At 44.1% G+C, this 115,343-nt stretch carries 110 protein-coding genes and 4 pseudogenes (1 of these 114 running past the window's edge); 60 read left to right on the forward strand and 54 right to left on the reverse strand.

The genetic code is table 11. The annotated features are described in order from the left end of the window. The 3 genes and pseudogenes from QTN94_RS02280 to QTN94_RS02290 all read right to left on the reverse strand — a co-directional run. A pseudogene (locus QTN94_RS02280) lies at positions 1-148 on the reverse strand (IS5/IS1182 family transposase); the annotation flags it as partial. Positions 149-322: 174 nt separating this feature from the next. After that, positions 323-2,026 (reverse strand): FAD-dependent oxidoreductase, encoded by a 1,704-nt coding sequence (locus QTN94_RS02285; RefSeq protein ID WP_331426716.1) that lies wholly within the window; start codon positions 2,024-2,026, stop codon positions 323-325. A gap of 13 nt (positions 2,027-2,039) precedes the next feature. Further along, a complete protein-coding gene (locus QTN94_RS02290; protein ID WP_138970963.1) occupies positions 2,040-2,225 on the reverse strand; it encodes a YgaP family membrane protein in 186 nt (61 codons plus the stop codon). Between the two features lie 165 nt (positions 2,226-2,390). Here QTN94_RS02290 and QTN94_RS02295 point away from each other — a divergent pair, with 165 nt between their 5' ends. The 5 genes from QTN94_RS02295 to QTN94_RS02315 are packed head-to-tail and all read left to right on the forward strand — an operon-like array spanning position 2,391 to position 7,976. Continuing rightward, complete coding sequence (locus tag QTN94_RS02295) at positions 2,391-2,699, forward strand: ArsR/SmtB family transcription factor (protein WP_269374852.1); 309 nt, start codon at positions 2,391-2,393, stop codon at positions 2,697-2,699. A gap of 16 nt (positions 2,700-2,715) precedes the next feature. After that, positions 2,716-3,138: a YeeE/YedE family protein gene (locus tag QTN94_RS02300; RefSeq protein ID WP_138970965.1), complete on the forward strand. Its 423-nt coding sequence runs from the start codon at positions 2,716-2,718 to the stop codon at positions 3,136-3,138. Positions 3,139-3,148: 10 nt separating this feature from the next. Continuing rightward, positions 3,149-3,607, forward strand: a complete 459-nt coding sequence (locus tag QTN94_RS02305; RefSeq protein ID WP_331426717.1) for a YeeE/YedE family protein — start codon at positions 3,149-3,151, stop codon at positions 3,605-3,607. Between the two features lie 17 nt (positions 3,608-3,624). Continuing rightward, complete coding sequence (locus QTN94_RS02310; protein ID WP_331426718.1) at positions 3,625-6,933, forward strand: efflux RND transporter permease subunit; 3,309 nt, start codon at positions 3,625-3,627, stop codon at positions 6,931-6,933. Continuing rightward, positions 6,930-7,976 (forward strand): efflux RND transporter periplasmic adaptor subunit, encoded by a 1,047-nt coding sequence (locus QTN94_RS02315; protein ID WP_331426720.1) that lies wholly within the window; start codon positions 6,930-6,932, stop codon positions 7,974-7,976. Before QTN94_RS02310 ends, QTN94_RS02315 begins: the two co-directional genes overlap by 4 nt. Here QTN94_RS02315 and QTN94_RS02320 read toward each other — a convergent pair whose 3' ends face one another. Next, the gene (locus QTN94_RS02320; RefSeq protein WP_331426721.1) at positions 7,977-8,867 is read right to left on the reverse strand and encodes an endonuclease/exonuclease/phosphatase family protein; all 891 of its coding nucleotides are present in this window, start codon (positions 8,865-8,867) and stop codon (positions 7,977-7,979) included. A 293-nt stretch (positions 8,868-9,160) separates the two neighbouring features. On the opposite strand from QTN94_RS02320, the gene nrdD reads away from it, so the two are divergent. The 5 genes from nrdD to QTN94_RS02345 all read left to right on the forward strand — a co-directional run bounded on the left by nrdD (position 9,161) and on the right by QTN94_RS02345 (position 14,490). Then, complete coding sequence (gene nrdD / locus QTN94_RS02325; RefSeq protein WP_138970971.1) at positions 9,161-11,281, forward strand: anaerobic ribonucleoside-triphosphate reductase; 2,121 nt, start codon at positions 9,161-9,163, stop codon at positions 11,279-11,281. Positions 11,282-11,358: 77 nt separating this feature from the next. Beyond that, positions 11,359-11,829 (forward strand): anaerobic ribonucleoside-triphosphate reductase-activating protein, encoded by a 471-nt coding sequence (gene nrdG, locus QTN94_RS02330; RefSeq protein ID WP_331426722.1) that lies wholly within the window; start codon positions 11,359-11,361, stop codon positions 11,827-11,829. A 157-nt stretch (positions 11,830-11,986) separates the two neighbouring features. Further along, positions 11,987-13,168 carry an amino acid aminotransferase gene (locus QTN94_RS02335; RefSeq protein WP_269374844.1) on the forward strand — a complete coding sequence of 394 codons (1,182 nt, stop codon included), beginning with the start codon at positions 11,987-11,989 and terminating at the stop codon, positions 13,166-13,168. A gap of 61 nt (positions 13,169-13,229) precedes the next feature. Next, the gene (locus QTN94_RS02340) at positions 13,230-13,880 is read left to right on the forward strand and encodes a putative ATP-dependent zinc protease (protein WP_331416557.1); all 651 of its coding nucleotides are present in this window, start codon (positions 13,230-13,232) and stop codon (positions 13,878-13,880) included. 223 nt (positions 13,881-14,103) lie between these two features. After that, positions 14,104-14,490, forward strand: a complete 387-nt coding sequence (locus tag QTN94_RS02345) for an NUDIX hydrolase (protein WP_138970975.1) — start codon at positions 14,104-14,106, stop codon at positions 14,488-14,490. A gap of 81 nt (positions 14,491-14,571) precedes the next feature. Here the strand turns inward: QTN94_RS02345 and QTN94_RS02350 are convergent, their stop codons facing one another. Further along, complete coding sequence (locus tag QTN94_RS02350) at positions 14,572-15,045, reverse strand: FKBP-type peptidyl-prolyl cis-trans isomerase (RefSeq protein ID WP_331416558.1); 474 nt, start codon at positions 15,043-15,045, stop codon at positions 14,572-14,574. 17 nt (positions 15,046-15,062) lie between these two features. Continuing rightward, the gene (locus QTN94_RS02355) at positions 15,063-15,683 is read right to left on the reverse strand and encodes a thiol:disulfide interchange protein DsbA/DsbL (protein ID WP_331416559.1); all 621 of its coding nucleotides are present in this window, start codon (positions 15,681-15,683) and stop codon (positions 15,063-15,065) included. 285 nt (positions 15,684-15,968) lie between these two features. On the opposite strand from QTN94_RS02355, the gene QTN94_RS02360 reads away from it, so the two are divergent. Next, complete coding sequence (locus tag QTN94_RS02360; protein WP_331426723.1) at positions 15,969-16,586, forward strand: OmpA family protein; 618 nt, start codon at positions 15,969-15,971, stop codon at positions 16,584-16,586. Positions 16,587-16,765: 179 nt separating this feature from the next. Here the strand turns inward: QTN94_RS02360 and QTN94_RS02365 are convergent, their stop codons facing one another. Both QTN94_RS02365 and QTN94_RS02370 read right to left on the reverse strand, forming a co-directional pair. Beyond that, the gene (locus QTN94_RS02365) at positions 16,766-17,011 is read right to left on the reverse strand and encodes a YgjV family protein (protein ID WP_138970979.1); all 246 of its coding nucleotides are present in this window, start codon (positions 17,009-17,011) and stop codon (positions 16,766-16,768) included. 302 nt (positions 17,012-17,313) lie between these two features. After that, positions 17,314-17,631, reverse strand: coding sequence for a DUF496 family protein (locus QTN94_RS02370; protein WP_138970980.1), 318 nt, complete (start codon positions 17,629-17,631; stop codon positions 17,314-17,316). A 187-nt stretch (positions 17,632-17,818) separates the two neighbouring features. Here QTN94_RS02370 and QTN94_RS02375 point away from each other — a divergent pair, with 187 nt between their 5' ends. The 6 genes from QTN94_RS02375 to luxQ all read left to right on the forward strand — a co-directional run bounded on the left by QTN94_RS02375 (position 17,819) and on the right by luxQ (position 24,043). After that, positions 17,819-18,013 carry a hypothetical protein gene (locus QTN94_RS02375; protein WP_138970981.1) on the forward strand — a complete coding sequence of 65 codons (195 nt, stop codon included), beginning with the start codon at positions 17,819-17,821 and terminating at the stop codon, positions 18,011-18,013. Positions 18,014-18,047: 34 nt separating this feature from the next. Next, the gene (locus tag QTN94_RS02380; protein WP_331416562.1) at positions 18,048-18,698 is read left to right on the forward strand and encodes a YceH family protein; all 651 of its coding nucleotides are present in this window, start codon (positions 18,048-18,050) and stop codon (positions 18,696-18,698) included. Further along, entirely contained in the window at positions 18,698-19,012 is a 315-nt protein-coding gene (locus QTN94_RS02385) for a GIY-YIG nuclease family protein (protein ID WP_331426725.1), read from the forward strand. Before QTN94_RS02380 ends, QTN94_RS02385 begins: the two co-directional genes overlap by 1 nt. A 75-nt stretch (positions 19,013-19,087) precedes the next feature. Next, positions 19,088-20,245: a conjugal transfer protein TraF gene (locus tag QTN94_RS02390; RefSeq protein WP_331426806.1), complete on the forward strand. Its 1,158-nt coding sequence runs from the start codon at positions 19,088-19,090 to the stop codon at positions 20,243-20,245. Positions 20,246-20,393: 148 nt separating this feature from the next. Next, positions 20,394-21,491 (forward strand): autoinducer 2-binding periplasmic protein LuxP, encoded by a 1,098-nt coding sequence (locus QTN94_RS02395; protein ID WP_331426726.1) that lies wholly within the window; start codon positions 20,394-20,396, stop codon positions 21,489-21,491. Next, a complete protein-coding gene (gene luxQ / locus QTN94_RS02400) occupies positions 21,491-24,043 on the forward strand; it encodes a quorum-sensing autoinducer 2 sensor kinase/phosphatase LuxQ (protein WP_331426728.1) in 2,553 nt (850 codons plus the stop codon). Before QTN94_RS02395 ends, luxQ begins: the two co-directional genes overlap by 1 nt. Positions 24,044-24,076: 33 nt before the next feature. Here luxQ and QTN94_RS02405 read toward each other — a convergent pair whose 3' ends face one another. The 3 genes from QTN94_RS02405 to yccS form a co-directional block, all read right to left on the reverse strand. Further along, on the reverse strand, positions 24,077-25,336 hold the full coding sequence (locus tag QTN94_RS02405; protein WP_331416565.1) for a hydroxymethylglutaryl-CoA reductase: 1,260 nt from the start codon (positions 25,334-25,336) through the stop codon (positions 24,077-24,079). Positions 25,337-25,430: 94 nt separating this feature from the next. Beyond that, complete coding sequence (locus tag QTN94_RS02410; protein ID WP_331426731.1) at positions 25,431-25,706, reverse strand: hypothetical protein; 276 nt, start codon at positions 25,704-25,706, stop codon at positions 25,431-25,433. Between the two features lie 205 nt (positions 25,707-25,911). Beyond that, complete coding sequence (yccS, locus tag QTN94_RS02415; RefSeq protein ID WP_331426733.1) at positions 25,912-28,083, reverse strand: YccS family putative transporter; 2,172 nt, start codon at positions 28,081-28,083, stop codon at positions 25,912-25,914. Positions 28,084-28,340: 257 nt separating this feature from the next. Here yccS and helD point away from each other — a divergent pair, with 257 nt between their 5' ends. The 12 genes and pseudogenes from helD (at position 28,341) to QTN94_RS02475 (ending at position 38,375) form a co-directional block, all read left to right on the forward strand. Beyond that, positions 28,341-30,407, forward strand: coding sequence for a DNA helicase IV (helD, locus tag QTN94_RS02420; RefSeq protein ID WP_331416568.1), 2,067 nt, complete (start codon positions 28,341-28,343; stop codon positions 30,405-30,407). Positions 30,408-30,418: 11 nt separating this feature from the next. Further along, positions 30,419-30,647 (forward strand): annotated as a pseudogene (cutA, locus tag QTN94_RS02425) (divalent cation tolerance protein CutA). A gap of 603 nt (positions 30,648-31,250) precedes the next feature. Beyond that, complete coding sequence (locus tag QTN94_RS02430) at positions 31,251-31,463, forward strand: integrase core domain-containing protein (RefSeq protein WP_331416569.1); 213 nt, start codon at positions 31,251-31,253, stop codon at positions 31,461-31,463. Positions 31,464-31,686: 223 nt separating this feature from the next. Then, the gene (locus QTN94_RS02435) at positions 31,687-32,097 is read left to right on the forward strand and encodes a DUF350 domain-containing protein (protein WP_331416570.1); all 411 of its coding nucleotides are present in this window, start codon (positions 31,687-31,689) and stop codon (positions 32,095-32,097) included. 11 nt (positions 32,098-32,108) lie between these two features. Next, complete coding sequence (locus tag QTN94_RS02440; RefSeq protein ID WP_331416571.1) at positions 32,109-33,047, forward strand: DUF1190 domain-containing protein; 939 nt, start codon at positions 32,109-32,111, stop codon at positions 33,045-33,047. Positions 33,048-33,064: 17 nt separating this feature from the next. Further along, a complete protein-coding gene (locus QTN94_RS02445) occupies positions 33,065-34,231 on the forward strand; it encodes a glutathionylspermidine synthase family protein (RefSeq protein ID WP_331416572.1) in 1,167 nt (388 codons plus the stop codon). A gap of 13 nt (positions 34,232-34,244) precedes the next feature. Continuing rightward, the gene (locus QTN94_RS02450; RefSeq protein WP_331416573.1) at positions 34,245-34,640 is read left to right on the forward strand and encodes a DUF2170 family protein; all 396 of its coding nucleotides are present in this window, start codon (positions 34,245-34,247) and stop codon (positions 34,638-34,640) included. A gap of 18 nt (positions 34,641-34,658) precedes the next feature. After that, positions 34,659-35,348 (forward strand): PspA/IM30 family protein, encoded by a 690-nt coding sequence (locus QTN94_RS02455; protein ID WP_331416574.1) that lies wholly within the window; start codon positions 34,659-34,661, stop codon positions 35,346-35,348. A gap of 61 nt (positions 35,349-35,409) precedes the next feature. Further along, positions 35,410-36,063, forward strand: a complete 654-nt coding sequence (locus QTN94_RS02460) for a DUF2491 family protein (protein ID WP_331416575.1) — start codon at positions 35,410-35,412, stop codon at positions 36,061-36,063. A gap of 1 nt (position 36,064) precedes the next feature. Beyond that, positions 36,065-37,114 (forward strand): ion channel, encoded by a 1,050-nt coding sequence (locus tag QTN94_RS02465; protein ID WP_331426735.1) that lies wholly within the window; start codon positions 36,065-36,067, stop codon positions 37,112-37,114. A 281-nt stretch (positions 37,115-37,395) separates the two neighbouring features. Next, positions 37,396-37,626: pseudogene (locus tag QTN94_RS02470) on the forward strand (isopenicillin N synthase family oxygenase); the annotation flags it as partial. 131 nt (positions 37,627-37,757) lie between these two features. Then, entirely contained in the window at positions 37,758-38,375 is a 618-nt protein-coding gene (locus tag QTN94_RS02475; RefSeq protein ID WP_331416577.1) for a DNA-J related domain-containing protein, read from the forward strand. A 5-nt stretch (positions 38,376-38,380) separates the two neighbouring features. Here the strand turns inward: QTN94_RS02475 and QTN94_RS02480 are convergent, their stop codons facing one another. The 5 genes from QTN94_RS02480 to tesA form a co-directional block, all read right to left on the reverse strand. Then, positions 38,381-38,920, reverse strand: coding sequence for a GNAT family N-acetyltransferase (locus QTN94_RS02480; protein WP_331426737.1), 540 nt, complete (start codon positions 38,918-38,920; stop codon positions 38,381-38,383). A gap of 59 nt (positions 38,921-38,979) precedes the next feature. Next, a complete protein-coding gene (locus QTN94_RS02485; protein WP_331426739.1) occupies positions 38,980-40,635 on the reverse strand; it encodes an ABC-ATPase domain-containing protein in 1,656 nt (551 codons plus the stop codon). Between the two features lie 67 nt (positions 40,636-40,702). Further along, the gene (locus QTN94_RS02490; protein ID WP_331426741.1) at positions 40,703-42,625 is read right to left on the reverse strand and encodes a sensor domain-containing phosphodiesterase; all 1,923 of its coding nucleotides are present in this window, start codon (positions 42,623-42,625) and stop codon (positions 40,703-40,705) included. A 228-nt stretch (positions 42,626-42,853) separates the two neighbouring features. Continuing rightward, the gene (gene fabV / locus QTN94_RS02495) at positions 42,854-44,041 is read right to left on the reverse strand and encodes an enoyl-ACP reductase FabV (protein WP_331416581.1); all 1,188 of its coding nucleotides are present in this window, start codon (positions 44,039-44,041) and stop codon (positions 42,854-42,856) included. Positions 44,042-44,117: 76 nt separating this feature from the next. Next, the gene (gene tesA, locus QTN94_RS02500; protein WP_331416582.1) at positions 44,118-44,717 is read right to left on the reverse strand and encodes a multifunctional acyl-CoA thioesterase I/protease I/lysophospholipase L1; all 600 of its coding nucleotides are present in this window, start codon (positions 44,715-44,717) and stop codon (positions 44,118-44,120) included. Between tesA and QTN94_RS02505 the strand changes: the two genes are divergently transcribed. The 3 genes from QTN94_RS02505 (at position 44,716) to QTN94_RS02515 (ending at position 49,555) form a co-directional block, all read left to right on the forward strand. Beyond that, entirely contained in the window at positions 44,716-45,387 is a 672-nt protein-coding gene (locus QTN94_RS02505; RefSeq protein WP_331416583.1) for an ABC transporter ATP-binding protein, read from the forward strand. The genes tesA and QTN94_RS02505 overlap by 2 nt on opposite strands. A gap of 2 nt (positions 45,388-45,389) precedes the next feature. Continuing rightward, positions 45,390-47,831, forward strand: a complete 2,442-nt coding sequence (locus QTN94_RS02510; protein WP_331426743.1) for an ABC transporter permease — start codon at positions 45,390-45,392, stop codon at positions 47,829-47,831. Positions 47,832-48,115: 284 nt separating this feature from the next. Further along, on the forward strand, positions 48,116-49,555 hold the full coding sequence (locus QTN94_RS02515) for an FAD-dependent oxidoreductase (RefSeq protein WP_331426807.1): 1,440 nt from the start codon (positions 48,116-48,118) through the stop codon (positions 49,553-49,555). 22 nt (positions 49,556-49,577) lie between these two features. Here the strand turns inward: QTN94_RS02515 and QTN94_RS02520 are convergent, their stop codons facing one another. Genes QTN94_RS02520 through QTN94_RS02530 form a run of 3 tightly spaced genes read right to left on the reverse strand, consistent with a single transcriptional unit; the run spans position 49,578 to position 51,966 of the window. Then, on the reverse strand, positions 49,578-50,510 hold the full coding sequence (locus QTN94_RS02520) for a biotin-dependent carboxyltransferase family protein (RefSeq protein WP_331416585.1): 933 nt from the start codon (positions 50,508-50,510) through the stop codon (positions 49,578-49,580). Further along, complete coding sequence (locus QTN94_RS02525; protein ID WP_331416586.1) at positions 50,507-51,214, reverse strand: 5-oxoprolinase subunit B family protein; 708 nt, start codon at positions 51,212-51,214, stop codon at positions 50,507-50,509. The genes QTN94_RS02520 and QTN94_RS02525 overlap by 4 nt, the downstream gene beginning before the upstream one ends. Continuing rightward, the gene (locus QTN94_RS02530; RefSeq protein WP_331426745.1) at positions 51,214-51,966 is read right to left on the reverse strand and encodes a 5-oxoprolinase subunit PxpA; all 753 of its coding nucleotides are present in this window, start codon (positions 51,964-51,966) and stop codon (positions 51,214-51,216) included. The genes QTN94_RS02525 and QTN94_RS02530 overlap by 1 nt, the downstream gene beginning before the upstream one ends. 172 nt (positions 51,967-52,138) lie before the next feature. Here QTN94_RS02530 and QTN94_RS02535 point away from each other — a divergent pair, with 172 nt between their 5' ends. The 4 genes from QTN94_RS02535 to galE all read left to right on the forward strand — a co-directional run bounded on the left by QTN94_RS02535 (position 52,139) and on the right by galE (position 57,727). Continuing rightward, positions 52,139-54,172: a TonB-dependent receptor plug domain-containing protein gene (locus tag QTN94_RS02535; RefSeq protein ID WP_331416587.1), complete on the forward strand. Its 2,034-nt coding sequence runs from the start codon at positions 52,139-52,141 to the stop codon at positions 54,170-54,172. Next, complete coding sequence (locus QTN94_RS02540; RefSeq protein WP_331416588.1) at positions 54,162-54,659, forward strand: YfiR family protein; 498 nt, start codon at positions 54,162-54,164, stop codon at positions 54,657-54,659. The genes QTN94_RS02535 and QTN94_RS02540 overlap by 11 nt, the downstream gene beginning before the upstream one ends. Continuing rightward, complete coding sequence (locus QTN94_RS02545; protein WP_331416647.1) at positions 54,659-56,626, forward strand: sensor domain-containing diguanylate cyclase; 1,968 nt, start codon at positions 54,659-54,661, stop codon at positions 56,624-56,626. Before QTN94_RS02540 ends, QTN94_RS02545 begins: the two co-directional genes overlap by 1 nt. Positions 56,627-56,710: 84 nt before the next feature. Then, a complete protein-coding gene (galE, locus tag QTN94_RS02550; protein WP_331426746.1) occupies positions 56,711-57,727 on the forward strand; it encodes a UDP-glucose 4-epimerase GalE in 1,017 nt (338 codons plus the stop codon). Positions 57,728-57,810: 83 nt separating this feature from the next. Here galE and QTN94_RS02555 read toward each other — a convergent pair whose 3' ends face one another. The 6 genes from QTN94_RS02555 to napF form a co-directional block, all read right to left on the reverse strand. Continuing rightward, entirely contained in the window at positions 57,811-57,948 is a 138-nt protein-coding gene (locus QTN94_RS02555; RefSeq protein ID WP_331426748.1) for a TIGR02808 family protein, read from the reverse strand. Positions 57,949-57,960: 12 nt separating this feature from the next. Further along, the gene (locus QTN94_RS02560; protein WP_138971216.1) at positions 57,961-58,539 is read right to left on the reverse strand and encodes a NapC/NirT family cytochrome c; all 579 of its coding nucleotides are present in this window, start codon (positions 58,537-58,539) and stop codon (positions 57,961-57,963) included. Between the two features lie 29 nt (positions 58,540-58,568). After that, the gene (locus QTN94_RS02565; RefSeq protein ID WP_331426750.1) at positions 58,569-59,024 is read right to left on the reverse strand and encodes a nitrate reductase cytochrome c-type subunit; all 456 of its coding nucleotides are present in this window, start codon (positions 59,022-59,024) and stop codon (positions 58,569-58,571) included. A gap of 66 nt (positions 59,025-59,090) precedes the next feature. Continuing rightward, positions 59,091-61,580 carry a periplasmic nitrate reductase subunit alpha gene (gene napA, locus QTN94_RS02570; RefSeq protein WP_331426751.1) on the reverse strand — a complete coding sequence of 830 codons (2,490 nt, stop codon included), beginning with the start codon at positions 61,578-61,580 and terminating at the stop codon, positions 59,091-59,093. Continuing rightward, positions 61,577-61,891: a chaperone NapD gene (locus QTN94_RS02575; protein ID WP_269374805.1), complete on the reverse strand. Its 315-nt coding sequence runs from the start codon at positions 61,889-61,891 to the stop codon at positions 61,577-61,579. Before QTN94_RS02575 ends, napA begins: the two co-directional genes overlap by 4 nt. A gap of 12 nt (positions 61,892-61,903) precedes the next feature. Beyond that, positions 61,904-62,386 carry a ferredoxin-type protein NapF gene (gene napF, locus QTN94_RS02580; RefSeq protein WP_331426752.1) on the reverse strand — a complete coding sequence of 161 codons (483 nt, stop codon included), beginning with the start codon at positions 62,384-62,386 and terminating at the stop codon, positions 61,904-61,906. A gap of 244 nt (positions 62,387-62,630) precedes the next feature. On the opposite strand from napF, the gene narQ reads away from it, so the two are divergent. Both narQ and QTN94_RS02590 read left to right on the forward strand, forming a co-directional pair. Beyond that, positions 62,631-64,364 carry a nitrate/nitrite two-component system sensor histidine kinase NarQ gene (narQ, locus tag QTN94_RS02585; protein WP_331416594.1) on the forward strand — a complete coding sequence of 578 codons (1,734 nt, stop codon included), beginning with the start codon at positions 62,631-62,633 and terminating at the stop codon, positions 64,362-64,364. Then, complete coding sequence (locus QTN94_RS02590; RefSeq protein WP_331416595.1) at positions 64,351-64,983, forward strand: response regulator; 633 nt, start codon at positions 64,351-64,353, stop codon at positions 64,981-64,983. The genes narQ and QTN94_RS02590 overlap by 14 nt, the downstream gene beginning before the upstream one ends. A 58-nt stretch (positions 64,984-65,041) precedes the next feature. Here the strand turns inward: QTN94_RS02590 and dcuC are convergent, their stop codons facing one another. The 3 genes from dcuC to QTN94_RS02605 form a co-directional block, all read right to left on the reverse strand. Beyond that, the gene (gene dcuC, locus QTN94_RS02595; RefSeq protein WP_331416596.1) at positions 65,042-66,409 is read right to left on the reverse strand and encodes an anaerobic C4-dicarboxylate transporter DcuC; all 1,368 of its coding nucleotides are present in this window, start codon (positions 66,407-66,409) and stop codon (positions 65,042-65,044) included. Between the two features lie 281 nt (positions 66,410-66,690). Continuing rightward, positions 66,691-67,506, reverse strand: a complete 816-nt coding sequence (locus tag QTN94_RS02600) for an EAL domain-containing protein (protein ID WP_331416597.1) — start codon at positions 67,504-67,506, stop codon at positions 66,691-66,693. Between the two features lie 368 nt (positions 67,507-67,874). Next, positions 67,875-68,510, reverse strand: coding sequence for a hypothetical protein (locus QTN94_RS02605; RefSeq protein WP_331416648.1), 636 nt, complete (start codon positions 68,508-68,510; stop codon positions 67,875-67,877). 103 nt (positions 68,511-68,613) lie between these two features. Here QTN94_RS02605 and QTN94_RS02610 point away from each other — a divergent pair, with 103 nt between their 5' ends. The 3 genes from QTN94_RS02610 to QTN94_RS02620 all read left to right on the forward strand — a co-directional run bounded on the left by QTN94_RS02610 (position 68,614) and on the right by QTN94_RS02620 (position 70,104). Next, positions 68,614-68,862, forward strand: coding sequence for a DUF2164 domain-containing protein (locus tag QTN94_RS02610; protein WP_331416598.1), 249 nt, complete (start codon positions 68,614-68,616; stop codon positions 68,860-68,862). A gap of 136 nt (positions 68,863-68,998) precedes the next feature. Further along, positions 68,999-69,538 (forward strand): cytochrome b, encoded by a 540-nt coding sequence (locus QTN94_RS02615; protein WP_331416599.1) that lies wholly within the window; start codon positions 68,999-69,001, stop codon positions 69,536-69,538. Beyond that, positions 69,535-70,104 carry a YceI family protein gene (locus QTN94_RS02620; protein WP_331416600.1) on the forward strand — a complete coding sequence of 190 codons (570 nt, stop codon included), beginning with the start codon at positions 69,535-69,537 and terminating at the stop codon, positions 70,102-70,104. The genes QTN94_RS02615 and QTN94_RS02620 overlap by 4 nt, the downstream gene beginning before the upstream one ends. Positions 70,105-70,218: 114 nt before the next feature. Here the strand turns inward: QTN94_RS02620 and focA are convergent, their stop codons facing one another. Continuing rightward, a complete protein-coding gene (gene focA / locus QTN94_RS02625; RefSeq protein WP_331426754.1) occupies positions 70,219-71,664 on the reverse strand; it encodes a formate transporter FocA in 1,446 nt (481 codons plus the stop codon). 253 nt (positions 71,665-71,917) lie between these two features. Here focA and QTN94_RS02630 point away from each other — a divergent pair, with 253 nt between their 5' ends. Together QTN94_RS02630 and QTN94_RS02635 are read left to right on the forward strand one after the other, a co-directional pair. Next, positions 71,918-72,823, forward strand: a complete 906-nt coding sequence (locus QTN94_RS02630; protein ID WP_331426756.1) for a LysR substrate-binding domain-containing protein — start codon at positions 71,918-71,920, stop codon at positions 72,821-72,823. Positions 72,824-73,005: 182 nt separating this feature from the next. Beyond that, a complete protein-coding gene (locus tag QTN94_RS02635) occupies positions 73,006-73,491 on the forward strand; it encodes a DUF1097 domain-containing protein (protein WP_331426757.1) in 486 nt (161 codons plus the stop codon). 106 nt (positions 73,492-73,597) lie between these two features. On the opposite strand, the gene QTN94_RS02640 is transcribed toward QTN94_RS02635, so the two are convergent. Further along, positions 73,598-75,229 carry an ATP-dependent endonuclease gene (locus QTN94_RS02640; RefSeq protein ID WP_331416604.1) on the reverse strand — a complete coding sequence of 544 codons (1,632 nt, stop codon included), beginning with the start codon at positions 75,227-75,229 and terminating at the stop codon, positions 73,598-73,600. Between the two features lie 229 nt (positions 75,230-75,458). Here QTN94_RS02640 and QTN94_RS02645 point away from each other — a divergent pair, with 229 nt between their 5' ends. From QTN94_RS02645 to QTN94_RS02655, 3 genes are all read left to right on the forward strand, one after another. Further along, positions 75,459-77,210 (forward strand): bifunctional metallophosphatase/5'-nucleotidase, encoded by a 1,752-nt coding sequence (locus QTN94_RS02645; protein ID WP_331416605.1) that lies wholly within the window; start codon positions 75,459-75,461, stop codon positions 77,208-77,210. A 470-nt stretch (positions 77,211-77,680) separates the two neighbouring features. Next, positions 77,681-78,640 (forward strand): TerC/Alx family metal homeostasis membrane protein, encoded by a 960-nt coding sequence (locus QTN94_RS02650; protein WP_331416606.1) that lies wholly within the window; start codon positions 77,681-77,683, stop codon positions 78,638-78,640. A 286-nt stretch (positions 78,641-78,926) separates the two neighbouring features. Next, positions 78,927-79,118, forward strand: coding sequence for a hypothetical protein (locus tag QTN94_RS02655; RefSeq protein WP_138973567.1), 192 nt, complete (start codon positions 78,927-78,929; stop codon positions 79,116-79,118). Between the two features lie 104 nt (positions 79,119-79,222). Here QTN94_RS02655 and QTN94_RS02660 read toward each other — a convergent pair whose 3' ends face one another. Next, positions 79,223-79,780, reverse strand: coding sequence for a PhnA domain-containing protein (locus QTN94_RS02660; protein ID WP_138973568.1), 558 nt, complete (start codon positions 79,778-79,780; stop codon positions 79,223-79,225). Between the two features lie 264 nt (positions 79,781-80,044). On the opposite strand from QTN94_RS02660, the gene QTN94_RS02665 reads away from it, so the two are divergent. Further along, the gene (locus tag QTN94_RS02665) at positions 80,045-81,127 is read left to right on the forward strand and encodes a site-2 protease family protein (RefSeq protein WP_331426759.1); all 1,083 of its coding nucleotides are present in this window, start codon (positions 80,045-80,047) and stop codon (positions 81,125-81,127) included. 32 nt (positions 81,128-81,159) lie between these two features. Here the strand turns inward: QTN94_RS02665 and QTN94_RS02670 are convergent, their stop codons facing one another. Next, a complete protein-coding gene (locus QTN94_RS02670; RefSeq protein ID WP_331426761.1) occupies positions 81,160-81,948 on the reverse strand; it encodes a M48 family metallopeptidase in 789 nt (262 codons plus the stop codon). Positions 81,949-82,040: 92 nt separating this feature from the next. Between QTN94_RS02670 and QTN94_RS02675 the strand changes: the two genes are divergently transcribed. The 6 genes from QTN94_RS02675 to QTN94_RS02700 all read left to right on the forward strand — a co-directional run bounded on the left by QTN94_RS02675 (position 82,041) and on the right by QTN94_RS02700 (position 88,335). Further along, entirely contained in the window at positions 82,041-82,496 is a 456-nt protein-coding gene (locus QTN94_RS02675; RefSeq protein ID WP_138971483.1) for a hotdog fold thioesterase, read from the forward strand. Beyond that, the gene (locus QTN94_RS02680) at positions 82,493-82,726 is read left to right on the forward strand and encodes a DUF3389 domain-containing protein (RefSeq protein ID WP_138971484.1); all 234 of its coding nucleotides are present in this window, start codon (positions 82,493-82,495) and stop codon (positions 82,724-82,726) included. The genes QTN94_RS02675 and QTN94_RS02680 overlap by 4 nt, the downstream gene beginning before the upstream one ends. A 76-nt stretch (positions 82,727-82,802) precedes the next feature. Next, positions 82,803-84,515, forward strand: coding sequence for an SgrR family transcriptional regulator (locus QTN94_RS02685; RefSeq protein ID WP_138971485.1), 1,713 nt, complete (start codon positions 82,803-82,805; stop codon positions 84,513-84,515). A gap of 5 nt (positions 84,516-84,520) precedes the next feature. Beyond that, the gene (locus QTN94_RS02690; protein ID WP_331416609.1) at positions 84,521-84,772 is read left to right on the forward strand and encodes a hypothetical protein; all 252 of its coding nucleotides are present in this window, start codon (positions 84,521-84,523) and stop codon (positions 84,770-84,772) included. 502 nt (positions 84,773-85,274) lie between these two features. Further along, on the forward strand, positions 85,275-87,308 hold the full coding sequence (locus tag QTN94_RS02695) for a TonB-dependent hemoglobin/transferrin/lactoferrin family receptor (RefSeq protein WP_331426763.1): 2,034 nt from the start codon (positions 85,275-85,277) through the stop codon (positions 87,306-87,308). A 130-nt stretch (positions 87,309-87,438) separates the two neighbouring features. Beyond that, positions 87,439-88,335: a LysR family transcriptional regulator gene (locus QTN94_RS02700; protein ID WP_331416611.1), complete on the forward strand. Its 897-nt coding sequence runs from the start codon at positions 87,439-87,441 to the stop codon at positions 88,333-88,335. Between the two features lie 30 nt (positions 88,336-88,365). Here the strand turns inward: QTN94_RS02700 and QTN94_RS02705 are convergent, their stop codons facing one another. Then, the gene (locus tag QTN94_RS02705) at positions 88,366-91,047 is read right to left on the reverse strand and encodes a bifunctional acetate--CoA ligase family protein/GNAT family N-acetyltransferase (protein WP_331426764.1); all 2,682 of its coding nucleotides are present in this window, start codon (positions 91,045-91,047) and stop codon (positions 88,366-88,368) included. 219 nt (positions 91,048-91,266) lie between these two features. Here QTN94_RS02705 and QTN94_RS02710 point away from each other — a divergent pair, with 219 nt between their 5' ends. Beyond that, complete coding sequence (locus QTN94_RS02710) at positions 91,267-91,818, forward strand: SPOR domain-containing protein (RefSeq protein WP_331426766.1); 552 nt, start codon at positions 91,267-91,269, stop codon at positions 91,816-91,818. Between the two features lie 155 nt (positions 91,819-91,973). Beyond that, entirely contained in the window at positions 91,974-92,966 is a 993-nt protein-coding gene (locus QTN94_RS02715; protein WP_331426767.1) for a D-alanine--D-alanine ligase, read from the forward strand. Here the strand turns inward: QTN94_RS02715 and QTN94_RS02720 are convergent. Continuing rightward, positions 92,963-93,919: a tyrosine-type recombinase/integrase gene (locus QTN94_RS02720; RefSeq protein WP_331426769.1), complete on the reverse strand. Its 957-nt coding sequence runs from the start codon at positions 93,917-93,919 to the stop codon at positions 92,963-92,965. The genes QTN94_RS02715 and QTN94_RS02720 overlap by 4 nt on opposite strands. Positions 93,920-94,018: 99 nt before the next feature. Between QTN94_RS02720 and QTN94_RS02725 the strand changes: the two genes are divergently transcribed. The 3 genes and pseudogenes from QTN94_RS02725 to QTN94_RS02735 all read left to right on the forward strand — a co-directional run bounded on the left by QTN94_RS02725 (position 94,019) and on the right by QTN94_RS02735 (position 96,274). Beyond that, positions 94,019-94,396 (forward strand): DUF3319 domain-containing protein, encoded by a 378-nt coding sequence (locus QTN94_RS02725; protein WP_331426771.1) that lies wholly within the window; start codon positions 94,019-94,021, stop codon positions 94,394-94,396. A gap of 1 nt (position 94,397) precedes the next feature. Continuing rightward, entirely contained in the window at positions 94,398-94,709 is a 312-nt protein-coding gene (gene yciH / locus QTN94_RS02730) for a stress response translation initiation inhibitor YciH (RefSeq protein ID WP_331426772.1), read from the forward strand. Positions 94,710-95,162: 453 nt separating this feature from the next. Beyond that, positions 95,163-96,274 (forward strand): annotated as a pseudogene (locus QTN94_RS02735) (ISNCY family transposase). A 184-nt stretch (positions 96,275-96,458) separates the two neighbouring features. Here the strand turns inward: QTN94_RS02735 and QTN94_RS02740 are convergent. The 17 genes from QTN94_RS02740 to QTN94_RS02820 form a co-directional block, all read right to left on the reverse strand. Next, complete coding sequence (locus QTN94_RS02740; RefSeq protein WP_331426774.1) at positions 96,459-96,728, reverse strand: Txe/YoeB family addiction module toxin; 270 nt, start codon at positions 96,726-96,728, stop codon at positions 96,459-96,461. Next, positions 96,721-96,975 (reverse strand): type II toxin-antitoxin system Phd/YefM family antitoxin, encoded by a 255-nt coding sequence (locus QTN94_RS02745; RefSeq protein ID WP_331426775.1) that lies wholly within the window; start codon positions 96,973-96,975, stop codon positions 96,721-96,723. Before QTN94_RS02745 ends, QTN94_RS02740 begins: the two co-directional genes overlap by 8 nt. Positions 96,976-97,190: 215 nt before the next feature. Further along, positions 97,191-97,724, reverse strand: a complete 534-nt coding sequence (locus QTN94_RS02750) for a hypothetical protein (protein ID WP_331416616.1) — start codon at positions 97,722-97,724, stop codon at positions 97,191-97,193. After that, complete coding sequence (locus QTN94_RS02755) at positions 97,690-98,019, reverse strand: hypothetical protein (protein ID WP_331416617.1); 330 nt, start codon at positions 98,017-98,019, stop codon at positions 97,690-97,692. The genes QTN94_RS02750 and QTN94_RS02755 overlap by 35 nt, the downstream gene beginning before the upstream one ends. Before the next feature lie 2 nt (positions 98,020-98,021). Further along, positions 98,022-98,540: an Hcp family type VI secretion system effector gene (locus QTN94_RS02760; RefSeq protein WP_331416618.1), complete on the reverse strand. Its 519-nt coding sequence runs from the start codon at positions 98,538-98,540 to the stop codon at positions 98,022-98,024. A 409-nt stretch (positions 98,541-98,949) separates the two neighbouring features. Then, positions 98,950-100,659: an AIPR family protein gene (locus tag QTN94_RS02765; RefSeq protein WP_331426777.1), complete on the reverse strand. Its 1,710-nt coding sequence runs from the start codon at positions 100,657-100,659 to the stop codon at positions 98,950-98,952. Positions 100,660-100,857: 198 nt separating this feature from the next. Next, on the reverse strand, positions 100,858-101,271 hold the full coding sequence (locus QTN94_RS02770) for a hypothetical protein (protein ID WP_331426778.1): 414 nt from the start codon (positions 101,269-101,271) through the stop codon (positions 100,858-100,860). Positions 101,272-101,421: 150 nt separating this feature from the next. Then, on the reverse strand, positions 101,422-101,832 hold the full coding sequence (locus QTN94_RS02775; RefSeq protein WP_138971501.1) for a hypothetical protein: 411 nt from the start codon (positions 101,830-101,832) through the stop codon (positions 101,422-101,424). A gap of 524 nt (positions 101,833-102,356) precedes the next feature. Beyond that, a complete protein-coding gene (locus QTN94_RS02780) occupies positions 102,357-102,503 on the reverse strand; it encodes a YoaH family protein (RefSeq protein WP_138970604.1) in 147 nt (48 codons plus the stop codon). 80 nt (positions 102,504-102,583) lie between these two features. Further along, entirely contained in the window at positions 102,584-103,792 is a 1,209-nt protein-coding gene (locus tag QTN94_RS02785; protein ID WP_331426780.1) for a conjugal transfer protein TraF, read from the reverse strand. Between the two features lie 58 nt (positions 103,793-103,850). After that, positions 103,851-104,732 carry a DUF2861 family protein gene (locus QTN94_RS02790; protein ID WP_331416625.1) on the reverse strand — a complete coding sequence of 294 codons (882 nt, stop codon included), beginning with the start codon at positions 104,730-104,732 and terminating at the stop codon, positions 103,851-103,853. Continuing rightward, a complete protein-coding gene (gene vxrB / locus QTN94_RS02795; protein WP_138970607.1) occupies positions 104,732-105,391 on the reverse strand; it encodes a response regulator transcription factor VxrB in 660 nt (219 codons plus the stop codon). Before vxrB ends, QTN94_RS02790 begins: the two co-directional genes overlap by 1 nt. Then, entirely contained in the window at positions 105,366-106,829 is a 1,464-nt protein-coding gene (gene vxrA, locus QTN94_RS02800; protein WP_443088776.1) for a sensor histidine kinase VxrA, read from the reverse strand. The genes vxrB and vxrA overlap by 26 nt, the downstream gene beginning before the upstream one ends. 126 nt (positions 106,830-106,955) lie before the next feature. Then, positions 106,956-108,332: a Re/Si-specific NAD(P)(+) transhydrogenase subunit beta gene (gene pntB / locus QTN94_RS02805; protein WP_138970609.1), complete on the reverse strand. Its 1,377-nt coding sequence runs from the start codon at positions 108,330-108,332 to the stop codon at positions 106,956-106,958. A 13-nt stretch (positions 108,333-108,345) separates the two neighbouring features. After that, entirely contained in the window at positions 108,346-109,896 is a 1,551-nt protein-coding gene (locus tag QTN94_RS02810; RefSeq protein ID WP_331426782.1) for a Re/Si-specific NAD(P)(+) transhydrogenase subunit alpha, read from the reverse strand. A 301-nt stretch (positions 109,897-110,197) separates the two neighbouring features. Continuing rightward, on the reverse strand, positions 110,198-110,476 hold the full coding sequence (locus QTN94_RS02815) for an HlyU family transcriptional regulator (protein ID WP_138970611.1): 279 nt from the start codon (positions 110,474-110,476) through the stop codon (positions 110,198-110,200). Positions 110,477-110,494: 18 nt separating this feature from the next. Further along, on the reverse strand, positions 110,495-110,860 hold the full coding sequence (locus QTN94_RS02820) for a late competence development ComFB family protein (protein WP_138970612.1): 366 nt from the start codon (positions 110,858-110,860) through the stop codon (positions 110,495-110,497). Between the two features lie 222 nt (positions 110,861-111,082). Here QTN94_RS02820 and QTN94_RS02825 point away from each other — a divergent pair, with 222 nt between their 5' ends. Next, a complete protein-coding gene (locus QTN94_RS02825) occupies positions 111,083-112,318 on the forward strand; it encodes a GGDEF domain-containing protein (RefSeq protein WP_331426784.1) in 1,236 nt (411 codons plus the stop codon). An 8-nt stretch (positions 112,319-112,326) separates the two neighbouring features. Here the strand turns inward: QTN94_RS02825 and QTN94_RS02830 are convergent, their stop codons facing one another. Then, positions 112,327-113,316 carry a Solitary outer membrane autotransporter beta-barrel domain gene (locus QTN94_RS02830; RefSeq protein ID WP_331426785.1) on the reverse strand — a complete coding sequence of 330 codons (990 nt, stop codon included), beginning with the start codon at positions 113,314-113,316 and terminating at the stop codon, positions 112,327-112,329. 77 nt (positions 113,317-113,393) lie between these two features. Then, complete coding sequence (locus tag QTN94_RS02835; RefSeq protein WP_331426786.1) at positions 113,394-114,326, reverse strand: GGDEF domain-containing response regulator; 933 nt, start codon at positions 114,324-114,326, stop codon at positions 113,394-113,396. A 214-nt stretch (positions 114,327-114,540) separates the two neighbouring features. Between QTN94_RS02835 and QTN94_RS02840 the strand changes: the two genes are divergently transcribed. Beyond that, entirely contained in the window at positions 114,541-114,978 is a 438-nt protein-coding gene (locus tag QTN94_RS02840) for a DUF3069 domain-containing protein (protein ID WP_138970615.1), read from the forward strand. A 34-nt stretch (positions 114,979-115,012) separates the two neighbouring features. On the opposite strand, the gene modC is transcribed toward QTN94_RS02840, so the two are convergent. Further along, positions 115,013-115,343, reverse strand: partial view of a molybdenum ABC transporter ATP-binding protein ModC gene (modC, locus tag QTN94_RS02845; RefSeq protein ID WP_331426787.1) — the end only. It continues 773 nt past the right edge of the window; the window shows 331 of its 1,104 coding nt (coding positions 774-1,104); its start codon lies beyond the right edge, outside the window; the stop codon is at positions 115,013-115,015.

Genomic DNA, 115,343 nt, shown 5'->3' on the forward strand with positions numbered 1-115,343 from the left:
GGAAACCTCTACCACGCTTACCATGATGGGTTTTGCATCGCCATGCATCTACAGCTGAATCATCTATCCAGAACGTAACCGAGCCCCGTTTACACAGAGCCTTATTGTACTCCGCCCAGTTAGTTATCTTCTTTTTTGCCTTACCCATGCCACCACCGCTCTAACCATCATAAAGGGTCAGATCGCAAGACTCGAAAAAGGTTCAACTGATTTAGGCAACAACGCCCATTTAGTACGTTTGAATGACAGCCAATTAGTGTAAGTTGCTTATAAAAATAGTGCCGAGTGATCAGTGTCTACTGAACACTCGGCGAACCAATTGCTATAATTGTGAGGTAATGTAGGTTTTATAGCCGCCAATTAGATTCTTCGCTTTAAATCCCGCATTAACCAATTGACGGTACGCAACGTTACCTCGTAAACCTACCTGACAGTAAATCACGATCTCTTTATCTTTTGGTAGTTCATCCATACGTTGACGGAGTTGGTCTACTGGAATGTTAATCGCGCCTTCAATAAACCCTACAGACTCCAATTCACCAGGATTACGTACATCAAGCAACACCTGACTTTCCGACAGTTTGTCAATTTCATCAAAATGGATCGGTGTAGCATCGCCTTTGATGATGTTGTTGGCAACGAAAGCCGCTTGGTTAATTACGTCTTTTGCAGAACCATACGGTGGTGCATAAGTCAGCTCAAGGTGTTGAAGCTGTTCAACCGTCATACCTGCACGTTGCGCTACAGCCATTACGTCGATACGCTTATCGACGCCATCTTTACCTACCGCTTGCGCACCAAAGATCTTGCCTGTTTTTGGATCGAACAACATCTTGAACGAGACAATCTCAGCGCCTGGGTAGTAACTTGCATGGCTAGCGGTATGAACGTAGACCTTTTCGTACTCAACACCATCACGTTTAAGTTGTTTCTCGTTTTTGCCCGTTGAAGCAACCGCGAGGTCAAAAATCTTACAGATAGCCGTGCCTTGTGTGCCTTGGTAAGTTTCACTGCGTCCGAGCATGTTGTCGGCAGCCATACGACCTTGACGGTTAGCAGGGCCAGCAAGTGGAACTAGAGTTTGTGCACCCGTGACAAAGTCTTTTTCTTCGACTGCATCACCGACAGCGTAGATGCTAGGATCGCTTGTCTGCATCATTTCATTGGTGTAGATACCACCTAGTTGACCAATTTGAAGGCCTGCTTCTTTTGCTAACTTAGTCTCAGGACGCACACCGATAGCCATAATCAAGATATCAGTGGTCAGCGACTCGCCATTGTTGAGAGTCAGGTTGAGCTCACCTTCAATATGCTGGTGTTCGGTATCCTCACCAGCGCCGATGCTGGCAATATGTTCATTGGGAATGTATTCAACCGCTTGAAGCGCAACGCCCAGTTTTAAATCGATGCCTTTTTGACGAATTTCAGCGTGTGCAAAGCCCGCCATTTCACGGTCGACAGGTGTCATCACCTGATCTGCCATCTCAATCAGGGTGGTTTTAATTCCCAACTGGTGGAAAGCTTCCATCATTTCTAGACCGATGAATCCACCACCAACAACGGTTGCGTGCTCTGGCTTGTTCATCTGGATGGTTTGCATGATGCGATCCATATCAGGAATGTTACGCAGCGAGTGCGTCAGCGGGTTATCAATACCAGGGATTGGCGGAACGATAGGGCCTGCGCCTGGGCTAAGGAGCAAGAAGTCGTAGCTTTCCGTATACTCACTACCATCCAGTAGGTTCTTAACCGTAACCTGCTTGTTGTGTCGGTCGATAGATATGACCTCGTTCATAACACGAACATCAACGTTAAATCGAGCTAAAAAGCTTTCTGGAGTTTGCAAGAGAAGCTTGCTGCGCTCTTTAATATCGCCGCCAATATGGTAGGGAAGACCGCAATTTGCAAATGAAACAAACGGGCCGCGTTCAAACATGATGATTTCGGCCTCTTCACTCAAGCGACGAGCACGAGCTGCCGCAGATGCGCCGCCAGCCACACCGCCGACAATTAAAATCTTAGTCATTAATAAACCTCAGTTAACGAAAGCCAAACTTTTTCAAAATGAAAACCGCTGGGCAGATACCAGTAAAGGCACTTTGAATCAAATTTACGCCGACAAAAACGGTTAACCATACAAAGTGACTACTGACTGTGAAAGTAAGTAGCACCGACAATAAAACCATACTTCCTGCTAGTACGCGAATCGCATTTTCCATTGTCATAATCGAGTTTCCTTGTTACCGATTAAATCGAATTAGGTTCAATATAGATCGTTCAATTAGAAAAGTCTAATGTTAATTTGTCTAATTTCATAACTACTAAATTAGAATTGACTAATTTTAATATTTGCGTAATATCTAGAGATGTAATCAATAAAGAGGCAAATCATGGCTACACAAGCAATGAACATCGCAGACATGCAGGACAACGCAACTCAGGCTGCTGATCTACTTAAAGTGATGGCGCATCCTGAGCGTTTAATGGTGCTTTGCCAATTGATTCAAGGTGAGGTGGGTGTAGGACAGTTGCAGCAAAGTTCTGCTCTAAGTCAATCTGCGTTTTCTCAGCACCTGACTGTGTTACGTAAGCATGACCTGATTCAGGCACGCAAATCCTCACAACAGGTTTTTTATTCACTTGCGGATCCACGTGTGGAACCGTTAATCCTGAGCTTACATAGCGTTTTTTGTAAATAAGAAGGTAATCATTTCGATGTTAGAAGTTGTTCCTTGGCACTCGTTATTTGGTGGAATGTTGCTCGGAGTCTCTGCGACTCTGTTGATGCTTTTTAACGGCAAAGTGGCCGGAATTAGTGGTGTGATAAATGGTTTGATCAGCCCACGAAGCGGTGAATTTTCATGGCGTCTGCTGTTTTTCACCGGCATGGTGTTAGGCGGACTACTGAGTGTAGTTCTGCTTGGCGTTGAAGTCCCAGTAACCGAAGGCATTTCTCTCTCTCTACTGATTTCTGCGGGTTTATTAGTGGGGTTAGGTACACGTATGGCGAATGGCTGTACTAGTGGACACGGTATCTGTGGCATTGGACGCTTATCGAAGCGTTCAATCATTGCCACCTGTGTTTTTATGTTGGTTGCTGGTGTAACCGTGTATTTCCGTTTACATGTTTTCCAATAAAGGCGGTTTGATGAACACTTTTTTATTTCGTTTATCTGCATTGATTAGCGGTCTATTGTTTGGCGTTGGTATGGCGCTGTCGGGAATGATTGAACCGCAAAAGGTGATTGGTTTTCTGGATGTTGCAGGACAATGGGACCCAAGTTTGGCATTTGTGATGGGCGGAGCATTGCTTGTTTTTATGCCGTGCTATTTTCTAGTGATCAAACCTCGTAAAGCATCTGTTACCGGATGCGAATATAGTTTGCCTAGAGCAAAAAACGTTGATTCAAAATTGATTTCTGGTTCGGCACTGTTTGGCCTTGGCTGGGGAATCGCGGGCATCTGTCCAGGTCCTGCGGTTGCAAGTCTCGGTCTAGGAAATCTATCTATTGTGATTTTCTTCTGTGCTATGGTCGTTGGCTCGCTGCTGGCGAAAGTCATATTCGACAAGAGCAATAACCAGTCACGTATTGTGAGATCCAGCTAGGATCCATTGGAGGAGACATGGAACGAGCGGCAACCAAGGATGGTGTGATTCATTCTGTAATGAATAGCTTCTTCCCAGCAATATTGATTTTTATGTTATTGGTAGTTGGAGCGGCTGCATTATGGCTGACGCCAAAAGAGGAAGACCCGCAAATTGTTGTTCCGATGGCGGACGTATTGATTTCTGCGCCTGGACTCAGCGCCCAGCAGGTTGAAAATCAAGTCACTGAGCCCTTGGAAAAACTCCTAAGTCAGATTGACGGTGTCGAATATGTTTACTCTGCATCAATGGAGGGGGCGGCACAGGTCATCGTTAGGTTTTACGTCGGTGAGCCACGTGAAGCGGCGCTAGTCAAACTGTATAATAAGCTCTATTCAAACCAAGATCGTATTCCCCCTTCGGTAAGCCGCTGGTTAGTCAAGCCGATTGAAATTGATGATGTGCCTATCGTCGTTGCTGCGATCTATTCGACTGATGCAGACAAGGTTGACCGCTATCAACTGCGTCGAATTGCTGACCAAGCGACTCTGGGTATTAAAGCCCTGCCTTTGACCAACAGCGTTGCCGTTATTGGTGGTGAGTCGAGAAAGATTCACATCGAGCTTGATTCACTTGCCATGGCTAACTTTGGTGTCACAGTGAGCGATTTGAGCTATGCACTGAGCGTAAGTCATACCAAATCCCAAGCAGGCGCGGTGCAAATAGCAGGGCAGCAGTTCCAACTCGAGTCCGGTCAGTTGTTTAAATCTGCGCAAGATATTCAGGATCTTGTCATTGCAGTCGTCAACAATAAACCTGTCTACTTGCGCGATATTGCCTCTGTCGTTGATGGGGCTTCTGAAGCGGCAACCGATACTTGGTATATCTCTTCAGAAACCGCAACTGAGTATCCAGCGGTGTTTATCTCTGTCGCGAAGCAAAAAGGATCGAATGCGGTCGATGTGGCTCAATCAATAGTTGATAGATTTGACTTGCTTCAAGACGAGCAATTTCCCAGCGAAGTTAAGGTCGATATTATTAGGAACTATGGTCAGACCGCTGACGATAAGGTGTCTAACCTGGTCTCTAGCTTAGGCGTTTCAATCGTTACCGTGGTGGTATTTGTCGGTCTGTTCCTTAACTGGCGTAGTGCACTTGTGGTGGGTATTGCTATCCCTATTAGCTATGGGGCGGCGTTGGGAATGGATTTGCTGTTTGGCTACTCAATTAACCGCGTTACCCTGTTTGCACTGATTTTGGCGTTGGGTTTGATTGTCGACGACCCGATCGCGAGCATTGACAATATTGAACGTTTTCTAAAACGAAAAGACTTGTCTCGTTCCAAGGCCATTGTGGCAGCGATGGCAGAGATTCGCAGTGCACTTTTAATGTCCACAGTCGCGATTGTGATTGTCTTTACCCCGATGTTTTTTATAACCGGAATGATGGGGCCTTACATGGCACCGTTGGCATTCAATGTTCCTATCAGTGTTATATTCAGTACTATCGTCGCGTTCTTTATTACGCCTTGGTTAGCCAAAAAACTTCTTAAAGCGACCAAGCAACAAGACCATTACCAAATAGAAAATTCCGCGCTATACAAACTTTACGCGAGAGTTTTGACGCCTCTGCTTGCCAGTCGTCAGAAGGCGTGGTTGTTCTTAGGCTTAGTTGCGATCTTGTTTTTTGCCGCGGCAACCTTACCTGCTTTGCGTCTCGTTCCGCTTAAACTTTTGCCTTATGACAATAAGAATGAGTTTCAACTGGTGTTGAACATGCCGGAGTCCGCCAGTTTTGCTGATACTTCAAATGCATTGCGCGTATTCGCAGATTATTTATTACAAGTACCAGAAGTCGAGTCAGTCTCGGGGTTTGCGGGATTAGCGTCTCCGATGGACTTTAATGGTATGGTTCGTCATTACTTTATGCGTAGTGAACCGTATCAAGGTGAGTTGAGAGTGGTACTGGTAGAAAAACATAGCCGCTCAATGCAATCACACCAAATTGTTACGCGACTCAGGGAGGATTTGGAGTCTATTGCACGAGAACAAGACGCAGAGATACAGTTAGTCGAAGTACCGCCAGGCCCTCCGGTGATAGCGACCATCACGGCGGAAGTGTATGGAAATGAGCAGACAAGCTACCAAGAATTGATTACGCAGGCAGACATCGTTGCGCAGAGACTCAGAAGCGAAGCCTTTGTATCAGAGGTCGACACCAGTGTTCAGAAGCAACTGGAGACTTGGCAGTTTATAGTTGATCAGGAGAAAGCTGCGCTTTCAGGCATTTCAGTCCAAGATATCAATGCCACCATAACGGCGGCCAATAAAGGGCAAGTGCTCGGTTATCTGGCCAATGCACAAGAAGTAGCGGCGCTGCCGATAGAAATTCGTCTACCAAGAGGTGAGCGTGATTCTTTAGACAGCTTGTTGCAACTCTATGTTCGTGGGCAAGCAGGGGTGGTGAAAGTGGCCAGTCAAGGTACGTTTAGTGATGCACCACAGCCTTTAGTTCAGTTATCGGAACTGGGTGAGTTTGTAAAAAGAGCGGTGGATAGTCCTATTTATCACAAGAATCTCAAACCTGTGGTGTATGTCTATGCAGAGTCAGTTGGCCGTGTGCCTGGTGAGATCGTTGCTGACGTTATTGCAGATCAAAATAGGCATAGTGAACGTGAACTTACCGACTGGAGCAATCGTACTTATTTTAGTAACGGTTCAGGCCAAAATTGGCAGTTGGACGATAATATTCATGTGGTCTGGAGCGGAGAAGGGGAATGGAAAATCACGGTTGATGTATTTCGTGACCTCGGAATCGCATATGGTGCGGCTTTGCTAGGCGTGTTTGTTGTGATGCTAATTCAGACGGGGCTGCCTGCTGTCTCTGGCATTATTATGCTTGCTATACCGTTAACCGTGATTGGTATCATGCCGGGATTTTGGCTATTAAATAGCTTGTCGAGCGGCATAAATGGTTATCCAGACCCGGCACTATTTACGGCAACCGCGATGATCGGAATGATTGCATTGGCGGGTATTGTGGTGCGTAACTCTCTTGTTCTCATTGAGTTTATTCAGCAATCCTTGGCTCGCGGCGAATCGTTAAACAATGCTCTACTTCAATCGGGCGCAGTTAGGATGAGACCGATATTACTAACAGCGGGTACTACGTTACTGGGTAACATCGTTATTACGCTCGATCCAATATTCAATGGATTAGCATGGGCAATTATTTTTGGTATTACCGCTTCAACGATATTTACGCTACTGGTTATTCCAGTGGTCTATAACCTCGCTTATCAGAATAAACAGGGCCATGGACTTCCTGTCTTGGAGGATGAACAATGATCAATCGTAAACTTTTATTAGGAACCGTTCTCTTCGCCGGACTTGCATTGGTCTTCCTCTATATGGCAGGCGTGTTCACACCTAAAGTCTCTACTCAAATGCAAACACGCGATGCAGTCAGTCAAACACAGCCAGTTGTCACTTTGGTTGCTACCGAAGAACGTGTAATGCGACAGTTTCCGGGAACCGTCGTCGCGGATCAAAAAGCGACGATAGCCGCGAGATTAACGGCAACGGTTGTCGAAGTGCTGGTTGAAGTGGGTCAGCCAGTCCGTAAAGGAGACGTGTTGCTGAGATTAGAAAGTGATGACCTTAATGCTCGAGTCAGGCAGACAGAGCAAAGCTTGTCATCTTCACAAGCGCAGTTAAATGCAGCGCGTAAAGAATATGCGCGAATCAAAGAGCTCCTGAACAAGAAATTGGTACCGCAAGCGCAATTCGATCAGGCTGAGAGTACGTTAAAGACGGCAATAGCGAATTTGGAGCAGGCGCGCGCGGCTGTTTCAGAAGCAGAAACAACGTTTGGTTTCAGCGTAATTACGGCCCCTTTTGATGGTGTTATTACCCACAAACCGATTAACTCAGGTGACACAGCGACACCAGGTATGGCGTTGTTGTCGATGTACAATCCAGACTCACTCATCGTTGAAGCGGATGTTGCCGAATCCGTCATGCCTGCTTTGTCGATAGGCGCGACGTTAGCGGTTGAGATCCCGACTTACCAGTTGGTGTTAGATGCGAACATCAATGAAATTGCGCCGGCGGCGGATAGCGGGTCGCGCAGTTACCTAATCAGATTGGGTTTCGATACCGAACATACACTCTATCCAGGCAATTTTGCCCGAGTATCTGTTGATCTAGGCAGTGAAAAAGTACTCAAAGTCCCGGTTGCTGCTATCTATCAAGTCGGTCAACTAGACTACGTTAAAGTGGTCGAAGAGGGGATGGTTCACACTCGACTTGTCCAATTGGGGGATGATTTCCGAGTGCGAAAAGGGCTTGTTGAAGGGGACGTTGTACTACTTAATCCCCGTGATTTGTAGCTAATGAATTTCAGTGCTCAGAGGGCAATGGTCGCTGAGTTGATGGTTAATCACGTCGCTGATCGTAAACACATTTTGCTTGGGTGTCGATGCGGTTAGCGTGTCACTCACAATGATATGATCGATGAGTGAACGAAATTGGTGGGTCTTATTCGGGTTGTTGCGTGACTTCACTTTACAATCCGCCCGACTGGCTTGTGATGCCAGTGATGCGCGAGTCTGGTCTGAGATACCTTTCCATAACCAATCATTTTGATACCCCATGTTGTGGTTAAAATCCCCAAGGATGATATAGGCTTCTTGTTTGGACTCACGAAGCCTTATCCAGTCATTGAGAGCTTGCCCTTGTCCCTTGAGTGTTTGGCACGCTTGGCTGTTATTAAATCGACCTGAACAGCCTGCTTTCAGATGAACGGAAAGCGCATGAAGCGGTTGATTGCTTGTTGGCTCAATGATGATGTAACTAGCGAAACGCAGTTTACTGTTGTTAGCGTTATCAAGACGAAGGTCTTTGGCGTTAGCCACTTTAATTCCTTTTCTAACCGCAAAGCCAGTGTATTGATTGATGCTATCAAATTGGTGACGCTGGTTGCTGCTTTCACTCCGCTCGGAAAAGAACGTTTGATATTTTGAGCCAATGACCTTGGTCAATACTTGCGCATCGTTCACTTCCTGAAATGCGACGACATCACTATTGATGTCGATAAAGTGACGCTTTAGTAGCTGATAGTCCGCGTTGCTTCTCTGCGAAGCAGAAAACTCAGGTGATGGCTGGCTGCTTAGCCATTCAAAATTCCATGTTGAAAACGTCATCTGTGGTGCTGACACAGCAGGAAATGAAAAGACCAACAGGAGTGACGCAAAATTTGACCACGTTTTAGGGGCTATCATAGGATTTAATTCATGAACAGAGTTGCAGCCTTTATCCTATAAGAGGTCATAAAATTGCAAGTAGATTTAGTAGCATTTTTGCAATTTTCATCATTTTATTCTCATCTGAGATCAACCCCACTAAGATCGATTTGATCTTGAGCGAGGCTCTCCTTTTGTTGATCAAAATCAATACTTTTGCCTCCCTCATCTCGTTAAATACGCCACAATATATAGTGTCAGTCGAACAAGAAATCGCCCTATATAGTGTATTTGTGGATAAGTCTGTGGGTATGCTGGGGTAAGGAGAAAAGGTGAAACCAATCGTAATCAAGCGTGATGGCTCAAGAGCTCCGTTTAGCAGGGATCGCATTCAAGCTGCAGTGGAATCAGCAGCCGAGCACGTAGACCAAGAAATCGCATTATACGCACTGAATGTTGCGTTAGCGGTAGAGCTTCAGCTAAAAGATCACGATGAAGTCCACATCCACGAAATCCAGACCCGAGTAGAAAATGAGTTAATGCAAGGGCCTTATAAGTCTTTGGCACGTTCATACATCGAGTATCGTCATGATCGTGATATCGCACGTGAGAAGCAGAGCACGTTGACGCGTGAAATTGAAGGTCTTATCGAAGAGAGTAACGTTGATCTAATCAACGAAAACGCCAACAAAGACGGTAAGGTCATTCCAACTCAGCGCGACCTATTAGCGGGTATTGTTGCGAAACATTATGCCAAGACGCACATTTTACCACGTGATATTGTTCAGGCTCATGAGATGGGCGATATTCACTACCATGACTTAGATTACGCACCGTTTTTCCCGATGTTTAACTGCATGCTGATTGATTTACAAGGCATGCTGACACACGGTTTCAAAATGGGTAATGCTGAGATAGACACACCGAAATCCATTTCGACTGCAACTGCGGTAACGGCGCAGATCATTGCTCAGGTCGCCAGTCATATCTATGGCGGAACAACCATCAACCGCATTGATGAAGTTCTAGAGCCTTATGTGATGACCAGTTATCACAAGCATTTGGAGATCGCCAAAGAGTGGGATATTCCCAATCCTGAAGCGTTTGCCTCCGCTCGTACAGAGAAAGAGTGTTATGACGCGTTCCAATCACTAGAGTATGAAGTTAACACACTCCATACAGCAAACGGCCAAACGCCATTTGTGACCTTTGGCTTCGGTCTGGGTACAAGTTGGGCGTCACGATTAATTCAGCAGTCAATTTTGAAAAATCGTATTGCGGGTCTAGGTAAAAATCGTAAAACGGCTGTGTTTCCAAAGCTAGTGTTTGGCATTAAAGATGGGTTAAACCACAAGTCTGAAGATCCAAACTACGATATCAAGCAGTTGGCGCTGGAGTGTGCTTCGAAACGCATGTATCCAGATATTCTCAACTACGACAAAGTGGTAGAGATTACGGGGTCATTTAAGACGCCTATGGGCTGTCGTAGCTTCTTGGGTACCTACCAAGAGAATGGCGAGTTAGTCCATGAAGGACGCAACAACTTAGGCGTGGTAAGCCTTAACTTGCCGCGAATTGCGATTGCTGCCAACCGTGATGAGCGCCAGTTCTACAAGCTATTGGATGAAAGACTGGATCTGGCTCGTCGCGCGCTAGAGACTCGAATTTCACGTCTAGAAAATGTCAAAGCACGGGTAGCACCGATTCTTTATATGGAAGGGGCTTGTGGTGTGCGACTAAAAGCTGACGAACCGATTGCCAACATCTTCAAAAACGGCCGTGCATCGATTTCTCTTGGTTACATCGGTATTCACGAAACGATCAATGCCTTGTTTGGTGATGAAACACACGTCTATGACGATGCTGAACTGCGTCAGAAAGCGGTGGATATCGTCAAGTATCTAAAAGACAAAGTGAATCAGTGGGCAGAAGAGTCTGGTTATGGCTACAGCCTATACGGTACACCAAGTGAGAACCTGTGCAGCCGTTTCTGTCGTATTGATACTAAAGAGTTTGGTGTTATCAAAGGTGTGACAGATAAAGGTTACTACACCAATAGTTTCCACCTCGATGTGGAGAAAAAGGTTAACCCTTACGACAAGATTGATTTTGAAATGCCTTACCCACAAATCTCGAGTGGTGGTTTCATTTGTTATGGCGAATTCCCGAACATGCAACGCAATGTTGAAGCGTTAGAAAACGTCTGGGATTACAGTTACAGCCGCGTACCTTATTACGGAACAAATACGCCAATCGATGAGTGTTATGAGTGTGGCTACAATGGTGAGTTCGACTGTACCAGTAAAGGCTTCACTTGCCCGAGCTGTGGGAACCATGACTCGACTAAGGTATCTGTGACACGTCGTGTGTGCGGCTATCTAGGTAGCCCAGATGCACGTCCGTTTAACTTCGGTAAACAAGAAGAAGTTAAACGTCGCGTCAAGCACCTATAAATCGGGTAGTTGAATTGCAACACTAACAAGTAACATTGAGCCCAAAACTGGGCTCAATTTGTTTGAATGAGTAAAGTATGAATTACCACCAATATTACCCCATAGACGTTGTAAATGGTCCAGGCACGCGTTGTACGCTGTTTGTCTCTGGTTGTGTGCATCAGTGTCGCGGTTGTTACAATCAGTCTACTCAACGTTTGGATTCGGGTATCCTGTTTACTCAGCAGGCAGAAGATCAAATCATTGCTGATCTCAACGATACGCGTATCAAACGCCGTGGGTTATCGTTGTCGGGGGGAGATCCACTTCATCCGGCCAATGTACCTCATATACTCAAACTGGTTAAACGAGTACGAGAGGAGTGTCCAAATAAAGATATCTGGGTATGGACTGGTTACACATTGGCAGAGCTTGATGATGCGCAACGTGAAGTAGTCCAATATATCGACACTCTGATTGATGGTAAGTTTGTACAGGACAAACGCGATCTTAACCTTGAGTGGCGTGGGAGTTCGAATCAGATTATTCACCGCTTTAAAATCGATTAGTAGAATTTGCTGCAAAAAGGGCGAAAGTTAAATAAATGTTAAATGATTCGGATTTTTATCCTGTTTTGCACTTTAGCGCTGAAATTTTATTTCTAGATTTATAAATTAGATGTTAACTTGAAGGCCGTTACTTGAATTTCAAAGGGTTGTGACTTTCATGTTCTCTCATTTACCGACTCCTACATTGGATCCTATTCTTTCTTTATCCGTTGCTTACCGCAACGATCCACGCGCCGAAAAAGTTGATCTTGGCATTGGCGTGTATAAAAACAGTGCTGGTGAAACGCCAGTAATGAAAGCGATTTCTCAGGCACAAGACATTGTTGTCGCCACACAAAAAACGAAATCTTACGTTGGTTTGGCGGGGTGTGAAGAGTTTAACCAGTCAATGATTGACTTGTTACTTAAAGGCACTTCAGCGATGGATCGTGTTGCTGCAATCCAGACTCCGGGTGCAAGCGGTGCACTACGTATGTTGGGTGACCTGATGAGGGTAGCCCAGCCAAATACGACGGTTTGGATTTCCAATCCTAGTTATGTCAACCACCGACCAGTAATGGAAGCGGCAGGTCTTAAAGTTAAGCACTACAGCTATTTTAGTCCTGAAACTAAGCAAGTTGATGTTGCTCGTATGATGGATGATCTTGCACAAGCGGGTCCTGAAGATGTGGTTTTACTTCATGGTTGTTGCCATAACCCAACAGGTGCCGACATCAATTTCGATGCTTGGAAAGCGATTACAGAGTTGTCACAGAAAAATGGATTTATTCCCTTTGTTGATATTGCTTACCAAGGATTTGGTGATGGTCTAGAGCAAGACGCACAAGGTCTTCGCCACATGGCTAACAACGTGGAAGAAATGCTGATTACCACCTCATGTTCGAAGAATTTTGGTCTTTACCGTGAACGTACCGGTGCTGCAATCGTGGTTGGTAAGTCGGTCGAAGATGTCAGTAATGCGAAAGGTAAGCTTCTCACTCTGGCTCGTGCAACTTATACCATGCCACCCGATCACGGTGCAGCATTAGTCAAAACTATCTTGCAAAATCAGGAGCTAACCGCAGTTTGGAAGCAAGAGTTAAGTGAAATGCAGCAACGATTGTTAAACCTTCGTCAGACTTTGTGTCATGAATTGAGAAATAGCCACAATACTTCACAATTCGATTTTATTGAGAGCCACAAAGGCATGTTTACTGTGCTAGGCTTTAGCCAAGACCAAATGATGCAACTCCGTGAACAATATGGAATTTATGGAGTAGGCGATGGTCGGATCAACATCGCAGGTTTAACTGAGAAGGACATTCCTTACGTAGCCGAAGCGATTGTGAACGTTTCATAAGTGTTTTGGGGCGAGTTTTCGCCCCTTTTAACACAGCAGTTTGTCAAAATTAGGTGACCGAATGAATAATACGTGGAAAGCACTAATTCCATTTATGCTAAGTGGCGGTTTAATCGCTTGTTCGACAACGGGACAACCTCCTGTAGAACCCGAGCAAAAACCACAGATTGAAGAACCCAAGGTTGAAAAACCGCAAATCGAAGAGCCGAAGCAAGAAATTGAAAAGCCAGTTGCGCCAGTCGTAAAACCTCAACAACCTGTCGTTGAATTAAAACCGAAAAAAACCTCTGATGGTAAATTGTTGCTGGGCGAAGAAGAGTGGGTCTATGTTCCGGGCTTAGATGCCAATTTCAAAGCGCGCGTAGATACCGGAGCGACAACCTCTTCTATCAGTGCAATCGATATTGTTCCTTTTGAGCGCGATGGTAAAGATTGGGTCAAATTCAAGATCGAGCATGAAGGTATCAAGAGCAAAGAAATTGCTCTGCCTGTTCAACGCTGGGTTAAGATCCGCCAATCAAGTGCCGATGGTAGCCACGAGCGCGCGGTTGTGGAAGCATGGATTCAAGTGGGCGAGTTGAAAGAGAAAACAGAATTTACTCTGGCCGATCGCACCCACTTAACGTTCCCACTATTACTCGGACGTAGCTTTTTTAAAGATGTTGCCGTTGTCGATGTCAGCAAAAAATACATTCAAGATAAGCACAAATAATTTATCTAATGGACCAATATTAAGACCAGCACTAGGATTATGTGCTGGTTTTTTTATCTCTCTAGATCATGTTTTTGTTTAATGAATCAGCATCATAATTAACATTGAGTTAATATCTGGCCGAAAAGTCAGCAGTGTGCTCGCTACTATTGAACCCTTAAAAGAACAACATCTCTGTACGATAGAGCGAAGCATTAAACAAACATTTGAAAGGAGTTGTCATATGAAGCACTTGTCTATGGCTATCGTTATGAAAAATGGCAAAGTGTTGGTTCAGGAAAGATTTAGAACATCAAAAGGCATGGTTTTCGAGTTTCCAGGTGGTGCAGTCAATAAAAATGAATCAGGCACTGACGCTGCAGCTCGTGAACTTTACGAAGAGACAAAAATTGATGGTGTGACTCACACGGCAACTTTCAGTGGCATAAATGATTTTGGTGGACGTATTTACTACGCCATTTTTAGTGCCACGGATGAGCATGAGCCGACGGCTGTCGGCAGCGAGCGTCAACAGACTTTTCACTGGTTATCGCCAAGTGAATTGCCTCTCTCTGATTTCTATTCTGCTGATGTTGACTTTATTCAGCGTCATCTGGTTAATTACGCTTAATTCGGTTGCATTAATAGACGAATTTTGTGCGGATAGCAAAAAGCCAACGGATGTCCGTTGGCTTTGCGTATTTTGACGATTCTATTGAATTTCTAGCAGCTCGACATCGAAAATCAAACTCGCCGCAGGCGGGATAGGACCAGTGCCATTTTTGCCGTAAGCAAGTGGGCTAGGGATGTATAAGCGGAACTTATCGCCTACCGTCATGTAAGTTAGACCTTCCTGCCAGCCTTTGATCACTTGATTCAATTTAAAGCTGATTGGTTCACCGCGGTCAACTGAGCTGTCAAACACCGTACCATCGATAAGCGTGCCATGGTAATGAACTTTCACTGTGTTAGTTACTGTTGGATGTTCAGTGCCTTCGCCTTTATGCAAAACCTCGTATTGCAAACCACTTTCAGTCATGATGATATTATCGCGCTTCGCGTTCTCGAGGAGAAATGCTTGTCCAGCAGCAAAGTTTTCTTCACTCGCTTTGTGGTTTGTCCAAGTGCGGTAGATGAAAAATGCCGCAAGAATGAAAACAACGATAGGGAAGATGATTTTAGACATAGTTTCTTTCCGTAGAATTAAGGTTGTTGAAGCAAGAAGTTAATGGTTTCAGCAATGCTTGCCACATCTTGGTGACCGCTGGTTATAACTTGATATTTACCATTAACAATGAAAGTAGGGACGGCGTTGATCTGACCTTGGGTTGTGATGTCATCAGCGACTTGCATTGCAGCAAACAATTGTTTTTGTTGCTGTTCATCAAAGTCATAAGGACTGGTTAACCCACGGCTATGGAAGACTTGGTCGAGGGCGTTCTTCTTATCTGTAAGTGTTGCACCATCTCCCATTTGAGTTGCAGCAAACATCTCGTTCATCATCTCATGATCGGGTTTTTTGCCTAATTGCATTTCAGCCGCGTAGTAGATCATTGCACCAATTTGTGCGCTCTCATTAAACGTTACGTGAACTTTACCGACCGACTGACCAGTGAGTTTCTCAATGGTTGGCATCTCATTTTCCATCTGGCGGCAATGACCGCAGTTGAGTGAAAATACCTCGGTAACTGGTGGCAAACGAAATGTCGCTAAGTTGACTGGAAGTTGTTCATACTGCTTTCCTTCCACGGGACCAGAATTTTCGCTGCAGCCGACTAGAAGTGCAGAAAGAGCAATAAAAGCAAAGGTTGCGAGTTTTTTCATGATGATATCTCGAATCGTGACGGTGTCGAAATTGATGAGTGACACCAGCGCGATATCTATGTGAGTTAAAAAGTAGGATGATTTTACTGATTCAAATTGAGAAGCGAAACCATTCGATGACAGAATTGGGTGAATAAAGTATTTCTAACGATGAATAATGCGCTCCCTGCATTCAGCTGTTTATATAATTGTAAATATCGAGATAAAAATTGTCTGAAAAGGGCTAAAGATTATTCATTTTTGCCGATACAGATTATGTAGCGTAACGGAACTCACGGTGGACTCATGAAGCAAATTATATTACCCCTTATTCTCCTAGTGTCAGGCTGTAGCAGCATGACGGACGAGATGGCATTTTGGGATGATAACTTGTTGGACAGCGCGCCAAAGTCGGATTTTGATGTTCGCTACCCTGAGTGGGGCTCACAGCCTGTTATGTCAACTTCTGGAGTTCGCGGTCCAATGGGGCAACAACGCACTCAGAGCTATAGTGATTTACAGAACTTCCTGGTCAGCAATGGTATCGATTACGAAATATTGACGGGTAATCATGTTATGGTGCGTCTTAAAGACACGATAAAATTCAATACAGGCTCGTCTCGAGTCGCATCTGATTCAAAATATTGGCTGGATATGATGGGAAGCTACTTGGCAACACAACCGAGTATCGACATTGTTATTGACGGGCATGCTGATAGCACAGGTGCGCCAAGCTTTAATGACAGCTTGTCAATGAAGCGAGCAAATGCAGTCAAACAGCAGCTTGTTAGTAACAGGGTCGCGATGGATTCAATTTACACTCGTGGCTATGGTGAATATGTGCCCGCATGTAGTAACAGAACTAAAGAAGGTAAAGCGTGTAATCGCCGTGTTGAAGTGCTGTTTATTGTTTCAACTAACTGATTAAACTTGTTAATTTGGATCAGTTTATGGAAATCCGTTCTAAGTATTTGGATAAAATTGACAGTCGAGAGCTGATTGCAAGCTGATGCTAATAGGCACTTATAGCGGCGAAACGTTAGTAAATAAAAAGCCCTTGATGATAAAACATCAAGGGCTTTTTCAAATCTTTCTACAGTCGGCTAGGCTGCGCTTTTAACAGCGTCGCTTTTTTTTTCGCTTTGCATCTTCGCTAGGAAGTAGACGTTAACGCAGGCAATGAAACCGTTTGTTACTACTACTGGCCATGCATCAATCATCAAACCGTATGCAGTGAACAGCGCACAGCCGATGAAATTAAGGACACGAAGGCGCACGATGTCTTTCATTGTTAGTGAAATAGCAACCATGATAGACGCTGCGTAACCTAAAATTTCAACCATATCCATAATTTGACCCTCTTAATTTTTGCCGAACGTTGTCGGTACCAATTCTTCTCTTCTTGAGATAAGTGAGGAAGCTCCATGCCTCGAATGGTCTAAATGATTAACTGAGATGAAATATAACAGGGCTAAATGTGTGATGGAAGCCCCAAAAAAGGGAACGGAGAAGGTTAGCGATTACGCAAACGTTTTACGCATTTTCGTCAAAAGTGATAACCAAAGTTGTTGGTTGATAATGGGAAATACCTTACAAAGAAAAAGCCTGCACAGGGTGTGCAGGCTTGGCTAATTTGGCGACTAGCCGTTGGCTACTTTTTCTTACCTTGAATGATTTTGTCTTCTTCAGTCAGTTCGCGGATACGGCGGCTAATGTCACGACGCTCTTTCGAGATTTCAGCGCTTTTGATGATATGGTCATCAACGCGATCTTCGTAGTCCGCTTTCATGTTCTTAATGATACCAACGATTTCTTCGTTGCTCATATCTGCCTTGATGTAGTCAAGTAGGTTTTCTAGAAGATCTACACGCTTACGGTTGTCACGAACTTTCTTTTCGTTATCAATAAGCTCGCGTTTTAGCTTATTTTTTCGACGTGCTTGAGCTACGATTTCAAATACACCACTCATAGGTCCCTTTCCTAATATTTTGAAAAACTGTCAATGATTAAATCATAACATCTAGTGGGTTAACAGTCCTAAGATCAATCATTACAGTGTGCTGACGGTTTTATCGCCAATCTATCGGCAGACGATTGAGCCTGCTTGTGGTTCGATATATGATTTCCATATTCTGTGGCAAGGTACGATGTAATAAATGCGCACGTCCGAAATTATTATGCCTAGTGAGACAATAGAGCCATCGCCAGGGCGGGCTAGTCGATTAGTCAAAGCATATAAGCATGAACGCACTCGGCAAGAGGTGACAGAGATCGAGCTCAACCGAAGTAAAATAGTGATGATCGATGAGAACGGAAAAATAAGAAAAGTTCCTATCCTCGCTGAGCACTAGAAGAGCGTTTGCAACAACATTGTAAGGAAAAGGTATGAATATAGAGCTATCCCCAGTAGAAACTCGTGTGATCGGATGCCTGATCGAAAAAGAGGTCACAACACCGGACTACTACCCATTGACATTGAACAGCCTGACGACTGCTTGTAACCAAAAAAGCAATCGCGAGCCTGTTATGTCACTGACTGATGTTGAAGTTCAACAAGCTGTGGATGGCCTTATCGCACGCCGTTTAGTCAGTGATGAAAGTGGCTTCAATAGCCGTGCGAGTAAGTTTCAACACCGTTTTTGCAATACAGAATTTGGTGACCTTAAACTGACCAAACAGGAAAAAGGGATTGTATGCTGTATGCTTCTACGCGGTGCACAAACGCCAGGTGAGATCAGAACCCGTACCAACCGTCTTGCAGACTTTGCTGATGTTAAAGAGGTAGAGGCCGTTTTGGATAGTATGGCTGCGCGCGAAGATGGAGCGTTAGTGGTTAAGCTTCCGCGTGAGGCAGGCAAGCGTGAATCACGCTATATGCACCTATTTAGTGGTGAAGTTGACGTTGAGTCATTAGCCGCAACCGCTCAGTCACCAGCCGTGAATAATGATCGAATTAGCCAGCTAGAGTTAGAAGTTCAAGAACTGAGATCAGAAGTCGCAGAGTTGAAGGCTCTGGTTGAACAGCTTTGTGCCTAATGAGCTCATTGCTCACCCCCTCTTTAAAATTACATTCGGATTGGTATGTTTACTTAATCCGAATGTCTAACAATGCCCTTTATTGTGGTATCACAACCGACCTTGAGCGTAGGTTTCGGCAACATTGCAATGGAACCGGAGCAAAAGCACTTAAAGGTAAAGGTCCTCTCAAGCTCGAATGGCACCAATACATAGGCACTTCGAGAAGCGAAGCCTCAAAAATAGAATGCCGAATCAAGCAGTTATCTAAAGCGAAAAAAGAACAAATTGTTTCAGGTGAATATGTGATAGAACGATGTATTGATAACGCATAAATTATTCGTTATTCCTACAAAATTCCCCAGATGTATTAATCTTGTTTATGACTAATGAAAAAGGTTGATATGGATATGAATCAATTAGGTAAAATATCTTTGGCAGTGGGCTCAATCATTTGGGCTTGTACCGCTCAAGCGGCAACGGTCTCTCCTGATGGCAGAGGCAATGGTATGGGGAATACAGGGGTGACCAGTGCTGATTATGTGTTGGCTCCGTTCTATAACCCGGCTTTAGCCGCCGTTTACCGCGATAGTGATGACTTTGGTTTACTGGTGCCCGCAATAGGGGCGACAGTGAGAGACACTGAGGAATCATTAGATACGATAGATAGCCTTCAAGATACGATTAAAGCGTTTGAAGCATCGGGGAGTCCAGATGCGACAACATCAGCAAAGTTAAATAGCTATCTTACACAGCTAGCGGATGATAAACCGCTTGCGGTAAGCGTGGGGGTGGGTATCGCCGTCGCACTCCCTATCAGCACGCTTTCAGCTAACATCTTTACGCGCGGCTATGCGGAGATCGTCGCGACACCCGAAATCGCGGCCAATAGTGGTGATACTCCAGCAGCAGTAGAAGCGCGTTACAATAACTCCAACGTCGATATGATTGCCTTTGGTTATACTGAGTTTGGTGTTGCTCTGGCGAAACGTATGGCCATCCAAGGTCAGGATGTTGCTTTGGGTATCACGCCAAAGTACCAACAACTGCGTACCTACAAGCAAAGCCTTTCTGTTGAGAGTTTCGATATCAGTGACTATGACAAAAGTGAAACCAACGAGAACTATTTCAACTTAGATCTTGGTGGGGTTTGGTTTTATGACCAATACCGATTTGGTGTGGCGGTGAAAGACCTGTTTTCTAAAGAGATCAATACGTTAGATGTTAGCGGTGTCAGTACTTATAAGCTCAACACACAGGTGACGGTTTCTGGGTCTTATAGCATGGACTATTTTGTTGCGACGGTAGACTGGGATCTAACCAAACAGAAACGTTTCACCGATCTTAACGACGACACCCAATTTTTACGTTTTGGTGTTGAAGGAAATGCATTTGGCTGGGCGCAGCTCCGTGCGGGTTACCAGGTGGATATTCAAGATACTTTGGATAACTCCTTCACTGCGGGGATTGGTATCAGTCCAGGAGATCTTGTCAGTCTCGACTTTGCTGGTAGCTATGCAGGAGACAACCAATTTGGTCTGTCGGGCAATTTGTCTTTTACGTTCTAGACACTATACGGCATAATGAAAAACCGAGTAAAATTAATGGCTTGAAGGCTAATAATTGAGCTCGGTTTCATTGATAATAATGAATTATAATTGAAATATAACGATTCAAATTATTATGCTCAGCTAGCTAGTCAAAAGAGAAAATGGCATGTGTAAGTATAAACTTCTTTCTTTATTCGCTTTGTATTCAGCAACTTCAATGGCTCACACTACGCAGGTTCTAAACGGCTATTGGCAATACGATGAATATCTCGATTCGCATCCTCTGCAACGACAATTGACGGACGCATTGAGCGAAGAAGTTCGCCGTTATCCCGTTCCTCTCGCAGTCAAGCAAGTAAAGCCAATTTCAATTTCTGTGGTTTATCCCGGGCAGCAGATTTCAGATTACTGGATTCGAAACATCAAAGCGTTTGAAATGCGATTAGAAAACCTGGGCATCAGATACAGTATTAATCAAGTATTTACTCGTCCAAATATCGATGTTAGACAACAGAGCTTGTCGCTGCTTGAAGCAATCCAAAATAAATCCGACTACCTGATTTTTACTCTCGATACCACACGCCATAAAAAGTTTATTGAGCATGTGCTGAGTTCAACAGATACCAAATTGATTCTACAAAATATTACCACTCCGGTAAGAGCTTGGGATAAACAGCAGCCCTTCATGTATGTGGGATTTGACCATATAAAAGGGACTCGCGTGATACAAGAATACTACAAGTCAGTCATCCCCAAAGAGAGTCGCTATTCCGTGCTCTATTTCTCGGAAGGTTACGTGAGTGATGCACGCGGAGATACTTTCATCGAAGAGATGAGCCATCATGACAGTTACCAATTATCCTCTTCTTTCTATACCAAAGCGACACGAGAGTCTGGGTACCTTGCTGCGAAATCAGCATTAGAGAAGGATAAAAATCTAGATTTCATCTATGCATGTTCGACCGATGTCGCTTTGGGAGCCGCCGATGCGCTTAAAGACTTAAAGCGCAATGATATCATGCTGAATGGTTGGGGTGGGGGAACCGCTGAATTGGAAGCCATTGCCAACGGTCAACTGCAAGTGACGGCGATGCGCATGAATGATGATACCGGAATCGCGATGGCAGAAGCGATTAAGTGGGATCTCGAAGGAAGAAGTGTGCCACATACATATTCCGGTGATTTTGAGCTTGTGACGAGCAATGATAGCCCAAGCAAGATCGAGAAGCTCAAGCAGCGAGCATTTAGGTATTCTGATCAATAATGGCAAGATTATTCGGACAGGCTGGTAAGAGCCGATTAGCCACGTTATTAACCAACTCGATCTTTCTTGTTATTGGTGGGCTAATTGTGGTTATGGTTTTGCAAAACTACCAGGTTAACCGAGATGTTGTATCGCAAGAGGTTGCTCGTACTAAGCAGCAAACGCAGAGCTTGGTTCAGGAAATTTTTAACTTTCGAGTCAAGTCGATTGAGATACAACAAGATAGCTATAGCCGAAATCCGGTCTTGCTAGAAGGTTTGGTAAGTAAAGATGCTCAATCCCTCGATCTATTCTTCAATAGTATGGATCAGCTTTCTCCAGACATTACACCTGACTTTCGCTACATTATGAGTCATGACCAACTTATTTGGGATGACGCGAATTTTGAGTTCTATGGAATTTCAACGCAGCAGTTGCTGCATATTACACAAGATGTGACTACGGGTTTTGATTGGCATATTTCGCAGACCCCTTCAGTGATGGGAATGAGATACCTTATGTTAAGGCGTTCCTCTATTGTCGATTTAGAGTCTGGGGAAGTGGTCGGGAATCTTTTCGTTGGTATTGTTCTTAACAACAATTTCTCGATTGTTTATGCACTTGCTCAAGGCAGTAATGCGGATCAGGTGCTGTTAGCGGTAGATTCTGAGGTGATTTCGGCGAGTGACAAGGATGGCGACGATAAACAAAATCAATGGTTAGCGCAATCGCCTGACGAGCTTGATTCGAGCGGTTTTACTGTTTCTAGAACGGATCTCACCATTAATAACGTGCCGACTTTTCTCTCAATTTATACGGTTCAGGATAACGAACACATTGTCCATTTTGTTCGGAGTTATTATGTTTGGTTGGCGATCACGGCTGGATTGATCATCTGTATCGCCATCTACACTCGAATCTGGCTCGGTAAAAGAGTCTCAAAAGAGTTACGTTCTTTGATGACCTATACAGATGCTTCGATTCAGGAACAAAAGCTTATCGAATTTGAAGGGTCGTCTATTCAAGAGTTTCATCAAATAGGCCAGTCATTTCAACGTTCATTTAAACGACTTAATGATCAAGAAAAGCAGTTTGCTGATTTGTTTAACTTCTCTTTGTCACCTGTGACGTTATGGAACGTTGAAGGTGAGTTAGAGCGCTTTAACCCGTCGGCTGAAAGGTGTTTTCGTACCCATGGCGCGCAAGATCAACTGATTTCCAGCTTGAAGCCGCACATTATGATGTGTGCTCAAGGTGCAACCCTGACAGGCATCAACACCGCTATTGCCAACAAAACCTTTCGTTGGAACTTATCTCCTATTATGAGAGACAACAGCGTCTCGCAGATCATGGCGCAAGGTCAGGATATCACCAGCTTCATTGAAGCAGAAAAGCAGAGTCAAGCTGCACGTGAAGAAGCAGAAGAGTCAGCGCGCATGAGGGCGGACTTCCTCGCTAAAATGAGCCATGAGTTACGGACACCGCTCAACGGTATTCTTGGTGTATCCCAGTTACTCAAAGATAAAATGGTTGACCAAAGAGGCATAGAGCACATTGAAGTTCTATGCAACAGTGGTGAGCACCTATTGGCGGTATTGAACGACATACTCGATTTTTCAAAGATAGAGCAGGGGCAGTTCCATATCGAAAGCGCGCCTTTCCGCTTGGCTGAGCTGACAACAACGGTAGAAAGAATCTTCAAGCCGTTACTGGATAAAAAAGAGGTCGCCTTCGACGTTGTAAATAAGATCCCTCAAGACCGATGGGCACACAGTGATCAGGTACGTCTCAATCAGATTATTTTTAATCTGGTTAGCAACGCAGTCAAGTTTACTCATTATGGCAGTGTCCGAGTCGAATTAGACTGTGAACAGACTGACTCTGGGTGTTTACTCAAATTAGAGGTATCGGATACTGGGATCGGGATTGATCAACTGCGCATAGCGCATATATTCGAACCTTTTGTACAAGCAGAATCAAACACGACGCGTGAGTATGGTGGCAGCGGCCTAGGTTTGGCGATTGTGCAAAGTCTTGTCACCATTATGGACGGAGATATTCAGCTAGAGAGTGAAGTCGATGTTGGGACGAAGCTTATCGTTAAAATACCGCTAAAAGTCGGTAGCAATGAGTTGATCAATGTAGAGAAAAGCGCCCTTGCTGAAGAACCCTCAACCTTGTTCCCTGAGTCACTGCATGTTTTGCTGGTGGAAGACAACAACACCAACGCTTTTATCGCGAAAGCATTTTGTGAAAAATATGGAATGACGGTTTCATGGGTTAAAGATGGTGTTCATGCAATTGAATTTTTGCGCTTAGATCCCAGTGTGGCTATGGTCCTAATGGACAATCAGCTCCCCAATCTTGGCGGTATCGAAGCGACGGAGATCATTCGTAAGGACTTAAAGCTTACTGTGCCTATTTACGCATGTACGGCCGATGGCACGCAGGAAACCAAGCAAGCCTTTCTAGCGGTTGGGGCAAACTACGTGATAGTTAAACCGATTAAAGAAATCGCGCTAAACAAAGCATTCATTCACTTCAAAGAGAACTACTACGCGAAAGTGAAATAGTATTGGGCAGCGGATAAAACGCTGCCCAGCTGTTTATCGCGCCAGTTTTTGGTGCGCACGAGAAAAATGATCGGCACAAAAAGCGCCAACGATCGAGAGTTCTCCCGCTAAGCAAAGACAGGCCGCGACCTCCGCCAAGGACTTTGCTTTCCCAGCACCATATAGCCCCATTATATCGAGGCACGCTTTCTGTGTCGGTAAGCCAGTACCACCGCCAACAGTACCTACCATCAGATTAGGTAGCGTAACGCTAGCGTGAAGTACTCCATCCTTATTGAGCAACATGCGCGTAATGCCAATCGCCGATTCAGCGACGCACGCGGCGTCCTGCCCGCAAGCAATATAGAGTGCGGCGAGGGCATTTGCATAGTGAGCATTGACGCCAATACCACCACTTAGTGCTGCACCTGTGGTGGTGACTTGTCCGAAGCGGACCATTTTTTCTGGGGTAGTATGAAGGTACTTTTCTACCAACGCTTTATCTAAATGAACCTCAGCGGTCACCTTTTTACCACGAACATGGCGTAGCGTATTGGCGTTAGGCTTCTTGTCTCCAGAGAGATTACCATCCAGAAATGCTTCCGTTGGCGGGACTGGGGAGTGAGTCAAAATGTAGTGATACACTTCGTTCGTTGCAATCGTGACCATGTTTTGGCCAGAAGCATCGCCAGTATGAAACTCAAAAACCAGATAGACTTGGCTTGCTTCGATATTGACATTGATATCGTGAAGCTTACCGTGCGAGGTTGTGGACTCCGCGACGCGTTTGAATTGATCGTATTGTGTCACAACCCATGCGACAAACTGGCCGGCATTGGCAAGTGAATCAAAACAAAATACAGGCGTGCGAGTGACCCCTTCATTGAGTAACATTGCACTTGCACCGCCAGCTGCTGTGATCAATTGAGCGCCTCTATTGTAGGACGCAACTAAAGCCGCTTCCGTGGTCGCAAGTGGGATCAGGAAATCGTCATTCGCATAAAGGCCGTTAACACGAAGTGGCCCAGCAATGCCCACCGGTACTTTAACGGTGCCAATAAAGTGCTCAATGTTTTTATTGTATAGCTCAGCATTAGCTTGGGTCTGCTCGTCAAGTAACACTGATTGTTCAGTAAGGCTAGCGAGTTTGCTCCATCTTTTTTCGAGCGTTTTATCCGAAATATACGGACTGGGTGTCAGTCTTGTTTTTGGACGTTCAAAATGGGGGCTGAGTTTTTGTTCTAATGTGAGGTTATGTTGCTCTGGCTGGAGGAAGTGGTGGTCTTTTAGTCGAGATAAATTCAGTTTGGGCATTGCAAATTAAAACGGGAAATTTGTCTGCATTCTACCCGATAGACTCGGGAACTCAATGGTTGCTTAATGTATTGCTACAATTTACTTCATTTCGTCAGACGTGAATATCAAGCAGAGTACCAATCATCTCTTGGTCACGCTGCAATACGTTGGTGCCTATTCTGCTGTATTGTTCGGCACTAGTGAGTTTGGTGAGAGGTTCAAAATCAGAAGCTGGCGCTTTGAATTCGACTTTGTTGAACTCGTAGCCGTCTTTGTTTGAGATGGATTGTAATTGCTGGTTTTGTTGGATTTCAAGCGCAGCGTCTTCGGCCATCTTCGACGACATATCAATGATTTGATAACCGGCTTGTACAGAAGATACTGGCATAAACACCTCCGCTTAATTAAAGCTTAAGGGATGATTGAAATTACAGCAAGTTGTGCTAAGAAAAAAGGCTCGAAATCAGTGACAGTTCTTCGTCAGTGACTAAGGTTTCGTCACATGAATCCAGTTTGCTATTGATCTCACCTCGCAATGTACGTAATTGCTGAGGTGACAGTGAAGAGCAAGGGCTCTTCATTAAGATGAGGTTTTATACAGAATGGGCAGGTTGTGCCACACGGACTGCAAATTTACTCGCGAGTGAATGAAGCTCCGGCAACATTCGGTAAATGAGATGGAGTTGTTGCAGAACCATGCGTACTGAACCATCGTCTTCTTCGCGCCATTCGGATAAGCGTTGTTCTAAGGCAGGGTCATCGATATCGCTGGTATCACAGTTATCACAATGCTGATTAAGCTGGGTGAACAGCACCTCCAAATGCTGGTGAATGACTCTATGAGCATCAAGGATCAGTTTATGCGTTTGATCATCGGCAATTTGGGTTCGGTGCGCACCTAATGCAGAGATATAGCTGAGTAGGGCGTGGTTTAGAGTCAAGAAGCGATAGCTCTCATCCACCGCAGCAAGATAGCGACCGGGCTCTGCTAACATAGTGCTGATAGCGGTGGTTAACGTCGCATCTTGATTGTGTGCGTGACGGCGAGAAATGCGATAGTTGAGACTGTCTTTTTTACCAATCCTATATTGGCCGATAATTTGCGCCAGATAATTTTTATTAGCCGCTATCGCCTCTGCCATCACTTTGTGCAGACGTTTCGATTGCCAGTCGGGTAAGATTAATGCCACAGCAGCAACGGCGAGAGCACATCCGATTAACGTATCGGCAAGTCGTGGCAATACTACCGCGTATCCTTCTCCAAGTTGATTAAAGCAGAATAAGACAAGCACAGTGATAAAGCCGGTTGCGTAGCCGTAGTTAGCCAGACGAAATGCGAAGAATGCCACGCCGGATATCACTACGAAGACCAACTGACTTTCTTGTGAAGGGAAGAAGGTCAGCAGCGGTACACCGATGAATAGACCTGCAAACGTACCTAAAACCCTTGCGACAAGCTTTTGTCGTGTTGCGCTGTAGTTTGGCTGACAAACGAATAGGGTAGTCAACAAAATCCAATAACCCCGTTCAATATCGAATAATTGAATGATGCCATAACCAATAGTTAATGAAAGCGACATTCGCACCGCATGGCGAAACAGCATTGAGTCCTGAGTAAAATTGGCACTGATCCGCTGCCACATTGCTTTGAGTGTATGTGCTTCAGTGTCATCAAGAGCATCTTCTTCAAGTCTGTTCGCATCAGGGTTGTTCACATTACTAAGCTGTTTCTCTACCGTGGCAAGGTTATTAAATAGGTAGCCAAGCTGCGAGAGTAAAGAACGCCATTGTGGGTTTTGATGAGACTGCAAATAGCTAAGGGAGTTTTGCAACTCATCAAGTGCCATGACGGACTGGTTATCATGTTGATATTCCTTGCCTAAACGTATTGCGTTGGCAATTTCTCGACATGATTTAGCTTGGGTCTCTAACAAATGTTTAAACCGGAATAAAACGTCAGAACGTTCAAAATGGACAGCCAATTCTTGATAACGGTAGTGTGTTGAACTGATCCGTTCATGGATGTCTTGGGCTAGGAAGTAAATGTTGAGAAATCTATCACTGGTTGCATCCACGTGACCGCGCTTTGAACGGCTTAAAAAAGTCGCTTTGCAAGAGTTGAGCGCATTGACCGTGGCGGCATTCAAACGCGCTTCTTCCAATCGATAAGGTTGTGGCGTTAGATTTGATACCGGATGAAAGAGCTGACTTTTCGAATCAAGGTAATTGGCGAGCTGAATAAACACATTGGCCAAGCTTTGTTGAACGGGCTGAAGTGGCCATAGGGCGTGCCAAATCATAGACATCAGATAGTACCAAGCCGCACCTGAGAGCAGCATAAGTGGCTGGAACCAAATATTCGTACTTTGATGAGCACCTAGCATGGCGTAAATAGCAATCAGTAAAGAGCCAAACGCGATACTGGCGTAACGTGGGCCGATAGCCCCCAAAATAATAAAGCCAAAGGTTGAGGTAAATAGACCAATGGCAAACAACCACGGTGTATTAAACAACAACTCTATAGAAAACGCGGCGACGGCAAAACAAACCAGCGTCAAACTCTGTGATTTGAGACGTCCAGTGAAACTGTCGTCACTTTCGGCTAACGCTGCGGCAATCACACCCAGTATCAATGGGATGATCTGTTCATTGAGCTGCAAGTACCAGGCAGGTACGACCACGCCAAGAAGGGTGACGAGAATGAGCAGGCTATAATTGATGGTTTTATTTGCCCAATAGTGGCGTAGCTGACTAAATAAATTCACTTGCAGAAATCTGTAGGTCATAAGTGCGTTGAGAATAACAAGATCTATATGGTAACGAGCTGATCCAAATAAAGATACTAGATACTTTGGCTAACATTTTGTCCATTATCGATCTTGACTAACTCTGGTTGTTCGAAAACGAACGCTGTACTAGGGTAAAACCAGTGCTGTCACTCAATATTTTTAGCGTAAATCTGTCAAAAGAGAAATCAATTCAGTTATGATGATTGCAATGGAATCAGAAGGCCTACATCGAAATGCAGCTAACCGCTAACAAGACTGCACAGTTTTTTATCCAACGCGAATACTATCAAGTTGAATTAGAATCCGATGCGTTGATCCTCAGTTCAGAAACCAGCGAAGAACACATTCCGTTTAATGTATGGAGTGGTCAGGTTCAAGTCAAAAATGGCCTGTTTTGGGGAGGGCTACTTTTCTTTGCATATAGCAATGAAGGCGAAAGGCAAGCTTGGCTAGTACAGGGTCTACCGCTTGATAAGTGCCGAGACTTCGCGCGCCTTGCCATCGCACGCTACCAAAAATGGCACCAAAATCAGTGCCAACAGCTATTTATACACTTACCCAAATGGGAACAGGCCATTGAGCAGTTTCATCGTCAACCTGCTTTTCTTACCCATTCGTCAGTAAAACAATGGCAGGACTCCGTTAGTGCGGATTTCGCTCAGATGAATATGAATCTTGAAGATGCATTACTGAGAATGCCCGAACGCATGCGTAAGATTGAGCCTTGGATTAGTGATTCCGATCAGAAGCTAAAACACCGTAACGAGCTTTGGATGGAGAATGAGCTAGAAAATTGGCAAGTGCTCTTTTCGCAAATTGAGTCCTCACCATTGAATCTGAGTCAAAAGCGTGCGGTTTTGCTTAACGATAACAATAACCTCATTCTCGCAGGGGCGGGTTCCGGTAAAACCAGTGTATTGACAGCACGTGTTGCCTATCTGTTGCAAAGTCACATTGCTCGTCCGGAAGAAATTCTCTTGCTCGCGTTTGGGGGTGATGCCGCTGATGAAATGAGCCAACGCCTCAATGATAAAGTTGGATTAAGTGCAGAACGTGTCAAGGTCAGTACTTTCCATCAGTTAGGGTTGCATATACTCAATCAAGTCGAGAGCGAGCTTGTCACGATTTCTCCGTTGGCGATCGATGACAATCAACGTAAGAGCTGGTGTATTGATTGGCTCAAAAAACACTGGATGACACCAACCAACTTTAAACGTTGGCAAAAACATCTTTCGAAGTGGCCAATCGCATACTTAGCTGGTGACGATGAACTGGGAAGCCATGTTGAGAATCCGAAGCTTATCGCATGGCTAGAACAGCAGTTGTCTCAGCTCGCATTGATGGAGTGTGGAAAGAAAGAACTTCAACAGTTATTGGTTGAGCACCCTGAATACACGCGTTTAAACAGTGAGTTATCTTTGGTATGGCCATGCTACCAAGCCTGGAATCAACAGCTTAAAGAGCAGGGACATATCGACTTTAACCTTATGATCTCCAAAGCGACCCAACATGTCGTCAAAGGCAAGTTTCGATCGCCGTGGCGTTACATTATGATTGATGAGTATCAGGATATTTCTCCTCAGCGTTTAGCACTGATTGAGGCGCTTTGCCAACAAGAAGAGCATAGTGACTGCATACTGTTTGCTGTCGGCGACGACTGGCAATCCATTTATCAATTTGCAGGTTCAGATGTTGATCTTACTACTGGGTTCGCCAAGCGCTTTCCAAACTCAACGATTCATCATCTTGATACTACTTATCGCTTTAATGACAAGATCGGCGAAGTGGCGAATCGATTTGTGCAGCAAAACCCTACCCAGATTCCTAAGGTGCTCAATAGTCATAAAGAGCAAAAATCGAAAGCGGTGACGCTGATTCCTGCCGGAAATGTGGAAAAAGTGCTCGATCAATTGAACAGGAATGCGAAATCGATTCAGAGTGTATTGATATTGGGCCGTAACCATTACCACAAACCTGAGCTATTACGTGATTGGCAGAGAAATTTTGGATTACTCTCAATTGAGTTTATGACTTGTCATGCCAGTAAGGGCAAAGAGGCGGACTTTGTTATAGTTGTGGGGGTCGATGAAGGGCAGTTCCCTGCCCGTGTCAAAGCACTGCACATTAATGGAGCCTTGACCCAGTCTGAAGATAGCTTCCCTTATGCCGAAGAGCGACGTCTGTTTTATGTCGCCTTAACTCGAGCGAAAAAGAAAGTCTGGGTAGCACATACAGGTTCAGGTTCTTGTTTTGTCAAAGAACTCTGTGAGCAAGATTATCCAGTCATCGTACAGAAGTAAGGAAATCACCAGTGAGCGGTCAGTATTGCATTACGTTAACCACAACAGATAGCGATGAAAGCGCGCAATTGATCATTAATTCAGTGTTGAATAAGGGATTGGCAGCGTGCATTCAGACGATGCCAATCCACAGTCATTATGTTTGGAAAGGGGAAGTCTGTTCCGCAAATCGTCCAAATCCCATTTGTAGAGGGCTATAACCCTTATTTGGCTTGGTTAGAAGAGAACACACGCTGTTGAAGTAAGGCACTATCCCCTTGAGAGCCTAAGAATGCGATGCCTTCGTCTCCTCCAGCGAAGGCTGATGCGCTAGCAGCTTTTGAAGTACTGGGTCATATTGCAGAGTTTGAAAGCCGGATGCTAAGCAAGTCGACATAACTCACTGATAGTTTGACGGAAATTGTGTGCGTTGAGTCATAATCATATCGGAAGTGATATAAATTTCTAAGCTAAAATATCTTTTTATGATATAATTTTGCCCAATTTTTAAACATCGGTATATGTGTTGTTGCAGTGCAATTCTGCCTACCTTATCGTTTCTAGTTCCCCCTCTGGCAGGATTGTTGTCACTGTTAAAATTTAACCAGTTTGGGTGGTAATGAGTGAGTTTTGAATCGCATTCCAACAGAAAGAAAAAAAGCCATATTGAAGAAGCTACTACCTCCTTATTCAATGTCTGTAAGCCAAGTAGCAAAAAGGTATTAGCACAGCAACCTTGTATCATTGGAGGCAGCAACTTAGACACTTTTATCCACGATGCCAAGCAAAGTGGCTGCCGTCTAGAGTACGCTTGCCATGAAGTTCAAATTGATTTGAGAGCGTATAGACGCTGGTATAAGCAAGGTGAAATACAGGCTGACCAAAGACCGACCTGCGTCAGGCCAGAGCCTGCAAGCAAAAGGCTTTAAACAACTGGTTGCTAGTCGCAGTCGGGTTGAGGCGTTCGTACGCTGGTATAACACCGAGCATAAACACAGTAAGTTAAATTACGTCACGCCATCAGAGCGTCACAATGGAAAAGATAGCGAGATTTTAAGACGTCGTTCTGATGTGTAGTCGATAGCAAGAGAACGACACCCTGCGCGTTGGTCAGGCAAAATTAGGAACTGTGAACCCGTTGGTGAGGTTCATCTAAATCCAGAAAGAGAAGCCGCTTAATAAGTAAGCGAATGATGACAACTATCTTGAAAAACGCCGATTATTTGAAAATTAATTTTTTTGCCCCAAGACTATTGTTCTTGGTTCATTCCACACGTCTAAAACAAGAGGAAATGACTACATGGAATATATCAATCTGCCGGCACTAGGTAACTTTGCGGCGTATTTTAGCACAGGACTAGCTTTCTTACTTATCTTTAAGTACATCGTTCTTGCCATCACTCCCTATGACGAGTGGAAACTAATCAAAGAAGAGAAGAATGTCGCAGCTGCAGTTGCATTAGGTGGCTCTTTAATCGGTTTTTGTATCGCTCTGTTCGGTGTGCTGCAAAACGCTGTGAACTACTATGATTTCGCTATCTGGGCTGTGGTAGCTCTTACAACACAAGTTATCTCTATCAAAATTGTCAGATTCGTTTTTATGCCTAAGTTTGTTCAGCGTATCGAAGATAACCAGGTAGGTGCAGCTGTCGTAGCAGCATCAATGTACATTGCTGTTGGTCTTCTAAACGCCGGCGCCATGACATACTAAGAGGTATAGCTGTGAAAAAAACTCAAGGTAAAGTAAATATTCATAGGCACTTGATTGGTGATCGCAAGTCTATCGTCATGTTCCTTGGATTGGGGGCTGTTGCTACGCTAACAGGCTGTGATACTAAAGAAGATCCTTACTACGCTTTTACAAACATGGATACATGCGAAAAGCAACTGCCGGGCCAGTGTGAAGCAGCGTACAAACTTGCTGAAAAAGAAGCAAAGCGTACTGCACTAAAGTTCATGGTTGAGTCGGAATGTAGTCGAGACTTCGGTCGCAATATCTGTCTTCAAGACGATCAGGGCGCTTGGTATCCAAAAATGGCTGGTTTCATCACTCACAAAGATGAAAACGTCGATTTCACGCACCCATTCTTCACAACGTTTAACCATACGCAAAGTTTATATGGGAAAGCATTCATGGCCAACGGTCGAGAAATAACCGACTTACGTGATATGAATGGTCTGAACCTGTCTCTTGAAGGTTCCTACGCAAAACCATTACCAGATTCCAAGCTGGATGTGGCATCTATCTCAGTTGCTCCAACGTCAGGTTCATCAACCGACGTTACTGATGAAACAAAAGGTGGTTCTAATGGTTCAGGTGCTTCAGTAGCTAATAGCCTGATTGCGGGATACTTGTTGTCAGAAGCATTAGATGAAACTGGCGACTATTTGTCCGAGCGTGAGCGAACTAAGCGATATCAGCAATGCTTAAAGTCAGGACGTAACGACTGTAACAGTTACACAGTTACATCGGGTACTGGGCGAATTGGAAATGTGAATAGTAATGCTGCTTACAAGACAAACACCAAACCATCACTACTAAGCACAACCGCCAAAACCAATAACCCTAGTACTACCTACAAGAGTAGCCCAACCAAAACATCAAAGTCATCTGGTGGCTTTGGTAGCTCGGGTCGTTCTTTTGGTGGTTTCGGCGGTTAAATAATTCAGGAATGCTCATGCTGCAACAAGACATTGAACCTCGCGAGGGTTGGGAAAATCGCTTACTTGAGCTCGGTTTTGACTTCTATGAGGTTTCATCAAAGCATCCTTACTGGTGCGAAAATCGATACTTTCAACTAAACCGCGCCCAAATTGATCATATTGATAAGGTTACTGAAGAACTACATGAGTTAGCTATCAAAGCGGTGGCTCACGTTTTTGATAATGACTTATTACATTTGTTCGGGTTACCAGAAAAGCACTATGATTTGCTTCGAAAATCTTGGGCTACTGATAAATCCTATTTGTATGGTCGATTTGACTTCGCTTGGGATGGTAAAGGTGAGCCGAAGATGTTGGAGTACAATGGGCAGACACCAACATCCTTGTTTGAACTGTCTGTTGCGGCATGGGACTGGATGAAGCAATCAGTAGAAGCAGGGAAAATTCCTCGCCATGCTGATCAATTTAACCTACTGGACGAACGTATCATCACTCAGTTTGCTTACCTGCGTGAAGCAAAAGGCGTTGAGTCGATGATCTTACATTTTGCCTGTGATGAGACATCATCAGAAGATAGAAGAACTGTCACCTATTTAGCTCAGTGTGCTCAAGAGGTGGGTTTTGAAACTGTAATTGTTGATATAAATGAGATTCAGTTGTCAGTTGATAACCAATTCTTAGACCAAAACTCAAAACAGATTTTCAATTTATTTTCACTGTACCCATACGAATTTGCACTTCTAGATCCGTATGGGGATTATATAGAAGAAAGTGGCTGTAAGTTTATCGAACCACTTTGGAAAGTGTTACTTAGTTCTAAAGCTTTGCTTCCTATCATGTGGAAACTCAACCCAGGGCATCCTAATTTGTTGGAGTGTTACTTCTCAAATGAAAAGGAAGTTGCATTAATCGAGAACAAAGTAACCAAGCCAATCTACTCTCGAGAAGGAGCGAACATCGAAATTGAGCTCCAAGGTGAGACTGTAGAAGGTACGACAGGGAACTACGGTGCAGAAGGCTTTATTACTCAAGAATTTGCTCCGTTAGCTGAATTTAAGAACGGTCGGGTCGTAATTGGATCTTGGGTAATCGGTAAAACAGGGTGCGGTATTTCTTTCCGTGAATCAGATAAACTAATCACAAACGACGTGGCACGATTTGTACCACATATCATTGTTTAACAAGGATATAGACATGTCTTTACAAAACATCAAAGCGCATTTAGAAGCTTCAGATCATAACTGGACTATTGGTGAAATTGAAGGAGGCTTGACCATTACCAATGGCGACGGTATTCCGGCTCATCTTGTTCTTACAGAAAACCAGATGATCATTGAAACCATTCTTTTTAAAGAGTCAGAAATCAAAGATGTGGCTCAATTCGACGACTTGATGATGCAAGCACAGAAGGGCTTACCACTAACATCGGTTGGTAAGTCAGAGATCGAAGGCACAAAATACTATGTTGCGTTTGGAGCGTTGTCATCTAGCTCAATCCTTGATAATGTAGAACTTGAGCTCGTTATGCTATTCCAGAACGTTACTGAAATTCTCCATTCTTCTAGCGATTTTCTACGAGAAACTAAGTAACCAAAAGGAAGGTAAATAATGAGTATTTTTTCACGATTAGTAGCTGGTTTTGTCGGTAAAGCAGAAGCGAAAGCTGAAGCAGTAGCAGATAAAAATGCAATTCCCGAGCTTGAGCACTATATCCGCCAAGCAGAAGGTGAAATTCAGAAGTTTGACCAAAATATCAATGAAGTGCGCGGACAACGCAAACAACATGAAAAGACGGTCCATGATCTGGAAGCCAAAATTACCGGTTACAAAGCAGATGCGCAGCAATTTGCCAACAATGACAACCAAGAACTTGCTTTGGAAGTGGCTCAAGAAATCCTTAAGCTTCAACCTCAGCTAGAAACTGCTAAGTCACGCGTTGAACAGACTAAGAAGACAGAAGATAACCTGATTTCGACTGTTCAAGGTCTGAAAGAGCGTATTGTTGCAATGAAAGAAGAAATCGATTCGATCCGTTCAACAGAGCAGCTCCAAAAGGCTCAAGCTGCAACGTTGAATGCGACAACTGGCCTTGATTCAAAATCTAAGACAGCTTTAGATGCCTTTGAGCGTATCAAAGCTCGTCAAGAGAAGAACGGTCACATGCTTGATGCAGCACAAGAGCGCGCAGCGGAAGCTAGTGCACCATCAGGTTTGGACGCTCGAATCGCAGCAGAAAAAGCAGGCCCATCTCAAGATGCTCAAGCACTTTTAGATAGCCTGACAAAGAAAGACAGTTAACATAACGTCTACAAGGGCGACTCTTTGGAGTCGCCTTTTTTCTCTGCTACAAGGATTTCATATGTTAAATAGAATAAAAAAACTTTTCGGTGGCGAGCCAACTCCGGTGCCATCGCAACCAGAAAAACCTCAATTGCCTCAAGTCCTAGGCTTACACCTTGGCGGCACATTTACTTTGGATGCACTCAAACTTCGTTCCCTTGAAAGTTCATTGATCATTGAAGGTGCTGCACCAGAGCAAAGGATTGAAGCAATAGGGGTTGTTGATTTGGATGAACGCCGAAAAATCGTTCGCTACTACACTGATGATGATGGGTTCCTTCAGATTCAGTTGGAAGACAATGAAATAATCGAGATTATCCTTTGGTACTTTCACGATACAAAGGGAATTCTTGATGCTGATTGGCAACCACTTCTTCGCGATAAAATAGCAATTGGTCAATACGAACTTGAAGGTCACCAGTTCACTCAGTCGTTTGAAGGTAACAAACCTGAAGTAATCACAGAGAAAACGTACTTCAAGAACGGAACGGAGTCTGAAACTGACCAATTCTTTATGCCATATATTCGTGAGATTGATAGTCATCATGCAAGTGTAGAATTGTTGCTTGTTTGTGCCGAAGAGAAGTACAACAAGGTTTCTGGCAACCTAGAGCATGAGTTAGTAATTTCAACAGGCGTACATCTGAACCCTATCGATATTAAGAACAATTAAAATGCAGAAAAATATCTCAAAGAAGTTAATTGAGCTTTGGGATGAGTACTTCTCAGTAGTTGCAGATGGCCTAGGTAAATTGCATTTAGGCCTGCTAACACTGAGTTTTGTTCTCATTGTCTATTTTGGTTACCTGCTATTAGGCGAAGGTCACTTGATCGAATCACCAATTAGGATGACCTATTATTTAGTAACTGTAGGCTCCACGGTGGGCTTTGGGGATTTGCACCCGCTAACTGAGATAGGACAGGCATTCACGGCACTTGTTGTGATACCTGGCGCTCTAGGGTTATTCGCATTGGTTGCTGGTAAATTATTGGCAAAAGGAATGTCTCTTTGGTACAGGAAACAAAAAGGTATGCATACAGTTAGAAACAAGTCTGATCATATAGTGTTAGTCGGATATAACCAAAATCGGACCCCCTCACTGGTAAAACAGATTGCTCGAGAAGATAAAAGGGATATTGTGCTCATTTCAGTAGAGCAACATGAAAACCCGTTGCCGGATTTGGTTTCTTTTATCAACGTCCCTTCGTTTACCAATGAAGATGAGTTAGAAAGATCAGCTTTAAGCCGAGCTAGCTGCATCATCATCGATACCGACGCAGATGAAAATACGCTGACGATCGCTCTTTTTGCGAGTTCTCTAAATGGAACTGCTCATTTAGTCGCTCATTTTAATGATCCTGTTAAAGCAAAAATTCTTAAGTTACAATGTCCAAATGCCGAAGCTATCTCCAATCTCAGCACAGAGCTTCTGGCCAAAAGTGTCATAGATATTGGGTCAAGCCTCTTACATAGTGAAATGGTTAGTGCTGAACGCGGTCAGACTCAATATGGGATTGAAGTTAAGTCTGAATGTTCATTTAAAGTATTGGATATTTTCATAGATTTTAAGCAGAAAACTGAATCTACAATTATTGGTATGAGGCGTCGAAATGAGGAAGTTGTCATACTTAACCCTGACCTCGAGATGATTATTCATCCAGGAGATACTCTCTACTACATAAGTGATGAAAGAGTTGATTTTGATGAATGGCCAACTCCATAAAGTGAAGGCGAACCAAGTGTTCGCCTTTGTTGTTTTTAGGCGGATTACAACATAATTTCTAGTTGCTTTTTGTACAGCGATTTAGGATTCTGTTACAATTTATTCTTTCTAGCAAATATCTGATCATTACCTATAAGGTGATTATTCAGTTTTCAGATGGCTAGACTAGGGTAAATGTCAACGAATGTGGTTCTAGTCAGTTAATGAATGCAGAGGTATTTTCAAGTGGTTACAAATCGAGAAGTGTTAATAAGGGAACTGGTGTAAGCGTTTATCGGAACCTGAATACCCCATGTGGCTTCGGTAACTTGATCATCAACATTGGCGATATGCTACAAGAAGCATCGGGTGGATATTTCCCATCGACCACACACCGCGTGATCAACCCTGATGGCTCACGTCAAGAACATTCACGGCTGTTCCTTCATCCAAAACCAGAAGTCGTCTTATCTGAACGCCATACCGCAGATAGTTACTTGATGGAACGCCTAAGAGAGCTTGGTGTCATTTAGTCTGTATTCATTCACCAATTAAGAGTCAGCAAAGGTGGCTCTTTTTTATGGCTCAGGCGACAAATGTAACAAGCAAGACTCGACAAATAAGTGATTATGTCATTTATTGAATAAAAAAAAGAGAAAGGCTTATGGACGATAAACAACAACTCACTGCCCAGTTTCAGCAGTATATGGAAAACCCGTTGCTTTGGCCGGTATTAGAGGTTCTAAGAAAACACCCAAGTGGCTGGAAAGTCCACACTTTGGCTTCTCATTTGGGCGATCTTGGTTTTATCCCCGTACTAGACCCTTCTCCAGAAAAAGATCTATTTAAGCGTAACTTTCTTATCATGAATGCGCTCTACCAACTTCAGGAAACGCTCTATCCAGAGAAATGGCTGCAAGTTGAAGCGATGAATATTGTTCTGATGCCTGCACATCAAGTCGCAGGTCATAAAGTCGACGTAAACGACCCACTGCGTGATTATTACATCCACTGGAAGAACTATGAAGCGGAAGAGGGCGAAGTGAAACGTTTACTCAATGAGTTCTGGACGCGCTACCGTCATTCTGTTGGAAGCACCAATGGAAAAAACATGGACAGAGCGAAGGCGTTGAGTCTATTTGAACTTCATCATGATGTGAGCCAAACAGAAATTAGAAGAAGATGGCGAAAACTGGCGCTCAAATGGCACCCAGATCGTGAGAAAGGAGACAGTGAACGTTTTCGAGTTCTCTGCGAAGCATGGAACGTACTACGCCATTAACGCGCTCATAAGCGGTTAAATTCTTCTTTGAGTATTGCAAGGATCGTCGTGTTCCACCAGCGTTGTTTAAAATAGCGATTTTCAACCAGAGTCGCTTCAACCCGCATTCCAAGTCGTGAGCATAGTCTGATTGCTGCTCGGTTTTCAGAGATGGTTTCCGCATAGGCTCGATGAATAGACAATTGGTCAAAGCCGTATTGCAATAGGGCTCTCATTGCTTCTTCACTGGCTCCTTTTCCTTGTGTTCCACGCACCAAACCACAGCCGATGGACGCTTGTTGTTCGTTTTCGACGCGCAGAGCGGCAATGCCTAAGTAGCTACCGGTCATCTTATCGGTAATCGCCAAATGGAACTGTTGGCGCGGTTGTTGTTCAGCTTGTGTAATGAACATCTTAACCAGTTGCTCACTCTTGGTTTGTGAGCAATCTTGTTCATTGTAAAAACGTTGATACTTGGGATCTTGGCACTGTTTAACGTAGTGCTGAATGTCCTCTTGAGTAAAATCTCGTAAAATAAGATGTTCGGTTTCCAGTATAAAACTCATGATTCATGATCTAAAAAGCGCCAGTTAAGGCGCTTTATACATCAGTTACGGTTAAAACATCATTTCGATGGTTTAAATTGAGAGCTACGCATTCTATTTAGTGCTGCCATCACATCTAACGGGCGTGGTTTCGCTAGATCGCCTTGGTTTGGCATGAGCGCAGACCAATCACCATACAGCATTTCTTTAATTTCTTTCGCAGGATTATTTACCCAGCCAGGGCGCTGAGCCAGTTGGAACCATAGCCAGCCAATGGCATTGACTTCAGCGCTAGACTCTAGTTGTTCGAGCGCAGTCAGATCGGTGAACTCTTTGCCAAAGCGCAGTGAATCGATGCCTTTGGCTGCGACTCGAAATTTTCCATCGACTAAGATTTTTTGTAGAGCTGAACAGTTCAGTGCTCGTGGACGAAAGGTTTCTAACTCCGCTTCGCTTTCATTGTGACGCTCGGTTGGATGCTGAAGCACAACTTGTTTGGCTTTCGCGGTCACATCGACAGGCTGATAGTCATGCATCTGAATAACGGTATCGGCTACGTCTAGATAGTCACCTGAACCACCCATAACGATAATCGTCGATACATCCATTTGATCCCTTAGCTGACCGATGCGATCAACGAGCGGAGTAATAGGTTCATCGCCTTTACTTACCAACGCCTGCATTCGTTCATCACGAATCATAAAGTTGGTCGCTGAGGTGTCTTCATCGATGAGTAAACCACATGCGCCCGCTTCAATAGACTCTTGAAGCCATGCGGCTTGAGACGTTGAACCGGAGGCATCTTGAGTCGAGAAATCTCGAGTATCTTTGCCCATTGGCAGATGGTTAATGTAGTTAGACAGATTGAGATTGTGGACACAACGACCATCTTCAGCTCGGATCTTCATCGCTCCGTCGTTAGTGACTATGGTTTCACGACCGTCGCCAGGAATGTGATTGTAGATAGAGCGCTCAATTGCTGTTAGCAGCGTCGACTTACCGTGGAATCCACCACCGACGATCAGAGTAATGCCTTTCTTGATACCTAGGCCTGTGATCGCGCCTTGGTTTGGGGTCTCTATTGTCACCTCAAGTGATTGCGGAGCAACAAATGGGATGGCATCTTTCATTGGTAAGTCGCAGTTGCCAGCAACTCGAGGCAGTATCGAACCGTTCCCAACAAACGCGATAAGCCCTAATTTATCAAGTTGGCTACGCAAAGCATATTGGTCTTCAATGACCTCACAATGATGTTTCAAGGCTTCTAAGTCTAGTTCACGCTCAAGAGTGGCTCGACGTATGTACTTAGGCAAATGAAAAGTCAAAAGGTTATCCGCTTTTTTGCCTAACACTGAGCGTCCCTCTGCTGGCAGATTGACGCGAAAACGCAATTCTATGCCTTCATCGGTGAATAGAACTGCCGTGCTGTCGAGTACCGCTTGTCCTGTTAAACTGATACTGAGTAAAGAGTCTTGTTTGGCAAGTTGTGCGAAACTACGCGCAATAAAATCGCGCGCTGCAATCTGGTAGTGTGCAGATTTCTTCAGTAGCCAAGCGAGTCCTGTTAATGACCAAGGGCGAACGGCACGCACACGTGATGCTGAAGCGTATGGGTCACCCTGTACGTATTCAATATGGAATGTGTAGTCACCGAAGTCGTAATCGCCTTTGATTTGCTGGTACGCACGGTAGTTCTGTTTTTCAATTTTCTTTAGCTTTGCAGTTAACTGATCCATCTTGATATCGTCGGTTAGGAACACGAAAGGCGAGGATTATAGGAATCGCTCGCCTAAGAGTAAAGGATTAGTGTGGTTGTGATGAGTAACTATATTTCATCGACGAAGATATCTGATTGTAAAGATTGTTTTCGAATTCATCATAGGGCATTGGTTTACCATAAAGGTAGCCCTGACCGATATCACATCCTTCGGTGATGATAAACGCCTCGTGCTGTTCGTTTTCTATCCCCTCAACGGTAACTTGTAAGCTCAGCTTCTGTGCAATACTGATAATCGAGCGCATGATCTCTTTGTCTTGTTCACTTTCATCAAGTTGATGGACAAAGCTCTTATCGATTTTAATGGCGTCAAACGGAAATTTTTTCAGGTAATTGAATGATGCGTAGCCCGTACCAAAATCATCTAGTGACAGCGTCACTCCCAGCTTGTTTAGCGACTGCAGCGTGTTACGTGCAACGACTTCATCCGCAATCAGACCACTTTCAGTAATCTCAAGCTCTAAGTAGCGTGCAGGTAGTTCGTAGGCAGTGAGCAGATCTTCAATCTGATTGACAAATTGTGGACTTTGCAACTGCACTGCAGAAACATTGACACTGACGCGAAAGTCATCCACCTTGGCAGACCATTCTGCGGCTTTTTGAATCGCAGAACGAAGCACAAAGCTTCCCACTTCAAAGATGAGGCCGTTTTGTTCCGCTAAGTGGATTAGTGTTTCATTGGAAATATCACCGAGAATAGGGTGTCGCCAACGAAGAAGTGCTTCTGCTCCTACCCAACGATGGGTTTCCGGTGACACTTTAGGCTGGAAATAGAGAAGCAGGTCATCGTTACGAACAGCCTGAAGCAGGTAACTTTCAAGTTGGCTGATGTTTTTCTGTGTATCGGAGATGTCCTGAGAGTAAAAGCTGAATTTATGACCGGAATCTTTACAAGATTGCATCGCTTCAGAGGCGTATTTAAGTAGACTTTTAGCACACTGGCTTTCGTCTGAACTGGCGACACCAATATAGCTATGTAGGTGTAGGCTTTCCCCTTCGACAGTAAACTTTGATTGGCTGACATCGACCAACTCCTGACATAGCAGATAAATATCGCTGTCGTAGCTGTTGGTTTCAAAAATAAACACCAAGTCAGTGGAGCTTGGACGTGCGGTTATCACATTCAATGCTGAGTGTTGATGGAGTCGCTGACGAAATTCAATAAGGATGTGTTCCCAAGTTGAGTAGCCATACTTAGATTGAATACGTCGTCCGTTGGTAAAGCCGACGTGCAGTACACCGACTTTTCGGAATTGATTATCCGAGACATTTTGGATCAAACGACTTGCCTCTGACTCGAGTGCTGAACGATTCAAAAAACCGGTCCCCAAATCATGCAACTGCTGATAGCGTACTTGACGCTCGGCGGCGCGGCGCTTGTCGATCTCTTGGTTTAGAGAAAAGTTGAGTTTGACCAGATCTTGTGTTCGAGTTTGAACGCGCGATTCCAACTCGCTGTTGAGTTGTTGAAGGTGGTAGTTTTGAAAAACGGTTTTTAGTTGTGCCTCAATGGAGTCACGAAATGACATCAACAATTGTTGATAGGTTTGATTAAACGGGTTTTCAATATTATCGAGCGCGCAGATGGTTCCGAACATTTTACCGTTAGGCCAACGTAAGGGTAAGCCGCAATACGCTAGCATGCCGAATTTCATGTCAGGATTGTTTTGCCACTGGCTATCCTTGGACGCGTTAGGCACCAAAAGCAGCCGACTTTCGTTGATCACCGTTTCACAGTAAAGACCTTGGCCTAAACCCTCTTTGTCCCCAATGTGATAGGGATGGGCATTGTTATTGTTCACGCTAAACACTTCAATATGCTCTTTGTGCACGCGCATGATTAAAGCGGCTGGTACGGAAATAATCTCAGCTAAAAGGTTAACGATAACTTGCCATCCCGAGCTCATTTCATCAGGAATTACCATGTTGTCTGTATTTAACTTAGACATACAAACTCCCTGTTGTTAATTTTTTATAAGGGCAGTCCTTGCTCTCTGTTTTAAGGATAGTCGTTACGATGCACATACGGGTAAAGAAATGTTTAATAATTAAACGGTGGACGGCACAGGAGTTCAAGGATGCATGATGAAATAGACAAAAAAAAGCCCCAAGGCTCAGCTTTGGGGCAATCAATACACTTTGTCTTATTAATGAGACGTGGTTTTAAAACAATAACTTCATTTTATAAACTTATCAATATTGATGTCGGTTGAATAATCTACACCTTGCAAATCGAATCCGTTTAAATTGAGGAACTCATGCTTGAAGCCAGAGTAATCACCTAACTGCATGAAGTTGCCGCAATCCATTTCACTGATTAACTGCTTAACTTGTGATTGTGTATCCGCATCAAGTTCCCAGTCATCCATTCTAATCAGCCTTTCACCATCAACAGGGACAGGCTCAGAGCCGTAAAGTTTGCAACTAAACAGACGTAGCATTTGTTCGATACATCCCTCATGGGTGCCTTTCTCTTTCATCACTTTATACAGAGCGATAATGTATGGGCTTAGACCTGGTATAAAGACACTCGCTTTGGTCACCAACGCTTTACAGACGGTTGCGTATGCGCCGCCTTCGAAGTTCGCCATTTTCAGATTCAAGGCATGGCTGGTTTGATGCAGGTCTATTTTCGCTCGGCCTAATGTGCCATCAAGGTAGATTGGGTGAGTCAGTTCTGGGCCAATATAAGAAAAGGCGATCGTTTTACAACCATGAGCAAGCGACTCTGAATTGATCAGAGCATCGATCCATGCTTCCCAGTCTTCGCCACCCATGACCTTGCGTGTCGCTTCTGCCTCTTCTTCGCTCGCAGCTTCTAACTTTGAGTTGTACCACTTATCATTTTCAAGCAGTAGCGTAGTCCCTGACACAGGTTGACCAATAGGTTTAATAGCAGAGCGCCAGAACTGTCCTGGTTGTTCTTTTGGTCTCACGCCTGACGCAACACTGTAAATAATCAGGTCAACTTCACCTTCAAAATAGGTTTCGATCGCTTCAATGACGTCATCTTTTATCTGTTTAGAAAAAGCATCACCATGGATATTTACAGCGATTCGTCCCGCGCGTTTGGCGTGGCGTTTAAAATAGTAATTGTTGTAGAAACCCGCAGACCCTGTCCCTTGTTCAGAAGGTGCTTTTTCAAACGATACGCTAATGGTGTCAGCCTGAGCACCGAATGTCAGAGCAATTCGGGAGGCTAGGCCAAAGCCAGATGAACCACCGATGATTAAGACGCGTTGGGGCCCGTTGGTTATGAGTTGAGAAGACTTTACATATTCAATTTGGTTAAGCACGGCTTGCTCACAGCCTAATGGATGTGCGCTGCGTGCAACAACGCCATCTATTACAGGTTTTATAATCATTTTTTGTCCTTCACCTACTGAGGGTATTCGGAGAAAATTAACGTAAAGCTATGTAAACTTCATTGAGCTAGGGCAACTAGAAGTGATTAATTAACTGATTGGCAACAAAACTTGAAATCCAAGCTTGTGCCTCCGGCTTAGGGTGAAGGCCATCGTCCATCATCCACTCAGGTTTGATAATCACACCTTCAAGGAAAAAGGGCAGTAAGGGGACATCGAGCTTTGCAGCTAATGAAGGATAAACGGCTGAAAAGGCTTCAGTGTAACGCTTGCCATAGTTTGGCAGTACATGGATCTGCATAATAAGTGGTTTGGCATTTGTTTGCCTAATTAATGCCACCATTTGTGATAAGTTGTTTCCAATCAGACCCGGTGGAAAGCCACGCAGTCCATCATTGGCTCCAAGTTCTATTAGGACGTAGTCAGGTTTGTGCTGCTCTAACAGTTTAGGAAGACGTGCTAAACCATTGCCCGTTGTGTCGCCAGAAATGCTAGCATTGATTACGGTAACATGTTGATCCTTATTGGCGAGATCTTGCGTAAGAAGAGATGGCCATGCTTGCTCGATCGGCATTTGGTAGCCAGCGCTAAGGCTATCACCGAGAATCATCAGGGTTTTGCTATACGCAGGATTAATAAAAGTCAGTAAAAGTACAAAGGAAAGTAGTCGAAACATGCAAACATCCGTAATTAAAGCACACTCATTGTCTAAGATAGTCTCTACTAAACAAGAGCAATTAACAATCCTTGAAGACGTCAATCTCGACATCAAGGAAGGAGAAAGTGTCGCTATTGTAGGGACATCTGGTGCTGGAAAATCGACACTGATGACATTGCTGGCAGGTTTGGACATCCCCACCAGTGGTGAAGTGAACCTTCTAGGACAATCGTTACACACGCTTGATGATGAAGCGAGAGCGGCTATTCGCAGTGAATCGGTTGGCTTTGTGTTTCAAAGTTTTTTACTCATCCCGAGCCTTAGCGCGTTAGACAACGTCACTCTCCCTTGTTTGCTGAAAGGTGAAAGCGAAGATAAGCAAAGGGCGACGACGTTACTTGAATCTGTAGGGCTTGGAAATCGTATCCATCACTCTCCAACGCAGTTATCCGGTGGGGAGCAGCAGCGTGTAGCTTTGGCACGTGCTTTTATGATTCAGCCTAAAGTACTGTTTGCCGACGAGCCAACGGGTAATTTAGATGAACAAACGGCGAGCACGATCATTGAGCTACTGTTTGAACTGAATAAAAAGCATGGTACGACACTGGTTTTGGTGACGCATGATCAGAAACTCGCGAAACGTTGCGATAGGGTGTTGACCATGAAAGCAGGCAAGCTGGAGGCTTAGTGATGGGGAAATCAAATCACGGAGCATTTAACAGTCAGATGATACGCTGGAGCATTAGCGAGATCAGACAAGGCCAATTATGGCCAGTCTCGATTGCATTGGTGATGATCATCGCGTGTATATTTGCCCTCACCGCGCTTGCAGAGAGAATGGAACAAGTGGTGGTCAAGCAGGGTAAGCAAGCATTGACCGCAGACACAGTATTTACCTCGTCAAACCCTTTGCCTGCCACGCTCACAAAGCTCGTAGAACAAAGTGGTCTCACTGCTTCACAACAGACACGTTTTGCAACCATGGCATTTAGCGACAATGCGATGAAACTTATCACCGTTAAGTCTGTTGATAGTCGCTACCCGCTGCAAGGGGAGATGCGACTGAGTGATGACAAGCTTGAATATTCAAAAGTGGAACCTGGGCAGCTTTGGCTAGACGAACGGCTATTTGCACAGCTACAAGTTGAAATTGGTGACGCCGTCACAGTTGGCGACGCGGATTTTACCGTCAGTGGGCGAATAGTCGAGGAACCCGGACTGAGTTTTAACCCGTTTCAACAAATGCCATCTGCGTTTATTCATAGTGATGATCTAAGTAAAACAGGTGCGGTGCAAATCGGTAGCAGAGTTCGCTACAGCCTGTTCATTGACGCAAACCAGTCGGAGATTGAACAGCTCAAAGCGAACGTCACATTGACACCTAGTGACCGTTGGCGTGACCAAAATAGTGCTAGCCGAACCAATGAAGTATTTCAGAGAACGGAACAATACCTTTCCCTAACGGTGGCGATAGTGATCATCATGGCAGCGACGACATTGGTGTTAACTTGCCAGCACTACGTAGCAACGAGGAAAAGAGCCATTGCGATGCTCAAGAGTTTAGGGGCGAGCAAACGTTGGTTAACTCGCTGGTTGCTGACTCAGGTATCCATTCTTCTTATTTCTGCTATTGTACTGGGCACGTCTTTAGGCATACTGCTTGAGTTTTTGCTAAGAATACCATTGGTCGATTTATTACCTAATCCACTGCCTAGCTATGGTATCAAACCGGCAATAATAGCAATAACCACCAGTATTCTGATTGCCATTCCTGCGTTAGGAATTCCGCTGCTCAATTTGATTAACGTCAGTGCGGTAAATGTGATGCAAGCTGAGCAACATTCTCTGCAAAGCAAGCAAAGATATCTGTTACTTTTGTTCCCGCTAATCCCCATGTTAGTCGCGTATTACGATAATTTATTGGTGTGGATAGTGTTAGCCGGAATGGGCGTATTGTTCATTGTGTTAGGGCTACTGAGTGTAGTGATTACAAAATCACTCGCTAAGATGCCTTTGTCTCCTCCGCTCAAGTTAGCGTTGAGCAGAATAAATCGTTCTATGTCAGCGACAGGAATTCAGTTCGGTGCTTTAGCTCTCTCTTTGATGTTGCTGTCAACGATGTGGCTAGTACGAACCGATCTGCTATCCGATTGGAGTAGAACCATACCCAAAGATGCCCCCAACGCGTTCGCCCTTAACATTGCACCTTACGAAAAAGAGGGTTACTTGAAAGTTCTGGATGATAACGCTATTGAGCGTTCTCAGGACTATCCAATCATTCGCGGTCGCTTACTTGATATTAACGGGGTTGACGCTAAGTCGCTGGCCAATGGTCCTGAGTCGAGTGACGCGTTGAGAAGAGAGATAAACTTTACGTTTGCTGATGGCATTCCGGCTCACAATCAATTGATCACAGGTCAATGGAGTGAAACCAATGGTGTGTCCGTCGAACAGGATGTGGCCGATGAACTCAATTTATCTATTGGCGATGAGTTAGGTTTTGTCATTAATAGCCAAACCGTGACGGCAACAGTTAACTCGATTCGTTCTGTTGAGTGGCGGGATATGAAGCCTAACTTTTACTTTATCTTTACCAAAGACGTACTAGCCAACATACCGGCTACTTACTTAGTGAGTTTTCGGGTTGAAGATAGTCACAACGAATTGCTCAATGGTTTATCTCGTCAATACCCCACAGTCAGTCTGATGGATATACGAGTGATGGGCGCTAAGATTCAGCAACTGCTTGAACAGATTGTTTGGTCGATAACATTACTGGCAGCAATCGGTGTATTGTCTGGATTATTGTTGATTTTCACCTTGTTGCGTTTGAGCTTAGGGCAGCGACAGGATGAAATTCAACTTTACCGGACGCTAGGAGCGAGTAAAAAGCGTGTAGAACAAACCATTTGGGCTGAATATGGATTGATGTCTTTGATTGCGGCTTTAATCGCATCAATCGGATCAGAAGCTGTCGTTGGGGCTCTGATGGTGTACGGATTTGATCTTAAGCCCAACCTACATCTCGTGCTGTGGATTACACTGCCGTTAGGTACTTTTTTCACATTGGCGCTGGTGGTTAACAGCCTAATAAAAGGCCTACTAACCCCTATAAATAAGGCAGTTAGCTAAATCTATTCGGCCAAGTTGTTCAGTTATCCACAAAAACGGTGGATAAAGTTTGGGATAACTTGGCCTGTAGATAAGTTACAATTTGCCACAAGCCTCTATAGCAAAAGCCCGTCAACGATTTGTTATTCACAGAAGCAATTATTTCTGGTTTCACCATTTTTGAGTCAAGCACTTTTTTCATTTTTTTCGTCAAAATGTCACTAATTCACCATGCAAAAATTGTGATTTTATTCACTCGTTAATGGCAGTAAAATATCCTGAGAATGAACGAATTAGCCACATTAATGCAATCTGAATCGCAACAAATTCGCACTCCTAGCGTCGCCATTATTGGCGGCGGTATCGCAGGAGCAACGGCCGCTGTCCACATGGCGGAGTTGGGCCTAAACGTACACCTAATCGAGAAAGGATCTGGGCTGGTCGGTGGTCCGCCGATATGCCATCTCCATGCTGGTGGAAATTTGTACAGAGAGATCTCGACTGAACAATGTATCGAGCTACTAAAACAATCCATCGATACCATTCGCTTGTATCCGCAAACCGTCAATAAACGTCCAACGGTCATCGCGGTGCCATACAGTGATGGAGGCTCGCCTGAAGAGCTCTACGAGCGCCTTATTACGATTCAAGACTGCTATGCTGAACTTGTAAAACAAGACATAGCCAACAAGGTGCTTGGTGAACCCGCAGACTACTACAAGTTTTATAGTCGTGATGAAATTGAAGCCCTGGCATGCTTAGAGCAACCCCAAAATCCTACTACCATTGATGAATGGCTGATTCCTTTTGCCAAGCATGTTGATTTGGAGGTGTTAAAATTTCCGGTTGTTGCTGTTCAAGAGTATGGGTGGAGTGTTTTTCGAATTGCAGCAGCAGCGACGTTGGCTCTAGAAAAAATGCCTAACTGCCAACTTAAGGCACAAACTCAAGTGATAGGTGTTGAAGAGTCAGACCAAGGTTGGACAGTGGAGTGTATCGACAGAGAGGGAAACATTGAGTTTCTTCAGGTAGATTACTTGGTCAACGCTTGTGGTTATGAGACAGGATCAATCGATGACTTAGCGCAGAAACCACGTGAACGTCTGGTCGAGTTTAAAGCGGCCTATGTGACACATTGGCCACAATGCGAAGAACTTTGGCCTGAAGTAATTTTCCACGGACCACGTGGCACACCAAACGGAATGGCACAGCTGACACCTTATCCTGATGGTATTTTTCAATTGCATGGCATGACCAAAGACATCACATTATTTGAAGATGGTTTAGTTGCTTCTAGCGCTGATTCATCACAGCCAAGCTTACCACTGCGGTTGAAAACTAAAATCCAGAAAGGCTGGGATGAGGACGTTATTATTCAACGAAGTCGACGTGCAATAGAACATATGGCGCGATTTATCCCTGATTACTCCGTGGCTCATGAGTTCGGTACACCATTGTTTGGTGCACAGCAAATACCCGGCAAGGATGACACATTGCGTGCGGCTGATGTGACGTTTGAAGGCAAGCACTACGCGCGGGTGGAGGTGGTGAAAGGTTCATCAGCCTACGAAGCGGCGGTAAAACTCGTCCAGCAGTGGCAACTGTTTCACTACCAAGACCTGACGATTGAGCAGCTTCATCCGATCACGCTTGCTCTTAGTGAGGCAGAGATTGAGAGCAGAGCGAAAGAACTGGCGCAAGCGAGAACATATCCACAGCAACTCGCTCAATATTATGGTCAATAGCGGTTATTAGGGCCGCGTGGCCCTAATAGCCGAAGAATCGTGCCCATTGACACCACACATCCTGCAAACCCAGTAAATCACCCCGTACAAAGCGGACTTTTTGCCCAGGTTTCGCTTGCGCAAGGCGAGGCAGGTCAATCCTTGCCACACAACCGATTTTTGGATAGCCGCCGATAGTCTGCCTATCATTTAGAAGCACTATGGGTTCACCACTTGGCGGGATCTGAACTGAACCTAGTGCAATTCCTTCGCTTAAATATTCTTTTTCCGGCGCTGCAATCTTATTACCAGAGAGTCGATAACCCATGCGATTGATCAATTGGCTGACATCAAATTCAAGATTGTACAACCCATTAATAGCGTCACGTGAAAAATCACCTACCTGATAACCTTCTATTAGACGTAGTTCGATAGGCAGGTTGTAATCCGGTTTATAGCGGAACGTCATTTGTACTGGTCGACGATGGGGGACATGCGGCGCAAATTTGAGTACATCTCCAAGTGATAGTGGACAGCCTGATGCTAACCCACCCAACTGATCTCGCGTTACGGTTGCGGCACTGCCTAACTGAGGTGGAACGATGAATCCGCCTTTAATCGCTAGGTAACTGCGTAAGCCATTTTTAGGTAGTCCAAATGTAAGACGTTGACCTTTGCTCGCTTTAAACGTTGACCAGTTTTCAAGTGGTTGCTCATCCAGCCGTGCGGCAAGATCACCACCAGCGATGGCCATTTCACAGCTTGAATGAATAAGAAACTCTGCCTGACCTAAGGTTATTTCAAGTGTGGGCATGTTGACCGTGTTGCCCAGCAAATGGTTCGCCCAGCTATAGGCGTAGTCATCAACAGGCCCACCTTGTGTTATACCAAAATGCGCAAGGCCAAATCGACCAAAGTCTTGGATCAAAGTCTGTTGACCCGGTTTAATGACTTCAACGTAGCACTCGTTTATCATTGCCATCCCTCAGTTATTTGCCCGCCTAGACTAATAAATTCATCTAATTCAATGCGTTTTAAACGTACACGTGTACCGATAGTAAAAGGCAGGATAGGGTGACTATTGGGATGGTAAAGGTCGATAGGACAATTGCCTATGATGTTCCACCCTCCAGGACTATCGCTTGGATAAATCGCGGTTTGGTGGTTCGCGATACCGACGCTGCCCTTTGGTAAAGATACCCGAGGAGTGCGTTTTCGTGGCAGTTGAATAGCGGGGTCAACTTGGCTAAGAAAGGCAAATCCTGCTGAAAATCCAATCGCACCTACCGTGTACTCAGCATCGCAGTGGCGTGAAATCACGTCGTCAATGGCTATTCCTTTTTCAGTATAGAGTTCAAGGTCTGGACCCACTGAAACATCATAATAGATAGGCAGCTCTAAGATATCTGGCTGATGGTACTCCGGCATGTGATGTAACGCTTCGGTCACGAGTTTTTCCAAATAGGGGACGAACTCAAAAATTGAAATGCGGTGAGGAAGGTAGTCAATAAGGATTGAATCAAAGGAGGGAGTGACATTCATCACCCAGACCCCAAGCTGGTTGCTGAGATAATGACTGATTTCTCCAATGACCCAAGAAAGGTGGTCGTTAGGATCACTATGAAAACGGATTAAAATTGAACATTCCGCAACGGGATCAATGGACGTGTCAATGTTCATTAGCCCGACCTCTCTTGTTGGATTAACGATCTGATTTTCTCGATGATCTTGATTCCCTGTTCGTTATCACCATGCACGCAAATCGTGTCTGCATCGAGAGCAATAGAGAATCCGTCTATCGTGCGAACTTTCCCATACTGAACAATTTGTTGAACTTGATTGAGAATATCGTCTTCGCTGCTAATAACGGCGTTCGGCATACTGCGGGGCGCAAGTTGTCCATTGGCTTGATAGCGTCGATCAGAAAAAGCTTCAAATAACAGAGGCACATCATATCGATCGGCGATGTCGAGGAGTCGTTGATTATCTGTGATAGCGAGAGTCATTAAAGGTAAGTTAAAGCTAGAGACAGCATCAACCACGGCCTCAAAGATAACCATATCTTTTTGCATGTCGTTATATAGTGCCCCGTGGGGCTTTATGTAACTGAGCTCGCAGTTGTGGCTCTCACATAACCCTTTAATCGCTCCAATTTGGTAGATAAGCATCGCAGTAATTTCTTCTGCTGGCATTGGAATACTGCGTCTGCCGAACCCTTGCAGATCGGGGTAACTGGGATGCGCGCCGACCTTAACGTTATATTTGATCGCAAGTTTAATTGTATCACTCATGATCTTAGGGTCGGAGGCATGAAATCCGCATGCGATGTTCGCCATATCAATATGTGGCATGACTGATCGGTCATTACCCATTGTCCAAGAACCGAAGCTCTCACCCATATCACAATTGAGACTGATTGAACGTTTTATCATCAATGAAAGAATTCCCTAATCAAATCACCTAGTAACATGTTTCAATTGACTAAATTAAACAGTGATCGGTTTCATTTTTTAGCCAACAAACTGAAAAAACTAATTTGTTATGTGTGTAATTAAATATTGATAAGTGGAATAATATAATTTGCTAATATTGTCAGGTTCCTGAATGTATAAAAGATCACTATTCTCCATGGTTCTCCTCACAGCTTCGACGGTTGCTCATAGCGAGAGCGATCTCGATGAATTGGTATCAATGAGTTTAGAAGAGCTTTCCCTACTGCATGTAACTGTCGATTCTGCTTCGAAGTTTTCTCAAGATCTCGCTGATATTCCTGCTGCGGTTTATGTACTGAATGGAGAGCGGATTAAGCGAAGTGGCGCAAGATCGTTAGCTGACGCTCTTAATCTAGTGCCGGGGCTTAGAGTGAGTCACTATTCCGCGGCGGAGCCGATCGTATCTTCACGTGGCTTTCACAGTGGCCTATTTAATAAAATGTTGGTTCTTCAAGACGGACGTAGCCTTTATAGTCCGATATATGGTGGCGTCTATTGGGCGGATGTAGATTATCCGATGGATGACATTGACCGCATTGAAGTGCTTCGTGGGCCTGCTGGGAGTATTTGGGGAGGGAATGCGGAAAACGGTGTGATCAACATTGTGACGAAGTCAGCGACGGAAACGTTAGGCGGGCAAGTCTCCTTCAGTTATCAAAAGTATGGCAGTTATGATCTCTCGGTACGCCAGGGTTTATCGCTATCATCAGACATATATGCTCGTGCCTACTATAAGCATAAGTCTGAAGTCTACCAGCCCATCACGCCAGATACGCGCTGGAACATGCACAGTGCAGGCATTGTTGTCGAGCGGCCTCATCAGTGGATATTACGCCTAGGAGGAGAGAAAAGTAGCGTCATTCAAGATATGTTCACGGTTGACTACGCTAATGGCTTTGCCACTGGGACAAGTTATTCCAATGAAACCATCACTAGCCATTCCTATTACGCACAACTCGATACTCGCCAAACTCTCTCAGACAATACAGAAAGTAATTATCGCTTCTGGCTTCAACAAAACTACGACTCTGCTTATGATGCCCCCGGAAAATATTCAACTTTTGACGCCGAGTTCAACTTCTCGACGCAACTGACTCCGCGTCAGCAGATTATTTATGGCGGTGGTTACCGCTATATCGCTCTCGATCTAATGCATCAGTTCTCAGGCTATGATCTCAACTCAGTGGATTATTATGTACGGTTGTACAATATCGACTCTGCTGCCGACAGTATTGTAAATAGTTATATCCAGCATGAAGGACAATGGACTAACAAGCTAAAAACGGTTGTGGGTGTTAAAGCTGAGTATTTTGAACAGGGAGATAGCTTAGAACTTTCTCCGCAATTAAGAGCCATTTACGATGTTGATTTCATTAGCAGCGTATGGGCTGGAGTAGGCAGGGGTATCGTTGCTCCTTCTTATATGGATACCAACTCCATTTTCATTGCCAATCATCTGTATTGTCCAGCAGGAAGAGATTGTTCAAGTGATTTCCGTCATCTTGAATACTTCTATCAACTGACCCTGCCTTCGGCAGAGCGAGATCTAGAAACTGTCATTACCTACGATATAGGCTATCGCTTAATTACGGAGGATGTCGAGCTTGATGCGTCTGTGTTTTACAGCCATTACGACAATATCGATGGCGTCGAATATCAAGGGCGTTATCCGGGTTATGACCAAATTGACATCTACCAGTTAACTTATAGCTATGTTGTCGACTCTTATGGGGTAGAAATTGCCACTCGTTGGATGATCAACGAGTCTTTGTCCTTGTATGGTAGTTATAGTTATCTCACTCTAGATCATGATTGGCAGCCTTCGTCTACGAGTAACGGAAGTGCAGAAGGAAGCTTATCTATAGATTCTCAACATTTGGCGTCTTTGCAAATGTTATGGCAGGTCACTCAACAAATTCAGTTTGACCTTTTGCTCAAAGGGCAAGAGGTGAATTACGTGAGTAATGCCCATTTGGACAATTACCTCACGCTTGATGTGAGGTTGGCGTGGCAAGCTAACCCTAGTGCGCCGTTAGTTGAACTATTGGTACAAAACCTTGCCGAGAATCAGGGATTCTATGAAGACATAAACAGTTTCTATTTGCGTGAGGAACTCATCGCGTTGAGGCTGAGTTATGAATACTAAGCATTTTCGCTCATTCTGGCTTATTGTTATTGGACTACTACTGGGTAGTAAGCAAGCTTGTGCAGCGCCGTATAGTGAAGATCAAATTAAGGCCGTCTACCTCTATCGCATCGTGAGCTTTATTTATTGGGAAGCGGAGGAGCAGATGGATAGCATCAATATTTGTCTTCCCGACAGTGAAAAAATCCGAAGTCTACTCTCCGAGATTACCCAAGGAAAAATAGTACGAGATAAGCCTATTCGAATTACTAGCGATAATTGTAATCTTGTCTATTTATCGCAAAGAAGCAGTTTGTCGCTGCTCAACTCTTATCCCAAAAGCACGGTTACTGTCAGTGACGTTACGCGTTTTACTGAATACGGCGGCACCGTGGAGCTGGCGACTAAAGCAGGACGAATAAAACCTAAAGTTAACCTCGACAACCTTGGCAGCTATCGAATATCTTCAAATTTATTACGTGTTTCAGACGTTGAGGGGGAGCTATGATGAAATCACTCACCGATCTGTCACTCAAAAGTAAATTGATCATACCGATCATCGTGTTTACTGGACTTGTTTTCCTATTGTCTCAGGGGTATGCGTTTTACCATGCTGTGGATACACAGAGAGATAATCTAATCAACCGAGTCAGTGTGCTGGCCAAAGGTGTGGCGTATAACTTACAAGCGGCCATTCTATTTGATGACAGTTTAGCCGCGAAGGAAGTGTTGGATGCTTTCTCTGCGGATGAAGAAGTGGCGAGGGTTAAACTCTACACTCCTGACGGTCAATTGTTCGCTATGTATGAGAGAGAGGGTCCTGTAGCACCAGTTCCGACAGAAGGACAACGGAATGAGATCAACCGACAAGGGTATTCGATCGGTAAGGATCATATTTTCTTGCTGGTTCCTGTCGAGCTAGAACAAGAAGTGATTGCCAAACTGAGGGTGATTATATCGAAATCCTCCTTCCAAGAACTCTATGATCGCGCGTTGTTCGATAGTCTGATGTTCTTGCTCTTGATGGTGTTAGCTGGCGTTGTATTGTACATGACCGTGCAGAAATACATTGTCGAACCAGTCTACCAGTTAAATATCGGTATGCGTTCGTTTATCGACAGAAAGCAAAATACTCTAAATGTACACCCGACGGCTAATGACGAAATTGGTGCGCTGGTTCGTGCCTTTAACACCATGCTGGATAGATTGAAGCAAAGAGACCAACAAGTTGAATACACATTAGATAGGTTGGAAGAAGAGAAATCGTTCGCCAATGAAGTGGTCGAGGCGGTAAAACATGCGCTCATGGTGGTCAATTCAACCGGTGAAATTATTCATTTTAATGCTTCCGCTTGCCAAGTGTTCCGTTGTACGAGCGCGTTTCTTAAAGGTGCGAATATTCTCGACTTTATTGGTGGGCGAAACTCGGAGAGCATTAAGCAGGCACTCAAACAGCAGCATGAATTTATCGACCAACAGTTTTGGGTAACGGATGTGTTTGAACAGCGTCAGTTACTTCAAGTCAGTTGCGCCAAACTGACCAAGTTAGGTCAGCTTCTGTTTGCGATTCAGGACGTTACGGAGGTTGAACTAGCGCTACAAAGGCAGCGACTAGCTGCTGGCGTGTTTGAACACAGTCAGGACGCGTTGATAGTCACTGATGAAAATGACGTTATTACCATGGTCAACCCTGCATTGACATTGTTGCTTGGCTACCCTCAAGAGTCATTATTGGGAAAAAACACCGATGACATCTTCGAATGGCAGCAATTCCGCTCGCTTATGCCAACAATCAAAGAGGCGGTGATAAGTTATGGGCAATGGCAAGGTGAGGTATGGGAAAAACACATCTACGGACATCAAGTTCCTATGTTTGTAAAGGTTTCGCGTATCGTAAACAATGACGACGAGAATGCATTTGACTATGTCTATATTTTAACCGATTTGTCGAACCTTAAGGAGATGGAAAGGCTAGAACATCTGGCGCACCATGATTCCCTTACCGGTCTAGCGAATCGAGCCAAGCTTTATCGGGTACTGACGGAAGTACTCAAAAGTGAACAAGAAAACAGAACTGGTCTCGCGTTACTCTATCTCGATTTGGATGGGTTCAAAGGTGTGAATGACACCTATGGCCACGACGCGGGGGATGAGGTGCTTAAACAGGTATCAGAACGCCTTTTGTCACAGGTGAGAACCAATGACTTAGTCGCAAGGCTTTCCGGTGATGAATTTGTGGTGTTAATCAACAATACGACCAAGCAATCTATATCTTTATTAGCCGAGCGTCTAATTGCATTGATCCATAAAGACATTGTTTACAAAGGCCGTGTTTTGAACGTAGGTGCTAGTATTGGCGTACACTTTGTAGAGGACTACGACGAGAGTATGGACGAAATGCTTAAAGCAGCGGACATGGCAATGTACCAAGCCAAGGCGAGTGGAAAAGGTCGATTTGTCATCAATCAGGATTGATTGTTCTGCTAAGTGTATCCCTATCCTGTATTTTACCCCGACTTTTGGTTAATATTTGCCTTAATAATTCAGAAGGTTAGTGATATGAATATTTTGGTTACCGGCGGCATGGGTTACATTGGCAGCCACACCTGTATACAGATGATTGAAGCGGGTATGACGCCAGTCATCTTTGACAATTTGTACAACAGCAAAGCATCTGTACTGGATCGTATCCAAGATGTAACGGGCGTTCGACCGATGTTTATCGAGGGCGATATCCGCGATAAGGCGCTGCTCGTTGATGTGCTAAAGAGTAATGACATTCAGGCGGTTATTCATTTTGCTGGGCTTAAAGCGGTCGGTGAGTCGGTCGCGATGCCGCTGGAATACTATGACAATAACGTCAATGGCAGCCTGGTCTTGGTTGCCGCGATGCGCGAGGCCAATGTGAAAACACTCGTTTTTTCGTCTTCTGCAACTGTGTATGGCGATCCGGCGAGTGTGCCAATTACTGAAGACTTCCCGACTAGTGCGACGAACCCTTATGGTCGTAGTAAATTGATGGTTGAAGAGTGTCTATCCGATTTTCAAAAAGCAAACCCTGAGTGGAGTATTACGCTTTTGCGCTACTTCAATCCTGTTGGCTCACATCCATCAGGTGAACTCGGTGAAGATCCGCAAGGCATTCCAAACAACCTTATGCCGTTCGTCTCTCAAGTCGCTGTTGGTCGTCGAGAATTCTTGTCTGTATTTGGCAATGATTATCCAACCAAAGATGGTACGGGTGTTCGAGATTACATTCATGTGATGGATCTATCAGATGGTCACGTTGCCGCGTTAGACAAGGTCGGTCAAAAATCGGGTCTACATATCTATAACTTGGGGACAGGCAATGGCTACAGTGTTATTGAAATGGTAAAAGCTTTTGAACTTGCCTCTGGTAAAAATGTGCCTTACCAGATTGTCGCGCGTCGCCCCGGTGATATTGCAGAGTGTTGGGCCGATCCAAGTAAAGCCATCAAAGAGCTTGGTTGGCAGGCGAAGCGAACTCTTGAAGAAATGACGAGTGACACATGGCGATGGCAGTCGAACAATCCACAGGGTTACCCAAATAAATAGCAAAAAAAACCACCGCAAATGCGGTGGTTTTTTTTACGCTTGATACAAAATAGGCAAAATTGTGTCAGCGCGGAGGGGAAACGTTATTCCGCCTCTTTATCTTTACCTAGCGATAGTATCCATAGAGAGATTGCAGCGACTACCGCAAAGCCAGATAAAATGATAAAAGGCATGGCACCATAGCCGAGGATATGCCAGATAACGGATTCTAAAGTACTCATTTTCTGTGCTCCTTATTGCCAGCCTTCAACACCGTGCATGTCAGGCAGTTTGTGTGCAATACCTTTGTGACAGTCTACACACGTTTTCTCACCAGAGGCTAGGGCAGTAGAGTGCTGTTTTGCACTACGCTGACCTTGCTCAGAGAAATCCATATACTCAAATTCGTGACAGTTACGACATTCAAGTGAGTCATTCTTCTTCAAGCGAGACCATTCTCGTTCAGCTAAGTACGCTCGACGCTCCTCGAATTTCTCAGGTGTGTCGATGGTATTTGTTACAAAATGCGCAAACAACTCTTTCGATGCTTGAACCTTACGAACAATCTTATCTGTCCACTCGTGTGGTACGTGACAGTCTGAACAGACTGCACGTACACCAGAGCGGTTAGAGTAGTGGATTGTTTCTTGAATTTCCTCGACGATAGGTGCGTGACAGCCAGAACAGAATTCCTCTGTATTGGTTGCCTCCATCCCCGTGTTAAATGCGCCCCAGAATAGAAGACCACCAGCGAAACCCATAAATAGAACTACACCGACCGCAGCTTTACTTGGGGTTGCCAATCGTTTCCAAAACGCTTTCAATAATTTCATAGATAACCTCTTATTTACTCACGTGCTGCTTATTTAAGCGCATCGACACTCTTGAACTCATTTTCAACAAGCGGTTTTGCATTGGCTTGAGGAACGTGACATTGAAGACAGAAGTAACGGCGAGGTGATACGTCAGCCAGTACTGCGTCTTCGCGGTTAACGTAGTGCGTTACACTGATCTTAGTTGCGCCCATCTCTTTTGCATTCTTCCAGCTGTGACATGCGAGACATTTGTTCGCATTCAGAGATACCTCATAGCTACGAATGTTGTGAGGGATCAACGGTGGCTGGTAAACAAAGCTACTGTCGAGTACTTGTTCGCGTGGGTATTTTTTAAACTCATCAGCAGAGCGAGTTGCTTCTAATTCACTCACACCACGTAATGACTCTAAGCCACCGATACCACCAGGATTCTCAAGCTCAGCTACAGCCGCACCACTCATTAAAGCACCAACAGATAACAGTGCAATTAGGAATTTTTTCATTATTCATTCTCCGCCTATCGGCTAAATTCTTATCCCTGACTGACGAATCAGTCAGGGCATGCAAACTTACGCAATCTTAGTGATCTTGACTGGACATTTCTTGAAGTCAGTCTGTTTAGACAGAGGATCAGTCGCGTCTAGGATCAGTTTGTTAATCAGAATGCGTGCATCAAAGAACGGTACAAAGACCAAGCCTTCTGGTGGACGGTTACGGCCGCGAGTTTCAACACGTACACGTACTTCACCACGTTTGTTCGCAATCAGAACTTCATCGCCACGACGGATACCGCGTGTTTTTGCATCCGCAGGGTGCATGTAACATACGGCGTCTGGAACCGCTTTATACAGTTCAGGAACACGACGTGTCATGGTACCTGTGTGCCAGTGTTCTAGAACACGGCCAGTACATAGCCACATGTCGTATTCAGCATCAGGCGACTCTGGTGGCGCTTCGTAAGGCGCAGAAATAATCAGTGCTTTACCATCTGGCTTACCGTAGAAGTCCCATCCTGAACCTGCCTTCGCATATGGATCTGAGCCTTCTTTGTAACGCCATAGTGTTTCTTTGCCATCGACAACAGGCCAGCGTAGACCGCGAGTTTGTTGGTATACATCGTATGGGGCTAAGTCGTGTGCTTTACCACGGCCAAAGATCGCATATTCTTCGAAAAGACCTTTTTGAACGTAGTAACCGAAGTGGTGAGCATCGTCATTTAGCTCACGTGCTTCTTCAATTGGGAACTTGTTGATAACGCCGTTGGCGAACAACATGTCATACATAGTCTTACCGCGGTATTGAGGTGCTTTCGCAAGTTGTTCTTCTGTCCAAACTTCTTCCATCTTGAAGCGTTTAGAGAACTCCATCACCTGCCATAAATCAGATTTAGCTTCGCCAACCGTACCGACTTGTTGGTACCAAGCTTGTGTACGACGTTCTGCGTTACCATAAGCGCCTTCTTTTTCGATCCACATTGCTGTAGGTAGAACAAGATCCGCTGCTTGTGCTGTTGCTGTTGGGTATGGATCAGAACATACGATAAAGTTTTCTGGATTGCGGTAACCTGGAAGACGTTCGCCGTTGATGTTTGGGCCCGCTTGCATATTGTTGTTACACATAACCCAGTAAGCATTCAACTTACCATCTTTAAGCATACGGTCTTGCAATACAGCGTGGTAACCCGGTTTAGGTGGGATAACGCCATCTGGAATGTTCCAAATACCTTCTGCGATCTTACGGTGTTTCGGATTTGCTACGACCATATCTGCTGGTAGACGGTGAGCAAATGTGCCAACTTCACGCGCAGTACCACATGCTGATGGCTGACCCGTTAGTGAGAATGGGCTGTTACCCGGAGTCGCAATCTTACCTGTCAGTAGGTGGATGTTGTAGATTAGGCTGTTCATCCATACACCGCGAGTATGTTGGTTCATACCCATTGTCCATAGAGACATCACTTTAGTGTTTGGATCTGCGTACTGTTTAGCCAGTTCAATCAGTTGTTGTTGAGACACGCCTGACATTTCAGACGTTTTTTCAACGGTGTATGGCGCGACAGATTTCTTGTACTCTTCAAACGAAATCGCAGACATCTTGCCTGAGTTAGGATTTGCCGCCGCTTTTTGCAGTGGGTCATCGTCACGTAGGCCGTAACCGATATCAGTATCTGCTTGCTTAAAGTTGGTGTGTTTGTTTACAAAGTCCCAGTTTACCGCGTTATTTTGGATGATGTAGTTAGCGATGAAGTTTGCAATTGCTAGGTCAGACTGAGGTTCAAAGATGTAACCTTGGTCAGCCAATTCGAATGAACGGTGGTAGTAAGTTGATAGCACGTTGACTTTAACGTGTGGGTGACTTAGACGACGGTCAGTGATGCGAGTCCAAAGAACTGGGTGCATCTCTGCCATGTTTGAACCCCAAAGAACGAAAGAGTCCGCGTTTTCAAAGTCATCGTAACATCCCATTGGTTCATCAATACCGAAGGTACGCATGAATGCGACTACAGCGGAAGCCATACAGTGACGAGCATTAGGGTCGATGTTGTTAGAGCGGAAGCCAGCTTTCATCATTTTAGCGGCTGCGTAACCTTCCATCACAGTCCATTGGCCTGAACCAAACATACCTATGCCAGAAGGACCTTGCTTTTTAAGTGCTTCTTTCCACTTTTCAGCCATGGTGTCAAATGCAACATCCCAAGAGACAGGAGTGAATTCACCCTCTTTGTCATATTGGCCATTTTTCATGCGTAGCAGAGGCTGTGTAAGACGGTCTTGACCATACATGATTTTTGAAAGGAAGTAGCCTTTGATACAGTTTAGCCCCTTGTTAACAGGCGCTTCTGGATCACCTTGGGTAGCCACTACTTTGCCGTTTTGTGTCCCTACAAGAACAGAACAGCCAGTACCACAGAAACGACAAGGCGCTTTGTCCCAGGTAATTTTTGTTTGGTCTGAGCTAGCGATCAGGTTGGTTGCAGACGCTGGTAGAGTGATACCTGCGACTGCCGCTGCTGATGCTGCTGCGTTTGCTTTCACAAACGCTCGTCTTGTCATCTTCATACTTCACCCTCGATTTGGGAATGTTGAGTTCCAGTGTTATTGTCGTTTAATTCGTTGTCATCGAGACTACTTTCAATTTGGTGGTAAACCAACGCAGTGCTCAATACATTCGGTAAATTGTTTATTGCTTCGATTGTGTCGGTGATAAAACCTTGGTTTTCTGTTTCTAAAACCACGACTATTTTCCCTTCAGGGCTATCACCATAAATCTCTGCATTATCGTTTTGCTCAATCTGTTGCTTAACTTCGTTAAGATGTTCAGGAGAGCAGTGGACGACTAAGCTAGAAATATGCACTTCGTTAAGTGACATGATGGATTCCGTTTAAACTAAATTGCTCACATTGATTGACGAAGTAGGGCATACAGAAACACATGCGCCACATCCGCTACATTCATCAAACTCTATTTTCGGTTGTGCGACTTTGCCGATTTGTAATTTGAATTTGATTGCCATGGTTTCGCACATATCGCCACAGCTTCGGCATTCGACATTATTAGTCGCCAAACAGCTTTCGCTGATTGACGCTTTTGCATTCCAAGGTTGTTGTGATTGAGGCAAAAATAAGGGTTCAGGACACGCTTCGGCACACTGATAGCAAAATGTGCATTCATCAATCGAAAAATCGACAGTTGGAAAACCACCGTCACCTTTTACAATGATGTTCGTTTCGCAATTTTCGGCACATTTTCCGCAACGGGTACATAAATCTGTAAAAACACCAGAACTTGCCAACCAAGGGAGCCTGATTGAGGTATCATTGATTTTGTTACGAGAAAAAAAGCTGCGCTTTGCTAGATCGACCACTGAAATCCTTAATATCACGATTATTATGAACTAAGCATAGCTCACAATTGTCATTAACAAACTGTCATTTAAGTTCATACAAATTGTAGTTTTTGACATATTTGTATAAATACCCCTTAGGGGTTAATTAGCAGGGGTTCTTGTTTTAGATCAATTAATTCCGACGGCTTTGATCACATATTGTGCGTGTCGCACAAACTAGGTAGAACAAATATCAGCGATAGATTCAACAAGTGGTGAGACAGTGTTAAAAAGTGTGAAAAACTCCGTTACTAGAACCATTGCCAAAGCGATGGGTCTTATCCTTGCACTCTCGGTGGCGACAACGAGTTTTGCCATCATCACTTTGGCTTCCAGTCTTAATGATGCTGAGGCAGTCAACGTAGCAGGATCGATGCGTATGCAGAGCTATCGACTTGCTCATGATATCCAGTCTGAATCTGTCGATTATGAAGCGCACATTACCATGTTTGAACGTTCTGTTTATGCACCGTCAATGAAGGCATTGAAAGGCTGGACGGTACCTGATGATATTACCCATGATTACTACCGCCTGATTGTACGTTGGCACGAACTCAAGCAGGTGTTAAAGAGCCATGACAGGGATCGTTATTTGCTCCTCGTTGCTGGATTTGTAAATCAAATTGATGCTTTTGTGTTCAAATTACAAAACTTCTCGGAGCAGAAACTGATCAAGCTCGCATGGGTTGGGGGATTAGGTCTTGGTGGGATTCTTATCGTCGGCATCTTTGTGGTTCATTACACACGACGTGAAATCGTAAGACCTTTGAACGCATTGGTTTATGCCAGTGAACAAATTCAATCGCGTTCATTTGACGTTGAGCTCAATGTTTCGAGCGACAATGAGATGGGAATTTTAACCCGTACTTTCAACAATATGGCCGCGGAACTTGGTAAGCTGTATCGAGGGCTTGAAAAAGCGGTTAATGAGAAAACGCAGAGGCTTCAGCATGCCAACAACTCGCTGAAAGTACTATATAAATCATCGCAGGAACTCACTGCTTCCAGGATTGGTCAGGATAACTTTCAAGCCATCTTAGCTCACATTGCAAGCTTAGAAGGCATCGCGGCGGTTAAATTAGAAATCACTGCCGAGGGTGAACGCCCACTAATACTGACACAAGGTGACGAATGTGCCGGATGCGATTCGAACTGCCAGAGCCAGCCGTTGTCATTAGATGGCGTGGAGTTAGGGACGCTTTACTGGAAAGTATCATTGCCGTGTCCGGATCAAGCTCTGATCGATAACTTTGTCCAAATACTCTCGCGGGCAGTCTATTACAATCAGACGCAAAGACAGGCTGAGCAGCTGCTTCTGATGGAAGAGCGTGCGACCATTGCCCGTGAGTTACATGACTCATTAGCGCAGTCGTTATCGTATCTCAAGATTCAAGTCTCTTTGCTTAAAAGAGGAATTGCTAAACTACCTAATAGCAAAGAGCTTGATAAAACGACGCCAATTCTTGCTGAACTTGATACCGGGTTGTCGGCGGCTTACACCCAGCTAAGGGAACTTTTGACGACCTTTAGATTGACGATCAAAGAGGGCAGTTTTGGAAACGCACTGAGTGAAATGACATCTCAATTGGCAGAGCAGACTGATGCAAAAATCATTTTAAGCAATGAATTATCATCCATTGAACTAGATGCAAATCAACAAGTACATCTACTTCAATTGATAAGAGAAGCAACCATAAATGCTATAAAGCACGCAAATGCACAACACATTTGTATTCAATGTCATGAAACCGATACACACGTCCTAGTCTCGGTCAGTGATGATGGTGTAGGGTTTGATCAATCAATTGAAAAGCTCAACCATTACGGATTAAGCATTATGAAAGAGCGCGCCTCTCGATTAAGTGGAAATCTTGTCGTTAACAGTCGTGACAATAAAGGTTGTGAAGTACTATTAGAGTATCCCAAGATTAAGGAAACGAACATTGACCGTATGTAGAGTATTACTAGTGGATGATCATCCACTGATGAGACGTGGTATTCAGCAGCTTTTGAGCTTTGAAGACGATTTTGATGTGGTGGCGGAAGCAAGCAATGGCGCTGATGCCGTTGCCAAAAACCATGAGCATATACCTGATCTCGTGTTACTCGACCTCAATATGAAGGGGATGTCTGGACTTGATACGCTCGGGGCACTTCGTGCAGATGGTTGCGATGCAGCAATTGTTATCCTAACAGTATCAGACAGCCCGGCAGATATCGAAGCGATCGTCAAAGCAGGCGCTGACGGTTATTTACTTAAAGATACGGAACCTGACGAGCTGGTGGAGCTACTGCGTTTATCGTTACGCGGTAACAAAGCATACAGCCGAGAAGTAGCCAAATATCTTAGCGAACGTGAGAACAGCACGGACGTCTTTGATGAACTCACAGACCGTGAGTTACAAATCTTAAAAGAAGTGGCAAAAGGCTTTCGTAACAAACAGATTGCAGACACACTTTTTATCTCTGAATCGACGGTGAAAGTGCACATGAAGAGCCTACTTAAGAAGCTCAAGGTTCCATCTCGCACAGCAGCAACCGTGTTATACCTAGAACGATACGGTGATAATAAGTAACTGTTACCAATACAAAAAAGGGCGCTAATAGCGCCCTTTTTAGTGCCTAGTCGGCGAATTACGCGTTCATTGGTACCAGTACTATCGTACTAATGATGACCGTTGCCAAACCACACAGTACAGGAACCGAAGTACGTTTCACGACTTCGAACGGACTGATGTTTGCCATGCCTGAAGTTGCTACGATAACACCTGATACTGGCGAAATAGTACGACCTAGGTTAGACGCCTGTAGCATCGGAATGATTAGGAATGCTGGGTTGAGGCCCATTTTAGCGGCTAATGAAGGAGCAAGCTCTACGAATGCGTAAAAAGGCGCATTACCTGAACCCGTCGCAATGGCCGCGGCAACTGTTAGACCAGTCAAGATCAGCATCAATGCAATACCGCCTGCGCCCGCTGTTTCTGCTAAGTGCAGTAGGTTATCAATAGCGCCGACAGACATAAGACCTTGAGCGAACACACCTGCTGCGACCAATAGCATTACAACACCTTTAAACGCGTCAGCCATACCTTGGTAACAAGACTCTAGGTCTTCAAGGGTTTTTTGTCCGTCAAAACGCTTAACAACATAATCAATCAAAGCGCCGATGAAAATGGAAAGCACTACAATGGTGTAGATGTCTAGTTTGAGGCCTGGGATAGTACGACCGTTAAACAGGAACACACCAATAATCGGTAAGAATGGTAACACGGCATAAAATGCTGGCGCGTTTACTTCAATCTCAGAAACATCGACTCGCTCCATTGGAGAGTTTTGTTTTTGATCGAGGTATTTGTTCCAAAAGAAAGCGGCTACTGCCATCACGATGATCGCACAGATTGAGACTGGAAGTACGGTTTGGACGGCGAATACATCCAAATCTAATCCTGACTTCTCAGCTGCAATGACCACATCTCCAGACGTTGGTGAAAGAATGATCGCAGCAGGGGACGCACAAACAGCAACCGCAGCTGGACGAGAAATGCCCATAGCCGTCATCATTGGGAATAGTGTTGCCATTAATAAAACACCAAGACCTGTTGCAGAACTTACGGCTAATGACATGAGACATGCGACAATATAGGCCGCAACGAGCAGTACGTATGGAGACTTAATGACAGAGAGTGGTTTTGAAAACTGTTTTACTACAACATTGTTAGCACCAATATGAGTCATATAAGCAGCAAAGCCACATAACAGCATGATTTGCATACCTAAACCGCCACCACGGTACTGAAGCATGTATTTGACGTACTCTAGTGCGTCAGTGACCATGTTTCCTGTTGATGTAATCTTTGCGGGCAATACGGTGTGGCCGATAATCCCCGTAACAATCAACAGAAAAACACCGGCAGTGAGTAGGACACCAGCGGGTTTGTAGCCTTTGACAATGAAATAGCCAACGGTGATCGTCACAACGAGGCCAATCAAGAGTTCCAGCATAGAAATCTCCTCAAGATATGAAAAATATAAAGAAACTGTTTCAAACTATGTCAAAGAATGTACAGAATTCTATCTTGTGGCACGAGGGCAATTTGCCGTTCTAATGATCTGGAACAATAATTCGATAAAGCTTTTGCAATTAGAGATATGTTTTGTGTATGTGGTTTCTTGGATGTTAAAATTACAGCCAATGAGTGATGAAGCATATACAAAATGGGGAGGAGGTATTGTTCTCAGCGAGAGTTTCAGGACAACTTATTTAAATCGCCGTTTGTCACATTTTACTTACTCAATACCTCAAAGTTGTGTGTTGCGAGCTGATGGATGGCCTCTAGTGGAGCCGGCATTGCGAGAAAATACCCTTGGAACATATCGATCTCTAACTGACGCATTGCATCAAGCTGCTGTTGGGTCTCAATACCCTCAATTACCGTTTTTGCATTGAGTTTTTTTGCAAGGTTAATGCTAGACAGCAAGCCGCTTTTATCGCCGTCCATGCACGATAGCATCAATGTGCGATCAATTTTAATTATTCCGGGTCTTAACGCTTCAACACGCTTTTGGTTTGAGGCATTTATACCATAGTCATCTACCGCGATTGTGAACTTATTCTCAGCAAGTTTGCCCATCGCTCGGCGCAGGTTCTCTTCACTCGATGCAGCGAGTTCAATGACTTCCATGACAATTTGCGAGCTACTCAGCTCAAGAGCTTTGAGACGCTGATTTAGCAAGCAAGAATCAATACTTTCGATGGCTAGATATTCCCCAGCGGATGGAAGGACATTAAGGAAGAGTTGAAGATGACGGTATTTTGAACGCGCAAAGTTTCGGATGTGAATGACTCGACTTAAACGCTCTACATTGATTTTGTCATCAAAGTCAGTCTGGTCAGAATGGAAAAAGAGATCAGGGCGGACGCAACCATGTCCTTCACGGTGAATCCTTACCAAAGCTTCAACACCGATAACTTGGTCCTGGCGGTCGAAAATCGGTTGGAATACACTATTGAGTTCTAGGTCTTTATAAGTGCCGACGTACTGCGAATTTTCATTGATGGAAAGGCAATCCACAAATTGCTGCTTAGTGGATAGAATCATACCTACAATAGACCTCGATAATCGACAAAGTTAACCACAGTGGGTTGTTCTCAACATTGCGACATAATATTGACATGGCCGTAAATCTGTCAATCAAACTTTGGACTAAAGACTCGAATTTTGAAGGCATATCCAACTATTGGCTAATTAATCGTTTACTAGCAGATAGATTAACTGAATGTTTTGTCATTAGTGGCTAAGTAGTAAACATGGTTTGATGCGTTTTTGTCCACGCTAGAGGGGAAATTAACGGGCGATACTATCGTTCGTACTGGTAGCGTTTAAGAGCTTTCACTTCAAGCTCTTTATCTCGACAAAGAGGGAGTAGTATTGTTGGAGAACGTGACCTTACGATGACATGACGGCGTTTAACTAAGTTGTATGACTGAATAGAGCTGAATGTATTTACGTACCAGCTGTTTATCCGCAGCGCGCTTTAATGGATGGGTAAACTTTACGAAATAAGGGCTAAGGCTAAAATGCTGTTCTAGAGATTGAGCCAGTAGAGATTCACTTTCATACAGAGTGATCCCCTGAACACGGTATTCATCTATCTCGTCTGGTAATTGACCTGTCCACCAATACAGTAACTCTCGACTCTGTTTGCTACGTGTTATCCAATGGTCAGTAAGTAATAATAATAGATCGTTCGGTTGGACGGCGTATCCATATTCTTCTTGCCAATGGGCTATGGTTTTAAACAGCTTCTTACGACATGAAGGCCCAGCGCTAACAAGGTGAGAAGTCAAAATCCACACCGTGCCTATTTCTGAACTGACTCGATAGTGATGGGGAAGATCGCTGTTGTTTACCGTATCAAGAGACTTATAGTCGTAGTCATGACCAAACTCATTCAGCGTGCGTGAAAGACGACGCGCAAAGGCTAAGCCCAAATGATGCTCGTTCATCCCCTTATTGTGAATTGTTGGGTAGTGCTTTTCACATAACGCCATGCAGTCAGCCTGAAATTCGTTGACGCTCTGTACTAATACATCCAATAACAAGATCAATCTCTCCATAATAAGCGCTAAGCGTAACTAGACTAACATGCTGCGATAAAGTTTCGTTACACTTAATCGATTAAAACTTGAGGAGCTTTAGGGGTTTATGTCTAAGATTGAATTTACATCACAACAAAAGCAGGCGATGGCGCAGCGGCTTCAGAACTACTTAGAAGACGAACTTGATATTGAAATCGAGCAATTCGATAGTGAGTTTCTGCTTGAGTTTATTACCAAGAATTTTGGTGGCGCTTTTTACAACAAAGGCCTATCTGATGCACAAGCGATAATGGAAAGAAAAATGTTAGATATTGGTGATGAAATCTATCAAGCCGAGCAATTGAGTGATTATTAAGTTCCTTCAAATTTTTTGAACGACTTAATCAACACCAACGGATGTCGTGAAAGTAAAGAATAGTAAATAATCTGTTGCAAGAAATGAAATGTAGTCTAAAGCGTACAAAAATAACGCTAAGGTATAGGGCTGTTGAATGAAATCAGACGTAAAAAATTACAACCCAGTAGCAAGAGCAATCCATTGGTTGTCAGCGATTGTGGTTATCGCCATGTTCGGTGTCGGACTGTGGATGGTCGATCTATCCTATTACAGTCAGTGGTATAAGACCGCACCGCACTGGCACAAATCAGTTGGATTATTGCTAGCAGGGTTAACCATCTTTAGATTTGTATGGAAATTAGTGACTCCGTCACCACGAACTGAAGGCAGTCCGCTAGAAATCATTGGCGCTAAATTGGCTCATATGGCGATGTACGTTTTGTTTATCGTGCTGTTTGTCTCAGGATATTTGATTTCGACGGAAGATGGCCGAGCGATTGACGTTTTCAACTGGTTTAGTGTACCCGCGCTAGGGGCTCTGTTTGAAAATCAGGCTGATATCTCCGGTCAGGTTCATTTCTATACCGCTTGGGCGCTCATTATTCTTGCTGCTGTTCATGCAATTGCAGCTTTAAAGCACCACTTTATTAATAAAGACAACACGCTACGTAAGATGATAGGAGCTTCACAATGAAAAAAACAATTTTTGCTGCAGGACTGGCTATGGTTATGGCATTGCCTTTTGGTGCTAGCGCAGCAGATTACATGATCGATACCAAAGGTGCTCACGCTTCAGTTAACTTTAAAGTAAGCCACCTAGGTTACAGTTTTATCAAAGGTCGTTTTAACAAGTTCGATGGTGAGTTTTCTTATGATCCTTCTAACGTAGCCGCATCAAAAGTAATGGTAAATGTTGATACGACAAGTTTAGACTCGAACCATGCAGAGCGTGATAAACATATTCGTAGTTCAGACTTTATTGACGCTTCTAAGTACTCTACAGCAACCTTTACCAGTAGCAGTGTTGTTGATAAAGGCGACGGCAAACTGGCTGTAAATGGTGAACTGAATCTTCACGGTGTGACTAAGCCAATTACAATTGATGCTGAGTTCATTGGTGCAGGTCAAGATCCTTGGGGTAGTGAGCGTGCTGGCTTCTACGGCACAACGCGTCTTGAGCTTGCAGATTTCAATATCGCAGTTATGGGTGCATCAAGTTATGTAGACATGGAACTGCACGTTGAAGGTGTTAAGAAATAACGCCAGCAGCGGAAGTGACAAAAAAGCCCCTTAGCCTGAGCTAAGGGGCTTTTTTTGGTCAAGCGACTTATTTCCCGACCAAAACTTCTAGCCAACGTGTTGTTATTCTGTCTTTTACGCTGTTTCTAGATGGCGTTGTTCAACGATGCTCACTCGTTCACCGTAAATAGGGCGCAGTGCGGCAAGAACAGTTTCTTGTGAGACCACACCGACCAATTTACCTTGCTCAAGAACAGGCAGTACATGCGGTTGGTTTACTTTCATCGATTTCGCACGCTCTTCTAAAGAGAGTGTGGTGAAGCGAGTCGCCATCCCCATGCTCGTTGTTGGGTATAGCTGTTCTTTGTCGATACAAAGGAATTCAGCGATATCAACCAGTTTGTCTTTGCTATCGATAGCGATAACTTCGCGTGACATTAAATCAACCACTTTTTGATCGCTCGTTGGAATGTAATCCTGACACCATAGGTCGACCATCACGTCATGTGCAGAGAAGAAACCCACTAAACGACCTTCGATATCACAAACGGGTGCACTGGCAAGATGGTTGTCTAAAAGAGTGTCGATCGCTGTTGGAGTTGGCATGTCTGCGCGTAGTACGACCGGCGCGCTATTCATAATGTCTTTAGCCGTTAGGTTGTTGTTCATAGTTAGTTCCTTAACCGTATTTAACTGAGTTGTTGTAATGGCCGATACACTGGCTGCTTTTAGGTGTGGTCTGCGATAAATTCCCCAGTTCGCAAGTCCCACCAAAACTGCTCCCCCAACAATGTTTCCAAGTGTCACCGGAATCAGGTTGGCGAAGACAAATTGCTTAACGTTTAGGTCTGCATAGTGTGTCGCTGATACGCCGACTTGCTGCCAAAAACTATCGGGAGCAAAGTTCTGGATAACGATCCCCAATGGCACCATAAACATGTTGGCTACGCAGTGTTCGAAGCCGCTTGAGACGAACATGGCAACAGGCATAATTGTCATTGCTGCCTTTGTCATTGCGTTTGCACTGCTAAACGTTAACCATATTGCTAGACAAACCAATAAGTTACATAACACACCTAATGCGAATGCCTGGATGGTGGTGTGGTGTAGTTTATGCTGAGCAATATTGAGCGCATTCAATCCCCACTGACCTTGATCCAATTGATACATGCCAGCGGCACTGACGATGATCAACAGCAGCATTGCACCAATAAAGTTACCGAAGTAGACCTTGCCCCAGATAGAGATCATCTTGGTAAAGCTAATCTGTTTATTGGCCCAAGAGATGCTCGATAACACTGAACTGGTAAACAGTTCTCCACCACATATGACGATGAGAATGAGCCCCATACTGAAGGCCAAGCCTCCAGCTAATCGGCTTAACCCCCAACCACTGTCAGCACTGCCTGTTGTGACTGTTATGTAAAACAGAAATGCCAGACCGATAAACGCGCCAGCCATAATCGCTAGGCTTAACGTCATGCCGCTGCTCTTTTTGGCTTTGCTTAACGCAAATTTTTCAGCTTCGGCCATCATTTCGATAGGCGAAAAGTACTGATTATTGACTTGAGTTGATGACATAACCGCTCCTCAACGTGTACTGCATAAATCTACTCCTGTGTGTATGCAGCGAATAACTCACCACTGCCCAACCAGATTAGGGTCAGGAGCACTAGAGGTAAAATTGATAATTTTTAAAAACCACATCAAAAATATTGATATGCCGTGGCAGGAGCGTAAAATGAAACGGTTTGCGTATATGTCGGGTCAATCTGACATTTGAACGTAGTAATGTGTGTAGAAAACACCATCAATAGCAAAGGATTGGATCGCTATGCGATATTCATTAAAACAGCTTGCAGTATTTGATTCAGTTGCCGATAGCGGCAGTGTCAGTTTGGCTGCTGATAAACTCGCATTAACTCAGTCTGCAACAAGCATGTCTTTGGCTCAATTGGAGAAGATGCTCGGCCGTCCGCTCTTTGAACGCCAAGGAAAGCAGATGGCTCTGACCCACTGGGGAATGTGGCTTCGCCCAAAAGCAAAACGCCTCTTGCAAGATGCACAACAGATTGAAATGGGCTTCTACGAACAGCATTTGCTTAGTGGCCACGTTAAGCTTGGCGCAAGCCAAACACCAGCAGAACATTTGGTGCCTGACCTTATCAGTATTATTGATAACTCTTTTCCTGAAATGCGTATTTCACTTAACGTCAAAAGTACCGACAGTGTTATCGAGGGTGTACTCGACTACAAATATGACCTGGGTATCATCGAAGGACGTTGTGATGACAACCGCTTGCATCAGGAGGTTTGGTGCCGGGATCATCTAACGGTGGTGGTTGCTGCTCATCATCCTTTCGCACGCCATGAAACAGTGAGCTTGGCGCAGCTTGAGCAGGCTCGTTGGGTATTGCGAGAGCACGGCAGCGGGACACGAATGATTTTTGACAGTTCGATACACCATTTGATTCAAAATCTCGATGTATGGCGTGAATACGAACACGTTCCAGTGCTTCGCAGTATGGTTGAAAACGGTCAATATCTTACTTGTTTGCCCTATCTTGATGTTGAGCGATTCATTGAAAGTGGTCAGCTTGTTGCTCTGAATGTCCCAGAACTCAGTATGGAGCGGACTCTCTCTTTTATATGGCGAGCCGACATGATTGGAAACCCGCTTGTCGAGTGCATTAAGCGAGAAGGGGCACGAATGATGAAAGGCAAGCCGTCAGTGTTGTAGCCAACGACCCTGCGCCTTATTAACTAAAACTGTTGAAATATCGATTACGTCACAAGTTTAATGATATGAAATGCGATTGCATTATTGATTGTGTGATCTACGTTGTGTGTTATTGGCGTGGAATTACCTAGTATGCTTACTTGAACTTTTGATGTGTGGTTAAACACACCGAGCGAGGCGTAATGAGCACTCTAGTCGCAATTTCACTTACAACAGGCATTTTATCCGGACTTTGGGGGTGGGTAGCTATCTCTCTAGGGCAGCTTTCATGGGCAGGTTTCTTGGGCTGTACTAGCTATTTTGCGTCGCCAAACGATGGACTAAAAGGGTTATCAGTTAGTTTGATAACTAATATGAGTGGCGTTTTTTGGGCAATGGTGATCATTTACGCATCTCAATTCGCTTCACTGGAAATCCTTGGCTACGTGATTACTGCCCTTGTTGCATTTTTGATGTGTGTGCAGGCGAAACAAGCTTGGCTCGGTTATATCCCTGGCACCTTTATTGGTTCATGCGCAACCTTTGCAGCCGATGGTAACTGGAAGCTAGTGATTCCTTCCCTGATTTTAGGTGGCATTTTTGGTTACCTAATGAAAGCGAGCGGTATGTGGCTTCATCAGAAGTCGAACCAATCTCAGGCTAATAACCGCTTACAAGCGCGTTCTTAGCTTTAGATAACCATCCTGACTGCTATACCGAAGCTGCTCAGGAACCCCCGATTGATTTGTATCAGTATTTTTTGATATGCGGCATCTAGTTATAGATGCCGCTTTTTTATGTGTTGCCATTTGCCATTGTGACGACACGCTTCAATGTCCAGCGCAATAAGATTGGAATGCATTCGTTACCTTTGGTTTCGCAGTGGGAAACGATGGCGAGCGCGAGATCCGGTTTGGCGTATTTTTTCAGCACTCGTGTGACGACTTTTTTCGCGGGAATAGGGTGATCTAGTGGAATCTTGACCATATTTTTAAAAAACGGCTCGAATCCATTGTTATACAAGAAGTGCTCTATATCTCGATCCGGTAGTTCGGTGAGTCTGTGTCGCTCTTGGTCATGACCCAACTGAGCTTTAACGGTTGCTGCGTACTTTTTACCGGCGGCATCGCCATCTGTTACAACATGCCAGTCAATTCCAAATGCTTTGGCAACTTTGATCAGCGACTTTAGACCTGACTGAGCAAACTCGATGATTTGCACGCCTTCCGCGGCGAGGTTGTAACCGCACTGGTTAGCCAATTCGTTAAATAGCCACACCTCAGTCTCGCCCTCAACCAATAGCCAACACCGAGCAAACAGCGCACCTGAGCGATGGAAACGAATATGGAATCCGATGCGGCGCAAATCGTCGCGGCCAAATCCTTGCTCAGACAAATAAGTGGTAATGGTACGATCCGACTGTCTAACTAAGCGTCTAATGCTGGATAATGGAACCTGACCAAGTAACTCGCCACTATTGGTTGTTAATATTTTTTGCATAGGTAAAAGTTGCAGTAAACCCCATGCGCGCGCGAGGTGAGTAGGGTGCAAACGGCCTTCTGGATCTTCAATGATCAACAGTGGGCGAGCGCAACGTCTTAGTGTTGTTGGGCCTTTCGCTTGAAGATAGGCATTTAACAGCCCCATAAACAGCAAGCGAGTTTGTTTGTCTTTTGTTTCCTCAACTACCTGAGAAATACTTTTGGTACCTTGAGGCGCATTAAAGAAAATACCATCACGCTGTTTGCGTGGATTCTTGCGTGAATTGGATTTAAAAGAAAAGTAGTGTTCGACTAAGGCATTCATTGAATTCAGGCTACTACGCATTTCACCTTTGTTGACGTGGCCGGGAATCGCCATTAAACGGCGGCAAGTATTGTCTATCCGTTTCTCTACACGGGAACTGACACTGTTTCCGTTGTGAATAGGGCGTTCAAAACGACGTGAATCCTTGAGTCGAATAACAGGATGGAGACTCATCAGTTCTTGTGCCAGCTTTTCGGAGTGATGCAACGGCAATGGGTTTCCTTCGATATCGAGAAAACTGTACTTAGTCTCGATATCATACGCCACACGTGATGCACTCAATCGATAGATAATACGATGAACCCCTTGTTCGTCCTCAACCCAAACGGGTTTGATCTTTCGATAGCGACCTGCGTGAATTTCGTTTTTATCAGTAGAAACCAAACTTAGTACGATTTGTAGGTGCTGAGTCTGGGGATGGGCGATGGAATAATCGACGTGGAAGTCTGTCATTTCGAAACTATACGGAGTGCCCTCTGGTGGGAGTGAAACAGAAAGCGCGTCTAGGAGTGATGATTTACCCCAAGTATTTTCACCAATTAGGGTGGTGAGTTCATCGAATGCGATTGAAAGACGTTTGATTCCACGAAACCCGGAAATCTCAATTCGCTCTAGCTTCATAGAGTGACCTCAATGACTGTTGTTATGATAAGCATAATAGAAAAATGCTGGCATAGCAGACATTTAGCTCACAAAGTCTTAACCTGACATCAATCTCAACTCGTTTTATAACTATGACCGTCATCATACATTCAGATGTATATGGCATATCGTTCTTAATATAAATGTGAAATATAATGAATCTGTCATGTTGGATAAGGTAGGATGTAGCGGAAAAGAGAGAAAAGATATGACAGATAAAAAAAATAAAACAACACGGCTGCGGATAGCTCACATCAATGATACACATTCCTATTTTGAACCTACATCTCTTCAGTTATCTATCAATGTCGATGGACACTCGTTAGCGCCCTATGTCAGTGCAGGGGGCTTTGCTCGTATCGCCACGCGAGTAAAACAGTTGCGTGAAGAGGCACAATCTCAAGACCAAGAATTTGTTTTTCTTCATGCGGGAGATTGCTTTCAAGGGACCTTGTACTTCTCTTTGTTTAAGGGAGAAGCAAACGCCACCATGCTTAACGGCTTAGATATTGATGCGATGGCGTTAGGCAATCATGAATTAGACATGGGTAATGAACCCGTCGCTCAGTTTGCAACTCAGATTAATTTCCCGCTGCTTGCTGGCAATTGGGATCTAAGTAACGAATCCCTCAATAAGGCACATAGGCTGTCAATCAATCCAAAGGTGGTGAGCTATAACGCCGTCACTCATAGCGCTGGTTGGATAGAGAAACCGTTTGGTGACGATAAGATTGCTATTTTTTCTTTAGCGCTCGACAAGATGGCCGACATCTCCAATCCAGACTGGGACACGCCCTTTATTAACGCGATTGAAACGGCAAAAAATACGGTAGCACAGATGCACCTCGCAGGAATCAACAAGATTATCTTGCTCAGTCATATGGGATACGAAGCCGATTTAGATCTCGCCAACCATGTCGATGGAATCAGTGTGATTGTTGGCGGACATAGTCATCGCTTGCAGGGGGATTTCAGTGATTTAGGTTTAACCAAAGACGATGATTATGGCGTAAAAGTCAATCAAACCTACGTAGTACAAGCGGGCTATCATGCCTTGAGCCTTGGTCATTGCGACTTGGAGTTTGCGGCCAATGGTGAACTGATCTCATTCAACGGTCAAAATGAGCTACTCCTTGGTCGACGACTGTTTATTGATGCCAGCATGAGCGAAACTCATGACGACACACCATATCAACAAGCACGTGAGTTTATTAACGTACATCCAAATGTTGTTGTGTGTAAAAAAGATCCTGCACTCCAGACGGTGTTGCAAGAGAAGTATCGTAATCAGGTGGTGGCTTTACAAGGTAAGATCATTGCGACAGCCGATAGAAAATTGCGTCACATCCGCGTCCCAGATGAGCAAGGCCCAAGTCAACTCGCCCCTTTGGTAGCACAGTCATTCCATTACAAGATGACCCAGATGGGGTACGACGTAGATTTTGCGCTCCATAATGCCGGAGGAGTGAGGAACTCACTTAATGCGGGAAACGTATCTGTTGCGGATGTGGCAGGTAAGCTACTGCCATTTGCCGTACCGATCGGTATCTACAAAATTAAAGGTCAATACTTGCCGCTCATTTTAGAAGGGGCAATTAATAACGCGCTAAACAATGGTGTTGAAGGGACAGGGGATGGCTCATTTCCTTACACACATAACCTGCGCTTTACTTATCTGTCTGAGGCGGAAATCGGTAAGCGTATACAGGATTTAATGATTTTAGATTCGAGTGGCAACTGGCAGCCAGTTGACCACCAGCGTATATATCACGGTTCTTCATCGGCATATACGATGAAAGGTAAAGAAGGTTACGACGCGATTTTGAATATGGAAGATGAAGGGGTTATAACCTCAGTCTCGATGGCCGACTGCTTCATTCGACTGCTGGAAGATAAGCCGCAAACGCTCAATCGTCTACAGCCCAATATCAGTTCTATTCAATGGCACAAAGGTTGCTAGTTACTCCTTGGGTTCATGCTATGTATCAATAATACTCAAGGGGGTATTATGTGGAGTAAAGATTGGATAGACGTTGCAGTGGTCATTAGCTGGATTAGCGTATGGTCTGCATTAGTTTACTTTATTCCTGTGGGTGGCGTTTAACCGTCACAACGAACACCACAGGGCACCAAACAAAAGGAGCAAGTAAATTTGCTCCTTTTCGAATTTAGCTATGGACGAATGCCTGATTGAGGCATAGAATCCGCCTTGTTTGGGGAGTAGTCGCCTCTGGTTTACTTATCGTCATCTCGTTAGATTCTATCTTTCCGGTAAGTATAAGTAATTCTGATGGAATCCATCGGGATTATTTCGACGAGACCAACGTAATCAAATGGCACTTAACATAAAAAAGTTAGGTGAATTGTTTGCTTGCGGTTGGGATCGTTACATTTCATGACTCTGTTGATCCCTCCGCATTTGGAGGACATATGACCCCTATTACTTACATCTGCTTCGGCATTCTGATCCTTTCACTGGTTGCCCTTGATATCTGGCAAACTCGTGGTGGGAAAATTACCATCAAAAAAGCCGCAATCTGGAGCATCTTCTGGTTTGCATTTGCTTTTCTTTTTGCTGCGTCTATCTACTTGTTCTGGGATCTCTATGCGCCTAGCAGTCTATACACGCCGGAAAAAGCAACCGTCTCATTCATCACCGGTTACTTGTTAGAGAAGTCTCTGAGTGTTGATAATCTGTTTGTGTTTGCAATCATATTCCATCAATACATGGTCCCTGAGCATCTTCGTCCACGTGCGCTTCTATGGGGTGTGATTGGGGCGTTGATCTTACGTGCAATTATGATCGCAGTAGGGGCTCAACTGCTCGCTCAATATCACTGGATACTGTATGTATTTGCTCTATTCTTGATTTGGACCGGTATCCAATTGGCGCGTGATAAAGGCGATGAGGAAATTAACTCATTACCAGAGCGCATTATCCGCAAATTCGTCCCAGTCAGTGACCAGTTTGCTGGTAATGCTTTAACTGTTGTAGAGCAAGGTAAGCGCATTGCAACGCCGATGTTTATCGTTATCGCGGTTATCGCTTTTATGGATGTTATGTTTGCTCTCGATTCCATCCCAGCCATCTTCGCAGTCACGCAAGAGCCTTTCCTTGTATTAGCCGCAAATGTATTTGCACTTCTTGGGTTACGCTCGCTTTACTTTGTATTGCAGGGCATGATGGATAAGTTTATCTATCTCAAGCCTGCGCTGTCCTTCATCATGGTGTTTATCGGCATTAAGATGATGTTAGTAGGTTCGGCATGGGAAATACCAACAGCGGTCTCGTTGTGCGTATTGTTGGTTACGATGACGGTAGCTGTGGTGGCTTCGATCATGAAACAGAGAAATGACCCAGAACAAATCATTGTGACTACCAATAAATAAACTAATTAGTTTTCGAGTAACATCCCGTTTTGAAATGCGAAATGTTGTAAAATATTTGTGATACCAAAACGGGATACACCACTGTGACTGACTAGGTATTCATTATAAATGGCAAATTACGGTTTTTTATTTACTTAATCTGGATTAAATAAAATGTAGGGTGTTAATGGGTTGTTTTATTAAAAAATCTAATGTGAACATCCAAAAATTGTCATTTTTTGCGCGAAAAAATATTGCCTATCATTAGCGCAACAAAACGAATTAAGCAGTTTATAGAGAGGCAATCATGGCACAAGCAATGCAAATGGGTACTATCGAAGCACCTATCTCTATGGATAAAAAAACCTACTCGGTTTCTTTCAAAGGATTGATTGCACACCTACTAGATATTCTATTTACAGATAACAGCGAACCAAGTACGCAATACGCGACTGATTTGTCTGGTCATATGCAAAAAGATATCGGTCTATACCGCTAATAGAAATATTAGAAGAAATGCTAGCCATGTTGCAGGCATTTTTTTATCTGTACATAGAAATAAAAAAAGCGTTCATTTGAACGCTTTTTTCGTACTCGGGGGAATTACTTCTTACGGCAGTATTCTGCGATAACGTACATAGATTGACCACCGTTCGCTTTACCAGAAACAAGCTTAGGATCATCGCCGATGCTAATGCCACGGATAACCGTGCCTTGCTTAATGACTTGGTTAGTGCCTTTAACTGGCAGGTCTTTGATAACTGTTACGTCGTCACCTTTTTTAAGTTCAACGCCGTTGCAATCAAGAGGTTTGTCATCAGCCGACATACCTGTCATTGCCCAGTTCATTTGATCTTCTTCCATGTACATCATGTCTAGCGCGTCTTGTGCCCAGCTTTCTGAGTTCAAACGAGTTAGTTGACGCCAAGCCGTTACCTGAACAGCCGGTACCTGGCTCCACATGCTGTCGTTTAGACAACGCCAGTGGTTAATGTCTTTTGGCTCATCGATTTCACCCAGACATTTGTCACAGACCATGATGCCGTAATCTACTGTCACGTGGCTGTGCGGTGGAACAGCGTATGCCGTTAATGGTGCATCAGCAGCACATAGTTCACATTTAGATTGGCAGCGTTCTAGCATAGTAGCTTCAGAAGACATAATGGACTCACATATATTAGGTGTTAATAACGCGGCTATTATGCACTTTATCCATCGAAATGAAAGGGCTATTGGGAATAGCAAAGGTTTTCCCGCTGTAAAATTGCCAAATACTGACTTTTGTAATCAATCGAGTAACAAAATGCATCGTGTCAATAGCTTACGTTGTGTGACAATGTCACATTGTTAGCATTTTCTTTACCTCTTTAGTATCAATAGGCATAATCAAGCGCGTCTTTATTTCAAATTAATAGGTCACGGAAGTTGGAATTACTATCCATTGATTTCTTAGGCAAGCCCCTTCGTCTAGAAGGTTCTATGGCTGGCTGGCAACAATTGTTTTGGAACAATCAGCTTGTCTCTCAGCTCGATGCGGATTGTGAACGTGGAAGGGATACGGAGCATATGTTCACGCTAATGAATGGTGAACAAACGCTTGAATGCCGATTAAAAGCGACCTTGGTGTGGCAACCTTTCACTTTGGACTTCCAAGCCAGTGCAAATGGGGAAGTTATCGCTAAGGGCAGTCGTAACACCAAGGACATCGAGCAACAAGTCCCGTATACGCCACCGCCGCAAGAAAGGCGTTTTAGCCTTATAGGATTAATCTCGCTAGGCATGAAAGCGATCAAGAGCGCCAAGTTGGTTAAAGTTGTTCTTGCCTCTGCTAGCCTTGCAGCTTATTCCTGGTTGTTCTCTTTTCAATTTGCGCTCGCTTTGATTGCTTGTCTGGTTTTTCATGAGTATGGGCATGTTAAAGCGATGAAATACTTCGGTATGAAAACCAAAGGTATCTACCTAGTACCATTTCTCGGTGGATTGGCTCTGAGTGATGAGAAAATAAACACCCGTTGGCAGGACGTCGTTATCTCGATAATGGGGCCTATGTTTGGATTGATTTTGTCTGTCGTACTGTTAGTGATTTATTTGATCACAGGCGAAATGTTCTTTGCGGGTCTAGCGGTGTTCAATGCATTCCTAAATCTATTTAACTTGTTGCCGATTTTGCCTCTCGACGGCGGGCACGTGTTAAAAAGCATCAGCTTTTCGATGAACAGCGTTGCGGGTATTGTTTTATGTACCGCGGCTGCCGCTGGTGGCGTGGTACTAAGTTACTCACTTGGCCTAACGCTATTTGGTTTTTTACTCATCATGGGTATGTTAGAGATCGTATTTGAGTGGCGTGGTCGTCACCATAGTCACTTATTGCCGCTCGATCGTTATGGTCAGATTGTATCCGCAGTTTGGTATGTCGGCTTAGTGGCAAGTTTGATTGGAATTATTTGGTTCTTTGCTTCAACGGGTGACCAACTGCTTCAACTTCCGCTACTCATTCTTGGTACATAGTAGAGAAAAGGGAGCCAATAGCTCCCTTATTGTTATGAGCAGTTGACGCGAGCAACGGAATAGTTAGGCAAGTTGTTGATCTTGGCCGTCAAATCTTGAATACGTGTACTGTGTGAAGGGTGAGTAGAGAGAAGCTCCGGTGGTTGACTACCGCCTGATGCTTTGGCCATATTTTTCCATAGTTCGATGCTCTGGTTCGGATCAAACCCAGATTTAGCCATCAACTCTAAACCAACCAAATCTGCTTCGGACTCTTGGGTACGACCATAAGGCATCAAGACCCCGTACTGAACGCCTAGTCCGAGCGCGGCCATTGTTGCTTGTCGATATTGTGCGTAATCTGACGAACCAAGAGCGATGCTTGTAATCTGTAAGCCGGCATTGGCGATTTGGGACTGAGATAGACGTTCATTGCTATGATCCGCCAATACATGAGCAATCTCATGACCGATAACCGTTGCCAACTGGTCCTGATTAACTGCGACATTTAGTAACCCAGTGTAAACGCCTATTTTCCCCCCAGGTAGAGCAAAGGCATTGACTTGGTCACTATCAAAGACCACCACTTCCCAATCAGTAAACCCCGGTTGCTTTGGGACATGCTGAGTGATTGCCTTGGTTACACACTGGACGTAGGCGTTGGTCTTAGAATCTTTACTCACCGTTTGCTGTTGTTTCATTTGTTCAAATGATTGCGCGCCTAAGGAGCTCATATCCTGATCGGAAAACAGCAATAGCTGATTGCGTCCTGTAGGAGATGAAGTACAGGCAATCGCGGTCAATGCCGCAGCAATCGTTGAAATTTTTAACCACGTTCTCATCGAATTCTCCATTTCAAACGCAATATTACAATTGGTAAATCATAACATTAGGGTACAATCCTTGTTAACCATAGTTAAAAGTAGATTTAATCATGAGTATTTGGAAACAGCCGATCAATTTAGAGCTTCTTAACCACACATCAAAAAATACTTTGATAGAGCACCTCAATATCGTTTATACCGATTTTGGTGATGATTTTATTTGTGCGACTATGCCGGTATGCTCCTTTACTCATCAACCTTTAGGCATGCTGCATGGAGGAGCATCGGTTGTTCTTGCGGAAACGCTCGGGTCCGTTGCTGCAAATTTCTGTGTACCAAAAGGAAGCTATTGTGTTGGTTTAGATATCAATGCTAACCATGTACGTTCAATGCGAAGCGGGCACGTGATTGGAACGGCGAAACCCATTCATTTGGGCGTTTCTACTCAAGTATGGCAGATTAACATTACCGACGAACGAGAAAGACTGGTCTGTACTAGCCGACTGACGATCGCCGTAAAATCAAAGCGTAAGACATCGGTTGACACTGAAGGTGCCAGCAAATGATGATCCCGTTTAGTGGCGGTAAGATCATCGCTACGGCATTTGAAGTGGTCATTAGGCTCGATGGGGTACACATGGTGAGCTTGCAAGCACAGAACGATGCTGTGACTTTAATTGGTAGAGGTGCGAATGTAATTTCAGCCAATGGTAGTGAGACCAAGTGGTCGGTTAAATTGGATAGTGAACAACAATTAATCGAGTTGTCTCAGCAAATAGGCTGTGAGATACAATAATTGATTTATCGCTTGATCCGTTGCTACTAAATGGGGAAACTCGTTGTTAGATTAATAATAACGAGTTTTCCTCTTTATGAGCAGCCCAAGACTAAGAGTCCAATTTGAAACCCTGTTTGAACATTACAAAGGTCAAGACTGTGGTGTACAGCTCGAAGAAATCACAGAGATCTTATTCTGCACCCGACGCAATGCCCGTATCGTTCTCAACAAAATGGAAGAAGAAGGCTGGTTAGAGTGGCATCCAGCTCCTGGAAGAGGAAAACTTTCGCAACTGATATTCAAGCGCAGCCGAGCCGATGTTAGTGAGAATCTTGCTCGACGATACTTGGAAGAGGGGAAAATTGGTCAAGCACTAAAAGTACTAGACCATGATAGTGCTAAACTGGCCCAAGTGGTGGAGAGTTATCTCGGCATCGTCCATCAAGAGGGTCAACAGGTTGTTCGTCTCCCTTATTACCGCCCATTGACGACGCTTAACCCAAGCGTACCGATGCGACGTTCTGAACTTCATATTACTCAGCAAATCTTCAGTGGTTTGACTCAGATCGATGAATCTGAGCAGCTAAAACCCGACCTTGCCCATACATGGGAAATGCTCACTCCAACCCATTGGCGTTTCTATATCCGACCGAGTGTACGTTTTCACAATGGTGATCTACTCACCATGCAAAACATTGTTGATTGCCTTTCGTCTCTAAAAAGTAAAAATCTTTATTCCCATTTTTCACGAGTAGAATCTCCAGCACAGCAAATAATCGATATTCACCTAACACAAAACGATTTCCATCTGCCGCTACTGCTCTCCGAGTCCTGCGCAAAAATCATGCTACCAAGTGAGAGCAGGGCTGACAATTTCGATCTGTTTCCGATCGGAACTGGTCCTTATAAAGTGGTACAAAATGATAATAAACGATTGGTATTGCAAGCATTTGATGGCTATTTCGGCTTTAGACCTTTACTTGACAGAGTGGAAGTGTGGGTAATTGACGAAGCGCATTCATCGATGGTGTTTCCAAGCCTAGCAAAGCCGATTAAGCCGGACGTTGCAAACTATGGAGATGAAGTAGAACTTGATCCTGGATGCACACTGCTATTGCTCAATCGTAAAAATGGGCTGGCGGTGAGTGATGAATGGGCGAGTTATTTTAGCCATCGATTAAGTACACTCAACTTGTTCCAGCAGCTACCACAGGAAAAAATCGTTGAGCTAGGTGTTCTGCCTGCGCATGGGCTAAAACCAGGCTGGTACCATCATACAAAACAGGGTTACACCTCTCCACCATCTTACCGAACTGTTACGATTGCTTACCACGCTCAACACCCAATGTTTCCAACGTTAGTGAAGTGTATTGAAGCGATACTCAAGCACGATGGATTGAGCGTGAATCTGATTAAGTATGAGTTGACAGTTGACGATACCGCGGAAGTGGATATTTGGATAAAACCGATGGGAATTGCAACCAATCGAGATGACGCGCTAGCAGGTTGGTTGCTCAATTACAGTGATATCGAAGCCTTAAGCATGAGTAAAGATTTCGAATATTGGACAAAAGTAGTAAAACAGTGGCAAGCAACAGAAAATGCTAGTTTTCCAGCGAAAGAGCTCGGGAAATCTCTGGCTGAAAAGATGCAACTTATCCCAATGTTTCATTGTTGGCTAGGAGTTAGCAAAGACCAGTGTGGGGCGTTACAAAACGCTAAATGTAACGCTTTAGGCTGGTTCGACTTTAGTAAAGTATGGGTAAAACCAGCCTTGGATCTCACTTTTGAACAAAAAGAAGAGTAGTTATTTTGGCCAAACCCAATAAAAAACAGCCCTCTAAGACCATAGACGTATTGTGTACGAAATGTAAGTGTCACCTGTTTAAATACCGAAAAGGAGGCAAGGGGGCTTTAGTTAAATGTTTTAAAGAGCGAATAGTTGAAGATCACACGGATAACCCCTGTTTTTGTCCGAGTTGTGGTATCGAATTCGCGAGGGATACATTAGTTCGAGGCACGCCAGCATTCAAGATTATTGGCGGAAAAGTCACTATGAAGTAACCGATATTCAGAATATTCTTTTGTGACATTTTCTCCAATCATGAATAGCGATAATTGTTTAAAACACGCTTGAGAGTGCGAATTTTGATCTGAGTCGATAAAAAACGTAAAAATCTCGTTAATAGGTATCATTGTTTTGTAAAGGTGTTAGAATAGCCGCAGTTTCGTTTCGGTTTTTCCAACTTTACATTAAGGGTTTACAATGGAGCTAGGTCTCATCATCGCTTTCATCGTTGCAGCAGCTGTAATGGTTAAGAAAGAGATGGCAAGCGCAAAATAATCGGTTTATTCATACCAATTTTCTTTTCCTTTTTTGAATAAACTCCAAAAAGCTCCTTAATAGGGGCTTTTTTAGTTTCTGGCTTCGCTATCAACCATTTTGTTATCCGCATAGCTTTCTCGTACTAGGTAGTAAAATTACTTAATGAAAGTGATAGTAATTATCATTTGTATTTGTATAATGAGCGCGAGAACTATAACTTAACATGAGAAATTACGGATAATGAAAGCCAACTTCAGCCTTATAGCATCAGCAGTGGTGCTTGCTCTCAGCGCAACTAATGTCCATGCTCAGGACACCACCACATTTGATGAATTAGTTGTCACAGCTTCTTTAGCTGATAAAACAAATCAAGATAAAAGTCGTTCTTTGAGTCGTATAGATGGTCAACAACTTGAAGAAATGCAACCCAATTCTGTTGCAGAAACCATTAAGTATGAACCTAACTTAACTGCCGTTGGCGCGAATGTGGCTGGGAACCAGTCCATCAACATCCGCGGCTTAAGTGGTAATAAAGTTCTACAAGTCATTGATGGAACGCGACAAAATATTCAATATGAACATCGTCCAAGCTACTTTTTAGATCCTGCTCTACTGGGTAGTTTAGAAGTGGTCAAGGGGCCGACAAGCTCACTATATGGTTCAGGCGCGATTGGCGGTGTTGTCATTCAAAATACGCTGACTGCTGATGATTTGATTGAAGATCAGGGGCTTGGTGGACGAGTAAAACTCGGTTACCAAGACAATGGCGATGTATGGACAAATTCTGCTGCAATTGCAGCGAAGCAAGATGAAGTAGACTGGATTCTGGCCGGCAGTTACAGTGATTCTGGCGATATGCAGCAAGGTAACGGCGACACCCTTTATGGAACCAAGTCAGAAAGTCTAACTGGTCTTGCGAAATTAAACTGGCAAGTAAACCAAGCCCATAAATTGGGAGTAAGCCTCAGATACGCTGATCTCGATGGGCGTCCACCAGTCGTGGGCGATTCTAGTGGTCAGATTAATGATCCAGATAAGCTGATATCGCGAAAAGTGAAAGATTCATCTATCGCACTAAAATACGCCTATAACCCAGACTCGGAACTTATCAACTTAGAATCGTCTTTGTATAAAAACAGTTCCAAGATCTCTGAGCGTGACCCGAGCTACACGTCTGATGATATTTCAGAGATTAACACAATAGGGTTGAACCTAAATAACCAGTCTGAGCTAGGGAAGTGGAAAGTCCTTACTGGTCTGGACGCCTATCGTGATCAGCTTGATGCAACTCGTGCTGCGTCTGTGTCAGGTCGACCAGATCTTCCTCAGGACGCTGAGACAACGAATCTCGGTGCGTTTGCCTATATTAACTACGATATTTTACCTACGCTTATGCTAGATGCGGGTATGAGATACGACCGCTTTGAATCTGAAGCTAAGGGCTATGACAACAATACCAAAGATTCTTTATCATCTTCAGTAGGATTGGCATGGCAAGCTCAGAAGTGGATGCTATGGTCGTTACGTTACGATGAAGCATTCCGAGCGGCGAATACATCAGAACTGTTTATGTCTGGTACCCACTTCTCTATGGGGCCAGCATCCAATGACTTCGTACCTAACCCTGAGCTAAATCCTGAAAAATCTCATAACATTGAACTTAAAGGTCAGTTCGACTTTGAAAATGTTTTTGTCGAGGACAAACTGTCATTTACTGCGGCAGCATTTAGAAACAAAGTGGAAGATTTGATCAATCTTGATGTAACGGTACCTGACCGTGCGAGCATGATCTCATGTATCATGGCGTCAGGCACTTCGTGTGGTGGCACAAGTACGCAGAAAAACATCGAAAATGCTCGTATTGAAGGCTTTGAGTTAATGGCCAGCTATGCCGTATCAAATCTTGAATTGGGACTTTCTTATGGACAGACTCGTGGTAAAGACAGCGATACTCAAGAGTGGCTATCTTCGATGCCAGCAGATAAATGGGTTGCGAGTGCTGAATACGGACTGTGGGACTATGACACCAAACTTGGCACGAAAGTCACCTTGGTCGCCGATCAAGAGCGCCTACCTAACGATGATACGACAGGGCCTTACCAAGATTACACCTTAGTTGACCTCTATGCGTCTTGGGAGCCAAGTGAGCGACTTACGGGACTAAAGGTTGATTTCGCTGTGATTAACGCAACAGATGAAAACTACCGACAAGCTTGGACACAAGTGTATCAACCAGGTCGTTCATTGCGAATTTCCGGTCAATACAATTTCTAGTGAAACGAATGACATACCAGCCACCTCTTGAGGTGGCTTTTTTAATCTAAATGCGCATACTAGAGCCATAACGTGCTAACGTATCAGACAATCTTTGTCGGTAACAAGTTTAAAGGCGACTCACAACAACATGCAAAGTCCAATCACACTTGAAGCATTGCATATACTAGATGCTATCGAACGACGAGGCAGTTTTGCAGCTGCCGCCAACGAGCTAGACCGCGCCCCGTCATCGCTGAGCTACCAGATCCAAAAGTTGGAACAAGATCTCGACATTATGATCTTTGACCGTTCTGGTCATAAAGCGAACTTCACCGAAGCAGGTAAACTGATCCTTGAACGCGGCCGTACGATACTTGCGGCGACAGAAAAACTTGTCAATGATGCTAGCGTGCTTGCAAACGGCTGGGAGCTCGATATCACTCTCGCCTATGATGGCATTATTCCGGTTAATAACTTTTTCCAAATGGTCAACGACCTTGGCAACGTAAGCTCCACTCGTATCAAGTTGCAAGAGGAGATCCTTGCGGGCTGTTGGGAGGCTCTCAATACAGGTCGTGCCGATCTGCTCGTTTGCCCAAAGATGGATACCTTGCCTCAGGATGTTAAAGCAGAAGTGATTGGGAGTATGGAAATGGTTTGGGTTGCTGCGACGGATCATTACGTCCACAAGCGTAGTGGCCATTTTGATGACAAAGCGCGTGAAAAATATCGCGTCATCGCCATCGCTGATACGGCTCGAGAACAACCGGCGATCAGTGTGAATATTATCCAGAGACAGCCCCGTTTGACGGTGACCAATTTCGCCGCCAAGGTTGACGCGCTCAAAGCTGGCTTAGGCATAGGTACTTTACCTAAAGCCCTTGCGACAGCGATGATTGAACGCGGTGAACTCAAGGCAATTACCGATGTTGAATCACAGCCGATCGAGATTATCCTCGCATGGAAACGCAATAAGATAGGCGAAGCAAAATCTTGGTGTATTCAATACTTAATGAAACACTGGAAAGCAAACGCAAAGATGTAAAACAAAGGGAGCTGAATCGCTCCCTTGATATTAATCATTGAGTGGTAACACCATGTCGGCGATGCCGTCCTCAAACTGAACATCGAGTTTAAAGCCGAGTTTTTGTGCCAGCATTAGCATTCCGCGGTTGGTTGGCATTGTCATCCCAGACATCTGCTTGGTGCCTTTGTTACGGCAGTACTCTATCACTTTGGTCATCAGTACTTTGCCCAAACCATTTCCTTTAAGATCTGAGCGAATCAAAATAGCGAACTCAGCATCTGTATTTTCTGGGTTAATCAGTGCTCGAGAAACACCGATAATAGGGCAACCTTCACGAGACTGACTGACTGCTACAAATGCCATCTCTCTGTCGTAATCGATTTGAGTTAAGTTTGCTAATGCCTCGTGATTAAACTCTCCGACGTCACTGAAAAATCGCTTGTAGAGATCTTCTTTAGAGACGTTGTGAATAAAATCGGCATGATAGGGCTCATCTTCAGGAAGTATTGGTCGTAGTAATACTTCTTCGCCATCTTTAAGGGTGATGAGTTCTTCCGACTCGACAGGATAAGGACGGATAGCGAGTCTCTCTTGAGCATCACCTTCATAGCGCTCTAGTATCAGGTCTGCATCTAAGATGGTAAAATTGGAACCGTTTGCCAGTACTGGATGTATATCCAGCTCATGAACTTGCGGGCAATCGACCACCATTTGAGAGATTCTTACCAATAACTCCGACAATCCATGAATATCCATTGGCTCTGGAAGTTTCTGAGGTCGAATCTTGCCATTTTTGATCGCTCGGATGATCAAGTAGCGAGCGAGTGCCATGTTGAGCGGAGGAAGGGCACTGGCTGCGTCTATCGACTCATCCCATTCAGAACCGCCTTGACCAATTAAAATGACCGGACCAAAGGTTTCGTCTGTTTTGACTTTAATTCGAATCTCTTCTCCGCCGGCCAGTTTAGCCATCCCCTGTACTAACAGACCATGGATATTAGCAGAAGGGTACGAGAGCTTCGTCCGATCGAGTATGGCTTCAGCCGCACTGGCTACCTCGGCACTGTTACGCAAATTGAGCATTACCCCCTGGTCAGACTTATGTGCAATATCAGGAGAACGAAGCTTGACCGCAACTGGGTAACCAATTTGCTCGGCGACATGGACGGCTTCACTTGAATCTGACGCTATCCAAGTTGGCAGGACGTTAAAATTAAAGTGGCGTAAAAATGGCCCAATTTGGTGTGTATCTAGAGACACTGTGTTTTTGTCCAGTAACTTTTCTTCAATCCACTTTTTCGCTTCATTTATCTCGGTCACGTGCACTGGCTCGGCAGTTGTGGGAGTTTCCATCAACTGTTTTTGGTTGCGCCTGTATTCCACAAGGTGCATGAATGCAACCACCGCGCTTTCAGGAGTGCGATATGTAGGAATGCCCGCCTGAGTAAAAATATCTCTTGCGGGTTTTGCGGTGAGTTCGCCTGACCAATTAGTGAGGAAGTTAAAGCGTTTATGCCTTGGATGGGATTTAATCGCCTCAACTAAAGCGAGGGCGGTTTGCTCAGATTGGGCGACAGCGGACGGACTGTGCATGATTAAGATCGCATCGGCACAGTCGGTATCCATCAGCGCATTAAGAGTATCAACGTAGCGGGTATGATCGGAATCACCGACCATATCAATTGGGTTGTTATGGCTCCAACTGGCTGGCAAGATCGTGCTGAGTTTCTCTATGGTTTCCTCAGACAGCTCAGCAAGTTGGCCGCCACGCTCTAGTAATGTATCGACCGCCATGATAGCGGGGCCACCACCATTAGTGATAATGGCCAGACGTTCACCCCGTAGCGGTACAGAGTGAGTTAGAGTTTCAACCGCTGCGAATAACTCGTGCGAATTGTTAACTCGCAGCATACCAGTACGTCTTATGGCTGAGTCATAAATAATATCGAGCGTATCGTCGCCACCAGTATGCGCCCTTGCAGCGATACGTCCGGCTAACGTTTTTCCTCCTTTTAGCACCAAGATCCTGCGGTTGCGTGATGCGGCACGAGCGGCAGACATAAAACGTCGAGCATCTTTAATGGTATCGACATAAAGCAAGATTGCTTCTGTATGCGTGTCGGTACTCAAATGATCGAGTAAGGCTGCAAAATCAATATCAAGCGCATTACCAAGTGAAATGAACGCTGAAAATCCGATGTTTTTGTCATTAGCCCAGTCGAGTATTGTTGTGCACATAGCCGCAGACTGAGAAATAAAAGCGATTTTGCCTTGTTTGGCAGTTACGGGCGAAAAGGAAGCATTAAAATTGGCCCAAGGTAAGATTAGTCCAAGGCTGTTAGGGCCTAGGATTCGCATGCCACTCTGTTTTGCTATTTCCAAACAGGCATCTTGGATGCTCACACCCTCGTCGTTGGCAAAATGCATATCGGCCGAGAGAACAATGACCATTTTTACCTTTTTGTGCGCCATTTGCTCAAAAAGCCGCTGATTATAGCGCGCATGGGTACATAGAATCGCAACATCAGGAACGATTGGCAGATCATCTATCGTGGGGTAGGCGAGTACACCACAAACCGATGAGTATTTCGGTGTGACAGGCATGATTGCACCTTCAAATCCACCATGTAATAGATTTTTCATCACGATATTGCCAGCGCGCATCGGCTTAATTGACGCGCCGATAACGGCAACATAACGAGGTTTCAAAAGATGATTCAAGTGACTCATTACGGATGCTCCAAAGCGAGCGATGAAGAATATCCTATCTAACCTTGGCTGTGATTGCTTGGAAGATTTGATGTTGTTTTAATCAGATCACTTGGGTTCCAGCTCAGTTTGTGCCTTATGTCACAGAGTATTGATATATAATTAGAATGTTGGGTTGATTCTCAGCGTATCTAACGGCATGATTTACAGTAATTTCTAGTTAAGGCATTTGAAAATTTCATGAAAAAAATTGCGATTGTTGGCTTACCAATGGTGCTTTCTGCATGTGTGTCGAACAAATACGTTACTGACGTCAGTTCAGAAAGCTATCGTGAAGAATACAAAGCAGCGAAGGTTGAACAGCCTGTTGTGACACAGCAAGGAGCGACTGCAGACATTACTGAGAGCAATGTCGTGGCTATGGAGAAGCCAGTGGTTCAAACTAAACCACAAACTAAGCCAGCCGTAGCAATTATCCCGCCGACATCAAAACAACAAGCAATGAACCCACGCTATGGTTTCACGATTCAGGTCGTTGCGGTAGGTTCCCAAACAAAAGTGGATCACTTTGCGCGCAAACTTCCTCGCGATAATCAGCCGATTTGGGAAAACTATAAGGTGGTCAACGGTACCAAATGGTATACTGTGCTCTACGGTGATTACGCAACGCGTACCGATGCTAAAGCGGCAATAGCTGAACTACCTGAAGAATTCCGCACGCTTCAGCCTTTTGTTAAGAGCATTGACGAAATCAAGAACTCGCAATATCCAACACTGAACAAGCTAAATTAATCAAGAAGGGGCATCTAGCCCCTTTTTTCATGCTTAATTAATGGTCATTCAAACGGTATTGTTGCTTTTTACGGCCTAAAACCGTGTAAGTTAGCGTACTTTTTATTATCATGGCTAAACTAATCCCTCTGTTGTATCACGGAAAGATCTACTAAATGACTAATACGACAATTCTACTTCTTTGTGGCGGTGGCTCATCAGAGCACGAAGTGTCACTCGTTTCCGCTAACTTTATTCAATCTCAGCTCGAGCTTACACCAGAGTTCAAGGTTATTCGTGTCGAGATGAAAACAGATGGATGGTATACCGAGAGCGGTCAACTTGCGTATCTAGACACTAACTCAGGAACGATTAATACGGATAACGATTCGGTTAAGCTTGATTTCATTGTTCCGTGCATCCACGGCTTTCCTGGAGAGACTGGCGATATCCAATCTATGTTAGAGTTGGCTGGCATTCCGTATTTAGGTTGCGGCCCTGAAGCAAGTTCGAACAGCTTTAATAAAATCACGTCAAAACTATGGTACGACGCGCTAGGCATCCCAAACACACCTTACATCTTTTTATCAGATAATAATGAACAAGCATTCCAAGCGAGTAAGGAAGTATTTGAAAAGTGGGGCAGCGTATTTGTTAAAGCGGCTCGCCAAGGATCTTCGGTTGGTTGTTACAAGGTAACTAATATCGAACAGTTACCGCAGGCGCTTAACGACGCGTTTAGTTATTCTGATCAAGTGTTGGTCGAACAAGCGGTTAAGCCTCGTGAACTTGAAGTCGCTGCGTATGAATATCAAGGCAAGCTTTATATTTCTAAACCAGGCGAAGTCATTGCACCGGAAGATGCTTTCTACACCTACGAAGAGAAGTACAGCGCTTCAAGCCATTCAAAAACAGAAGTTGAAGCATCCAACTTAACTTCACAACAGCTCGAGATGATTCGCTCTAGCTCAGAAAAAGTATTTACTCAGATGCGACTAAGACATTTATCACGTATCGACTTTTTCCTCACTCCGGAAGGTAATATCTACTTAAATGAGGTTAATACTTTCCCGGGAATGACGCCAATTTCGATGTTCCCTAAAATGCTTGAAAACAATGGCCATAAGTTCGCTAATTTCTTAGCCGATTGTGTGCGTCGTTCACTTTAATTCCAAGGTTTGAAGCTTTTAAAAGCTAACCGTTCAGCGGCTGCTTGTGTCCTGTTGCCAAGATATTGATAGGGCATAGCAGCACTTTGCCATCGACCAAAGTGTTGAATTTCTTTTACTTTAATACCTTGATCGGCCATTTCTGTCACAGCGCCCACCCGAAGCGACTGCCCCGAAAACTGTAGATCCAATCCCAGCTTATCGCTGGCAGCCCTCAGTATGCGATAGATTGAAGAGTCATCGAGTGATGAGCTGTTTAAATTGCCGTGTTTATCAATCGCGCTGAATAGTGCACCTTGATGAAGGCCTCGGTATGTCAGCCACTTATTCATATACAGAGTTGCTTGAGATGATAACGGATACCGGTTTGGACCCAAGATCACGCCTATATTTTCTTCCGCGCAATCTAAATCTTGGAAATTGAGCTTCTTTAACTCTGAACGCTTTAACATGCACTCAAACATCACAAAATAGATAGCGAGATTACGAATATGGCTTAGCTGAGTAGAGTGGGCTAACTTCTCTGCAAGATCGTCTAGATGCCAGCGTGTAAAAGGTGTCGTAGATTTAGCGTCTTGCTTCTTATTGATACGAAGTTGCGATAGTACCGTTCTAACGGCGACGCTAGAGGTTGGGTCACTGTCTGCAAGAATTCGGTGAATAAGGCTTATTGTTACACTGTAGCGTTTTATCGTTGCTAGTTTTCGGTGTGTTGATTCTTTCTCCAGGAATAACCTGACCGCAGTGGCAGAAGCAGGTAGAGGAGATACATGCTTATTTACACAGAATGCAACAAACAAGTTCCAGTCTTTGCGCATAGCTAACAGTGAGTTACGTGCGTAGTTACCTTCTGTTAACTCATCGACATCGTCTACACTAATGCATGAAGAGAACTTTAAAACAAGGTTCTTTTTTAATGCTTCATCTGTGATGACACGAACAGTTTTCCTCATAATCACGCACTATAACCAATAAATGTGTACTAAATATACTTGAAAATGAGCAATTTACAATTATTATTAAACTTACTGTATAAGAAGATAATAATGATTATGGCTGCTGCAACTTATCGAGGCTTTACCCTCAAAACTGCTGGAAACTCTACAGAAATTTGGCAAGTTCAAATTAAAAATCATCTGCTGACAGGAAGCATGGCGGCGGTGAAGAAAAGTATTGATTGGTTTTGCGACACTGCAACAATCATTGATCCAAAAGAGTTTAGTTCTCTTGCCAATAAAAAGGCAGGATCAGGTAAACCATCCCAAGAAAATTTCCACGGTTTTACAATCAAGAATGATACTGGTGAACCCAATTCATGGTACTGCTTCTTCAATGGCCGCCTAATCAAAGGCGGAAAGCTTGCTATTCAAAAGCATATAGAGGCATACTTGCTGGCCAAACAGAAAGCGGAACAGCTACAGAAGAAATAATATGACTCTTGTATATAGTACTGACGTTGGTCGTATCAAACCAGAAGTTCAAAAGCCCGAAAGAGAAAAGGGTGATGGTATCGTTCGAATCGAGCGCCAAACTAAAGGTCGCAAAGGAAAAGGGGTTTCAATCGTAACAGGTCTAGATCTAGACGATGCTCCGTTAAAACTGCTCGCTGCCGAGCTAAAAAAAGTTTGTGGCTGTGGTGGTTCCGTTAAGGATGGAAAAATTGAAATTCAAGGCGACGCTCGCGAAAAAATCAAAGTGTTCCTCGAAAAAAGAGGCTACACCGTAAAGTTAGCGGGTGGTTAATTCGCCTCAATTCCTCCTTCTGTAGAGCAGTTTGGCTGCTCTACTTACTTTCATGAATCATCCTTCCTTTCATTAGTTACCCGTTTTTATCGTCAGTTTTACTCAAATCAATATGCATTAGCCGCGAATCAAAATGATGGCACGCTGGTAACGTATAAACGACAGATAAGTAATGATCCTAATAATCAGTAAATTAATCTTTGATTATCTTACTGATTATTAGGTATTTTATGGTAAATCAATTATGTTGAATAACTTAGGCGATAAACGCAGTAGAGTAAGTCAAACGGGGCAATAGCTTAGCTGTATCATGTATATCATTTAACATAATATACATAATACGCACTGAGGTTGTTAGAGCAATTTAGTAATGTCCGGTTTTAGCCACTTTAAAATGTCCTCCTAAGATTAACAATATGTTTGCTTTTGAGGCTCTAACCGATGTTGATTACGATGAGTGAAAAAGATATTTATCGATTTAAGGTTTTATCTGACGTCCGTGAAAAGCGATTACGTCAAGTTGATGCTGCAGTTATTCTAAATGTGTCTGCTCGTCATATCCGGCGCTTACTCAATCGATTCTCCACTTTAGGTGCTCAAAGTCTCGCACACGCTGCTCGTGGTCGTCCTAGTAACCGGCGTTACTCTGAAGATTTTAAAGCTGAAATACTAAAGATCATTCACAACTACTATTCTGATTTCTCACCAACGCTCGCTCTAGAGAAACTCTCAGAACAACACAACCTCGCTGTATCTAAAGAGACTCTGCGTCAATGGATGATCGCTGATGGTCTTTGGGTTCCACATTCCAAGCGAAAACCTCGAATCTATCAACCTCGTTATCGCCGAGACTGCTTAGGTGAACTGATCCAAATTGATGGCTCTCACCATGATTGGTTTGAAGGACGCTCTGACAAATGTTGCTTACTGGTCTTCATCGATGATGCGACTGGACGCTTGATGAACTTACAGTTCAGTGAAACCGAGTCCGCTTTTGATTACATGCTGGCAACCCGAAAATACCTGAATGAGCATGGTAAACCGATCGCGTTTTACAGCGATAAGCACTCGATTTTTCGCGTTAATCAGGAGAAACACAAGCAAGTTGGTCAAACTCAATATGGGCGCGTATTGAAAGAGTTAGGAATCGAACTGATATGTGCGAACAGCTCTCAAAATCGTTGACGTTTCAATACGATAAAGTCGTTTATCTTATTGAAGATAATGAAGAAAACGCAAGATTGGTGCACGAGAATGTCAAAGTGCTCGACTATCCCAACGGCGAAGTTGCCATCCAATACGGCCATCGAAAACTCAATTTCAAAACCTTCGATAAGCTCGACAAAGTGATGCAAGCCCAAGTGGTTGATAACAAGCGATTAGGTCAGGTATTGAAGTTTGCCCAACAAAAACAACAGGAATTCGAACAACAGCAAAAGCGAACCCGAAGTAAAAAAGCGCCGAAACGTAGAGCGCAACAAAGAGCGGTTCAGGAACAACTAAGGGCGATAAACCCAGTTCTCATCACACCAGAAACCTTCAAAGCTTCTGACAGTAAAACCTAACTCACCTCCTCTATTTCGTTCATAAAGGGACATTTCTACTTGGCTGAGAACAGGACATTTCAAACTAGGATTGACAGGGTGTAATGGTTCTGGGTGTGACAACGGCCAACACGCTCTGTGTGAAATCTGTGTCTTTTGAACAGTAACTCCCCGACCCATATATAAAAAACAGCATATCCGGCTTTTAATAATGGTAACGGCACGAAATAATCGTTACGGATTGTTCATCGACGGCATAAACCAGTCGGTTGGTATCATCAATTCTTCGTGACCAGAATCCAGATAAGTTCTCTTTTAACGGCTCTGGTTTACCAATACCTTCAAACGGAGAGCGTTTCACATCGGTAATGAGCTTGTTGATGCGCTTGAGGGTTTTCTTGTCTTGGCCTTGCCAATACACATAATCCCCCCAGGCTTCATCGGTCCACGCCAATAAACGGCGCTCACTACTCATCGATCAGATCTCGCTGGGTTGTTTTCCCCCCTCGATACTGTGCGATAGAACGATTCAAATGCTCTGCATTTTGCGGTGAACGCAGCAAATGCACGGTTTCCATCAGACTGTTGTAATAGTCTAAAGACATCACAACGGCATCTTCAGCATCACGACGCGTGATGACCGTGGTGTCAGCGTCGTTCACGACACCATCCAGCACGGCTTTAAGACCATTTCTAGCCTCAGTAAAAGAGACAACTCTCATAGCACCTCCACATGTACAGTTAACAGAACAAGTATAAACCTACACGTTAGACATGTACACTTTAAAGTACATCTAGCAGTTAACAGTATGCTTAAAACCCCATAAGTCTAAAGTAACTATCCCACTCCCCAGAAAACATCAATTTGTAAGTATTTTCAGTTGTAATGTGCGTTGAATGTGACGCACAAAAAAGCCCACGTATGTGGGCTCGTCGTTTAGTCATGCCTGAACTTGAAGAGTAATTCTCCCATACCTATGCCGTTAAAAGGTAAATAGTGTTGCTCAGTAAGTTGAGTCAGTGCTTTCTTATCGTCTTCGGTCAATTCAATCAACGCTTTATCTTGTTTGCTTGTGGCTAGCTCTCCGTAAACAGGGATATTCAACCAACCTTCTTTTTTCAACATAGTTAAAGCGTGTTGTTCATTTTCGCTTTCAAGAGTATCGATAAGCTTATCTCGTTCAGAATCCAGGCATCTAGACTCTGCCAAGCTATATAAATAAACCACAACACTAGCTTGTTTTTCTCGTGGTAGAGAAAGCAGCCAATCATTGACCGGATATGGGTTATTCGTGCGGTTTTCTTTGTCCCCACACTCATCAAACTTTTGCATAAAGCTTGTATATGCTTCTATTGCAGTAGCGGATTTAAGTCCCAAATGTGCTGGAATTTCAATTTGAGCATAAGTCAAAGAACATCCTATGAGAGCAAAAACACTACATAGCTTGATACACACACTTCCAAAACTCATGCTCTGCTCCTTGAGATTTTAACCATTGATTATACGCAATTTTTTCAATTTGTTTTCTGTGAACCTTGCTAATAGAAGTCATTACTCTAGCAAATCCCTCCCAATCATACGTTGCAACGTTCGTCAGCTTTTCATGAGGTTGACCTTTTAGAAAAATATCAAAAAACGGGATCACGGCGATCACTTTCGCTAACAGGTTCGCGCTTTCTATCGTATCGATAATCTCTTCTACCGCTTTAATACCCGATACAGATAAACGGTCTGGATCCATTTCACACTGTGCAATATTTATCATGATCAAGCCTCTACAGGGTTCCGCCAATCGTCTGTGCCATAAGTACTCGCCATATGGTGCGCCCACTCTATTTTGCGGTAGTTGAAAAACAGGTTTACGAATTGGTTGATATTGCTTGCTTTATCCTCTCTGGAATCAGGCAAAAGCACTTGAATTTCACTAAGACGAGCGTTTGTTAATGATGTCGTGAAAAAACGTTCCTGTCTCCCACTCAATGACATTCGATACCAGTCTAAGGAGACCGATTCTATGGTCTCACCTTGGCATAATGCATTGTACAGCAGTGGTAAAGCGCTCGTGATTTCACAAGTCACTTTTAATGGACCATGAACACGCTGTCCACTAGGTTGACCACTTTGTCGGTCTGTGGGGGTAAGAATCAGATGTCCAATACTTTGAACTAATATTTCGTGTTGGTGAGTTTCGACCGCCCCATCGCCTACAGAATCGTGTGAACCAGCGTTTCGGGTAATTAACCCTTGATTGGTTCCTATTATGGTTAAGTAACAAGGTTGTGGCATCGTTAAATATCCAAACGGTTGTATACGTCCATCGAGCCTATCAAATCGCTTGTATTCACTTCAAGTCAGGGCTTGGTGTTAATGAACGCATATCACTGTGGGACAATATCTCACTCGCTGATGCCACAAAAACGCCTCAGCACTGCTAGAATCCAGCCTCGCAGAGACTAACCGCACCAGTGGCGCTCAATGCCACTGCAACCCAGAGAAGCCAAACACGCTATGCGCAGTCGCGAAGACTGAGCAGCGAGCATAGCAGTGTTGGCGTTCCTATCGCTTACGGAGAATCAATCGAGTGTTGAGATTGATTACCCTTCCCTACGCTCTTCAAATGTTGTCGGCAATGTTTGCGCGTAGGCTGCATCATCCCCGTATAGCGATACGGGGTGAAAGTTTCAGTTAACCGATATTATTTGTTTAACTTTTTTAAGTAATCAATCAACGCTTCTGTATCAGTTTCCGCTTTATATTGACGTTTATCTTTATCGAGCGGAGAGTTGTCAAGCACTGTGATAGCTCTCTTAAATAAATCTAGGGCTTGCGTTTCGTTTGACAGAATAGCTTTAAACTCTTCACATTGTCGGTCTAATTTATTGCTATTGAATGGAGGTAAGTCTACGCCCATTACCAGCATTCTGACGATTAACAATAAGTGATATCTCGCTTTTTTATACGAGCTATCAAGCTCACCACTTCTGAAGAACTGTTCGATTCGGTACAAGCACAATGAACTTACATAGTAAGGAGAGTACACGTGTGATTCAGAAAAAATTTGGTCTTTGAATCTATTAACAATTGTCCCGTAGTATCCTGATACTAGGTGTGGTGAACTCAAAAACGTTGAAGCAAATGCTTTGATTTGATTTGGTATAGAAATAATCTGTGTGCGCTTAATCGCCGAATTCGAGTTGTACTGCTGAGAACGACGTTCATAGTATAGCGGTAAAGCTGCTGTTTTTTCCTCCGCTTGATAATACAACTCTAGCTCTTTTTGGAAGGCACCTAAGGCAGCCAACTGCTCAGTTTTAACTTCAGTTTGACTATTAGTAGCTAGGGTAATATTGGTCTTAACCTCTTCGTTATCAGTCACAACAATTTTGATTGGTACATTCACCTTTTCAATGCCGTCTAGTTCCTGACAATCATGTAGTACATGACTTGTTTGACAGCCATTTACAACTTGGTAATCGCGGATAGTGAATCGGTCACCAGCGGGGGTAATTGAAGATGCGACAACTGTCACTCCATTATTCAACACGCTAAATAGTTCGAACTTCCGGTCTGTTAGAGTCGCTTTTATCTTTTTGTTTACAGCATTTCCACCTTGGAAGTCACGTACGTTGTCGTCAAATATGTTATGTATTGTCTTGCTTTCATCTTGGATTAGTTTTAAGTATTCGGGAAAGCTCATCAACCCTAAGTACCCTTCAGATACACCTTCAATATCAGGAAGAGTTATACGGCTGCTGAACTTAACAGTAGTTTGTAGCTTATTTTTAGTATCATGATAATAACGTTGTATATCTTGGGCACCTAGCGCTTCAAACGTGATGTCTCCAAAAACACCTTCGCTATCGATTTCTTGTACACCCAAGTTGATTACTGCTTGTAGATTCTGGTCATTAGTCCATTTACCAGTGCAAACATAAAATAACTTTAAATTCGGCAACCTATTTATCATAAATTGGGAATTTGCAATGACCTCTTCCCAAAGTTCCTTAAACGCTTTGATTGTATCGTTTTGTACAAGTTGCGGTTCATCACTCAAGAAGTCTTTAATGCCAGTGATAAACGATCCAATTTTAGAAGATTCAAAAGAACGAGATGTCTTCGTTTGGATAAAAACAAGGTCTGCATCTAGGCAATCTGCATGCTGAACAATATCCTTTAACTGATCTACGTCGGTAACCATTCGCCCGTTTACAAGCAAGCAAAGACCATCGATTCCACAATCCCCTCCTGCACCTGAATGGACATCTTCTAGTTCGAAGCTGCCTCGGTATAATTTGGATACCAAACAAAAATTCGAGAAGTGTTCAAATTGAGTAGCTTCATCTAATTTTGAAAGTTCATTCTGAGTTGTAAATGCATCGAGTAGAGATGCTGTAATTTTGTCCATTATTTTAACCAACTTACGACTTGTTATATAAATCATATATCATATTTACTTAGGCTCATATTGATCAAGCTATTAATAGAAAAAAGCCGAACTGGCTCATAGAGTTCGGCAATGTACTGCGTACCGCTATTTAATTCGTGCAATTGCTCTTGCATACCTTAGATGTCACAAAAAAGCCCACGTATGTGGGCTCGTCGTTTAGTCATGCCTGAACTTGAAGAGTAATTCTCCCATACCTATGCCGTTAAAAGGTAAATAGTGTTGCTCAGTAAGTTGAGTCAGTGCTTTCTTATCGTCTTCGGTCAATTTAATTAACGCTTTATCTTGTTTGCTTGTGGCTAGTTCTCCGTAAACAGGGATATTCAACCAACCTTCTTTTTTCAACATAGTTAAAGCGTGTTGTTCATTTTCGCTTTCAAGAGCATCAATAAGCTTATCTCGTTCAGAATCCAGACATCTAGACTCTGCCAAGCTATATAAATAAACCACAACACTAGCTTGTTTTTCTCGTGGTAGAGAAAGCAGCCAATCATTGACCGGATATGGGTTATTCGTGCGGTTTTCTTTTCCCTGAGACTCTAACCGTTGTTCAAAAGCTATGTCAGCAATCACCTTTCTCTGTATGTCATTTACCGATTATGATGTGCGCTAGCCTTACTATGCATGGTTACACCGTAACGCCAATATTGCGCCCGATAGATTAGGGGCTAACCAGAAAAGGGGATTAGCCCCTAATACCCTATCAACTTTGTTACAGTGTCACTACTTTAGGGCTTGCTTAACCGGTGCTAATTGCCAATCGTTGTACGCATATGAGCGTGCGCCGGCCATATAACGTAGGTTTAAATTGCGATTTGAAAGCAGTATTTCAACGAATAGATCGTTCTCGCTACGGCTAACAGGCGTAAACCTCAGAATATCGCCATGACAAGTTCTTGCAAACTCCAGGGGCGTTCCATTCGCAAGAATACTAACACTCTCATTATCGACGAAATACTCACTGCTGCCGCACTCTACTCCTCGAAGGGTCAAAGAAAGTTGCTTTTGCTTCGCCACCTCTAGCGTGGGCAAAGCAATAGACTCTGCGATAACGTCTTGCTGTTTCGCGATTACTGGCGAGGCAGTTATCGCCAAAAAAACAGCGGCTAGGCTGAATTTAGTTCGTAGGTTCATTATGTGTTCCTGTGATTCACTATATTTCTAAGCCTATCAGAGACATCACAAAATGGAATCCAATTCATCAACTAGTGTGACGTTTTTTCAGTACTTTCAAACCACAACACCAAACTTCAGTAAACAAACAGCATATATCGATACCATGAAATTACGATACGGGAATCGTTACGCCGCAACCCCACAGAACAATACACTGGGTAACAGTAAGCGCTTGCACACAGTACTTTCATTTATGTAATTTAATTACAAATCATGTTTATTGGCAACCACCAATAGCACAAAATTCCACGCTAAGTTATTGAAATAATTAAAAGTCGATAATTACCAGCCATTACCGAGCAGACTTTCAGTAACTTACAGAATCGATGATTTTTAGTTGATTGAGCTACGTACGTTGGAGTGGAGGATTTTCGTTATTGTTTGTCGGTATGGAGATTTAGTTATAGTGCGCCTTGGTCTAACAGGTATAAAAAAAGAGCAGTTCCCTGCTCTCTTTATAATGTTTAGTATTTTCTCGTCGATTACTGATTGGCAGCTTTTTCTCGAATCTGTTCAGCGACAACTTTAATCGCTTGTGCTGTACTCATGCCCTCTGCCATTAGTTTTTGAATTTCTTCGACTGCTTTTTGTTGTTGTTCGTGTGTCAGTGGTGGCAAATCGTCAAACATAAAAAAGGCTCCTGATATTTTAGGAGCCGACTATAGTACGAATTACAGAGAAAGGCTAGTGACCTACCCTAACGATTTAGTTAGTAGCTTGTCAGGAAGTTAATGTAGGCTCCCATTGAATTTTCGTTGGTGTAACTCGCACCTATATCAAGTTGGAATAGGTTCAATGGAGACAAACCGATACCCGCAGTAACCGTGTCATCAAGATTGTCGTAAGCCAGATTGCGATTCCAACCTGCACGCAGTTTTAACTGGCGCATGATGTCAATCTCACCACCTACTCTTAACATCTGAGTGTTGTCGTTAAAGTTGGTGTAGCGTTCTTCTTCATTTAAATCGTAGTCCACACTAATCGTCGCGTAATCTGCAACCAATCCAACACCCACGGTATAAAGTGGTCTCATCTGGTATGAGTAACTAACAGGATCAAATGTACGGCTTTGCGTTGCATCGATTTTAGAAGTCACGGAAGAACCAGCCAACTCCTGAGTATTAATGTCACGAGAGACTAAGTTTGTTGCAGCAAAACCAACTCTGAGCGGGCCATAAAACCAAAGAAAACCAGCGTCCATATTGAACATGGTTTCACCAGTGCCGTTATCGCGAATGTCTTTAATGTCGTAGTTGTTCAAGTTAGCTGAATATACATAAGTGTAGATCCGCTGAAGCTTTGGTGTAATACCGAATGAAATGTGTTGGCCTAAGAATGTCTGATATTTAGCTAATGAAATACCCACTTCCGTCACCCCGACACCAACAGCATTTACTGCACTTAGTTCTGCATTTATGGCAGGATTAAGTGCTGGGTCGATACCACTGTTAGCACCTTTGTAGATATCTGTTTGCGCAAATGACTCTGCATAGGCTTTGCCGAACACATTCGCTGCTACATATTGGTTTGGTATTGCAAATGCAACGACACCACCAAATTCAAGTTTTGCAATGTCACCTTCTAGGGCGTTTAAGGTCGTTCCTAGTTCTGATATGTTTGAATAGTCACCACCAATCGCTTTGTCGATTAAGCCTGCGGCCTTGTCGAGGTCATCAACCATCATATGTTCATCGCTATACGATAAACCAAAACTTGGTGTGATCATGCCAACGTCATCATTACGACGATAGATTGCAGTGAGTGCTGGGTTGTAGAAAGGAGCAGTTAGAAAATTTGCCGAGACAACGCCAACGCCACCCATTGCATCTCCGCGAGCTTCAATCGCGTAGTTAGCTGCCAAAGCCGTTCCCGAAGCCAAAGCGATAGACAACGATAAGAGTGTTAGTTGTTTTTTCATATCGGTATAAACTTTTTATTCCATGTGTTTATAGCGACCTATTGTCTATCAACTTTAATTATTCCTCTACTGAAACATCATACGTTTTGCTAATTATTTGTGATTGTTCAACAATTATCGGCCCTTGCCAACGTTGATGACTAATTGCGACCGCTAAAACATAGCGTCCTGGTTCGATTCCAATGTTGCCGAGTGAAGTTGGATAATCTGCATCAACGGTTTGTCCCCAAACACGAACATAATTGCCATCGACATAGTCATAGACCGATGTATCCAGCTTAGGCAGTGGGCAATGTGGATTGAGTAAAGCGTTACGCTCTACTTTCCATTGGGCTTTGGCATTCCAGCGCACTGAGACTGACGCTTTCGGTTCCCCAAGAATTAGCCACGAACTCCAAGATGTCTGATCTGCGGCTGTGACATCAATTCGATATAATCCCATGGTGACGCGACTATTTAGATTGTATCGTTTGGTGTAAACCTTAGTTCCGACTTCGTTGTCTTTTGGGGTTGCTTCCGTAAAAGTATTGTCTGTCGAAATTGGCTTAGACACCCAACGCGTTAAAGAAATGTCTTTGATCTCTTTGCTGGCTTCGACCTCTACGATAGCACGGTATGCATCACGGCCAGGACTTTGAATATCTGTCCGACGTACGATGACATTATTGACCCATTGAGGTAACGATTTATTGTCGAGTGTTTTACCACAATCTATTTCTAGTGACTGAAGTAAAAGGTCATTTAGATGAGGTGTGATAGAGCGATTCTGTTCCAGTTGCCAAACTTCTACTAGAGACGAAAACATAGACGGAAGATCGTCATTAAGCAGATGCTTATGCGCCTGCGTTAATGGTGAATTGCTTTCGAACCAAGGTACTTGTAGGGCTGAAAGCGGTGCACTGACCAATAGTGCACCGAGTAATAGGCTTGGTTTAACCATTAGGCTTTCATTTTGTATCCAACGCCACGAAGCGTTTCAATCTCTAAACCTGGTAACTTTTGGCGCAGCTGCAACACGTGTGTGTCTACAGTACGAGTTGTTGGGAAATGATTGTATCCCCAAACATGGTCTAGTAGTTCGTCACGGGTAAACACTCGGCCTAGATTGCTTGCCAAAAAGAGCAGCAAATCGAACTCAGTACGCGTTAACGTAATCGATTCGTCTCGGTAGAAAACTTCACGAGTTGCCTTATCGATGATCAGATGCTCTGTAACCACTTTAGTGTCGTCGAAAGAATCCCCTTCAGGTGCACGCAGTTGCGCTCGAATACGGGCAAATAATTCCGCTTCGGCAAAAGGTTTGGTCAAATAATCGTTCGCACCTGCGTCTAAACCCATCACTTTGTCTTTAACCGTCACTAGTGCAGTCAGTAGGATAACGGGTACATCTTTCAGCTTTTTCCATTCTACAAGGTGGTCAACTGAGTCACCATCAGGTAACTGACGATCAAGGATGACAAGATCCGCTTTTTCCCAGTACTGAGTGACGTCAGCAATTGTTTCTGAGTGGAAACATTCGTATCCCGCTTGTTCAAGGCTGACTAGCAGGCCATCAGCTAAGTTTTTGTCATCTTCAACGAGAAGCAGTGTCTGTTTCACAAGGTATCTCCAAAATAAACGTTGTTGGTGGACCAACTAGCGACATTTTTCCGCCCATCCTTCCAACCATAGATTCTACAATGGTTAAGCCTAATCCTAGGCCACTTTTACTTACAAACGGCTTTCGAAGTTGACGCCAATCTTTAGCAGACAACTCGCCCTGATCCATCACTTTAACCGTAATTTTTTGTTTCGCTGTTGTCACATCGACAACAACGGGTGCAACACCATACTTAACCGCATTGCGTATTAAATTGTCTATACAGGTTCCTAACCAATATACATTGAGTTTGGCCGCCACGTCTTGGTTTATGACAAATTTGACGTTGCTATTAAACTCTTCTTCAACTTTAAATTCTAACCACTCTCCAACCGATGGTACCCAGTCTGTTGCAAGAGGTTTGTTATCAGATTGCAAGTAATCTTTACTCGCTTCAGCAAGCTGACGTAAACGTCGTGAATCTTCACATAAACGGCGAAACTCGTCGTAGACAGTTTCGGGTAGCTTTTCAAATTCACGGCGAAAGCCTTCGACCGTTAACGACAAACTGGCGATCGGTGTACGCAGCTCATGAGTCAGAATTTGCAAAATGAGCATTCTGCTCTTCATCTCTTGTCGTTTTGTATTCCAGCGATAAACAGACCAGCCCATCACCAACAAAATGTTGGCAATGACTAAAACCACCATACTAATGCGTAAAACATCAGAGTGATCTTCAACTTCCCAACACAAATTACCGCGTTGAACAAAACAACTTGCGCTCGAGTCTCTTAAATTAAATGTAACCCCTGCCGTTTCGATGTTCTTTCGCCATACGCTCTCCGGAAACACGAGATAATTATCATTTTGGCGTAACCATAGCTCATTACGCTCAACGAACATGCTCGAACCAGAAATCAAAGCAAGGACGGCATCTTCGTTCATTCGCTGTAAACGCCCCAGTAAGGTCGTATCCGGAGCGAGTTCGCGCTCCTGAATATGCATGTACTGTTGTAAATTCTCCAACTGGTCAGGATGCCCCAACACATAACGACTAGCATATGTGCCGCCGCCCGGATGAATCAACGCACTGCGAGCAAACCATTTTTCGCTCAATTGAGTTCCCTTACACATCGCTCTCGTAAACACCAGTGGTTCGGTGATTAAAGGGCTAAGTGGAAGTTTACCTGTACAGTTTTGTGCAAGGTTATAGAGACGTTGAACATCTCGCAGTGGATACGTGGCGGTCTGAGGCAGCATAGATTCAGGCGTGAGCAAACGTGTGGGATAGTCAGACTGCAAACTACGAATATCGTAAGACACCGTCGCCTGCGACTCATCAAATAGATCCACAAATCTGTCAATGCGCTCTGGCAGCGACTCAGCGTATACACCACCCGACTGTAATAACAGGCCAATTATCGCTGCTTTTAGTATCGTCTTTATCAATGCAAAAATTTAATAAATCAGTAGGTTAGATTTAGAGTAAAACATTATGACAAAAATACAAAATCTAAATGTGATATCCATATCATAAATAACAAAAGCCAGCATATTGCTGGCCTTTATATTGAAGTGTTGAGCTTATAGTGCTTTAGAGATTGCGTCTACGCTCTCTTTCGCATCACCAAACAACATCTGGGTATTTTCTTTGAAGAACAGTGGGTTTTGAACGCCTGCATAACCTGTGTTCATAGAGCGTTTGAATACGATAACATTTTGCGCATTCCATACTTCCAGTACAGGCATGCCTGCAATCGGGCTGTTTGGATCTTCAAGCGCAGCAGGGTTAACCGTATCGTTTGCACCAATCACCAATACTGTATCGGTTTGAGGGAAGTCGTCATTGATTTCGTCCATCTCTAACACGATGTCGTAAGGTACTTTAGCTTCGGCAAGTAACACGTTCATATGACCAGGCAGACGACCTGCAACTGGGTGGATACCAAAGCGAACTTCAACGCCTTGCGCACGTAGCTTCTCAGTGATTTCATGCACTGGGTACTGCGCTTGTGCTACCGCCATACCATATCCTGGAGTGATAATAACTGACTTCGAGTTCTTCAGCATATCCGCCACTTCTTCAGCCGACGTTTCACGGTGTTCGCCCTGCTCTTCGTCGGAAGAGATAACCACTTCTTGACCGAAGCCACCAGCAATAACGCTGATAAATGAACGGTTCATTGCTTTACACATGATGTAAGACAGAATGGCCCCCGAAGAGCCAACAAGCGCACCTGTTACGATCAAAAGATCGTTCGCTAACATAAAGCCCGCTGCCGCTGCTGCCCAACCTGAGTAAGAGTTCAGCATTGAAACAACAACTGGCATATCGGCACCACCGATTGAAGCGACCAAGTGATAACCAAATGCAAACGCAATTAGAGTCATCACGATAAGCGCAAACATGCTGCCATCAGCATTAACGAAATGAACCAAAAGCAACGTTGAAACAACGATCGCTGCAAGATTCATTTTGTGTTTATGCGGTAGATTTAGTGGCGAAGATGAGATAATGCCACGTAGCTTACCAAACGCAACCACCGAACCTGTAAAGGTAACCGCACCAATGAACACACCTAGGAAAACTTCCACAAGGTGAATGACATGCTCTGCGTGAGTTGCTGACTCCGGTGCATCAAGATAGCTGTTAAAACCAACAAGAACCGCCGCCATACCAACAAAGCTATGTAGAATCGCAACCAATTCTGGCATCTCGGTCATTTCTACTTTCTTCGCGAAATGGATACCAATGCCACCACCAATTACCATAGCGATGATGATCCAAACTAGACCTTGAGAGTCTGGACCAAAGATCGTCGCGATCAACGCGATCGTCATACCTGCGATACCATAGTAGTTCCCTGATCTCGCAGACTCCTGCTTAGACAATCCGGCTAAGCTCAAAATAAAGAATAATGCAGCAACAATATAAGCTGCTTGTACTAATCCTGCAGACATTCCCTGTTACTCCTTAATCTTTACGGAACATTTCAAGCATGCGCTTGGTAACGGTGAATCCACCGAAGATGTTGATACTCGCTATCAGTACTGCGATAAACGAAAGGAATGATACGACACCATTGCCCTGACCGATTTGCAGTAACGCGCCAACAACGATAATACCGGAAATCGCATTCGTTACTGACATAAGCGGAGTGTGGAGTGCATGGGTAACATTCCATACCACGTAGTAACCTACTACGCACGCAAGCACGAACACGGTAAAGTGAGATAGAAACGCCGCTGGAGCGACAGACGCGATCCAAGCAAATGCACCTACCGCAGCAACCAAGCCTGCCATTTTCTTAACTGGTGAAACTGGCTCTTCGACTTTAGGTTGTGGTTTCGCTTTCGGTTGCGCTGCTTTTTGCTCAGGTTGCGCTGAAACTTGAATGGGTGGTGCAGGCCAAGTAACTTCACCTTCCTTAATAACGGTGACACCACGAAGTACAACATCTTCAAAATCGATGTTAATGTTGCCATCTTTTTCTTTAGCCAGCAGTTTAAGCAGGTTTACGATGTTCGTAGCGTAAAGTTGCGAAGACTGGGTAGGAAGACGACCGACCATATCGGTGTAGCCTACGACCTTAACGCCATTTGCTGTTGTGATGACTTTGTCTGCAACTGTGTATTCACAGTTACCACCGTTAGCTGCTGCTAAGTCCACGATCACGCTACCTGCTTTCATGCTATCTACCATCTCTTTGGTAATTAGCTTAGGTGCAGGACGACCAGGAATTAACGCTGTAGTAATGATGATATCAACATCTTTCGCCTGTTCAGCGTAAAGTTCAGCCGCTTTCTTGTTGAACTCATCCGACATTTCTTTGGCGTAACCATCGCCAGATCCCGAGTCCTCTTTAAAGTCGACTTCTAGGAACTCAGCACCCATTGATTGGACTTGTTCTTTAACTTCAGGACGAACATCAAAAGCGCGTACAATCGCACCGAGACTGCCAGCCGCACCGATAGCCGCAAGACCAGCAACACCCGCCCCCGCAACGAGTACTTTCGCTGGTGGAACCTTACCTGCGGCAGTAATCTGACCGGTAAAGAATCGACCAAACTCATGCGCAGCTTCAACGACCGCACGATAACCAGCAATGTTCGCCATGGAAGACAGCGCATCAAGGGCTTGTGCTCTTGAGATACGCGGCACAGCGTCCATCGCCATTACGTTAATATTTTTGCTTGAAAGCTTTTCCATTAACTCTGGGTTCTGTGCTGGCCAGATAAAACTGATTAAGCTTGCACCATCTTTTAGCAGTGCAATTTCATCATTCTTTTCATCTGAAAGAGGCGCATTGACCTTTAAGATCAAATCCGACTCCCAAACCTGCTCGGTAGAAACGATTTTCGCTCCCGCCGCTTCAAAAGAAGCGTCATCGAAACTCGCGAGTTCACCTGCCCCAGCCTCTACGTTAACTTCGAAGCCTAATTTTAATAACTGCTCGACCGATTTCGGCGAGGCAGCCACTCGCGTTTCACCCGCGAGTATTTCTTTTGGCACACCAATTTGCATTAGCTATTCCTTGACTATCAGCAACAATGATTGTTCTGTTTTTATCCAACGAATTTAGATACTTCAAGCATTTTGTAACAAAAACACAAAATATCATTACATATAACCGTTGGGAATGAATAAACTAGCTGGTTAGATCGTTCAGTAATATGCCACAGTTCAGGTCAGAAAAAGCCTAACCAGTTGGGAAAAATTACCGTTAAAACAACCGATTATGTAGCATCTAAATACTAAAAAGAGCCATCAGCATAACGACTAATGACTCTCAAGTTTATGATGCTTATCAATTTGCGATAGGATCTTATTGGAAAATGTTGTCGCCCATTTGATCAATGAACATTTGTGCTTTCTTCAACATAAATTCGTTGGCATCGTTCGCAGTTGGCAAAACGTCCGAGCGAATAAAACGGTGTGATTTTATCTCTTCACCAAACTGCTTGGTGATTCGCCCTGCTATCCGGTATTGACCACCCTCTGACTGCGCTTCTTGATAGATCAAATAACCCTTGTATTCAACAGGTTCTACGGCAACTTCTGGTTGCGCTTTCTGGCCCCCAAACAAGCGAGAAAAAAGTCCCACACACTACTCCTTGGTTAATTACTTAGCCTTGTGCAAAAGTGGTTTTTCGAACCACTCAAGTTCAATGTCATCATCAAATGCCTGTTTACTGAATATGACAGGCACTTCATCTTTCCTATTTTTACGTCGGTCGTCAACAATCATTGTCTTGGCGGCTTCAACCGCCACCGTCGCATATTGCTTTAACGTCACTAAACGTTCTTCAGCCAACGCCGACAAAAAATCGATGTCATGGCGAATATAGACTGGCCTCAATTGACTCAATGCTAAGCACGCTAGATCAGCCAACTGCTCATGATCAAAGTTATCAATATATTCTGGCTGGGCTAAGACTTGCCCGACCAAGTTTTCCATATAGTTATGTACGTCAACACTAATCTGCATATAACTTAACTCCCTTTAAGAGTTACCTATCCTAACATTGCTTACTTCATCGCGGCATGTGGTTTTCATTGTGATGCGTAATCAAACACCATTTTTTGAACACAATTCATACACGCCTTAGGTTTTCATAGATAAGTTTAGTAAAAAGCTTGGAAATTCATCAAATAAAAGTATTCTTAACGAGTTATTAATCAACAATTGTTTCTATTCAGGCTAGGTTTCATGTCGTTTTCCGTCGTCACTACAAATTGGTTCCGAATTGCGTTACCTCTGCTATTGCTGACGTTTATCGCCTTCGGCATGGACAATGTAGTGAGACTCACTCAAGCGAACCTTGGTTTCGTCACCAAAATGCCTTTTGTTTTGTTCGCAACGGCTATTTTGCTTGCCAATCCATTTAAACAAAGTCGCATCGCGATGACAGCGAGCGCCCTTGCAGTGGCTTACTGGTTGATCCAAAACCGTTTACAGTCGCCTCTGTCGTCTGGCACCACAATCTTAGAGCTTTCGCTGCTGGCTGCATTGCTACCTATCGCATTAGTTTTAGTGTTTAGTTACAAGGACAGCAATCTGTTTTCACACTCTTTTGCCATCTACTTGGTTAAGCTTGGCCTTTTTGTACTGTGGTGTTATCTCATTCTGACGCATTTCTATGACGGCGGCTTCGACGACATTAATGAAACTTTTTTGTTTGTGATCCCAACCGTTTCAAAGCTGCCGTTTATTCTCGTAGTCTATCTACTGGCTATGGTGCTGATATTTGCCATCTGTGTGCTGAGTCAAAATCGGATAATCGATGTCGTGCTCTATTCGTCAGCTTTGCTCGCGTCGACCACATTTGTTTTTTTCCATATTCCGCATATCTCGAGCACCATGTTCTCTATCGCTGGCATCTTGCTATTGGTTTACTTGTTGTCTGCCAGTTACGAATTGGCGTTTAAAGATACATTGACCGATATTCCTGGTCGCCTAGCGCTTGAGTCTGATTTACGCCATCTGGGCAGGCGTTACACCATTGCCATGCTGGACATCGACCATTTTAAGTCATTCAATGATACCTACGGGCACGATACAGGCGATGATGTACTTAAACTTGTTGCGAGTCGCTTACAGCTCGTTGGTGGACGTGCCAAGGTGTATCGCTATGGAGGTGAAGAGTTCACTGTCCTCTTCAAAGGAAAGCTGGCTGACGAAGCAAAAGATCATCTTGAACTGCTTAGAACCTCGATTGAGTCTTACGAAATGACCCTGCGCGATCAGGATTCTCGTCCAAAGAGTGACAAACTAGGTTCTAAAAAACGTGGGCCGAAAAAGAACGAAGAGAGCGTTAATGTGACCATCAGTATTGGTGTTGCAGACAGCAGCGAAGGCAAGGACGTCTACACGGTTATGAAGAGTGCAGACGAGGCTTTATACAAGGCCAAAAAGTCTGGACGAAATCAGGTCTGTCTCGCCTAGCGTAGCCGTCAATCTGCCTGATTAAAGAACAGTACAATGCTGCCCCCTTTGAGGTTACTCCCGTAATTGATATTCAGGCCGATTCCAACATTATCAATCCAATCCGATTCAAACGGTGGCGTCATTAACCAACCGACAGATCCTTCGTAATAGAATGAGGTACCAAGTGGTTTGCTGGTATCGCCACCAATATCTATTCGTCGAAAACTACTGTACATAGATTGAACTGAGCGCCCGAAACGGCTGACGTTGTAATAGGCTGCAATACCATTCGCGCTATACCACCCTTCAGGATTGCCGACTTCTCCAAAGTTAGCCTCTCCCCAACCTTGTCCATAAAAATAGTGGAAAGATGACGACCAATTCCAACTTCCCCATGTGGTGGTTTTGTTGTACTTAAATTCAACATGTGGCTCAACCGATAGCGCCCATGCATCAGTGTTAAAAATGACATTATCCAATGCGGGTTTTACGACATTATTCGAGAAATCACTGCGGTAATCGTGATTATTTCTAAAATATTGAAGATGTACGCCAACGCCTGGGGTCACTGTCCAAAAGTTTGTCAGCTGGTATTTATATCGGTAGGCAGTAAACGCACCTAACACAAACTCGTGCTGATAATCATCTCTATCCTGTTCCCGGATTTCGTAGTCTTGTCTCGAAGCAAGTACTGAGAACCGTGTAAAGATTTGGTGTTTATGAACCGCTTCATCGTCGCTAAGAACAAAGGTATATGGTAGCGCCGAAACCGCAATTTGCTGACGCAAAAGAACTGACTCCTGTGAGCCGATATCTTCGTTGTCGAGATTGAACCACTCGTTTGGATCAAAATCGTGGACACCGAAGGTAAAAACGTCACTATCAGTTAGCACGATAGCCGCTGAAAAAGCTTGTTCCAGATAGGCCTGATACGCTTGGCTTCCCTTCGCACACGCGAACGGTGACACAAGCACTAAAGGTAGGGATACATAGCGAGATAGCCGTGAAACAGACATCGAGACCTGAACTCAATTAGATCAGTAATAAGAATAAGTTAACGTCAAAGTTCCGGTTAGGCAATACGAACATTTGACTATTTTGAACACTTAAATTGATTACGCCCTGACACCTTAGCTTGGTAGAGTAACTTGTCGACGGAGTCGTAAAATTCGTCGATACTTTCACGACCGGTTGGAACTTTGCTGAATACACCCTGTGACACCGTCACGTAATTGGCAATATCACTGTATTCATGCGCTATTTGGGCATTTTCCAATGCATCTTTTATTCGTTGAGCATCGGTATGCGCTTTGTTTTCATCGCTATGGCCGAGAATAACAACAAATTCCTCACCACCATAACGACCTACGACTTCACCACTTCTTTCGAACAAACCGTTAAGGATCGAAGCAATAGTGACTAAGCAACGATCCCCTTCCAAGTGACCGTAGTTATCGTTGTAAAGCTTAAAGCGATCAACATCGAGTAATATCAAGCTCAATGGCAGTTCATGGCGTCCATGTAACATGATCATCTCTTGAAGCTCTGAATCGATACAGCGACGATTTTTAACTTTGGTCAAACCATCTTCTTGAACGAGTTGAGCGAGTTCTTGGTTGGCTTTGGCGAGCGCTGCGGTTTTCTGTTTCAGTTCACGACGCATAAAGGCAATGCGTTGCATCGCAACAAGCTTAGAATTTAGGACAATTTTATCAACGGGCTTAACGAGATAGTCATCACCACCAGCCTCAATGGCATTTGCGACCATGCTTGGCTCATCATGCCCACTAAGAAAGATGATGGGAACCCAGTCAGGATAGAGCTCCCGGATTTTGCGTGATACCTGAAAACCGTTCATGTCAGGCATAGAGATGTCTAAGAGAATCAATTCAGGTTCAAACTCTGGATAGAGCTCAAGTGCACGGCTACCAGAGTCAGCCATCTCGACCGTATGGCCAAGTTGCTTGAGACGAATTGCCAGTTGAATACGTTCCATCTGAACATCATCAACCAACAAAATCTTCATTGAAGAACCGTTTATTTCCACTCTATCAATATCCTAGTGCGGGTATCCGCTAATAAATCGTCAAATCTTCGTTTAAGCCGGAAAAACAATCAAGAAATCACACGCTTAATAAAAGCATACTCTACCACGGGTTATTCATCCATTGAAGGTTGACTTTTAGCGCCATTTTTTTACGATAGCGCGGTTACTAAATACATTTTAAGAGAAATCATACATGTCTGACGTTAATCAAACAGAACAACCAAAAGTAGACTTAGCAGAAGTATCAGCAGAACTTCGTCAAGTAATTGAGTTTGACCAAGTTCCGGAAGCGATGCACTACATGGTGACGTCAATCCATGAAGTTTCTGAAGAAGCCGTTCGTGAATCTTGGAATGAGCTACCAAACAGCGCACAAAACGTTTTGGATAACTTTGAACAGTTTCATGCACTTGTTTCAGTAAGTCAGGCATTTGCTGGTCTTAATGTAATGGAAGAGTTTCCTTCATTAAACCTACCGAAAGAGATGACTGAAGAGCAAAAAGAAGAGTACCGTGCTCAACTGCTTGATCAAGTCCTTCACAACTGTGTGAAAGATATGGTCAAGCAAATTAAGAAAGCACGCCGTGACCCTATTCTAAAACGCGACTTTACTGACGTATTCGCGAAATAGTAGAGTTTAAAAACGCCGCTAAATGCGGCGTTTTTTAGTTCGATAGCACAATGTCTCTCTGAGTAACACTGACACCTTTGATTTGCGCATAAACGCTCATGCCTACGGTCAAGGCTAATTCATCTCTCGCCCAAGCGGTGATTGTGGCACCTAAATAACAGTTTTCAGCTAACTTTAACTGGATCGATACACTCTGTCGTTCTTGCCCACTTGAGTATGTTTCAATGCTGGCTATCGTCGCCAAAAAGATGTTGCGGATTGACGTTCGTTTCGGCTCTTCAAGCATCAATGACACGTCATTTGCCCTAACTTGTAGGCGAACAGGCGCCCCAATTGTTCCATCAACCTTTTGCACCCACAAATTG

The organism is Vibrio sp. M250220 (assembly GCF_036533795.1).
Taxonomy (GTDB): domain Bacteria; phylum Pseudomonadota; class Gammaproteobacteria; order Enterobacterales; family Vibrionaceae; genus Vibrio.

Bases quoted from the DNA above. Each gene is read 5' to 3' on its own strand.
- QTN94_RS02285 (WP_331426716.1), bottom strand. From the start codon at position 2,026: ATGACTAAGATTTTAATTGTCGGCGGTGTGGCTGGCGGCGCATCTGCG.
- QTN94_RS02290 (WP_138970963.1), bottom strand. From the start codon at position 2,225: ATGACAATGGAAAATGCGATTCGCGTACTAGCAGGAAGTATGGTTTTA.
- QTN94_RS02295 (WP_269374852.1), top strand. From the start codon at position 2,391: ATGGCTACACAAGCAATGAACATCGCAGACATGCAGGACAACGCAACT.
- QTN94_RS02300 (WP_138970965.1), top strand. From the start codon at position 2,716: ATGTTAGAAGTTGTTCCTTGGCACTCGTTATTTGGTGGAATGTTGCTC.
- QTN94_RS02305 (WP_331426717.1), top strand. From the start codon at position 3,149: ATGAACACTTTTTTATTTCGTTTATCTGCATTGATTAGCGGTCTATTG.
- QTN94_RS02310 (WP_331426718.1), top strand. From the start codon at position 3,625: ATGGAACGAGCGGCAACCAAGGATGGTGTGATTCATTCTGTAATGAAT.
- QTN94_RS02315 (WP_331426720.1), top strand. From the start codon at position 6,930: ATGATCAATCGTAAACTTTTATTAGGAACCGTTCTCTTCGCCGGACTT.
- QTN94_RS02320 (WP_331426721.1), bottom strand. From the start codon at position 8,867: ATGATAGCCCCTAAAACGTGGTCAAATTTTGCGTCACTCCTGTTGGTC.
- nrdG (WP_331426722.1), top strand. From the start codon at position 11,359: ATGAATTACCACCAATATTACCCCATAGACGTTGTAAATGGTCCAGGC.
- QTN94_RS02335 (WP_269374844.1), top strand. From the start codon at position 11,987: ATGTTCTCTCATTTACCGACTCCTACATTGGATCCTATTCTTTCTTTA.
- QTN94_RS02340 (WP_331416557.1), top strand. From the start codon at position 13,230: ATGAATAATACGTGGAAAGCACTAATTCCATTTATGCTAAGTGGCGGT.
- QTN94_RS02345 (WP_138970975.1), top strand. From the start codon at position 14,104: ATGAAGCACTTGTCTATGGCTATCGTTATGAAAAATGGCAAAGTGTTG.
- QTN94_RS02350 (WP_331416558.1), bottom strand. From the start codon at position 15,045: ATGTCTAAAATCATCTTCCCTATCGTTGTTTTCATTCTTGCGGCATTT.
- QTN94_RS02355 (WP_331416559.1), bottom strand. From the start codon at position 15,683: ATGAAAAAACTCGCAACCTTTGCTTTTATTGCTCTTTCTGCACTTCTA.
- QTN94_RS02360 (WP_331426723.1), top strand. From the start codon at position 15,969: ATGAAGCAAATTATATTACCCCTTATTCTCCTAGTGTCAGGCTGTAGC.
- QTN94_RS02365 (WP_138970979.1), bottom strand. From the start codon at position 17,011: ATGGATATGGTTGAAATTTTAGGTTACGCAGCGTCTATCATGGTTGCT.
- QTN94_RS02370 (WP_138970980.1), bottom strand. From the start codon at position 17,631: ATGAGTGGTGTATTTGAAATCGTAGCTCAAGCACGTCGAAAAAATAAG.
- QTN94_RS02375 (WP_138970981.1), top strand. From the start codon at position 17,819: ATGCGCACGTCCGAAATTATTATGCCTAGTGAGACAATAGAGCCATCG.
- QTN94_RS02380 (WP_331416562.1), top strand. From the start codon at position 18,048: ATGAATATAGAGCTATCCCCAGTAGAAACTCGTGTGATCGGATGCCTG.
- QTN94_RS02385 (WP_331426725.1), top strand. From the start codon at position 18,698: ATGAGCTCATTGCTCACCCCCTCTTTAAAATTACATTCGGATTGGTAT.
- QTN94_RS02390 (WP_331426806.1), top strand. From the start codon at position 19,088: ATGAATCAATTAGGTAAAATATCTTTGGCAGTGGGCTCAATCATTTGG.
- QTN94_RS02395 (WP_331426726.1), top strand. From the start codon at position 20,394: ATGTGTAAGTATAAACTTCTTTCTTTATTCGCTTTGTATTCAGCAACT.
- luxQ (WP_331426728.1), top strand. From the start codon at position 21,491: ATGGCAAGATTATTCGGACAGGCTGGTAAGAGCCGATTAGCCACGTTA.
- QTN94_RS02405 (WP_331416565.1), bottom strand. From the start codon at position 25,336: ATGCCCAAACTGAATTTATCTCGACTAAAAGACCACCACTTCCTCCAG.
- QTN94_RS02410 (WP_331426731.1), bottom strand. From the start codon at position 25,706: ATGCCAGTATCTTCTGTACAAGCCGGTTATCAAATCATTGATATGTCG.
- helD (WP_331416568.1), top strand. From the start codon at position 28,341: ATGCAGCTAACCGCTAACAAGACTGCACAGTTTTTTATCCAACGCGAA.
- QTN94_RS02435 (WP_331416570.1), top strand. From the start codon at position 31,687: ATGGAATATATCAATCTGCCGGCACTAGGTAACTTTGCGGCGTATTTT.
- QTN94_RS02445 (WP_331416572.1), top strand. From the start codon at position 33,065: ATGCTGCAACAAGACATTGAACCTCGCGAGGGTTGGGAAAATCGCTTA.
- QTN94_RS02450 (WP_331416573.1), top strand. From the start codon at position 34,245: ATGTCTTTACAAAACATCAAAGCGCATTTAGAAGCTTCAGATCATAAC.
- QTN94_RS02455 (WP_331416574.1), top strand. From the start codon at position 34,659: ATGAGTATTTTTTCACGATTAGTAGCTGGTTTTGTCGGTAAAGCAGAA.
- QTN94_RS02460 (WP_331416575.1), top strand. From the start codon at position 35,410: ATGTTAAATAGAATAAAAAAACTTTTCGGTGGCGAGCCAACTCCGGTG.
- QTN94_RS02465 (WP_331426735.1), top strand. From the start codon at position 36,065: ATGCAGAAAAATATCTCAAAGAAGTTAATTGAGCTTTGGGATGAGTAC.
- QTN94_RS02475 (WP_331416577.1), top strand. From the start codon at position 37,758: ATGGACGATAAACAACAACTCACTGCCCAGTTTCAGCAGTATATGGAA.
- QTN94_RS02480 (WP_331426737.1), bottom strand. From the start codon at position 38,920: ATGAGTTTTATACTGGAAACCGAACATCTTATTTTACGAGATTTTACT.
- QTN94_RS02485 (WP_331426739.1), bottom strand. From the start codon at position 40,635: ATGGATCAGTTAACTGCAAAGCTAAAGAAAATTGAAAAACAGAACTAC.
- QTN94_RS02490 (WP_331426741.1), bottom strand. From the start codon at position 42,625: ATGTCTAAGTTAAATACAGACAACATGGTAATTCCTGATGAAATGAGC.
- fabV (WP_331416581.1), bottom strand. From the start codon at position 44,041: ATGATTATAAAACCTGTAATAGATGGCGTTGTTGCACGCAGCGCACAT.
- QTN94_RS02505 (WP_331416583.1), top strand. From the start codon at position 44,716: ATGCAAACATCCGTAATTAAAGCACACTCATTGTCTAAGATAGTCTCT.
- tesA (WP_331416582.1), bottom strand. From the start codon at position 44,717: ATGTTTCGACTACTTTCCTTTGTACTTTTACTGACTTTTATTAATCCT.
- QTN94_RS02510 (WP_331426743.1), top strand. From the start codon at position 45,390: ATGGGGAAATCAAATCACGGAGCATTTAACAGTCAGATGATACGCTGG.
- QTN94_RS02515 (WP_331426807.1), top strand. From the start codon at position 48,116: ATGCAATCTGAATCGCAACAAATTCGCACTCCTAGCGTCGCCATTATT.
- QTN94_RS02520 (WP_331416585.1), bottom strand. From the start codon at position 50,510: ATGATAAACGAGTGCTACGTTGAAGTCATTAAACCGGGTCAACAGACT.
- QTN94_RS02525 (WP_331416586.1), bottom strand. From the start codon at position 51,214: ATGAACATTGACACGTCCATTGATCCCGTTGCGGAATGTTCAATTTTA.
- QTN94_RS02530 (WP_331426745.1), bottom strand. From the start codon at position 51,966: ATGATAAAACGTTCAATCAGTCTCAATTGTGATATGGGTGAGAGCTTC.
- QTN94_RS02535 (WP_331416587.1), top strand. From the start codon at position 52,139: ATGTATAAAAGATCACTATTCTCCATGGTTCTCCTCACAGCTTCGACG.
- QTN94_RS02540 (WP_331416588.1), top strand. From the start codon at position 54,162: ATGAATACTAAGCATTTTCGCTCATTCTGGCTTATTGTTATTGGACTA.
- QTN94_RS02545 (WP_331416647.1), top strand. From the start codon at position 54,659: ATGAAATCACTCACCGATCTGTCACTCAAAAGTAAATTGATCATACCG.
- galE (WP_331426746.1), top strand. From the start codon at position 56,711: ATGAATATTTTGGTTACCGGCGGCATGGGTTACATTGGCAGCCACACC.
- QTN94_RS02555 (WP_331426748.1), bottom strand. From the start codon at position 57,948: ATGAGTACTTTAGAATCCGTTATCTGGCATATCCTCGGCTATGGTGCC.
- QTN94_RS02560 (WP_138971216.1), bottom strand. From the start codon at position 58,539: ATGAAATTATTGAAAGCGTTTTGGAAACGATTGGCAACCCCAAGTAAA.
- QTN94_RS02565 (WP_331426750.1), bottom strand. From the start codon at position 59,024: ATGAAAAAATTCCTAATTGCACTGTTATCTGTTGGTGCTTTAATGAGT.
- napA (WP_331426751.1), bottom strand. From the start codon at position 61,580: ATGAAGATGACAAGACGAGCGTTTGTGAAAGCAAACGCAGCAGCATCA.
- QTN94_RS02575 (WP_269374805.1), bottom strand. From the start codon at position 61,891: ATGTCACTTAACGAAGTGCATATTTCTAGCTTAGTCGTCCACTGCTCT.
- dcuC (WP_331416596.1), bottom strand. From the start codon at position 66,409: ATGCTGGAACTCTTGATTGGCCTCGTTGTGACGATCACCGTTGGCTAT.
- QTN94_RS02600 (WP_331416597.1), bottom strand. From the start codon at position 67,506: ATGATTCTATCCACTAAGCAGCAATTTGTGGATTGCCTTTCCATCAAT.
- QTN94_RS02610 (WP_331416598.1), top strand. From the start codon at position 68,614: ATGTCTAAGATTGAATTTACATCACAACAAAAGCAGGCGATGGCGCAG.
- QTN94_RS02615 (WP_331416599.1), top strand. From the start codon at position 68,999: ATGAAATCAGACGTAAAAAATTACAACCCAGTAGCAAGAGCAATCCAT.
- QTN94_RS02620 (WP_331416600.1), top strand. From the start codon at position 69,535: ATGAAAAAAACAATTTTTGCTGCAGGACTGGCTATGGTTATGGCATTG.
- focA (WP_331426754.1), bottom strand. From the start codon at position 71,664: ATGTCATCAACTCAAGTCAATAATCAGTACTTTTCGCCTATCGAAATG.
- QTN94_RS02630 (WP_331426756.1), top strand. From the start codon at position 71,918: ATGCGATATTCATTAAAACAGCTTGCAGTATTTGATTCAGTTGCCGAT.
- QTN94_RS02635 (WP_331426757.1), top strand. From the start codon at position 73,006: ATGAGCACTCTAGTCGCAATTTCACTTACAACAGGCATTTTATCCGGA.
- QTN94_RS02640 (WP_331416604.1), bottom strand. From the start codon at position 75,229: ATGAAGCTAGAGCGAATTGAGATTTCCGGGTTTCGTGGAATCAAACGT.
- QTN94_RS02645 (WP_331416605.1), top strand. From the start codon at position 75,459: ATGACAGATAAAAAAAATAAAACAACACGGCTGCGGATAGCTCACATC.
- QTN94_RS02650 (WP_331416606.1), top strand. From the start codon at position 77,681: ATGACCCCTATTACTTACATCTGCTTCGGCATTCTGATCCTTTCACTG.
- QTN94_RS02655 (WP_138973567.1), top strand. From the start codon at position 78,927: ATGGCACAAGCAATGCAAATGGGTACTATCGAAGCACCTATCTCTATG.
- QTN94_RS02660 (WP_138973568.1), bottom strand. From the start codon at position 79,780: ATGTCTTCTGAAGCTACTATGCTAGAACGCTGCCAATCTAAATGTGAA.
- QTN94_RS02670 (WP_331426761.1), bottom strand. From the start codon at position 81,948: ATGAGAACGTGGTTAAAAATTTCAACGATTGCTGCGGCATTGACCGCG.
- QTN94_RS02675 (WP_138971483.1), top strand. From the start codon at position 82,041: ATGAGTATTTGGAAACAGCCGATCAATTTAGAGCTTCTTAACCACACA.
- QTN94_RS02680 (WP_138971484.1), top strand. From the start codon at position 82,493: ATGATGATCCCGTTTAGTGGCGGTAAGATCATCGCTACGGCATTTGAA.
- QTN94_RS02685 (WP_138971485.1), top strand. From the start codon at position 82,803: ATGAGCAGCCCAAGACTAAGAGTCCAATTTGAAACCCTGTTTGAACAT.
- QTN94_RS02695 (WP_331426763.1), top strand. From the start codon at position 85,275: ATGAAAGCCAACTTCAGCCTTATAGCATCAGCAGTGGTGCTTGCTCTC.
- QTN94_RS02700 (WP_331416611.1), top strand. From the start codon at position 87,439: ATGCAAAGTCCAATCACACTTGAAGCATTGCATATACTAGATGCTATC.
- QTN94_RS02705 (WP_331426764.1), bottom strand. From the start codon at position 91,047: ATGAGTCACTTGAATCATCTTTTGAAACCTCGTTATGTTGCCGTTATC.
- QTN94_RS02710 (WP_331426766.1), top strand. From the start codon at position 91,267: ATGAAAAAAATTGCGATTGTTGGCTTACCAATGGTGCTTTCTGCATGT.
- QTN94_RS02715 (WP_331426767.1), top strand. From the start codon at position 91,974: ATGACTAATACGACAATTCTACTTCTTTGTGGCGGTGGCTCATCAGAG.
- QTN94_RS02720 (WP_331426769.1), bottom strand. From the start codon at position 93,919: ATGAGGAAAACTGTTCGTGTCATCACAGATGAAGCATTAAAAAAGAAC.
- QTN94_RS02725 (WP_331426771.1), top strand. From the start codon at position 94,019: ATGGCTGCTGCAACTTATCGAGGCTTTACCCTCAAAACTGCTGGAAAC.
- yciH (WP_331426772.1), top strand. From the start codon at position 94,398: ATGACTCTTGTATATAGTACTGACGTTGGTCGTATCAAACCAGAAGTT.
- QTN94_RS02740 (WP_331426774.1), bottom strand. From the start codon at position 96,728: ATGAGTAGTGAGCGCCGTTTATTGGCGTGGACCGATGAAGCCTGGGGG.
- QTN94_RS02745 (WP_331426775.1), bottom strand. From the start codon at position 96,975: ATGAGAGTTGTCTCTTTTACTGAGGCTAGAAATGGTCTTAAAGCCGTG.
- QTN94_RS02750 (WP_331416616.1), bottom strand. From the start codon at position 97,724: ATGAGTTTTGGAAGTGTGTGTATCAAGCTATGTAGTGTTTTTGCTCTC.
- QTN94_RS02755 (WP_331416617.1), bottom strand. From the start codon at position 98,019: ATGATAAATATTGCACAGTGTGAAATGGATCCAGACCGTTTATCTGTA.
- QTN94_RS02760 (WP_331416618.1), bottom strand. From the start codon at position 98,540: ATGCCACAACCTTGTTACTTAACCATAATAGGAACCAATCAAGGGTTA.
- QTN94_RS02765 (WP_331426777.1), bottom strand. From the start codon at position 100,659: ATGGACAAAATTACAGCATCTCTACTCGATGCATTTACAACTCAGAAT.
- QTN94_RS02775 (WP_138971501.1), bottom strand. From the start codon at position 101,832: ATGAACCTACGAACTAAATTCAGCCTAGCCGCTGTTTTTTTGGCGATA.
- QTN94_RS02780 (WP_138970604.1), bottom strand. From the start codon at position 102,503: ATGTTTGACGATTTGCCACCACTGACACACGAACAACAACAAAAAGCA.
- QTN94_RS02785 (WP_331426780.1), bottom strand. From the start codon at position 103,792: ATGAAAAAACAACTAACACTCTTATCGTTGTCTATCGCTTTGGCTTCG.
- QTN94_RS02790 (WP_331416625.1), bottom strand. From the start codon at position 104,732: ATGGTTAAACCAAGCCTATTACTCGGTGCACTATTGGTCAGTGCACCG.
- pntB (WP_138970609.1), bottom strand. From the start codon at position 108,332: ATGTCTGCAGGATTAGTACAAGCAGCTTATATTGTTGCTGCATTATTC.
- QTN94_RS02810 (WP_331426782.1), bottom strand. From the start codon at position 109,896: ATGCAAATTGGTGTGCCAAAAGAAATACTCGCGGGTGAAACGCGAGTG.
- QTN94_RS02820 (WP_138970612.1), bottom strand. From the start codon at position 110,860: ATGCAGATTAGTGTTGACGTACATAACTATATGGAAAACTTGGTCGGG.
- QTN94_RS02825 (WP_331426784.1), top strand. From the start codon at position 111,083: ATGTCGTTTTCCGTCGTCACTACAAATTGGTTCCGAATTGCGTTACCT.
- QTN94_RS02830 (WP_331426785.1), bottom strand. From the start codon at position 113,316: ATGTCTGTTTCACGGCTATCTCGCTATGTATCCCTACCTTTAGTGCTT.
- QTN94_RS02835 (WP_331426786.1), bottom strand. From the start codon at position 114,326: ATGAAGATTTTGTTGGTTGATGATGTTCAGATGGAACGTATTCAACTG.
- QTN94_RS02840 (WP_138970615.1), top strand. From the start codon at position 114,541: ATGTCTGACGTTAATCAAACAGAACAACCAAAAGTAGACTTAGCAGAA.